The organism is Acinetobacter sp. CIP 53.82 (genome assembly GCF_000369465.1).
GTDB classification, from domain to species: Bacteria; Pseudomonadota; Gammaproteobacteria; order Pseudomonadales; family Moraxellaceae; genus Acinetobacter; species Acinetobacter indicus.
The window spans coordinates 1,223,249-1,321,374 of the sequence record NZ_KB850046.1 but is presented as its reverse complement, the minus strand read 5'-3'; the positions used below and the strand labels follow the sequence as shown (position 1 = coordinate 1,321,374).

Sequence of the window (98,126 nt, the reverse complement as noted above, 5' to 3'; positions counted from 1 at the left end):
GCAAAGTAACTAAGACCCGAACAAGTCCATAACAGTTGTGCTGGCGACAATAGCAAGAGTGAACCACCTGATCCCTTCCCGAACTCAGAAGTGAAACCTCTTAGCGCTGATGGTAGTGTGGGGTTACCCATGTGAGAGTAAGTCATCGCCAGCTCATTATTCAAAATCCCCCTAGCTAAAAGCTAGGGGGATTTTTTTATGCAGAAAATTTGTGTGCTTAATAAAGCAAAATAAAACTTATGTCTAATGAGAATAATATATAAAACTTTAATTATTAATAGGATTGTAGACTAATGTTCAATTCTTATTTTCTGTAAATTGTGTGAAAGTTGCACCATCTACTCCACTAGCAAAGTGTGGATGAAGAAGGCTCGAAATGAGGGTCTTCATTATGGGTTGCTATGGAAGTTCACTGAAACACAGACTCACAGGAGGTGAGGAATGACACATCAAACTATTAACGTAAATGATGTCATTGATCACGCAAAATTTAAACCATTTCATTTTAATGTAGTGGCATGGTGTCTACTGATCATTTTATTTGATGGTTATGATTTAGCCATTAATGGTGTGGTATTGCCTTTATTAATGGACGAGTGGGGCTTAAGTGCGGTGCAAGCCGGTATGCTGGCCAGTACTGCATTGGCAGGGATGATGTTCGGTGCCATGATTTTCGGCTCATTGGCCGACAAAATTGGCCGTAAAAAAGTCATCATGATCTGTATTGTGTTATTCAGTGGTCTGACCTTCGCTGGCGGTTTTGCTTCTAACCCAACAGAATTCGGTATTTTGCGCTTCCTGGCCGGTTTAGGGATTGGTGGGGTGATGCCTAACCTGGTGGCTTTAACCTCTGAATATGCGCCAAAGAACATGCGTAGTACGCTGGTAACCACCATGTTTAGTGGTTATGCAGTGGGTGGGGTGATAGCAGCATTATTGGGTGCCTGGTTAACCCCAAGCTTTGGCTGGGAAATCATGTTCTTCATTGCCGGTATTCCCCTGTTGCTATTACCGATTATCTGGAAATTCCTGCCTGAATCGCTGATGTTTATTGTGAAAGAGAACAAGCAGGAACAGGCGCGTCCAATCATGGCCCGCTTGGCCCCAGAAGTGCAGATCAGCAATGAAACCAAATTTGAACTGCATCAGGTTGATGTGCCGGAAGCAGCCAACGTGGTGAGCCTATTCAAACGTGGCCGTGCGTTAAACACCTTATTGTTCTGGTTAGCGTTCTTTACCTGCTTGCTGACCATGTACGCCTTAAGCAGCTGGTTGCCGAAACTGATGATGGCGGCAGGCTATTCAATGGACAACAGTCTGATGTTCATGATGGTGATGAACGTGGGTGCCGTGGTTGGTATTGTCGGCGGTGGTATTCTGGCTGACCGTTTCCACCTGAAACCGGTACTGATGTTCCTGGGGATTATGGGCGCGATTGTGATGAGTCTGATGGGCTTCCAGTCAAACCAGTTCTTGCTGTACATTCTGGTATTCCTGGCGGGTGCAGCGTCAATCGGTTCACAAATGTTGCTGTATAGTTATGTGGCGCAATACTATCCACTGGCAGTACGTTCAACCGGAATTGGCTGGTCATCTGCAATTGGCCGTATGGGTGCGATTGTTGGACCAATCCTGATTGGTGGCTTACTCGGTATGAACCTGCCAGCACACTTCAACTTTATTGCTGTCGGTTTACCGGTATTGATTACCGCAATTGCCGTGGCGCTGATCATGAGTGAAGATGAAGCAGAACAGATTAAAGCAGGCAAAGCGGCGATTGCCAAAGCCTAATTGGTATTAAATGAAAAAAGCCTCCATAGATTGGGGGCTTTTTTTATGGCATTAAGAAAACAAAAACCACAGATAAAAAGAAACCCCATCATCCTGACGGGGTTTCTTCGTATTTCGTGCTTTAGGTATAACTCCTGTCGTACCTCACGATCCTGGTGCGCAAACTAATTATTGTTGTTTTCCGTTTGGGAAACGTCCTGTTTCCTGATGAATTTAGAATACGAAAATTCTGGGTTTGCTCCTAGCCTCAATTGTCTTCATTCGGTGTAAGCCAAAACGGACAAAGTCCGGCAGGTTACGCAAGTGTTCTTGGTCAAAACTGGCTTTGGGCTACAATCAAAGTATTGTCTGTTCTGTTTTAGGAAATGTCATGGCAAAACTACAACAATATTTGACCTGGCCTGCGGCATTGCTCATCGCAGGATTAACCACCGGATGTAATGCCCAGACCGAGCCTGCCAATTCAGCGAAAGCCGCCCAAAGCAGTGAAACTAGCAAGACCAGCCAGTCTTATCAGCTGGAACGGGTGGCGCGCTTACAGGAACCGTGGGCGATGGCTGAGCTGCCCGATGGCCGCTTGTTAATTACTGAAAAGCGTGGACGACTCAAATTGTTTAACCCGAGCAATAAACTGCTGCTTGAGGTTAAAGGTGTCCCCAAAGTTGCCTATGGCGGGCAGGGCGGTTTGGGTGATGTCGCGCTGCATCCACAGTTTGCCCAGAATCGCTGGGTCTATTTAAGTTATGTGGAAGCCGGCACAGGCGGTTATGGCGCGGTGGTGGCGCGTGCCGAGCTGGATTTAAAAGATGCGGCTCAGCCACAATTGAAAAATGTACAGCAGATCTGGGTCCAAGTGCCGAAAGTTCCAGGGCAGGGGCATTATGCCCACCGGCTGTTATTTGATCAGGCCGGCTATTTGTGGGTCAGTTCGGGAGAGCGACAAAAGTTTGACCCGGCACAGGACCTGAATTCCAATTTAGGGAAAATCTTACGTTTAAATGCAGATGGTAGCGCTGCGCCAGATAATCCGTTCCGTGCTCAGGGCCAGATTGCGGCACAGGTATGGAGCCTGGGGCATCGGAATCCCTTAGGTATGGCATTTGACCCGGCGGGGCAGCTGTGGGTAATTGAGATGGGACCCAAAGGCGGAGATGAGCTGAACCGGATTGAAAAAGGCGCCAATTATGGCTATCCGATCGTGTCCAATGGCGATCATTATAGTGGTCAGCCAATTCCGGATCATGCGACCCGGCCAGAATTTAAAGCGCCAGAACTGGACTGGACCCCGGTTATTTCACCTTCGAGTTTAATCTTTTACCGTGGCGATCAGTTTCCACAGTGGAAAAATAAGGCCATTGCCGGAGGATTGTCGTCGCAGGCGATTATTGTGATTGATACCCAGGCTCAACCGGTACGTGAAGTACAACGGCTGGACATGAAACAGCGTATTCGCGGGGTGATTGAAGCGCGTGACGGTCATTTATGGGTCATTGAAGATGGCAAAGGCGCCAGCTTGCTGAAAATGACAGCCAAATAATGAATTCGTAGATAATAAAAAGCCCCGACGTCCTGTCGGGGCTTTTTAGATTCAGTTCTCAGATATCACTCCTGTTATATCTGTGCGTGCATCCTGCATGCGGCTTATGATTATTGTTTTATGCAACGAGACCTCCTGTCCCGGTATGGTTTTAATATACGTCAGGCGATCAGAACCAACCAGCCGCAAAACCCGACAAGTACTGTACGCTCAGGCGTACAACAGCGATTGATTTAAAATAGCGCATCATCTACAAGAACCAGAACATAAAGGACTGAAATAAAAGAAGCCCGAACATCCTGTCCGGGCTTCTCTGGATTCATTATTCCGGTATAACTCCTGTCGTACCGATCAGCATCCTGCTGTTGTTGCTTTTATTGTTATTGTTTTGATTTAAGAGACCTCCTGTCTCTGTATGTGGGTACTATAAAATGAAAGCGCTCTGCGCCCTAGTCGCAGTTCACCACAGCTGCTGTAAGAAAATGCTTACAGGGCTGCTGGCATTATGAGCTGACATATTGAATCAGCTTGTCGACTACCTGTTTCAGGGTCTTGTCATCAAATTCATTCGGTTCAAAGCTTTCGCTACGGTTACGGCTAAAAATATCGCGGATTTCCACCACTGCATTGCTGTCAATCAGTCCCAGCTGGGTGCCGACCTGACGGATCTGGTCAATCGAGCGTGATCCATTGGTGGCACCATAGCCGATATAAGCCGCCGGTTTGCCTTGCCACTCTTTGCCCAGATAATCCAGCGCATTTTTCAAGGCCGGGCTATAGCCATGGTTATATTCGGGGCTGATAAAAATAAAGGCATCGCCCTGGGCAATTTTGTCGGCCCATTCCTGTTGACGCGGCTGGTCATAAATACCGCTTAGCGGCGGATTTGGACCGGCAAACAGGGGTAAATTCCATTCTTTTAAATCGACCAGCTCGGTCTGCACGGTACTAAAGTTATAGCTTTTAATGGCCTGCTGTACCCAGTGTGCGACTTTAATAGCGGTACGTCCCTCGCGTACACTGCCGACAATAATCTGAATATTCATGTTTTATCCTGTGTTGTTTTTGCTGTAGGGATCAAATTAACGTGAATTGCGTTAGCCTGAATAGAGTTAGTTTGTATCTGCCTCATGAAAATGGCATAAAAAAAAAGCTCCCGAAGGAGCTTTTCAAAAATGTGGAACTTTTATTTCAGTTGAATGCCTTGCTGGCCCGCTGGGGTGACTTTAAAGATTTCCACTTCAAAGGTAATGTCTTTACCGGCCAGTGGATGGTTAAAGTCGACTTCAGTGATGTCATCATTGACCGATTTGACCACGCCATACAGGCTTTGTTTGGCCTTGTCTTCAAACTCGATCATGTGGCCTTCAACCGGACGCTGTTCAAACTTGACGGTGTCAAAGGTTTGGACATTTTCCGGGTTCCATGGACCAAAAGCTTCTTCGGGCGGCAGGCTGACGGTACGACGGTCGCCAGCACGCAAGCCAAACAGGGCTTTTTCAAAACCCGGTAACAGGCTGCCATCGCCCATCACCAGACTGACCGGTTCGGCACGGCTACGGGTATTGTCAATTTCCGGACCGCTTTCAATGGCCACAGAAAAGTGAAGTTCAACTTTAGAACCCGCTTCAATACGAGTGTCTTCGTTCGGATTGATAAATTCAGTCATGTTGCGCCTGCGCACGTTGAATACGGTGTTTTTCCAGGAAAAACGTATCAATAAGAAGCAAGATGGTGCCTAAGGTAATGGCACTATCTGCAATATTAAAGGCAGGGAAGTGGCTGTTGTTGTAGTAAACATGAATAAAGTCGACCACATAGCCCAAAGCGACCCGATCAATCAGGTTACCAATGGCCCCGCCCAGAATCAGGGCAATGGCCAGCGGTAATACCAGCATGTTCTTTGGCATACGCATCAGCCAGAACACAAAGATCACGGAGACCAAACCTGCCAGTGAGGTGAAGAAATAGCGTTGCCAGCCACCCGCATCGGACAAGAAACTAAAGGCTGCGCCATAGTTATGCAGTAATGTCCAATTTAAAAAGGGCAGCACAGGCACCGGATCTGCATAATTCAGATGGGTGACTGCAATCCATTTGGTCCATTGATCCAGAATAATCGCCACAATAGACAGTCCGATCCACCACAAATTGTGCGGATAGAACTGGAATAAGCCCTTTTTCGGTTGTGGATTAGGCATATTTTCTCTCTTCGCCTTGGCCTGTCGGGAGGTTAATAATACAACGACCACATAAACCTGGATGTGCAGGATGTGTATTCACATCTGGCAGGACGTGCCAGCAGCGTACACATTTCTCGCCATCTGCGGCAGAGACTTTCACGTTCAGACCGTCAAGATCAGAAGCTTCGCCTTGTGCGGCATCAAACTCATTCACAATCACCTGAGAAGTAATCAGGACAAAACGCAGTTCATCGCCCAGTTTATCCAGCACCGCTTTCAGCTCGGCATTGGCCCACAGCTCCACTTTGGCAGACAGGTTAGAACCGACAGTTTTTGCAGTACGCGCCGCTTCAATAAACTTGTTCACGGCAGATTTTACGGCAATTAAAGTCTGCCATTCGCTTTCAGCCAGCACGTTGGCTTCAGAGGCCACCGGCAGCTCATACCATTCAGCGGTGAATACATATTTCTCTGACTGCTCAGGAATCAGTGGCCACGCTTCTTGGGCAGTGAAGCTCAGGATTGGCGCCATCCAGCGTACAAAGGCCTGTACCAGGTGATACAGCGCAGTTTGTGCAGAATGACGCGCTTGCGAGTCCGCTTTGGTGGTGTACTGACGGTCTTTGATGATGTCGAGGTAGAAACCACCCAAGTCATTAATACAGAAGTTGGTCAAGGCGCTGGTGACGATATGGAAGTTCATATCTTCATAGGCTTTCTTGATGGTTTCTTGTACTTCAGACGCACGTTGCAGGATGTATTGATCCAGCGCAATCAGCTGATCCACCGGCAGGGCATCAGTCGATGGTTTAAAGCCGTTTAAATTGGCCAGCAAGAAACGCAGCGTGTTACGAATACGGCGGTAACCGTCTGAGGCACGGCTAAAGATTTCTTTACCGGCGGTCATTTCATAACGGTAATCCGCAGAGGCAATCCAGAAACGTAAGCCGTCTGCACCCATGTCTTTAATGATGTCTTGCGGGGTAATGATATTCCCGAGTGACTTCGACATTTTGCGGCCTTTTTCATCGACCACGAAACCATGCGTTAACAAGCCTTTGTATGGCGCACGTTCATTGATCGCAATCGAGGTCAGCAGTGAAGACTGGAACCAGCCACGGTGCTGATCCGAACCTTCAAGGTACAGATCGGCCGGATCTTGCAGCTCTTCACGTTCACGCAGCGCGGCATAGTGGGTTGTACCCGAGTCAAACCAGACGTCTAAGGTGTCACGTACGGCGTTGTAGTGTTCAGCATCATCACCAATGAAGTCTTTGGCTTCACGGTTATACCAGCCATCAATACCTTCCTGTTCGATCAGTTTAGCCACTTCTTCGATCAGTTCAGGGGTACGTGGATGCAGTTCGTTGGTGTCTTTATGCACGAAGAACGGGATTGGCACGCCCCAGGTACGCTGACGCGAAATACACCAGTCCGGACGGCCTTCGATCATTGCCTGAATCCGGTTTTTACCCCAATCTGGCACGAAGCTGATCTCGTTTTCAATTGCATTCAGGGCGCCTTGGCGTAAACCTTTGGCATCCATGCTGATAAACCATTGTGGTGTGGCACGGAAGATAATCGGGGTTTTATGACGCCAGCAGTGCGGATAGCTATGCTTGATTGGATGATGTGCCCACAATTTGTTGGCTTCGCCCAGCGCAGCAATAATTTGCGGATTGGCTTTATAAATATGTTCACCGGCAAAAATTGGCGCAGTCGGTAAATACACGCCATTGCCGCCCACCGGGTTGTCGACTTTCAGGTTGTATTGCAGGCCGACTTTATAGTCGTCTACACCGTGGCCCGGTGCAGTATGCACGGCACCTGTACCGCTGGCATCGGTGACGTGTTCACCCAGAATCACCGGCACTTGACGCTCAGTAATTAACGGATGTTGCAGCACCAGATTTTCCAGTTTGCTACCGGCAAACTCGGCCAGCACTTCAAATGAATTGAAGCCATAACGCTGGGTCGCAGATTCTACCAGTGTTTTTGCCAGAATAAAGTTTTGCTCGGCCTGTTCTTCACCGCGCGCCTTGACCAGTTGATATTCAAGTTCGGCATGTAATGCTACCGCCTGGTTGGCTGGCAGGGTCCATGGGGTGGTGGTCCAGATCACGATATCGGTTGAGTCTTTAACATCAACACCTAGACGTGCAGACAAATCAGCTAAGTCAACCACTGTAAAACCGACGTCAATTGCATCGGATTTTTTATCTTCATATTCAACTTCAGCTTCTGCCAGCGCTGAACCACAGTCCAGACACCAGTTCACTGGCTTCAGGCCTGGCTCGATATGACCGGCTTTGGCAATGGCACCCAGAGAACGGACAATATCTGCTTCCTGCTTGAAGTTCATGGTCAGGTATGGGTTGTTCCAGTCGCCGAACACGCCCATACGGATAAAGTCTTTCTTTTGTAGTTCGACCTGGGTGTAGGCATATTCACGGCAGGCTTTACGGAAGGTCGAAGCATCAACTTTGACGCCGACTTTGCCAACTTTTTCTTCAACTTTCAGTTCAATTGGAAGACCGTGACAGTCCCAGCCTGGCACATATGGCGCGTCAAAACCGTCCATGACACGACTTTTAATGATGATGTCTTTCAGGACCTTGTTGACCGCGTGACCAAGGTGGATTTGACCGTTTGCGTACGGAGGGCCGTCATGAAGCACATATTTTTTCTTGCCGATACGCGATGCACGAATCTGCTGATAAATGTCATCGGCATACCACTCTTCTAACCATTTCGCTTCACGTACTGCGAGGTTTGCTTTCATTGCAAAGTCAGTACCTGGGAGGTTCAGTGTGGCTTTATAGTCCACTGCATTTTCAGGAGTTTGCTTATCGCTCATGCAAGTTGTCTTCCAATTTAATCAGCCATTTGACTGACACGTTTTACAGTAAAAATGTGAGTTATTCAAAAGGGAATTTTGGGGTGCTGCGGCGAAACTCAAGCAGTTTCTCCACATCATCATCAATTCCAGCTTTTAAGGCTTCAAGCGAAGGATAGTCCTTTTCGCCATGTAAATAGTTTAAGAACGTCACCCGCATTAACAGGCCATACAGATTAGCAGAAACCTCGGGGAAATGTACTTCTAATCGCCATTCCGGATGGTCCTGTTTGATGGCTGGTCGGGTGCCGACATGACCGGCGCCAAACAGCGCGGTCGGGTCATAGCCGGCAATTCCCGGCTGGTTCGGATTCTCTGCCTGAACTTTGGCTTTTAAAGATTCAGTTTCACAGAGCACTTCCACGCCATAAATCCCGTTCAGGCAGGGTTTATGCCGGTTCAGACGGACATTAATGGTTGGAAAATCAATGGTCCGGCCAATCTGGTCGCCGTATTGTACCCGGCCAGTAATGCTATACGGGCGCCCCAGCAATTTGGCTGCCAGCGCTAAATTGCCGGCCTGCAAGGTCTGACGGATCCGGGTCGAGCTGACCCGTTCACCATCGGCCAGAATAGTGTTTAAGTTGGTGACCTGAAAGCCGTATTGCTGCAAAAACTCGCTATTGCCCTGACGGTTTTTGCCAAAATGGAAGTCATCACCCAGCACCAGACTGTGGGCATTGAGTTTATATTTGAGTATGTCGGCAAAGGCTTCGGCGCTTAAGCTGCGGAAATAATTATCAAATTTGGCGACTGCAATATAGTCTACACCCAGCTCGGTTAAGTATTCGACTTTTTCTCTTAAGGAGCTGATGCGTGGCGGCGCTTCATAGCCTTTAAAAAATTCCAGCGGCTGTGGCTCGAAAATCATCACCAGGGTTTTCAGCTGCTGGGCTGCTGCCAGCTGTTTTAGCTGGGCAATCATGGCCTGATGTCCCAAATGCACGCCGTCAAAATTACCGATGGTAACGGCAGTTTTTTCCAGTTGAAAATCAGGCGCTAAAGCATTCAGACGGAGGAGCTGCATGGGCAAAGAATGACGTTATACATTAAGAAAGGCTATATATTGCCATATTCTCACACATTCGTCTTGTTGTTCTGTTTTTATGCAAAATTTTTCTTGCTCATTTTTGACCGGTGCCACAGCACTGGCGGGTTTTTATCAGGAGCGAATGAAAATGGAAACGCGTAGCCAGTACTGAAAAGCTGCATAGATATGAAAAAAAGTGGAGTCGTTGGAAGACCTGTCATTTCAGGGATAGCTTTTATTTTTCTGCCTTTTGCTTTCTAATGTGGCTCCCAGCAACTGCGGTAGAGAAGCAATAATGTCGGATCTGGCCTTAATTATGGCATTGCCGAGTGAATCCAAAGGTCTGTTTGAACAGGCTGGCATCGAGGTGCATTATAGTGGTATTGGCAAGATTAATGCTGCCTTTAAAGCCTTTGAGGTAATTCAGAAAACTGGCTGTAAAACCCTGTTAAATTTAGGTACGGCCGGCAGCTCCTATTTTAATGCGCATGAGCTGGTGGAAGTGACCCAGTTTGTACAGCGTGATATGGATGTATCGCCGTTGGGTTTTCAGGTCGGAGTGACGCCCATGGATGACGATCATCCGGCGGAAATTCATTTGCCGCAGCATTTTTCCCATTTACCGGCTGGTATTTGTGGCACAGGTGACAGCTTTGAAACTGGTACACCGAAAGTGGCCTGTAATCTGGTGGATATGGAAGGCTATGCGCTGGCCAAAGTCTGTAAAAAACTGGATGTACGGCTGATTTCCGTCAAATATATTACCGATGGCGCCAACGATACGGCACATCTGGACTGGGAAGAAAATCTGTTGCTGGGGGCGAAAAAATTATTGTCGTTATATCAGCAGAGTGGTTTTTAGTTCGGCGACCATAGCAAACTATGGTCGTATGCCAAAATCATGCTCAATCGTCGATTGATTCTGAGGGAGGTGCGGTATTCAGTTCTGGACGCGGCACAATACCATAAAGCATCAGATGCACGGTATGCTGGATAATGCGCTGCTGCATGCTGCGGTTGCGCAGGGTTTTGCCGGTGACCATTTCCATTTGCGTCGCGAAGTCTGCATAGTTCTGGGTCAGGGCCCAAATATTCAGAATCAGCAGTTCAGGGTCAATATCTTTGGAGATTTTGCCTTGTTCCTGCCAGTTGCTGATGACTTTGGCTTTACGCTTGACCAGTTTTTTCAGCGGACCTTTCAGGATTTCCAGAATATGCGGGGCACCCTGAATCACTTCCAGCGCAAACAGGCGTGAAGCTTTTGGCTGGGTGCGAGACACTTCAATCTTTTGCAATAAGTAGTTGGTGATCGCTTCTTCAGGTTCAAGCTCGGCTTCCAGCATTTGCAGTGGCGCCAGCCATTTCTGTAATACAGTGGTCAGCACTTCTACATATAACGCTTCTTTATTTTCATAGTAATAGAAAATATTCGACTTATGCATTTCTGCAATCTGAGCGATTTCATCTAAGCTCGCCCCATTAAAACCGTATAAGGAAAATACGTCGAGTGCTGCGTTCAGCAACTGATGTCGTTTTTGAGTACTCTTTTTTTGTTCCATTAGCAATTAAAAAACAATGAAAAGGGGGAATCACGAATTGTACGTCAAATCATCAGTTTTGTGCATCCTCGTCTATTGCAAATTATGATAAATGCAGCAGAATTTTGTAGATTAACTAATAATTTCCCCAGGATTGTTAAATTTAAGCCCTATAAAGCACACTTTTTGAGTCTGGTAAAAAATATAACTGAAGGCTTGATTTCAAAGATTTTTTATTCTTTTATTTTAAATCAAAATATAAGACATAGTTTATAGAAATAATCCTGCATCTATTCGGGCCTATGTCACAAAAGTTTCATAAACCGAGATGAAGTTTTACCCTTAAATTGAGCCGGAATTTAAGGGTAAAGCTGCGGGGGCAGGCTCAGACCAAAATTAATCCTCATGTGGCCAAGACTGCATCTAGCACCTGCTGCTCCAGTTCGGCAAAGGCAATACTTTTTTGCCGCGGGCGCGGTAAATTGACCTGAAAGGTTTTGGCAATATGACCACGATCGAGCAGAATAATCCGGTCGGCCAGCTGTACCGCTTCACTGACATCATGGGTGACTAAAATGGCAGTAAAGCCCTGTTCGGTCCAGAGCCGTTCAATCAGCTTCTGCATTTCCAGACGGGTCAGGGCATCCAGTGCACCTAAAGGTTCATCCAGCAATAAAATCCGCGGTTGATGCGACAGGGCACGTACCAACGCGGTACGTTGTCGTTGACCGCCAGACAGTTGCGAGGGCCATAGCCCGGCTTTGTCTTTCAGACCGACTTTTTCCAGCAGGGCGCTGGCATGTGCGTACTGGTCTTTGCCCAGACCAAGCTGCACATTCTGCTCGATGCTGCGCCATGGCAGCAGACGCGGGTCCTGAAACATCACTCGGATATCATCCGAGGTAATGCCTTCGCGGATATGCTGTGCCGACTTAAATTTGATTTCGCCGTAGCTTGGCTTTTCCAGATCGGCAATTAAACGCAGCAGGGTGCTTTTGCCACAGCCACTACGTCCGACAATGGCCAGAAATTCGCCCGGCTGAATATGCAGATCCAGATCTTGCAGCACCTTCACCGAACCATAAAACTTGTGTAACTGTTCAATCAGGATTTCCGCACCTGCCACCGCCTGCGGCTGAATATCCGGATTGCTGCGCAGTTTCGAACTGCTGTGCTCGGTATGCAAGCCGGCAATTAAATTACTCATCTTCGCTTACTCCTTATTTCTGGTAGCCGGCATGCCAGCGCAGTAAATAGCGTTCCAAAGCCACGGCCAGTACGTCGGCCAGTTTACCCAGCAGGGCATACAGCAGGATGCCAACCAGCACGATATCGGTCTGTAAAAACTCACGCGCGTTCATAGTCATATAGCCAATCCCGGATTGGGCGGAGATGGTTTCGGCGACAATTAGCAGCACCCAGACCAGACCTAAAGAAAAGCGCAGACCGACCAGAATTGAAGGCATTGCACCCGGCAAGATAATTTCCTTATACAGTTGCCAGCGGCTCAGGCCGTAGCTTTTGCCCATTTCAATCAGCTGTGGATCGACCGAGCGAATGCCATGATAGGTATTAATGTAAATGGGAAAGAACACGCCAATCGCAACCAGAAATAATTTGGCTGTTTCATCAATCCCGAACCAGAGAATCACCAGCGGAATCAGCGCCAAAGCCGGAATATTACGAATCATCTGCAAGGTGGTATCCAGCAGGGTCGAGGCGGTTTTGGAGGAGCCATTTAACAGGCCAAGCAGCAGGCCCAAACCACCGCCAATCAACAAGCCGAGGAGGGCACGTCCGGCACTGACCTGAACGTGCTGCCACAGCTCGCCACTGACCAGTAAGCCCCAGAAGGCACTAACCACTGCCGTTGGTGCCGGTAAAATCCGGCTTTCCAGCAGGCCGGTACTTGAGGCCAGTTGCCAGAAAGCAATCAGTAATAATGGCACCAGCCAGGGCAGCATCCGCTGCCCAAATGATGTTCCACGTGAAACTTTGGCCTCTGCCAGCTGCTCCAGGGAAATGGTTTTACTCATCAGGCCGGCTCCTTCAGCTGTTTGCTCGCCCGGCTGTCTGCGGCGACATAGTTATTCGCAACAATTTCCCCAAAAGGACCGGTCAAATTCGGTTGTGCCAGTTTCTTGCGGGTTTCCAGCGGCAACAGCGGGAACACCAGTTCGGCAAAACGGATGGATTCTTCCAGATGCGGATAGCAGGAGAAAATAAAGGTGCTAATACCCAGGTCGGCATATTCCTGAATACGGGCCGCCACTGTTTCAGGGTCACCGACCAGTGCCGTACCGGCTCCACCACGTACCAGGCCTACGCCTGCCCAAAGATTTGGGGAGACTTCCAGTTTGCTGCGATCGCCATTGTGCAGTTCAGCCATACGGCGCTGACCGACGGAATCCATCGCTTTAAACTTGGCCTGTGCTGCGGCAATGGTGGCATCATCGACATACTGGATCAGCGCGTTGGCTGCTTGCCAGGCTTCTTCATTGGTTTCACGTACAATCACATGCAGACGGATGCCATAGTTTAGACTGCGGCCTTTGGCCGCGGCTTTGGCACGTACCGTTTCAATTTTTTCTTTTACTGCTGCCGGCGGTTCGCCCCAGGTTAAATAGGTGTCGACCTGATCGGTGGCCAGCTCAATGGCTGCATCGGAAGAGCCACCAAACCAGAGCGGTGGATATGGTTGCTGGACTGGTGGATAGAGCAGCTTGGCTTCATCGACCTGTAAGCGTTCGCCGTGGAAGCTGAACGATTCACCTGTATGCGAGCGGGTTAAAATTTCACGCCAGATGGTGGTGTATTCCGCAGCCGTTTGATAACGCGTGGCATGATCTTCATAGACACCATCACCTTTCAGTTCCTGTTCATCACCGCCCGTGACCAGATTCAGTAACACCCGGCCGCCAGATAAACGGTCAAACGTCGCCGCCATACGCGCTGCTAAGGCTGGTGTGGTCACGCCTGGACGCAAGGCCACCAGAAATTTCAGGTTCTGGGTCGCATCAATTAAACTGGCTGCAGTAATCCACGGATCTTCGCAAGAACGGCCGGTTGGAATCAGCACACCTTCATAACCTAAATTGTCCACTGCCACCGCAATCTGTTTCATATAGGCATGATCGACCTGACGGCCACCTTTGCTGGTACCTAAATAGCGGCTGTCACCATGGGTGGGAATAAACCAGAAAATTTTCATATTATCGTCCTTTATTTCAATGGGATTACTCGGTCATCAATCTGCAGTTGGAGCCGTCCAGACAATGGGCTGGACCTCAATCGGTTTTGGAATCAGCTTGAGCTGATAGAACTGGTCAGCAATTTTCTGCTGAGCCTGAATGACCGTCGGATTTAAGCTTTGAATCGGTGATGGTTTCAGGCGGCGGTCAAAGGCGTTTTTGGCGACCGCCGGGTCCAGGCCGGTATTTTTCTGATAAATTTCTAGGGCCTGAGACTGGTGTTTAACAATCCACTGATCCGCGGCATTCAGGGCCGCCAGAAAGCCGGTGGTGGCCTGTGGATGTGCGGCAATAAATTTGGGATTGGCCACATAAAACGAATAGGTCTGGTCAAACTCACCGGTCTTGATCAGCGGGCGGGCCTGTCCATGCAGTTCAGCCGCAGACAGGAACGGGTCCCAGATGGCCCAGGCATCAATCGACTGCTTGTCAAAGGCAGCACGTGCATCGGCCGGTGGCAGCCAGATTGGCTGAATATCTGACCAGTTCAAGTTGGCTTTGGCCAGCACTTTGGCCAGAAATTCATGGGCATTGGAGCCTTTTTGCAGGGCAATACGTTTGCCTTTTAAATCCTGCAGGGTCTGTATGGCACTTTGCTGCGGCACCACTAAGGCCAGTGAATGGTCGGCATAGACTTCATAGCCGACATAGTTCAGCTCCTTGCCAGCCGCCTGGGCAAAAATGGGCGGGGTATTCCCCACTGAACCATAATCGACTGCGCCAACGGCCAGGGCTTCCAGCATTTGGGGTCCGGCCGGAAATTCTTTCCATTCAATTTTGGCTCGTGGGAACTGCTGTTCCAGCAGTTTTTCATCACGTGCCACCAGTAAATTTAAGGAAGATTTCTGGTAGCCAATAGAAATGGTTTTCACCGCCTGTTCAGTTGAGTTGTTGTCTGTTACCGCCTTGTGGGCTTCCGGTTTCTGGCAGCCGCTGAGACCCAGTCCCAGCGTGGAAATGCCCAGCAGCGCCCAGGTTGTTAATTTACGCATCTTTTATTCCTCATTCTTGTTGTGTCGACTGCGTATTCAGCAGGGCCGCCTGAATCTGAATTTGCTGTGGAATCAGCTTTTGCTGATAAAAGGCATCAGCTACATATTGCTGTTCTTTGGCCACGTCACTAGAGATGGCCTGTACGCCAAAGCCCATACGGGAAATTGAAGTTTTTAAGACCTCGACATCCAGGCCGGTCGGTTTTTGCAGCAGTTGAGCCGCTTCATCCTGATGCTGGGCCACCCATTGCGTGGTGCTGTTCAAGCTTTGCACCACGGTGTCTAGAACCTGCGGATGCTGTTCGGCAAACTGACGATCCGCCAGATAGAACTGATGGTTGCTGACCAGATTTTCGCCGGTGGCAATGACCCGTGCGCCAATCTGGTGTTCGGCTGCGGCAAAGAACGGATCCCAGATCACCCAGGCATCCACCGAACCACGTTCAAAGGCTGCGCGGGCATCGGATGGGGGTAAATACACCACTTGAATATCGTGCAGGCTAAGCTGGTTGGCTGCTAACAGCTTCAGCAGCAGATAATGCACATTGGAGCCTTTGTTCAGAGCAATGCGTTTGCCTTTTAGATCCTGCACCGACTGAATGGCCGAATCTTTAGGCACAATTAAGGCCTCAGCTAGCGGCGCTTTAGGCTGGTTGGCCACATAGACCAGTTTGGAATTGGCTGCCTGCGCAAAAATGGGCGGTGCTTCGCCGGCTTCACCAAAGGCCACACTGCCGACATTTAAACCTTCCAATAATTGCGGACCGGCTGGAAATTCTACCCATTTCACCTGTACACCCTGGGCTTTTAGGGCCTGCTCCAGTTCACCGCGCTCTTTGACAATCGGTAAAATGCCGTATTTCTGGAAGCCGATATTCAGGGTAATGTTGTCGGCGTCTTTGGGGCTGCTACAGGCAGTCATGAACATGGCACCCGCCACCACGGCAGATAAAATAGCGCTTTGAGTTGAAAAAATACGGCGTAGGCTGCTCATGAAAATACCTGCTCTCGGAAATTAAAAAAATTCAAAAGTGGAGAATGAGAGCTACCTTAAAGATTTTTCTTTTTCGAAAAAAATAACAAATCAGGAATTTCTAATCAGGAAAAAAGATAAATAAAGATGTGCAAATCTTATACATAAATCTGATTTATAAAATGGATAATCTATTAAAATCTTAAGTGTTAAATTGTTGTATTTAAAATATTTTTATGGAATTGAAGGCGCAGGAATAAGCTTATGCCCATTCTTGCTAATGTAAGATGCAGCAGAATTGGGCCGGCTGCAGATAAGCATATGTCAAATTGAGCTAAAGCCGGCCTTGAACAGACTAGGTGAGTGACTTTTTACAGACCAGTGAATTACGCTGGTAGTTGTATAAGGCTTGGCGGGCATTGGGTAAGTCATCGACACTGGCCGGCTCAAAGCCCTGTTCCAGAAACCAGTGCGCAGTACGGGTGGTCAGAATAAACAGCTGCTGAATACCAAGGCTACGGGCTTTATCTTCCAGATAATGCAGAATCTGGCTGCCACGATTGGATTTACGATAGGCCGGATGTACCGCCACGCAGGCAATTTCCGCCGAGCGCAGTTCATTGTCGCTGACCGGTAGCGGATACAGCGCCGCACAGGCCAGAATGGTGCCATCACGTTCAATCACCGCAAACTGTTCAATTTCATTTTCCAGCCGTTCCCGCGAACGGTAGACCAGCACACCTTCTTCTTCCAGCGGGCGCAGCAGGCTGATGAGACCGCCGACATCCTGAATATTGGCGGTGCGCACTTCTTCATAATGGGCATCGGTAATCATGGTACCGGCACCATCGCGGGTAAACAGCTCTTCCAGTAGTGCGCCATCAGAGGCATAGGAAATCAGATGTACGCGATTGACGCCCTGAGTGGCAGCATCCTGTGCGCCGCGTAAATGCAGGGCCATTTCCGGCTGGCTGGCCTGATACAGACCAATATAATGATTGAGCTGGGATGGGCGGATTTCACGTTGCAGCTGACCCTGTTCATTCAGTAAACCCTGCTGTTTGCCCAAGAAAATCAGCTTGTCGGCTTGCAGGCGAATTGCGGTTTTGGTGGCGACTTCTTCAGCCAGTAAATTAAACACTTCGCCTGTTGTGGAATAGCCGGTCGGGCCGAGCACGACAATATTATGATTGTCCAGATGACGCTGAATGGCATCGGTATCGACACTGCGCACTTCGCCGGTCAGCTGGAAATCGACTCCATCGCGAATACCATAGGGTTTGGCGGTAATAAAATTACCTGAGACCACATCAATGCGGGCGCCGTACATCGGCGAGTTGGCCAGTCCCATCGACAGCAGGGCTTCAATCTGCAGGCGAATTGAACCGACCGCATTCATGACACAGCTTAACGATTCGCGGGTGGTAATGCGGCGCTGCTGATGAAACGGGGTGTCGATCTGGCTGGCCTGTAAATTCTGGTTAATCTGCGGGCGGGCACCATGCACCAGCACCAGCCGGATACCCAGCGAATGCAGCAGGGCAATATCGTGAATAATATGCTGGAAATTGTCATGCAGGACCGCTTCACCATCAAACATCAGCACAAAGGTTTTATTGCGATGGGCATTGATATAAGGCGCAGAATGTCGAAACCAGTGCACATATTGCAAAGTTGTGCTGTGTGATGTTTCGGTAGAATTCAGGTGCATGCCGGTCTCAATCAAGCAAAAGTCTTATAGCGGATTCTAATCAAAAAATACCGGGGCGTAAGCTGAAAAAATAAAAAAACACCTGAACGGGGTGGTTCAGGTGTAAAGAGGGAAGGGAAAATGAGACGAAACCCTTAGCCCATAATGCGAATAATCCGGTTGGTACGTTCGTTGATCATCACGTAATCGCCATTAATTTTGTACCACTGCTGATAACGGCCGGTGTTTGGTAAACGACGCGCTTCGCGGTCACTGACTTTATAACGGGACTGGTCATAGGCACGCGGTAAGGTCTGGCCCACACGCCAGTCACGGCTCGGATTTACACGCACAACCGGACGTTTATGATCACGGTCCCAACGGCTGTCCTGATGTTTGTAGTGGGTTGCCGCACGACGGTCATGATCACGATGATCAGGCGCAGCCATGGCTGTAGTAGCCATAAACGCACTTAAAGACAGGGCAATGGTGGTTAATACTTTTTTCATGACGCTCACCTTTGAGTCAAACTGTATATCTCTGGAATACCTTCAAATTAACCAGAAAGTTGAGATAAAGGATGAGAGCAATTGAGATGAATTGTGAAAATCATGAAGAAAAAGCGGAGAGCCTGAAAGCCGGCTAGCATCTGACCTACAGCGAAAATAGCAGTTTGAGGAAGTGCTGATATAAAAAAGCCCAAACCGATGTTTGGGCAACCGAGGAGTGGGACTGAAACTGTCGGAGTGCAGCTTAGAAAGACAGGATTTTAAGAATACTGTGGGTATCGGCATTGACCAGAATATAGTCATTATTGACCTTATACCATTGCTGCTTACGGTCCGGTTTAGGCAGGTTATGCTCTTTATATTCGACTTTGTAGCCATTGCCACGATAATGCTGCGGCATCACATAACCGGTTTGCCATTTATGCTGCTGTAAACGCTGATAGCCACGTTCTTCACGCTGGCGGCGTTTTTCATAAACCTCTTTCGATTCACGATATTCACGATGTTTTTTGCCCTGACCGTGCTGACGTGACTGTTCATAGCCGCGTCCCGGATTGTCAAACTGAGGTGCAGCCGCAGTGATCCCGCTGGCCAGCAACGCACTGAAAGAGATCGCCATAACTGTCACTATCTTTTTCATGTGAAAAAACCTCGTTTATCGTCTTTTATTTCACTGTGTCTTACTGTACGAAAAAAATGCAGAGAAACTGTGAAGAAAGATCGTTAATTCTTTATCGAAAGCAGAGATATTTTGGATATTATGCTGGAAAAGTAACAGATGATGAAAGACTTATCTGTTGTCACGTGAACTGGTTATACAACATTGGGCGCAAAAAGCCTAGCCCGTATTGCCGGGATTCTGCCCGCAGTCAGTTCCATTGCTGGCTTAAGTCCTGCAAGGAGTCGATGGCATGGGCCAGACATTCGGCCTGCTGGCCATCTTCAAGTACAGCCAATAAGCTGGCGGGCAGTTGTAAGTGTTCAATGGAACGGATAATGTCATTTTTACGTTGCTGGTCGGCCATGTGCTGCTCCTTTCATTGATTCATTGCGGTTGAGTAGCAGTATAGGCCGGATGTTTCAATTTGAAAAACCGAATAATTTTATAAAAATGATTTAAAAATACGATTTATGGTCTGGTAGTGTATAAAATTTAGCAGCGCATAAAAAAGGACCCGCAGGTCCTGGATTCAAGCATGTGCTTAGTAGGCATATTTCAGGTCGGTATAGTCGGTCAGTGACTTCTGGATATGCGCCTGAATAAATTCGCGTACATCTTCGGCGCTCATTGGCTGGCCCTGTTTGGTAATCACATGCTCGACCGGGGCTTGGCCATCGACCAGAATCCGGTAGACAAAGTTTTTATAGACGGCATAGTCCTCGGCCTGTTTATAAATACCGGTGATATAGCTGTAGTGATGTTCAAAGTTCAGATCGGTATGCGAAAAGATAAACTGGTCAAACAGTTTCAGGTTTTGCCCGGTCTCGAGTGCCTGTAGTTCATCGAGAATACTGGCTTCAAATTTCATGCCGTATTTTTCAGAAATGGCTTGACCATTAATCAATAAAGACACCATGCCATCTTCATGGGTCGTTACTGTGATATTGCTAAAGTCAGACATGGGCATCTCGGGATAATCAGAAACAGGGCTTTAGTATCGGCAAATTTTGCTGAAATTCAAGCCGACTTAAGCCCAAACCGGTATATTTACGCAAAGTGGGAGCAATTACAGCTTTATGGATGGGCATAAAAAAGGAAGCACAGGGCTTCCTTCATGGATACAGCAAGGGCATTAGTCCTGTGCATCAATGCTCTGGCCGTTCATGTGCAGGCTGTCATCGCCCATTAAATATAAATAGGCCGGCATGATTGATTCTGGTGTCGGCAAGGTTTTCGGATCTTCATCCGGATAGGCCTTGGCGCGCATGGCGGTGCGGGTCGCGCCCGGATTAATGCAGTTATAACGGATATTCGGATGCACATTTTCCTGGGCAAACAGTTTGCTGACCGCTTCAATGGCAATTTTAGACACCGAATAGGCGCCCCAACGCTCACGCACTTCACGACCGACGCCCGAGCTGGCAAACACCACCGAAGCATGTGCCGATTTTTCCAGTAAAGGCAGCAGTTCCTGGGTCATGACAAAGGGTGCCCGCAGGTTGACGGCCATCACATCATCCCAGACATCAGCCGGATAATGCACCAGTTCGGTCCGTTCACCCAGAATGCCGGCATTGTGCAAAATGCCATCCAGACGGCCAAACTGCTTGTCGAGCGTATCGACCAGCAATTCATAATCACGCGATGACGCACTGGACAGCTGGAGCGGAAGAATGGCTGGCTGCGGCGCGCCTAAACCTTCAATTTCATCATAGATGACTTCCAGTTTATTCAGGGTGCGACCATGCAGGACAACGGTTGCGCCGTGCAGTGCAAAGCTGATCGCGGCTGCACGTCCAATACCGTCGCCCGCACCTGTAATCAGGATCACGCGATCTTTGAGCAGATCAGGGCGAGGTTGATATTCTGAATATTTCATGATCGACCTCCGTTTTTTGCTGTAATTATGAAGTGATTGAATGTTGTTGTTGCTGTGACAGCATCTGGTGCAAGACCTGATGTAATTCTGTGACATTATTCACTATACAGTCTGCCTGCCAGGCTGTTAAGTCATCTTTGTGTTGTAAGGGTAAATAGCCATAAGCCGCCAGAATGGTGTACATGCTGGCATTGCGTCCGGCATCAATATCACGTGGATGATCGCCGACATAAATACACTGCTGCGGTTCCAGTCCCAGCTGTGCTGCGGCCACATACATCGGTTCCGGATCGGGTTTGGTCTTGCTGACATCTTCCGGGCAGACCAGTACCGCACAGCGTTCGGTCAGGTTCAGGGCTTTTAACAGCGCTTCACTGAGCCAGCGTGGCTTGTTGGTGACAATACCCCAGGGAATTTGCTGCTGTTCCAGCTGCTCTAGCAGTGGATACATGCCTTCAAACAGGTCGGTTTCTACCGCAATATCGGCGCCGTAAAGGTCTAAAAAGCGCTGGCGATGGCCTAAAAAGACCGGGTCTTCCACTTCCAGCTCCGGATATACCAGCTTGACCATGGCGCGTGCGCCTTCAGAGACCTGGGTGCGAATCTGCTCGGCGGCGACAATGTCACAGCCTTTATCGCGGCACATGTCTTGAATAATACGGATAAAGTCGGCCGCGGTATCAATTAAGGTGCCGTCGAGGTCAAATAAAACCGCTTTCATTGGCCACCTTCATTCAGGGTATGCACCATATAGTTGACATCAACATTGGGCGCCAGCCAGTAGCGTTTGGTCAGTGGGTTATAGTGCAAACCGGTCATATCTTTCAGTTTCAGGCCGGCATTGCGAATATCGTGTGCCAGTTCGGACGGCTTGATAAATTTATGATAATCATGCGTGCCTTTGGCCAGCATACGCAGCACATATTCCGCGCCAATAATCGCAAATAAATAGGCTTTCGGATTACGGTTAATGGTCGAGAAGAACACATGGCCGCCCGGTTTGACCAGCTTCTGGCAGGCCTGAATAATTGAGGCTGGATCGGGTACATGCTCCAGCATTTCCATACAGGTCACCACATCGTACTGGCCAGCCTGTTCTTCTGCCAGTTGCTCGACCGGAATCTGGCGATATTCAATATTTTCGACGCCTTCCTGCTGGGCATGTAAACGTGCCACATTCAGCGGCGCCTCGCCCATATCAATCCCGAGTACATCGGCACCACGGCGCGCCATGCTTTCCGAAAGAATGCCGCCGCCACAACCGACATCCAGCACTTTTTTGCCAGCCAGTCCGCCTGAATGTTCATCAATCCAGTTTAAACGGAGCGGGTTAATTTGATGCAAAGGGCGGAACTCAGAATGCTGATCCCACCATATAGCTGCGAATGCTTCAAATTTGGCAATTTCTTGCGGATCAACATTCAGTTGCGACATTGGTGTCACCTCAATCAAGTTATTATGATTTCAAAAAGTCTATGCTGTTTAGTGTAGCGTTTATTCTGGAAAAAGCGATAAAAGCCGTAAAAAAGTTCACAGAAGCAAAACGAAAACGGCATAATTGATTTATAGTGTTCGCATAAGCTAATCATAACGATTTATGAGGACAATAAGTTCAATGAAAAAGTTTCTTTTGGGTAGCCTTGCAACCGCAATGTTTGCAATTTCAAGTGGCGCATGGGCGGCCAATTTTATTGAAGGCCAAGACTATCGCGTACTGGCCAATCCGGGCAAAGTCGATGTGCCGGGTAAAATTGAAGTCCGTGAATTCTTCTGGTATGGCTGTGGCCACTGCTTTACCTTGGAGCCGCATATGCAAGCCTGGCTGCGTAAGCTGCCAAAAGATGTGAACTTTGTGCGTACTCCGGCCGCCATGAACCAGGTCTGGGAAATGAATGCGCGCGGCTATTATGTGTCGGAAGCACTGGGTGTCCGTAAACGTACCCACTTGCCGTTATTCCATGCCATTCATGACAAAGGCCAGCAGATTTTTGACCAGAAATCCCAGGCCAAATTCTTTGTCAAATACGGTATTCCTGAAGCCAAGTTCAACAGCATGTTTAACTCTTTTGCGATTACCTCTAAAGTGGCACAGGCCAATAAACTGGCGCGCCAATACCAGCTGACCGGTGTGCCGGCAGTGGTGGTCAATGGTAAATATGTGGTGTCGGGCGATAACGGCAAAGTGATTCAGGTGGTGAATTACCTGGTCGATAAAGAACGTAAAGCCAAATAAAAGCCCAACATGATGTTAAAAACCCGCTGTTTAAAGCGGGTTTTTTAGTGCTGCGTTTTCATGCATTGTGGTGCTTGGGCGTTCCCAATGGCTGATACCACGAAACAGTAATTGCACCTGGATAATGGTCTGCTCGGTAAACTGGTGCTGCTGCTGGCTTAAGGCCTCGCCTTCAAATTGGCGACTGAGGCCAATCCAGCTCATGGCCCAGTTAAAGGACAGGTTAATTAAAATATTGGCCAGTACTTTAAAATCTTCCGGATGTTCAAAATGCTGCACGCTTTCTACCCGTTTCAGATCATTGGCAAAATCATCAATTAAAAACTCGATTTCCCGGGCAATGGCCTGACGCACCGTGGCCGAGCCGCCCCAACGCTCGGCAATTAAAAAAATCCATTGCTGCGGATGCTGATCCACCGCCTGAAAAAACAGTTCGACGCTGGTCCGGGTTTTGGCATTGGGCAGATATAAATAGGCCTGACCCAGCTGATGCAGAATGCTTTTTAAATGCAGCGCCACCTGATCGACCAGTTCTGCGCCGAGTTCATCCATATCCTGAAAATGCCGGTAGAACGCCGTCGGCACCAGCCCGACATGGCGGGAAATTTCCCTTAAGCTAATGCTGCTAAAAGAGCGCTCGGCAGTGCTTAAGGTCAGGGCCGCATCTAAAATGGCCTGACGACTTTGCTGCTTACGTTCTTCCCGAATCGACATGTCACATCCCTGATACTGTTTAAAAATTCATCTCTGTGGCTATTATAGAGCAGAATCGGCCCGGGCAGCAGCCATGCTGTTGCATTGGCTGTGCAGGGCCCGCTTTTCTGTGGCGAGATTGTGTAAAAGCCGACCCGGGGACAAAACCTGTGCGCTTGCATCTGCTATACTGGCCGACAATTTATTTGAGTCAAAATAAGGACAACTTATGCGTATCGACCAACGTACCCTAGATCAATTGCGTGATGTCAAAATTACCCGTAATTACACACGTTATGCGGAAGGTTCTGTCTTGGTTGAATTTGGTCATACCAAAGTGCTGTGTACTGCCAGTATTGATAACTCGGTACCGCGCTTTTTAAAAGGCAAAGGCCAGGGCTGGGTAACTGCAGAATATGGCATGTTGCCACGTTCTACCCATACGCGTAGTGACCGTGAAGCAGCACGGGGTAAACAGAGCGGCCGGACCCAGGAAATCCAGCGCTTAATTGGCCGCAGTCTGCGTGCCATGGTCGACCTGAAAAAACTTGGTGAAAATACCATTACCATTGACTGTGATGTAATTCAGGCCGATGGCGGTACCCGTACTGCCGCGATTACCGGTGCAGCGGTGGCGCTGGTCGATGCCATGAATGTGCTGCTGGAAAGCAAAAAAATTAAACAGGATCCGTTAAAAGGTCTGGTCGCTGCTATTTCTGTCGGTATGTATCAGGACGAAGTATTGCTGGACCTGTGCTATGAAGAAGATTCAAACTGCCAGACTGACCTGAATGTAGTGATGACCCAGGCCGGTGAATTTATTGAAATTCAGGGCACTGCTGAAGATAAACCATTTACCCGTCTGCAATGTAATGCCATGCTGGAAATGGCCGAGCAGGGCATTCAGGAACTGATCAAAAAGCAGCAACAAGCCTTAGGCTGGTAAGCACTGCAAGATCAGAACCATATATTTATAAAACGCATCTCCGGATGCGTTTTTTGTGATTAAAGCAAACGTAACCAGCGCCTGTGCGCAGATTCATCTTCATAACAAAAACCAACATGCTGAAACCGAGCTTCATGGCTTACTAAAACTCGCAGTGATTTTTTAAAACAGCAAAAAAGAGGGATGTACCATGAAATACTTGATGATCTTACTGGCGATGGGCGCCTTTGGTTTAAGCGCGTGTGATACGGCCAATGACCGTGATGGTGATGGCACCATGCTGAATCAGGACCGTGATGGCGACGGCCGTGCAGATGATTAAAGTCTTGCGGCCATCGACTCACCCTAAATGAATAAAAAAGGTGCCTCATGAGGCACCTTTTTTCGTTATCGACAAATATCGAATTGCGATTAAGCATTAAAACGCATGGATAAATCGACCGCTTTGACATCTTTGGTCAGAGCGCCCATAGAAATATAATCGACACCAGTGCTGGCCACTTCACGCAGGTTGGCAATGGTGATATTGCCCGATGCTTCCAGTTTGCAGCGACCGGCCACATGCTTGACTGCATCAATCATCTGTTGCTGGCTAAAGTTATCCAGCATCACGATATCGGCCTGAGCGTCCAGAGCCTGATTCAGCTCATCCCAGGTTTCAACTTCTACTTCCACCGGTTTGCCCGGTGCAATTTGATGGGCTTTGGCAATGGCCTGGGCAATACCGCCAGCAGCCATAATATGGTTTTCTTTAATCAGGAAGGCATCAAACAGCCCCAGACGATGGTTTTGGCCGCCGCCTACAGTGACCGCATATTTTTGTGCAATCCGCAGACCCGGCAAGGTTTTACGGGTATCCAGCAGTTTGGTGTGCAGGCCATCGAGCTGTTTCACATATTCAGCGGTTTTGGTGGCCACGGCCGATAGAGTCTGGACAAAGTTAAGGGCAGGGCGTTCTACGGTCAATAAACTGCGCGCAGAACCGGCCAGCTTTAAAAAGGCTTCATTGGCCGCCACGCGATCACCATCCTGTTTCAGCCATTCAATCTGAACGCTTGGATCGTATTGCTGGATTAAGGCATTCACCCAAGGCTGACCAGCCAGCACCATGTCTTCACGGCTGATAATGATGGCGGTGGCCTGTTCATCTTCCGGGGTAAGTAAAGCGGTAATATCTGCCTCGCCAATATCTTCCTGCAGGGCCTGCTGAATATTGATCTGGATAGATTGCTCCAATAAAGATTGTGGTATGCTCATTGCCTGTCCTTATCTCTTTACCCATGAAAATTGCGCGATATATTAGCACTGTTCGGCTGGCCCGATGCGCTTTTTCGCGGCTTTTTTGTCTGATTTGAGATTTTCAGCTGAAAGTTTTAGGATGGGCTAAATTTTTATACTGAAAAAAATATCAGGATCATTCTATGCAGCAGGCGGCTTCTTTTCAGGTCATCCAGGGACAGTTAAAAGGTGCGCGGCAGGTGCCTTCACCGAATTTTAACCAGCGTCCGCAGCAGACCGAAATTCAGCTGGTGGTGATTCACAATATCAGTTTGCCGCCATCACAGTTTGGCGGCGGTTATATCGAACAGTTTTTTCAAAACCGGCTGGACTGGTCGGCGCATCCTTACTTTCAGACCATTGAAGGGATGCAGGTCTCGGCGCATCTGCTGATTTTGCGTAGCGGCGAAGTGCTGCAATGTGTCAATTTCAATGACCGCGCCTGGCATGCCGGACGTTCCAGTTATCTGGCCAAGCCGGAATGTAATGATTATTCCATTGGCATTGAACTGGAAGGCAGTGATGATCTGCCCTTTGAAGCGATCCAGTATCAGGTACTGGCGGAAGTGGTGTCGGCCTTGCAGCAGGCCTATCCGAAAATCCAGCGTCATCTGGCTGGACATTCCGATATTGCCCCGGGGCGCAAGACCGATCCGGGACCTTATTTTGACTGGAGCCGGTTCCGGTCTTTACTGCGTGACTGCAACAGCAGGATAGAAGCAGCATCTTCATCAATTTATAACGAAACTTGTGCTTAGGTTTCTTTACAATAGCGGCTAAATTTTTATTTGGGTGGTTCCGATGGCGCTTTGGCGATCGACCTTTATTGTCAGTGCGATGACCATGCTGTCCCGGGTGTTGGGACTGGTGCGGGATATTGTGTTATTAAATGTATTTGGTGCGGGAAAGGATTTCGATACCTTTGTGGTGGCCTTTCGTATCCCGAACTTTTTCAGGCGACTGTTTGCTGAAGGGGCATTTTCCCAGGCCTTTATTCCGGTTCTGACCGAATATAAAACCAGCCGCACCCATGCCGAAGTGCAGATTCTGATTAGCCGGGTGTTTGGCTGTCTGGCCTCGGTGATGAGCCTGCTGACACTGGCTGCTATGGTGGCGGCGCCGGCGGTGATGTACGTTTATGCGCCGGGTTTCCATAGTGATCCGGAAAAATTTGCGCTGGCCACGGACATGTTCCGCCTGACCATTCCCTATTTGCTGTTTATGTCGCTGACCGCTTTTGCCAGCAGCATCTTAAACAGTTATGGCTCCTTTACCACGCCGGCCTTTGCACCGGTGTTGCTGAATCTGGCCATGATTGCCGGAGCCCTGTGGCTAACGCCGTATATGGCCGAGCCGATTATGGCCTTGGGCTGGGCGGTGATTATTGCCGGAGCCTTGCAGCTGGCGATCCAGATTCCGGAATTGTGGCGTAAAAAGCTGCTGATTCCGCCAAAAATCGACTTCAAGCATGAAGGCGTCGAACGCATTATGAAGCTGATGCTGCCGGCCCTGTTTGGGGTGTCGGTGACCCAGATTAACCTGTTGCTGAACACCATCTGGGCGTCATTTATGCAGGATGGTTCGGTATCGTGGCTGTACAGTGCCGAACGGATGACCGAGTTGCCGCTGGGCCTGATTGGGGTGGCAATTGGTACGGTGATTTTACCATCCTTGTCGGCGCGCCATGCCGAGCAGAATCAGGAAAAATTCCGTAGCATGATGGACTGGGCGGCGAAAATTATTGTGCTGGCTGGTGTGCCTGCCAGTATTGCACTGTTTATGCTGTCGACCCCAATTATTCAGGCCCTGTTCCAGCGCGGCCAGTTCACCTGGGAAGATACCCAGATGACGGCCTTGGCCCTGCAATGTATGAGTGCCGGGGTCATTGCCTTTATGCTGATTAAAGTTTTTGCTCCGGGCTTTTATGCCCAGCAGGATACCCGCACCCCGGTTCGGGTCGGTTTAATGGCGGTGGCAGCCAATGCCATTTTAAACGTGGTGTTTATTGGGCTGTTTAAACTGATTGACTGGGAAGCCGAGCACATGGCGCTGGCACTGGCATCTTCAGGTTCCGCGCTGGTCAATGCCGGTATGCTGTATTTCTATTTGCATAAACGCGATATTTTCCGTTTTGGTGGGCACTGGAAAAAACTGCTGTTCCAGTTTGGCACGGCCAATGCGGTGATGGTGGCTGCCTTATGGTACGCCTTGAGCTGGTATAACGGTGATGTATCGCAATGGATGCGCGTGCTGGAAGTTTTGCTGCTGTGTGTGGTGGGTGTGGCAGCGTATGCTCTTGGTCTGCTGGCCACTGGTTTTAGACCGCGTCATTTAAAACCTTAATTACTGAGAGCTGAACGCGAAAGATGTTCAGCTCCTATAAAAGAACCCTTTGAGCCGTTGAGTCTCAAAGGGTTTTTTTATGGGCTTTTATTGAAAGATGAGGCTGCATGAGCAGCACAAGCATCTTTATTTATTGATCACTTCCAGCAGTTCGACATCAAAAATCAGGGTGCTGTTCGGTTCAATCGCATCGCCAGAACCAATCTGGCCATAGCCCAGATTCGCTGGAATAAAGAAGCGGTATTTGGCTCCTTCACGCATCAGTTGCAGCCCTTCGGTCCAGCCCTGAATGACTTGTGTGACCTGAAATTCAGCCGGTTGCTGACGCGCCATCGAGCTATCAAACACGGTGCCATCAATCAGGCGGCCTTCATAATGCACGCGTACTTTGGAGCTGGCCTTCGGTTTTTTTCCGGAACCGGATTGCAAGACCAGATATTGCAGCCCCGATGAAGTGACTTTCACCCCATCCTTACGCGAGTTTTCTGCCAGAAAGGCCTTGCCAATCATGTCATTGGCTTCAGCGCGCTGTTTCAGCTCAATCAGCTGTTTGGCTTCGGCCTGCTTTTTGAACTGGGTCAGAATACGGGCCATGTCTTCATCGCTTAGGCTGGCTTGCTGGCCCAGTGAGGCGGCTTTTAAGCCCGCCACAAAGGCATCCAGATCCATACCTTTTAAGGTGTCGACATTGCTGCGCCCCATTAAATAACCAAAGCTGTAGCCCACCTGCTGTTCAGTGGAGCTTTTGGTGGTCACCGGTTGAGCCAGTGTGGCCGCGCTACACAGGGCGAGGCTGAGCAGGGTGATCGTTTTTTTCATATTATGGGTCCCTAAACAACGAAGGAGAGCCAGGCTCTCCTTGTTTTTATTTTACTTCAATCAGCTCAACATCAAAGATCAGGGTGCTGTTTGGTGGAATCATGCCCGGCACGCCCTGTTCGCCATAACCCAGTTGTGACGGGATATACAGCGTGGCTTTCGAGCCTTCTTTCATCAGTTGCAGACCTTCGGTCCAGCCTGGAATCACCTGGTTTAACGGGAACTCGATTGGTTCACCACGCTCAACCGAGCTATCAAATACTTTGCCATCGACCAGTTTACCGGTGTAGTGTACTTTTACCACAGAGCTGGCCGTTGGCTGTTTGCCATTGCCTTGCTGGGTAATTTTATATTGCAGACCTGACGCGGTGGTTTGTACCCCTGCCTGTTTGGCATTTTCAGTCAGGAAGGCATCGCTGGCCGTTTGTGCCTGCTGGGCCTGATCAGCCTGTTTTTGTTGCAGTTCCTGCTGGAACTGTTCATAGGCCTTTTGTAATTCTTCTTCAGTATAGGCTGGCTGCTGACGCGCATGACCTTCACGGACACCAGTCACAAAGCTGTTAATGTCCAGCTCTGGTGGAGTTTGATGGGCAACTTCATAGCCTAATGCATAGCTGATTTTTTCAACCGCAGACGCATTTGCAGATGCTTTTGAGGATACAGTGGCAGGGTGTTGAGTTGCATAATAAACAGGAACAAGTGCAGCACCGCCTAAAATTACAGCAACAGCAATGGGTAAGGCTTTACTCATAGGTTTTCTCAAATCATTTTATCGTGTCAAAGCTGCTTTCATGTTAGCAGACTTTTTGAATCAAACCGCTGACATCAATCATTCGGTTTGGCTAATTAATATATGCGCATCGTTAAGCATATGCCATAACAGACTGAATATCTAACACATTTTTTATACAATCGGGGCCAGCCGCAGAGGCGGCCCAATTTATTCGTGAGTAATTGTATCTATTATAGATTTGGCTTCAAAGCAGATTAAAAATCTGCTTTCAGCACCACCCGGTAACGCGCCCGGCCAGCATGTAAATGTTCAATTGCCTCGTTAATCTGCGACATCGGGAACACTTCAACCTGCGGCGCCAGCTGTTTGCGGGCGGCAAATTTCAGTAACTGGCGCAAGGTCGATGGTGAACCGGTCGATGAACCTGTCACCGCTTTGCCACCACCAATTAACGCACCAGCCGAGACCTGTAACGGCTCTAAGGTCAGGCCCAGCATATGCAGCGTACCATTTGGTGCCAGGGCAGACAGATATACCGGCCAGTCCAGGCTAACATTCACCGTACTTAAAATCAGGTCAAACTTGCCGCGCTGGGCTTTCAGGGCAGCGCTGTCACGGCTATTCACCACATGATCGGCGCCCATGGCTTTTAACTCTGCGGTTTTCTCCAGGTTGGAACTGAAGGCCGTAATTTCACAGCCCCAAGCTTTGAGCAGTTTAATGGCAATATGCCCAAGGCCGCCAATTCCAATCACCCCGACATGATGCACCGCCTGAATCTGGTGCTTAATGATCGGATCAAATACGGTAATACCGCCACAGAGCAGCGGGCCGGCACTTTCCGCATCCAGATCATCCGGTAAGGGAATGACCCATTGCCAGCCGGCGCGGACCTTATCGGCAAAACCGCCGGCATGTCCGACAATGGTGGCGACACTATCGCCGGTACATTGCACCTGCCGGCCGGACAGGCACGGATCACAGTGCTGGCAGCTTTCTGCCGTCCAGCCAATGCCAACGCGCTGGCCCACAGATAATCCTTTGGCTTCACTTCCTAACTGGACAATGGTACCAATAATTTCATGCCCGGCCACCACCGGATAGACCGAAGAACGCCAGTCATTGTTAATCACCGATAAATCGGAATGGCACAGGCCACAATATTCTACCTGAACTTCGACCTGATGCGGCAACAGTTCGCCAGCATCAAACTGATATGGCACCAGCGCTTCGCCGGGTTGCATGGCGGCATAGGCACGAATGGTAGTGTTGCTCATGATGAGTGCTCCTCGGCTAAAGGGGGAAGAGATTTAAAGGCGCAGTGATCTTCATGGTCGTTGACCATGCCGACGGCCTGCATAAAGGCATAACAGATGGTGGGGCCAACAAATTGAAAGCCCTGCTTTTTTAAAGCTTTAGACAGTGCCACACTGGCTGCAGTATAGGTCGGGGCGCTGCGATAATCGGGCACGGTATGCTGCTCGGGCTGATGATCGACAAATTGCCACAGCCAGTCGACCAGATTGATACCTTGCTGCTGCAGCTGGAGCCAGGCCTGAGCATTGGTGCGGATGGCTGCGAGTTTGGCCGGATGCCGGATTAATCCGCGATCCTGTAATTTGTCCTGCAAGGCCTGATCAGACAACACGGCAATATCGGCAATGGAATATTGAAAAAAATGCTGACGGTAACATTCGCGTTTTTTGAGCACGGTAATCCAGGCCAGACCGGCCTGCTGGCCTTCCAGACATAGCATTTCAAACAGCTGCGCTTCATCGTGAAGCGGGCGGCCCCATTCCTGGTCGTGGTAGGCGATATAGAGCGGATCTTCGGAGCACCAGCCGCAGCGTGTTCGATCCATAGATGATGCTCCTGTACGGGTTTAAAGCTGGAAATGAACCCATTGATCCTGACGGTTATCCCAGTAAGACAATTCCGCCTGAGGCAGATCGGCAAAGGCAATCCAGACATCCTTGCCGGATTTATCGGCATAGCCGGTGCTGATCAGAAGTGCATCTTCAGTAATTTCCATGATCCAGCCCTGATGACTCTGGCCGTTCAACATAATTTTCTGTTGATTCCCGGATTCGGCAAATTCGACCAGTCGATTGATCAATGCTTCTGACATGTACACTTCCTAAAGCAAACTAACGTAAATAGGGATAGGGATTGACTGCACCGCGACCTTTGCCATTTAAATACAGGCCATAATGCAGATGCGGCGCGGTATGGCGGGCGTTGCCGCTATTGCCGACATAGCCAATGAGATCGCCTTTCTTGACATAATCTCCGACCTTCAGGCCACGTTTATGCCGGTCCAGATGGGCATAATAATGCCAGCTGCCGCCCGGTCCCAGAATCCATACCACTTTACCACCCAAATTGTTATTGCGTAAGTCGGCAATGAGGCCTTCGGTGGCGCTGTACACCTTGCTGCCGCGTGGCGCTAGAATATCAATGCCTTCATGCAGGCGACCGCGACTGCGTGACGCGCCCCAGGTATCTTGCAAGTGCTGACGTTTGACGCCCTGTACCGGCACTGGCAAGCGGGTTTTAAGTGGCATGTGCTGCAGTTTTTTGACCATGGCCGGCGGTAGGGGCGCCGCAGGTTTTTTCGGTGCCGAGGTACAGGCTGCTAGCAGAATCAGACTGAAGAAAACACAGCAGAGTGAAATCGAGCGAAGCACAGCATCTCCCTGATGATTATTATGTCGATGGTATTCGAATTCCAGTCTTTGACTATGTCATAGATCGGCGGCCGAGATCAATTTTTTCATGGCGGTCGGCAGTCCACGTGCAGTAGCCTGTGCCGGCGTCATCCATTCGGCGTCCAGCTCAATCGCCAGATTTTCCTGCTGGTCCGGTTCGACCGGAATTACACTGGCATCCAGCAGCCAGGTAAAGTGGGTAAAGCTGTGTGAAATCTGCAGCTGCTGTTGTCGCTGTTTCAGGCCCAGACGCTGACAGAGCGCCTGAAACTGCGCTGGATCATCAATAATCGGCAGGCACCATAATCCGCCCCAGAGACCGCTATTCGGTCGCTGCTGCCATAGCCACTGGCCATCACTGTGTAAGAGCAATACCTGGGCCTGTCTCACAGGCACGGCTTTTTTCGGTTTTTTAAATGGTAATTCGGCTTCTAGGCCCTGCTGATGGGCCTTGCAGTGCTGCTGCATCGGGCAGTACAGACATAAGGGTTTTTTCGGGGTACAGATGGTGGCACCGAGGTCCATAATCGCCTGGGTGTAGTCATGATTACGCTCGGTCGGACACAGCTGTTCTGCCAGCTGCCACAAGGCCCGTTCATGTACCGGTTTGGACAGATCATCTTCAATGGCAAAAAAGCGCGCCAGCACCCGTTTGACGTTGCCATCCATAATTACGCCGTATTGTCTGAGACCCAAAGACATCAGTGCGCCTGCGGTCGAGCGGCCAATGCCGGGCAGGGCCATCCACTGTTCCAGATTTTCCGGAAAATGTCCTTGCTGGGCCACTATGCCGGCCGCTTTATGCAGATTGCGTGCCCGGGCATAGTAACCGAGTCCGGCCCAGTATGGCGCCACTTCATCCCAGGAGGCACGGCCTAAGCTTTCCACATCGGGAAAACGCTGAATAAAGCGCTCGAAATATTGCAGCACGGTTTTGACCTGGGTCTGCTGCAGCATGATTTCCGATACCCAGACTTTATACGGGTTATCGGCCACCTGCCAGGGCAGGTCATGGCGACCGTGTACATCAAACCAGGAAAGCAGGGCATGGGAAAAAGAAAAGGCAGACATGAGAACCGGAACTGTTAAGCAGTCGCCTAGTATACCCAAATCTTGCCGATGCAGCAGGCAATAAAAAAGGTGATGCCGCGGCATCACCTTCTGTTTTGGTCGCGGCAAGGCTTAGATGCTGCCGCTCATCCCCCAGCGTTGGTCCAGCTTGAGGATTTGACCTTCATAGCGTGGAATAATGTGGATATGCAAATGCTGCGATGGGCTGCCAAACACATCACCATCGTTAAAGCCGACATGAAAGCCCGCCGGTTGATGGCGCAGCTGTAATTCATTCCGCGCCAGTTCCAGCAGCGACATCAGGCTTTTACGTTCTTTGTCGGTGACATCAAAAAAAGAACTGACATGACGTAGAGGGATAATGACACAGTGGCCTTTAGACAATGCGTTCGGTTCAGGTAGAATCACGCCATAATCATTTTTGGCAATGACATCATATTCATCAAAGTTGCAATATGGGCAGTCTTGTTCGGTCATTCTTCTATCCTCTATTCAAATTCATTAATCTTTTTCAATATATATGGCCTCATGCCAGAATCAGGCCAAACGGCGTTGTAATAATTGGTACATGGCATCCAGGCTTTGCTGTTCTGCTATCGGGCTATAGCCGAGGTCGACGCCATTGGCTTTGGCACGTTCATCGGCCAGCGGGTTACTAAAGCCGTGCTTGGCATCTTCAAACACAATCACGTCATGTTCTACCTGGGCAGCGTGCATTTCTTCACGGAAGCTGGCCACATCATCCAGCGTTACCATGCTGTCCAGTTCACCATGCAGCACCAGAATTTCTGCCTGTACCTTGCCTTCCTGCGCCGGTTCTCTGGCCGCCAGAATGGCATGGAAAGTCGCAACGGCTTGCAGGTTGGCGCCTGAACGGGCCAAATCCAGCACCACTTTGCCGCCATAACAGAAGCCAATGGCTGCCAGTTTAGCCTGATTTACTTCCGGTTGGGCAGCTAAAGTGTCCAAAGCCGCAGACGCACGAGTCACAATGGTATTCGGGTCTTCAAAGGTCTGGCTCATCCACTCATTGGCCTGGGCAGCCGTGGTGGTATTTTTCTTGTCGCCATACATATCAATGGCCAAGGCGGCATAACCGTGTTCTGCCAGTTCGCGGGTACGCTGTTCAATATATTCATTTCGGCCCCACCATTCCGGTGCCACAATCACACCCGCGACTGGTGCATCGGTTTCGGGTGCAGCAAAATAACCGACCAACTGGCTACCATCTGCCGCCGTATACTGAATTTCGCGAGTTTTGATTGCTAAAGTCATGCGTCCAATCCTTGTGTTTTTTGAAATAATTCGATTAAAACATAAAAATGAGACAGCGGTTTGAAAAACATTTCAATGGGCCTAAACAAATGTGAGAAAATATTTTTAAGTTATTTTTCAAAGAATAATAGGTCTGTATCCATTACTGCTCTAAACACAGGCATAAAAAAAGAAGGATTTGCATCCTTCTTTTTTGTGAGGGTCAGGGTATAAGAAACTATACCTTGCCGCGGGACAGGAAGCCGACAATTGCCAGAATAACAGCAATAACCAGCAGAATGACCGCGAAATCTTTAGATAAACCAGCGACACCACCGAAACCGAGTAGACTGGCAATAAGTGCGATTACAGCGAAGATAATGGCCCAACGAAACATAATTTTTCTCCATGTGTTTTTATACTTCTTGATCAAGTATAGGGGCAAGTTGCTGATTTGATTGTTTTGCTTTTGTTTATTAAGTGTTCAACTATTTATTTAAGTCTATGATTTTATTGTATCTATGACATAGCACATGCTTTTGTAGAAGACTGTTATAATAGACCGGTTATTTTGTAGTGTTGTGCATCATGTCTGATCAGCTTCGTCCCCAATTCTGGAAAAACTATCCGTTAACAGCCTTAACCCAGGCAGAATGGGAAGCGCTGTGTGATGGCTGCGGCTTATGTTGCCTGGTTAAACTGGAAGATGAAGACAGTCATGAAGTCGCTTACACCAAAGTGGCCTGCAAGCTGCTGGATTGTACGACTGCCCGCTGTTCGGACTATCCGAGCCGGCAGCAACAGGTGCCGGACTGTATTCAGCTGACGCCGGAAAAGCTGGACAGTATTCACTGGCTACCGCCAAGCTGTGCCTATCGCCGTTTAAAAGAAGGTAAAAACCTGCCGTCCTGGCATTATTTAAATACCGGTTCACGTCAGAGCGTGATTCGCGCCAAAAAATCGGCCGCTGGCCGCTGTATTTCTGAAACGGAAGTCAATGAAGAAGAAATAGAAGACTATATTGTGCGCTGGGTACGTTAAGTTTTTAGGCCGTCTGTATCTTTAAGAGCAAAATTGGCGATTTAAACCTGATAAAACAACTGCCTACATTTAGACTCAGTTTGCCGCAGCAAGCGCTAAAAAATCGGCTATTGAAATACTGCATTTTGCCATAACATAGTACACTCAGCCGCAGCTTTGTACAGAAAACCTTCTATGTCAGACAGCCATATTCCACTTCCTGAACGTTTGCGCCCGCGCGATCTGTCGCAGATTATCGGTCAAGATCATCTTCTGGGGGAGCAGGCCCCGTTACGCCAAATGATTGATCAGGGCCATTTGCCCTCGATTATTTTCTGGGGGCCACCTGGCGTTGGAAAAACCACCATTGCCTTGTTGCTGGCGCAGGCGGTTGATCGTCCTTTTGTCAGTCTGTCTGCGCTCAATACCGGGGTCAAGGAGTTACGTGAAGTGATTGCCGATGGCGGCGATTTACTAACGCCGGTGGTGTTTATTGACGAGATTCACCGCTTTAATAAATCCCAGCAGGATGCCTTATTAAATGCAGTCGAGAAGGGCAAAATTACCCTGATTGGTGCCACCACGGAAAACCCGTCTTTTGAGGTGAACAGTGCCTTGCTGTCGCGCTGCCAGGTCTATACCTTAAATGCACTGAGTGCCGAGGCCATCCAGCAGCTGCTGACCCAGGCTGTCCAGAATGATAGCTTCTTAAAAGAACGTTATATCCAGATTGAAGAGTTTGAAGCACTGGTGCAGTTTGCGGCGGGTGATGCACGTAAGGCGCTGAATTTACTCGAGCTGATTGCCGGCACCTTTGAGCCGGACACAAAAAACAGTATTAACAATGCCCTGGTCGTGAAAGTGGCGCAGCAGAATATTGCCCGTTACGACAAATCTGGCGAGCAGCATTATGATCTGGTCTCGGCCTTTATTAAGTCGATTCGCGGCAGTGACCCGGATGCGACTCTGTACTGGATGGCGCGCATGCTCAAGGGTGGAGAAGACCCGCTGTTTATTGCGCGGCGTATGCTAATTGCTGCCTCGGAAGATATTGGCAATTCCAACCCAAATGCCTTGTTGCTGGCCGGTGAATGTTTCCGCGCAGTGCAGGTGATTGGTATGCCGGAAGCGCGGATTATTCTGGGCCAATGTGCAGTCTATCTGGCCACCAGTGCCAAAAGTAACAGTACCTATCTGGCCATTAACAAGGCGCTGGACTTGGCGGAAAAAACCGCCAATTTGCCGGTACCGTTACATTTGCGTAATGCGCCGACCAAGCTGATGAAAGAGCAGGGCTACGGGGTGGATTATCTGTATCCGCACAATTATCCGGAGCATTTTGTATTGCAGGATTATTTGCCGCCAGAATTAAAAGGCACCAAGCTGTATGAATCGGCGCGCAATAAACGCGAAGTTGAAGCCGAGCGTTTACAGCAGCGGCGCTGGATGCAGCAGCAACAGTAGCAATAAAAAAAAGCCCAATTCAGAGGGATGAATTGGGCCAAACTGGATGTTAGATTGGGAGAGAACATCCGCGAGGATTAACGAAACTGATCGGCAGTCACTGTAAAATTTACCGTGTCTTGCCTATGTGCTTAAGCATAGGTCAAAACTAAAAATATGTAAAAACGATCATTTTTATAAGTTGAATTTGTTTTTTCGATTGAGAGTGAGAAAACTCAGCCAATAAAAAACCGGATCAGCTGATCCGGTTTTTTTATCGTTCATCTTGGAGATGATCAGATATTGTCGAGGTTGATGCCTAAACGTGCCGCAACTTCTTCATAGGCTTCAACCACGCCGCCTAAACCTTGACGGAAACGGTCTTTGTCGAGTTTTTTCTTGGTGTCTTTGTCCCATAGACGGCAGCCGTCTGGAGAGAATTCATCACCCAGCACGATACGGTCGTGGAACACACCAAATTCAAGTTTGAAATCGACCAGAATCATGTTGCCGGCATCAAACAGGGCTTTTAGTACATCGTTAACTTTGTAAGTCAGTTCTTTCATTTGTGCCAACTGCTCAGCAGTCGCCCAACCCAGCGCAATCGCTTGAGATTCATTGACCATTGGATCGCCTAAGGCATCATCTTTAAAGAACAGTTCAAATGTTGGCGGGGTCAGTTCCTTGCCTTCTTCGACACCGAGGCGACGGCACAGAGAACCAGCTGCATAGTTACGGATTACGCATTCAACCGGAATCATGCTCAGCTTTTTCACTAGCACTTCATTTGGGGTTAGCAGTTTTTCAAAATGCGTTTCAATACCGGCTTCAGCCAGTTTTTCCATAATAAAGGCGTTAAAACGGTTGTTCACCTTACCTTTACGATCTAGTTGTTCGATCTTTTCGCCATTGAACGCAGAGGCATCGTCACGAAAGACTAAAATCAGGTGGTCTTCACTATCTGTGGTATAAACAGATTTCGCTTTACCAGTATAGAGCAAGGTTTGTTTTAACATGAGGGAACCTTTTTCAGAAAAAAATGCCTAGTAATGTCTAGGCTGGCCAATTTTGGTAAATCTGGGCCAACAGGTCTGCAGCTTTTTCTTTGTCTGCAAAACTGTTGTCGGCGTTGAACACAGCCAGGTTGTTACTTGTACCGACAGAGGTGAGTCTTAAGACGTAGGTCTGTTGATCGACCGAGATGGTGACTTCGTAACGGTTTTTGCTCTGACCAATAATGCTATGGTTCAGGCTGCTGAGTGTGGCAAGCGTATACTGCCAAATTGTAGCAGAATTTCCATCTATTTTGAGCAGTGGATTTTGATTTCCATCTACAACCGGTTGTGGACGACCTGGCGCAGTGTTGTCCTGTACAGCAGCGGCCTGAGTCGGCTCTACGGCTGGAGGACGAGGAAGTGCGAAACGGTTGCCACGGCTGTTTTCCAGCTTCGGTGCATGTTCAATGGCCAGTGGGTCAACCGTTGGTGCAGGATACAATGGCGTTGCTGGTCGGGCCACAGCACCTTCAGGATATTGTAAGGGCGCAAGGGTGGTGGTGTCTTTATAATCCAGAGAGCCATTGCTGATGGCTAAAGAACTACAACCTGCCAAACTTACCACTGAAAGTGCAGCGATTAAACCAAAACGTAATTGCATAATATTGTGCTCTTATTAAATGACACCCGAAGCCTGTAAAGCTTCACGTAACGGTGCGCGATATTGTTCTGCAAGTGGCGTTAATGGCAGGCGGATGCCGGTACCAATTAAGCCCATTTCATGAAGTGCCCATTTCACCGGAATTGGGTTTGATTCACAAAATAGAATATTGTGTAAATTTGCAACTGTATTGTTACGTGCTTCAGCGCTGTCATTGTCGCCGGCAATGGCTGCGGCACAAACTTCGCTCATGACTTTTGGTGCCACATTGGCCGTAACCGAGATATTGCCTTTGGCACCAGCCAGCATTAACTGATAGGCAGTGGCATCATCACCTGAATAGACAGTCATGTCTTTACCCGCCAGACCGGCCAGTAATTCACGGCCACGTGGTACATCGCCAGTGGCATCTTTAATGCCCACAATTTGTGGAATGTCGGCCAGACGAATCACTGTTTCATTGGACATGTCGACGCCAGTACGGCCCGGAACGTTATACAGGATTTGTGGCAGATCCACTGCTTCGGCAATAGTCTTATAATGCTGATATAACCCTTCCTGGGTTGGCTTGTTATAATATGGCGTGACGAGAAGTGCGGCATCGGCGCCGAGTTCTTTGGCTTCTCTGGTCAGTTCGATCGCTTCATGCGTTGAGTTTGCACCAGTACCAGCAATCACCGGGATACGTTTGTTGGCCACGCGAATGATTTCTTTAATCACACGTGTATGTTCAGCCATGCTTAATGTAGAGGCTTCACCTGTCGTGCCCACGGCCACAATACTGTTTGTGCCTTGTTCTATGTGCCACTCAACCAGCTTCTCGAGACCTTTCCAATCTACGCTGCCATCTTCTAACATTGGGGTGACGATTGCGACAATTGAGCCTTGAATGGTCTGTGCTTGCTGAGTCATTTTGAAAAAATATCCTATTTTTCCATCCACAAAAGTTCGTAGAAACAGAAAACGTGGATGGTTGCAGTATTTTGATTTGAGTCAGAATTCAATAAGTCATGATTGAATAATGCTTATGCAAATTATGACTGATTCAGTGTGTCAGAACAATATGCGTAAGTCAAAGCCAATATCAACTTTATCCGCTGCTCAAAACAGTCCGGTATAAGGCATAAGTTGGTGCTTTTACAGCAGTTCAGGTTCATCTTCGACTTTAGAATGAACTGGCGAGTAAGCATAGGTCTATAGAAGCTGTCCGGACAGCAATTTTGCCTGGAAAATGCAGTAAAAAGCTGTGAAAACCAGGTAAAAGGGTCAGAATTAAGATAAAAAAACACTTAAACTAGACCCGAAAATTATTTGAATAGCCTTTTTTTTAATGCCATTTCCTGCTTAAACCAGCTCGGAATGATTTTTTTCAGATCTAAATAAAAATAATAGTTTTGACTGTCTGTTTATTTATATCCTTTGATATTTATATGAATTTTATTGTTTTTTTAAATTGATATGCCTCAATTAAGTCTTTCTAAAACTATATGTTTGCGTGTCTTAAAATAAGAAATGTCTATTAATTTTTTGCCAGACCAGCGCTTTATTCCACTTATTGGTAGTTAATTCAAAGGACATCCTCATAGATGATGGCGGCCTTAACCTTTTATAAACACTGATTGAAACAAGGATTCTCCAATGGAAAGATCAGATAATCGACATGCGATTGTGACAGTAGCCATCTGTTTCTTGATTGCGGTCATTGAAGGCTTGGATATCCAGGCAGCAGGTATTGCCGCAGCTGGTATCCGTGAGCATTTTGGCCTCGATAGCTCGCAATTGGGGGTGTTTTTTAGTGCAGGGATTCTGGGCTTATTGCCTGGTGCACTGGTTGGTGGACGCGTGGCAGACCGTATTGGCCGTAAACAGGTGCTAATCTGGTCGACTGCCGTGTTTGCGGTCTTTACTTTATGTACCGTATGGGTCAACAGCTTTAACTCATTGCTGGCGGTACGTTTCCTGGCCGGTGCCGGTCTGGGTGCTGCCATGCCAATTCTGATTACGCTGGCCTCTGAAGCGGTATCACCACAAAACCGTGGCCGTGCCGTAGGTCTGATGTACTGTGGTATGCCAGTCGGTGCTGCGATTTTATCGTTAATTGCCAGTACCGATTTCGGTTCTAACTGGAAAAACATTTTCTACCTGGGCGGTTTATTACCTATTATCGTCATTCCTGTGATGATGTGGTTATTGCCAGAATCGAAGGAATATTTAAAAGCCAAAGATCAGGCTGCGAATACGACAGCAGAAGCTACGCCACAAGGTTCGTTTAAGGATCTGTTTAACTCGAACAACCTGCTACGTACCATGTTCATCTGGGTCAGCTATTTCTTCACCCTGATGGTGGTGTACATCATGCTGAGCTGGTTACCGTCGCTGTTCCAGGAACTGGGCTTCTCGCGTAAAGAAGGCGCAACTGCACAGTTCTACTTCATGGTCAGCGCGACGATTGGTACGGTGATTTTGGGTATGCTGACCGATCGCTGGAAAAAAGCCTATGTCATTCTGTTGATGTACGGCGGTATTCTGGCCGGTCTGCTGGCACTGAACGCTGCAGGTTCATTAACTCAAATGTATCTGGCCTCTGCGCTGGTGGGTGCATTCGTCATTGGCTGTCAGGGTGTACTGTATGCCTTCGGTGGTATTGTGTATCCAACTGAAGTGCGTGGTACCGGTATTGGTGTGGCGTCTGCCGTGGGCCGTGTCGGTGCGATGCTCGGGCCTGCGATTGCCGGTTCACTGTTAACGGCTGGCTTTGGTGCAGCAGGGGTGATCTCTGCCGCGATTCCATGTATCGTGATCTCTGCCATCTTTATGTTACTGCTGGTGCGTCGTATTCAAAACTAAACACGCATTGTAACGACCCCTTCAGACAGCCCGCATATGCGGGCTGTTTTGTTTTCACCGTACAGTCCAATGATTCCGCTGCAACAAAACCATCCATTTGGTATATGCTAGGACGCTGACAATAAGCGAAACATGGATAGGTGTTATGCAAGCGCAGACGGCATTGATCGTAGTAGATGTACAAAATGGATTTACACCGGGCGGTAATTTGGCCGTCGCTGATGCCGATCAGATTATTCCGATCATTAACCAGCTGGGACAGGTCTTCGACAATATTGTCCTGACCCAGGACTGGCATCCGCAGAATCATATTTCTTTTGCCGACAATCATCCGGGCAAACAGCCGTATGAAGTGGTGATGCTGGAATATGGCGAGCAGGTGCTGTGGCCGGCACATTGTGTTCAGGGCACCACCGATGCCGAACTGCATCCGGCGCTGGACTTGCCGCAGGCGCAGCTGATTATCCGCAAAGGGTTTCATGCGCAAATTGACAGCTATTCGGCCTTTATGGAAGCAGATCAGAAAACCACCACCGGCCTGGCCGGCTATTTAAAAGCGCGTGGCATCGACACGGTGTTTATTACCGGTATTGCCACCGATTTTTGCGTGGCTTGGACCGCCATAGATGCCTGCAAGCTGGGCTTTAATACCTTTGTCATTGCCGATGCCAGCAAAGGCATAGACCTGAAAGGTTCATTGCAGCATGCCTGGCAGGAGATGCTGGCGCATGGGGTGAAACGGGTCTATAGCAAAGATGTGCTGAGCCTGTTACAGCCTGCTGCACAGCCAAGCCTGGCCTGATTGGCCCGAATCATTCATTCAGAACGTACCGAGGTCTATGGTGTTAGGTTTTAGCCAGTTTGTACAGAAAACTTTTGCCCTGTGGGTGCTGCTGTTTGCCGTGATTGCCATGTATCAGCCAGAGGCTTTTGTCTGGTTAAAAGCCTATATCACCTGGATGCTTGGTATCATCATGTTTGGTATGGGCATGACCATGTCGCTGCAGGATTTTAAAGGCGTGCTGCAAAGCCCGAAAGCGGTCGCGATTGGCGTGGCCGCGCAGTTTATGGTGATGCCGCTGTTGGCCTATCTGTTATGTGCCTTATTCCGGTTACCGGCGGAAATTGCCATTGGGGTGATTCTGGTTGGCTGCTGTCCGGGTGGTACGGCTTCCAATGTAATTACCTATATGGCCAAAGGCAATACCGCCTTGTCGGTGGCCTGTACTTCGGTGTCGACCTTGCTGGCGCCGCTGCTGACCCCGGCAATTTTCTTTGTGCTGGCCAGCCAGTGGATTGAAATTGATGCCTGGTCCATGCTGAGCTCGATTTTACAGGTGGTACTGTTCCCGATTGTACTGGGCCTGCTGCTGCGCGCGCTGTTTAAAACTCAGGTGGAGCGTTCCATTACCCTGATGCCGCTGGTTTCGGTGGTGGCGATTGTTGCCATTGTCGCGGCAATTATCGCCGGCAGCCGGGCACAGATTCTGGAAAGCGGCTTGCTGATTTTAGCGGTGGTGATGCTGCACAATGGCCTGGGCTATTTACTCGGTTTCTGGGCAGCGCGTTTATTTAAATTGCCCTATGCCGACAGTAAAGCGGTGTCGATTGAAGTCGGAATGCAGAATTCTGGCTTGGGCGTGGCCTTGGCGGCGGTGCATTTTGCCGCGTCTCCGGTGACCGCCGTGCCGAGCGCCATCTTCAGTTTATGGCACAATATTTCCGGACCGGCACTGGCCACCTATTGGGCCAGCCGGCAGCGCCAATAAAGGACGGCTGTCATCCGGCTGTCATCAAGGCAAGGATGCCTTAGTATATTGAATATGCTGTCTTTTTACTTAGATAAAAAAACAAAAAAATGATAAAAAACAGATTTTTATTTTGAACAAATTTGGGCTAATTTTCATCATTTGGTCATTTTTGTAACACAACTGTCATATTCAATTTCTAAGATGCCCTCACAGAGGCGGCACAAACAGACTGTTGTAAGACAGCATAGAGTGAGATATGAGCGATTTTCAGCATTCATCCATGACCTATTTCAATCGGGAACTGGCATTATTCGAGTTCCATCAACGGGTATTGGCCCAAGCGCTGGATGAGCGTCTGCCGCTGCTGGAACGCTTAAACTTTCTGATTATTTTTTCCCGAAATCTGGATGAGTTTTTTGAAATCCGCGTGGCGGGTTTAATGAAACAGCTGGATTTAAATGCCCTGACCCGCACTCCGGATGCAATTCCGACCGAACTGGTGCTGGCACAGTTATCTGAAGAAATTCATGCGGCGGTCGAGCTGCAATATCGCACCTTAAATCAGGACATTCTGCCGCAGTTGCAGCAGGCCGGGATTCGTTTTATTCAATATCCGCAAATTCAGGACAAGCATAAACCCTGGATTGCCCAGTATTTTGCCAAACAGGTCCAGCCGGTACTGACCCCAATCAGTCTGGACCCATCACATCCGTTTCCGCGACTGGTCAATAAAAGCCTGAACTTTATTGTCAGTCTGGAAGGTAAGGATGCCTTTGGCCGTGAAATTGAAATGGCGATTGTGCCAGCCCCACGTTCCTTGCCGCGCTTAATTGCCTTGCCGCCTGAAGTGGCCGGGGAAGGGGAGGAACAGATTTTCCTGACGGCAATTATCCAGCAGCATATCAATGACCTGTTCCCGGGCATGAAAGCCACCGGCTGCTATGCTTTTCGTGTGACCCGAAATGCCGACCTGATTCTGTCGGAAGATGTCGATGATCTGGCGGTGGCCTTAAAAGATGAGCTGTCATCACGCCGTTTCGGCCGTGCGGTGCGTCTGGAAATTGAAGATGACTGCCCGCAGAGTATTATTGACTACTTGCTAGATGAGTTTGATCTGGATCAGCAGCAGCTGTATCAGACCAGTGGCCCGATTAACCTGTCGCGTCTCACCACCAGTTTTGACCGTCCGGAACTGAAATATCCAATTTTTAGCCCGGTGATTCCGCCGGTATTTCGCAAGCAGAAACCAATTTTTGAGGTGCTGAAAAAGCAGGATGTATTGCTGCATCATCCGTTTGATTCTTTTCAGCCGGTGATCAGCCTACTCAAAGAAGCGGCCAAAGATCCGCATGTGCTGGCAATTAAACAGACCCTGTATCGCAGTGGTCCGGACTCGGAAATTGTGCAGGTACTGGCTGAAGCGGCGCGTAATGGCAAGGAAGTCACTGCGGTCATTGAACTGCGTGCCCGCTTCGACGAAGAATCCAATATCATGGTTGCCAACGTGCTGCAGGAAGCCGGTGCGGTAGTGGTGTATGGCATTGTCGGCTATAAAACCCATGCCAAAATGATTCTGGTGGTACGCCGCGAGCAGGACCAGCTGGTGCGTTATGTGCACTTGGGCACCGGTAACTACCATGCCGGCAATGCGCGCATGTACACCGATTACGGCCTGATGACCACCCAGCCGGATATCTGTGAAGATGTGCACCGCATGTTCCAGGAACTGACCGGCATGGGCAAAATGGCCAAACTGAAAAACCTGCTGCATGCGCCGTTCACCCTGCACACTGAACTGCTGAAACTGATTGAACAGGAAATTGAATTTGCCCAGGCCGGCAAAGCCGCGCAGATCATGATTAAAGTCAATGCCCTGACCGAGCCACAACTGATTGCGGCGCTATACCGTGCCTCGCAGGCCGGGGTGCAGGTTGATCTGATTATCCGTTCGATTTGCTGCCTGATTCCCCAAGTGCCGGGCATGTCAGACAATATCGGGGTGCGTTCGATTGTCGGTCGTTTCCTGGAACATACCCGCGTCTATTATTTTGAACATGGCGGCGAGAAAAAACTGTTCTGTGCCAGCGCTGACTGGATGGGACGTAACCTGTTCTCACGGGTTGAAACCTGTTTCCCGATTCTGGACAGCAAGATCAAGAAATGTATTGTCGAAGATGGTTTACGCAGCTATTTAAATGACAACCAGAATGCCTGGGAATTGCAGTCCGATGGCCACTGGCAGAAAGTGCAGCCGGAACCGGAACAGCCCCTGCACAGTGCACAGGCCTATTTACTGCAAAAAAAGCTCCTCAAACTCTAAGCCTCTATCAAAAAATCCTGACACGGGTCAGGATTTTGATCAGACGACAGCGGCTGCTGCGTCTTAAGACGCTTTAGAGTGCTTGCCACGTAAAATTTCAGTTCTTAACTGCTGGGCCAGTTCGGCCGCTTCACTGTCCATGCCATTGACCATATAGGCATGCCGGGTCAGCACATTGGTCGGGTTTGGCATACTGACCAGTTCATAATGATCGGACAGGGTTTTCAGTAATTCATGCGGTAAATGCACCGCATTTTCCTTAGCTGACAGCTGGCTGACCAAGCGTTCTGCCGCCTGCACCGAAGACAGCTGCATGGCATCGACCGGGCTGGACAGTGCACTGCGGGTTTGCAGCACAAAGCGTTTTTCTTCACGGTAGCGTTTATACAGCACTTCAGACAGCAGCTGGAACACGGTGCCAATCATCGCCAGACACGGTGCCGCATTCGGTTTATCGGCCGACATGCTTAAGGTGGCGCCATCTTCATGGAATGGTTGTACCGTGGTGATATCCTGCTGGCTAAGTTTATAGTGCTGCACACACAGCTCGATGCTCTTGTTCAGGAAAATCTGGCATAGATTAAAATACGGCACCGAAACGGTTTTGTTGACCGTATCCATCAACTGTTTCGGATCATAGAACTGGATGTTTAACGAAATTGTATGCTGATCAACCGGGGCCGGTTTGTTTTCTTTCAGTTTTGGTGCGGCTTTGGCCTGTTGCTGCGCCTGTGCAATCGCCAATGCGGTATTGTGTTTTTCCTGCTCCAGTGCCTGGGTCAGATTCTGGATTTCGTGTTTCAGACGCGATTCATTGTTGATACGCGCCAGATATTCTGAACGGCTTGGACGGGCAATCGCACGATAGGCCAGCCACAGCAGGGCATGAATAAACAGCGAACTGAGAATCGCCATCCACTGGGTACGCAGAATTTCGCCAATACTTGGTTTGACCAGGGTCACTTCAATGGTGCCGACTTTCTTTTCGTTTTGCAGCGCATCGCGTACAAAGACTTCACCCTGACGGGTTTTGGCCAGGCCACCGGTGGCCAGCACCTGATTGTTGGTATTCAGAATGCGAATTGAGGCAATACTCGGGTTGGTGGCATAACGATCGGCCAGAAGCGCCAGTGAAACGGTATTGGCCGGTTCCAGCTCGGACAGGCTGTCTGTGACCAGCTGGCTGGTGATCAGCTGGCCTTGACTGGCCCGATTTTCATTGAGCTGGTGAGTCGTTGCCAGTACCAGTAAAAAGGTATGCAAGGCAAAACTTATGGTCAGTAGGCTAGCAAATAGCCCTTGTCTAGGCGCATTCAACGTAAACTTCCAAAGTAATTCTACTTAAATTCGATTATGATTCTAACAATAGTTGTAGCTCAGACCCGAGTCAATTCATGCGAGAAATCATTCTTATATCATTTTTAGGACCTGACCAACCGAATCAGTTTACTCGATTAATGCAGGTTCTGTCCGCTCATTCCTTACAAATCTTAGATGTCGGTCAGGCGGTCATTCATAACCAGTTGACTTTAGGTATTGTCGTCTCATCAGATGACCAGACGGCTACCGCATTAGCCATGAAAGAGATCCTGATTTTAGCACATGATATTGGCTTAACTGTGCGCTTTAAACCGATCTCTGCAACAGAGTATGAACAATGGGTCAATGAAGGTGGCCGTACTCGTTACATCGTGACGGCTTTGGCGCCAGAACTCAATGCCTCTCATCTGCAGGCAGTAACACAAATTGTATCCAGCCAGGGTTTCAATATTGAGACCGTGACCCGTCTGTCTGGCCGTCCGGCAGCAGATGGTTCCAGCCAGGGGCCAAAACGTGCCTGTGTGCAGTTTGGTTTAAGCGGTCAGATGCTCGATGCCGCAGCCATGCGTGCCGCCTGTTTAAGCCTGTCCAACGCGCTAAGCGTCGATGTCGCGGTACAGGAAGACAATGCTTATCGCCGTAACCGTCGTTTGGTCTGCTTTGACATGGACTCAACCTTAATTGAGCAGGAAGTGATTGACGAACTGGCGATTGAAGCCGGTGTCGGTGCACAAGTGGCTGAAATTACCGAGCGTGCCATGCAGGGCGAGCTGGATTTCCAGCAAAGTTTCCGTGCCCGTGTGGCCTTGCTAAAAGGTCTGGATGCGTCGGTTCTGCCAAAAATCGCCGAGCGTTTAACCGTGACTGAAGGCGCCGAGCGTCTGATTTCGACCTTAAAAGCCCTGGGCTATCGCACTGCGATTCTATCGGGCGGATTCCAGTACTTTGCCGAATATCTGCAGGACAAGCTGGGGATTGATGAAGTACATGCCAATATTCTGGATGTCGAGCATGGCGTGGTAACCGGGGAAGTGAAAGGCCATATTGTGGATGGTGCGCGTAAAGCCCTGTTGCTGCGTGAACTGGCCGAGAAAATGGGTATTTCTCTGGAGCAGGCCATTGCGGTAGGTGATGGTGCCAATGACCTGCCAATGCTATCCATTGCCGGTCTGGGGGTTGCTTTCCGTGCCAAACCGCTGGTACGTGAAAATGCCAATCAGGCGATTTCCAGCGTTGGCTTGGATGGTGTTTTGTATCTATTAGGTGTCCATGATAAAGACCTGAACCGGGCTTAAGCACATCACAGGTTGAATCAAGCGCAGCATAAGGGCTGCGCTTTTTTTATGCAAAATCAGTGAACAAGGGCAAATGTTCATTTTTTGACTGAATCGAAATCTGCTTTAAAAACATCGAAAAAAATATTTTTCAGGGCAGTTTTGCAGGTTGTTTTTTTGTAATGACACGCGAAAGAAGGAGTAGCCTTATCTTCAGAAATCTTTAAAATTAAAAAAGTGTAATGACAATATAATATTGCGACAATGTGTGTCGCGTGGTCAAAATTTAAGTCTTTTTTTATCCAGAAAACTACTCATAATGCTTCCATAGATTTGAAATTGGCCTTGCCATTCATTTACAAGTATTGAAGATGGCATGGGGACTCGACAAGATCCACATCCATTTTTGGACGGAGGTTTTTATGTTAACAGCGAATTTAGCAACTATAGTCGGCTTGAGCTTGGTAGCGGCTGCTTTGATTGCTGTTTTCTTTTCGCCTTATCGTCGTTGGTTAAGCTTCATGTTGGCCGGTATGGCATTTTGGGGCATTTTAGAAACGGTCCGTTTTAGCGTACAAACTGTTTTTGAACTGCCTGTGACCTACAGCTATCTGTCTGCATTAACCCTGGCGATGATTGTTGTGACATTGCTTCTGCTACGCGAAGACCGTCGTGCAGAGCGTGCATTGGCCAAAAGACGTTATATCGAACATACCCCAGTGTATGAAGATGACCAGCAGCAGTATTCCAGCCGTTAAGTCTATACAGATAAAACGTCCAAAAAATGTACAGTCATGTACATTTTTTTTTACTTTCGATAATGATTGTTATACAAAGCCTTGCTGAAAAATCAGCTGTTTATGGTAGGATGAAAAGCAATCTAACCCAACAATTACAATAGGCCCGGACGTCATGAAACTTTCCTCAATTCCTGTCGTGAAACTCCCTCTGGTTGATGTCAGCACGGATCCGCTTGATTTACTCGTGACAGGTTTGGCTTTGCGTATGAAGCAGCTTTCCCGTACCAGCCCTAAATTTATTGAGTTGGTTCATGAGCGTCAGTTCCGCATCCAAATTGGTACCGATACCGGTTTTGCCCGTCAGATTATTGTCAATAATGGCGACATTGATACCGTGTCGGGTGATGCTGAAAAAGCCGATTTTATTTTGCAGTTTGCCGATAGCGAGCAGGGCGTGAAAACCCTAATGAAAGGCGATCCGACTGCCTTTATGACCGGCATGCAAAATGGCACCATTAAAATGGAAGGTGATTTTGGTCTGCTGGTCTGGTTTAACCAGGTGGCGAAACTGGTGCCACCAAAGCTGCCGAAACCGGTCAAAGAAAAAATTAAAATGGCGCGTCAGTTTATTAAGCAGAAAACCGGCAAATCAATCTGATTGCTGCGTCGAAACGCCCAAGAAAAAGGTCTTCCAGTGGAAGCCCTTTTTTTATGCACCCGGTAGAGACTTATTCAATTTCCAGCTGAAAGGTCACCGGCCCGTCATTGATCAGATGCACTTTCATGTCGGCGGCAAAAATACCAGTTTGTACATGATCAAACTGGCTTTGTGCATATTCAACCAGCTGTTCATACAAGGCTTTTGCTTCAGCCGGTGGCATGGCCGGACCGAAGTCAGGACGTAAACCTTTTTGGGTTTGGGCCATCAGGGTAAACTGTGAAACCAGCAATAAACCACCGCCCGCCTGGGCAACGTTCCAGCCCATTTTTCCCTGTTCATCATCAAAGAAACGGTATTTCAGGATTTTATCAATCAGCTTCTGGCCTTTTTCTAGGGTATCTTCCTTACCAATCCCTAAAAAGACCAAGATACCGTGCTGAATTTCTCCGGTTGTTTCACCCTCAACAACGACTTTGGCTTCTAGCACTCGCTGTAATAATGCGCGCATATTTGACTCAAAAACTGAAAATTATGTGCATTGTACAAGAACCGCAGCAAGTCTGCAGATTAGCTCTGCTTAAAATGTATTCTAATCTATTGACTATATTTGATAATATTTTAAATAATCTAAAAACACGATTGAATTTATAAAAATTATCTGTTTTATCTATTTTTTACTCTCGACTATCTTAGCCCATGCAGGAAAGGTAATAAATTGAGAGATTTAGAAATGTTTAAGCGTTCATTACTGGTTGCAATGCTTGCAACTGTCACAGCCGCACAAGCTGCCCCATTAACTAAAGATAACGGCGCGCCAGTGGGGGATAACCAGAACTCGATCACTGCTGGTCCAAATGGTTCCGTTTTACTTCAAGATGTACAATTAGTTCAAAAATTACAACGTTTTGGTCGTGAGCGTATTCCTGAGCGTGTGGTACATGCGCGTGGTACGGGTGCCTATGGTGAATTCGTTGCAACCAAAGACCTATCTGATCTGACCCTTGCTTCATTGTTCAAAGCCGGTACTAAAACTCCAGTTTTCCTACGTTTCTCTACCGTAATTCATGGTAAAGGCTCACCAGAGACCCTACGTGACCCACATGGTTTCGCAGTGAAGTTCTACACACAAGAAGGTAACTGGGACTTGGTCGGTAACCAGACACCGGTCTTCTTTATCCGTGATGCGATCAAATTCCCAGACTTCATTCATGCCATGAAGCCAAGCCCGGTGACTAACGTACAAGATGCCAACCGTGTGTTTGATTTCTTGTCGAGCCAGCCATGGGCAACCAACATGCTGACCTATGTATACGGCAAGCAAGGTGTTCCAACCAGCTACCGCGAACAGGACGGTTTTGGGGTTCACGCTTACAAACTGTATAACGACAAAGGCGAATACAAGTACGTGAAATTCAACTTCCGTTCTAAACAAGGCGTGAAGGGCTTGAACGTGAAAGAAGCGGCTGAGCAGCAAGGTAAAGATTTCAACCATTTGACCAATGATCTTTATAACAACATCTATGCAGGTAACTTCCCGAAATGGGATCTGTATATTCAGGTGCTTGATCCTAAAGACCTGGGCAAGTTTGATTTCGATCCGCTAGATCCAACTAAAATCTGGCCAACTGAGCTGGTTCCAGAAACTAAAGTCGGTACCTTGACCCTGAACCGTATGCCGAAGAACTTCTTCAATGAAACTGAACAGTCAGCATTTGCGCCAGGTAACCTGGTTCCAGGTATCGAGCCATCAGAAGACCGTCTGTTACAAGGCCGTATCTTCTCTTATTCAGATACACAAATGTACCGTCTGGGTGCAAATCATCAGCAGATTCCAGTCAACCGTCCAGTGGTAAATGTGAACAACAATAACCAGGATGGCTACATGAATGTATCTGAGCGTGACTCAGATGTGAACTATGAGCCAAGCCGTAAAGAGCCAAAAGCTGCCACTGAAAAAGCACGTGCGGTACAAACACCATTATCTGGTCATGTACAGCAAATTGGCGTGAAAGAGCAGAACTTCAAGCAGGCAGGTGAGCTGTACCGTTCATACACAGCTAAAGAGAAAGATGACCTGATCATGAACCTGGCTGCTGACTTAGGTGCAGTGAAAGATTCAGAAACCAAGCACATCATGTTGTCTTATTTCTACAAGGCAGATGCAGACTACGGTACCCGTATGACCAAAGCGGTGAACGGTAACCTGGCGACGGTTAAAGCTAAAGCTGCAAAATTAAAAGACTAATCTCGATTGGTCTTGAGGAACTGGTGACTAGGGTATAGCGCATCACCTCCGAAAAGTCCTGTAAAACTCCAAACCTTTCCTGCACCCTAGGGGGAGTTTTACAGGCACTCTGTTTCTATCTCATCTCAGGTGAATTGAATCCTGAGTGACTGAAATTTTCTTTTCGATTTCTGTTGGAGTTCATCATGAAAGTTATGCCAGAAGCATTTTTAGCCAGTATTCTTGCCTTCAGTTGCGCATTCGCAACTGCTGCTGAAGTGAAGAATGTCTCCCCTGCGAAAACTGTGGCAAGCGTTCAGATGACTTCACAACAGGAATTGGTCGACCTGTTCTTCGCTGCGGCCAAAATTGGTAATAGCGAAGTTATCAACGAATTTTTAAAGCATGGCTTTCCGGTCGATGTGCGCAATAAAGACGGTTATACCCCGCTGATGATGGCGACCTATTATGGTCACCAGAGTATTGTTACGACCTTGTTGAAACATGGTGCAGACCGCTGTGCCCGAGACAACCGCGGCAATACCGCTTTAATGGGGGCCTTGTTCAAAATGGAATTTGCCATTGCCAAGCAGCTGCGTCAGGTGGATTGTGATGCCCAAGCCAAAAAGGCCGGACAAAAAACCACGGCTGAATTTGCTAAAGTGATTGGCCAGGAAAAACAGCTACAGAAAATCATCCAAGAAACAGAAAAACCTAAAACAAAAGCAGATAAATAGGCTGTTATTTACAGCAGTACTTTGGTCTATATTTCTCTTGGCTGTATGTAATTGCTGCAATATTGCAGGGCTTTTTATGCTTTAATGCAAAGATAAGCACAGCGATATTTCCTAAGTTATGGCACCAATCATCCACTCTTTGCTTGATACCGACTTGTACAAATTTACCATGCTACAGGTGGTCTTACATAAATTCCCGCAAACCCACAGTGTCTATCATTTCCGCTGCCGTAATCTGGAAGATACGGTCTATCCACTGGCGGATATTCTGGATGATTTAAATGCACAGCTGGATCATTTGTGCCGCCTGAAATTTAGCGAAGATGAACTGCAGTATTTGCGCAGTTTACGCTTTATCAAAAGCGACTTTGTCGATTATCTGGAACTGTTCCAGCTCAAGCGCCGTTTTATTCGTGCCGGCATCGACAGTGAAGGGCGTCTGGATATTGTGGTAGAAGGCCCGATGGTTCAGGCCATGATGTTCGAGATTTTTGTGCTGGCCATTGTCAATGAGCTGTATTTCAGCCGTATTCGCAGTGACGAGGTGCTGGCCGAAGGTGAACGCCGTCTACAGGTCAAAGTGGCCTTGGTGCAGCAATATGCCGCCGAGCAGAATCCGGAAGATCCGCCATTTCTGGTTTCGGATTTTGGTACACGCCGCCGTTACAGCTTTGCCTGGCAAAAGCATGTGGTGCAGCAGATTAATGCCGCCGCGCCGGGTGTATTCCGCGGCACCAGCAATGTGCTGCTGGCCAAACAGCTTGGCATTACTCCAATTGGCACCATGGCGCATGAATTTTTACAGGCCTTTCAGGCGCTGGATGTGCGTTTACGCGACTTCCAGAAAGCGGCACTGGAAACCTGGGTACAGGAATATCGGGGTGACTTGGGGATTGCCCTGACCGATGTGGTCGGGATGGATGCCTTTCTGCGTGATTTTGACCTGTATTTTGCCAAACTGTTTGATGGCCTGCGCCATGACAGTGGCGATCCGTATAGCTGGGGCGACAAAGCCTATGCCCATTATAAAAAGCTGAAAATTGACAGCAAAACCAAGATGCTGACCTTTAGTGATGGCCTGACCCTGGAAAAAGCCTGGGCGCTACACAACTACTTTAAAGACCGCTTTCAGGTCAGTTTCGGGATTGGCACCAACCTAACCAATGATATGGGACAAACTCCGCTGAATATTGTGTTAAAGCTGGTGGAATGTAACCGTCAGTCGGTGGCCAAAATTTCCGACAGTCCGGGCAAAACCATGACTGACAACGATACCTTCCTCGCTTATTTGCGTCAGGTGTTTGATATTCAGGAATAAGCAAAAATACAGGCCAGGTTCAGCCGATGCTGGACCTCGCCATCTCCCTGCTGGCGCGTTGACCTCTATCCATTTTTCTGCGCAAGGAATGCAGAAATTCAGGATAATCCTAAAAATGACTTGTGCTAACATCAGGGACAAGGATAGTGATAAAACATACAACCACGATGAATGATGCCACGATCAATTTCGGTCTGTTGATTGAAGCCGAAGACCTGGTGCCCTATTTAGGCAGTGAAAAATTACGTATTGTCGATTTAAGCCGCAACTCGGTCTATGAACAGCTGCATATTCCACATGCGCTACATGTAAAGCCAAAACTATTGCTGCGTCAGGAAGAGTATGCTTCGGGTTTATTGCCGGAGCAGGACGGCCTGGAAGAACTGATCCGCTATTTAAACATTTCCCCTGAGCATCATGTGGTGGCCTATGACGATGAAGGCGGAGCCTGGGCCGGGCGTTTGCTGTGGAATTTACATTGTTTAGGTTTTGAAAACACTAGCCTGCTCAATGGCGGGATTCATGCCTGGCTGGCGGCCGGTCTGCCGACCTCGTCGGAGCTGCCGAGCTTTGCGCCGGTTGAGCATTTGGTGCCGGTACAGCTGAATGATCAGTATCAAATTCAATATGATGCGTTATTAGAGCAGGTACAAAGTGCTGAACTGCAACTCTGGGATTGCCGCACTGCAGAAGAATATAGCGGACAGCGACTGGCGGCGCGACGCGGCGGTCACATGCCGGGCGCCCGACATTTCGAGTGGAGTACTGCCCTTGACCGCGAAAATCATTTAAAATTGCATCCGCTAGAACGCACGCAGCAGCGTCTGGAACAACTTGGCTTTGATTTAAGCCAACCGGTGGTGGTGTACTGCCAGTCTCATCATCGTTCCGGTCTGGCCTATATTCTGGGCCGTTTACTGGGTTGGCCAATCCGGGCGTATGCAGGTGCGTGGAGTGAATGGGGCAATCGCCTCGACAGTCCTATCATTACCGGAGAGTTGCCGTCTTGAGCCTCACATCTCGTTTAAAAAAACAATTATTTATTCAGGCCCAGCGCGTGGTACCCCAGCACCAGTTGTCTCGTGTGGTGGGTAAAATTGCTGCCAGTGAACACCCGATGGTGAAAAACGCAGTAATTCAGGCATTTAAAATGCAGTACGGAATTGATATGTCGATTGCCGAGCAAGGCAATGCCCTGAAATTCAAATCCTTTAATGAATTCTTTACCCGTGCCTTAAAAGATGGGGTGCGTGTGGTCGATGCCGATCCGAATAGCATTGTTTCTCCGGCTGATGGCGCGATTTCCCAGCTGGGTAAAATTGAAGATGGTGCAATTTTTCAGGCCAAAGGCCAGAACTTTACGGTTGAAAACCTGATTGCCGATCCACAGCTGGCCGAGCCGTTTAAAAATGGCCAGTTTGCCACTGTGTATTTATCACCGCGGGATTATCACCGGGTGCATATGCCATTTGCCGGTACCTTAACTGAAACTCTGTATGTACCGGGCGAGCTGTTTTCAGTGAACCAGACCACAGCAGAACATATTCCGGGACTGTTTGCCCGTAATGAACGCATGGTCTGCCTGTTTGATACCGAGATGGGCCGGATGGCGGTGGTGCTGGTGGGTGCCATGATTGTGGCCGGTATTGAAACGGTTGCCACCGGCAAGGTCAAACCATCGGGCCGTTTGGAGCTGAACCAGCATGACCTGTTCCTGGAAAAAGGCGCCGAATTAGGCCGTTTCTATCTCGGTTCTACCGCAGTGATTTTATTTGAACAGGATAAAATGCAGTGGGATGCGCAGTATCAGGCCAATTCTCTGGTGGAAATGGGCAAAGCCATGGGTCATCGCCTCTAAGCTGTTTGTATTGAAATGAAAAATGCCCGGATTAATCCGGGCATTTTTATGGGTATTCGGTTTAAAGGCTATACAGCCGTTCTTTGGGAAAGACGGCCTTAAAGGTTGAGCCGCTATTTTCTTTGGACTCGACTTCTAAATGGGCATTGTGCTGCATCAAGACATGCTTGACGATGGCCAGCCCTAAACCGGTACCGCCGGTCTGACGGCTACGCGCGCTATCTACCCGATAAAAACGTTCGGTTAGACGCGGCAGGTGTTTCGGATCAATGCCGATGCCGGTGTCCTGCACGCTAAAATAGCCATGCTCGCCATCATCATGCCAGCCAATGGTAATGGTGCCGCCTTTCGGGGTGTATTTGATGGCGTTGGTAATTAAATTGCTAAAGGCACTGGCCAGTTCCATATCGGAGCCAATCAGGTCGCAATGACTGTCGATATCCAGATTCAGGGTATGGCCATAATCAATATTGTAGGCATGCGCATCATCAAACAGCTGGTTCATCAGACTTGGCATGTCAATAATCTGGTTTTTGGCAATGGTCTTTTCATTTTCCAGACGCGACAGCAGCAGCAGGTCATTGACCAGCGCATTCATACGCCGGGTTTGCGACTGCATCTGTTCAAAGGCACGTTTCCAGCGCGGATTCATGTCTTCTTGGTCGGTAAAGGTTTCAATATAGCCACTCAGTACGGTCAGCGGGGTGCGTAATTCGTGCGAGATATTGTCGACAAAGTCTTTGCGCATCTGTTCCAGATTGTGCATCCGGGTCATGTCATGTGCTACCAGCAGGCGGCTTTCGCCACCAAAGCGGGTCATTTTGACCTGTACATAGTGTTCATCTAGCACGGTCGATTTGATTTTCAAGCCATCTGGCGCCTGATCAATATGATGAAAATATTCAATAAATGCCGGTTGGCGCAAAATGGTCAAAATATTGCGACCATGATCCAGTGGCTGAATGCCGAGCAGGCGCTCTGCTGCCGGATTCCACCATTCAATCTGATGGTTGTCATCAATCAGCACCACCGCTTCGGCCAGGGCCACCAAGGATGACTGGGCACGGTCAATTAGCCCGACCATTTCGGCCTGAACAATACGTTCCTGACGCTGCGAGCGGTATACATTAAATAATAAAGCCCCCCAAATGCCATGCAAATTTGGGGGAACATCATAGGGACGGTTGGCAATCCAGTCATTGACCAGATAGAGGGAGCGCATTTGGGTGGCGAAAAACGCCAGAAAGCCAATAAAAATACAGATCCAGAACTGTTCGATTCCGAGACCAATAAAACCTGCAATTACTAAAAAAAAGATCAGTAAACGGAGATCTTGTTTGGCAAAAGTCCACAAACTGCTGTAACGGACATTCTTGTGGTCACGGGCCAGTTCGGGGACAGGGTATGGTTCATACATAAAAAGTAATTAACCTAAGGCGACATCCGCACGGGTTGAGAAACGGTATCCAGTGCCACGAACCGTTTGTACAAAGCGGTCTGCGCCAAATGGCTCCAGCACCTTGCGTAAACGACGAATATGCACATCAATGGTACGATCCTCAATATATACGTTGCCACCCCAGACCTGGTCAAGTAGTTGTGCACGGGTATAGGCACGTTCCGGATGCGTCATAAAGAAGGCCAAAAGACGATATTCGGTTGGACCCATGTCCAGAATATTGTCGCCAAAGCTGACGCGCTGGCTAACCGGATCCAGAATCAGGCCGTTGGCATCAATAGTTTTTTCACCATTCAGGGCATTGGCGCGGCGCAATACGGCTTTGATGCGTGATACCAGCTCACGGGTAGAAAACGGTTTGGTCATGTAGTCGTCGGCACCGGCATCCAGACCCTGAACCTTGTGGTCTTCTTCACCGCGTGCAGTCAGCATGATCACCGGAATTTCTGCCAGGTTTTCATCACGTTTTAAACGACGACACAAATCAACACCACTGACGCCGCCAGGCATCATCCAGTCCAGCAAAATCAGTGCCGGGCGTTGATCGACGATCATCTGATGCGCCTGTTTGGCATCTTCAGCCTGTAAGCAATGAAAGCCGGCCATATCCAATGAGGTATGGATCATCTCTCGGATTGGAAGTTCATCATCGACAATTAAAATGTAGTCATCTTTCACAACGCAATACCCTATAAGTGAACGGTGAACCGTTTATATTTATGACAGGCTTATTACAAAGATTAATTATGACAGTATCATTGCAGAAAGGGCAGACAGCGCTATTTTCGCAATGTTTTGTGACAATTTTTTGTACAGAATGAGCTGAATCCGGAATTCATTTAAAAAAATTTAAATAAAAGATTCAAATATTTAATTTTTCTTGCAGTTTGATGACAGGGATTCAGGCTTTTTTGCTACTTTCTGGCTCCGCTTCGGAAAAATGTTCGAGCAGAGAAATGAACACCACGCTACAGGCGCTGAGCACTTCATCCATTGACTGCTTAAAGCCGCTCATGACCCAGCGGATGGCAATTTGGGTGACATAACCGTTCAGGCCGCTGGCAATTAATGACAGTTCGCGTTCTGAATGCTGCAGGTTTGGCATCATTAGCATGACAAAGGCCTGAATCATGCGGTCAAAGCGCGCCATGCTTTCCTGAATGGTGGCCTGGTTGTGCAGTTCCTGTACCAGCATGGCATCAATATAAATAATCCGAGCCATCTGCGGGTTGTCTTTGAGCGTAGTCAGCAGGGCAGTTAAACCGGCTTCAATCATTTTTTGCGGATTGGTCGAGGCCTGCATGATGGCCTGCATCACATTGTGTTGCAGTGCATCAATCAGCTGTAAAAAAATGGTCTGGAACAGGTCTTCACTTTTTTTGAAGGATTCGTAGAAATAGCGCTCGGTGAGTTTGGCCTCGGTACAAATATCTTTCACCGTGACCGCAAAAAAACCATGCGTGCCATAGGCGTGCAGGCCGGCTTCAATCAGTTTTTCCCGGCGTAGCTGTTTGCGCTCGCTCAGCGATAATCCTTTAAATTGGCGCTCTTTATTTTGGGTATTCTGCGCATTTGGGGGAGCGGGGTGTTGTGCTTCGGTCATAGTAAAAAGGCCAGTTCACATCCTATATTGCTATAGATTAACAAGATTTTGCTCTAAGTGCGAAGTTTGGCACTCAGATTTGAACGCAGCAGACAGAAATCTGCGGGCTTTTGTGTTGACAATGATTATTGTCAAAATTATATTTGAGTGGTGAAATTGAAGTGCGTTGCCGTGCCTAAGGGACGCAGCAAGACCATCCATAAAAAGGAAGCGGAATGAAAAATTTTAAAAATAAAGTCGCGGCGATTACCGGAGCAGGTTCAGGCATTGGCCAGCAGCTGGCCGTCTTATTGGCCCAGCAGGGCTGTCATTTGTCTTTAAGTGATGTCAATGAAGAAGGCCTGGCTAAAACCAAAGCCTTGCTAAGTGATTATAACGTGCGAGTGACTACGGAACAGGTGGATGTGGCAGATCGGGCGGCCATGAAGCACTGGGCTGAACAGACCGTGCAGGATCATGGCTCGGTCAATATGATTTTTAACAATGCCGGGGTGGCCTTAGGATCGACCGTTGAAGGTGCCTCTTATGAAGACCTGGAGTGGATTGTCGGGATTAATTTCTGGGGTGTGGTGCATGGCACCAAAGAATTTTTACCGTATATCAAACAGACTGGCGATGGCCATATTGTCAATATTTCCAGCCTGTTCGGGATTACTGCACAGCCGACTCAATCGGCCTATAATGCGACCAAATTTGCAGTACGTGGTTATACCGAGTCGTTACGTCAGGAACTGGATATCCAGAACTGTGGCGTGAGTGCGCTGTGTGTGCATCCGGGTGGGATTCGGACCAATATTGCCAACGCCGCGAAAATGAATGACAGTCTGAGCAGTCTGGGTATGAACTCAGAAAAGTCGATACGCTCTTTTAATAAATTATTGCGTTATCCGGCAGAGCATGCGGCACGCGATATTCTGGATGCGGTTTTAAAAGATAAACGCCGTTTATTGATTGGCAATGATGCCAAAGCTATTGATTTAATTCAGCGGATTGTCCCAAGTGGCTATCAGCGGGTGATGGCGGTGGCGACCCAGCTGGGCAAAGGCCGTAAATAAACTGTATTTGAAAGAAGCCTGCGTTAAGCGGGCTTTTTTGTGGCTGTTCAGCATATTTCATTTTTTATTTATCTGAAATTCAGAATAAAACTGTCAAGTTTTTGACAGATTTGAATAAGCCGTTTTGACATCATCAGCTCATCCCGAGTGGAAACCTTTAAAAACATCAAAAGAGAAATGAAGGAAATTTAATATGAGCTATGACTATCAACATATTCAGGTCAAACCGATTAATGGCCGTATTGGCGCTGAGATTCAGGGTATTCAATTATCTTCGCAATTAGCGCAAGCGGTGATTCAGGAAATTAATCAGGCGCTATCTCCTGCCGTCAAATTAACACCTCAATGGTCTTTTTCTTCCAGACAAACTGATAATACAGGCCTTGTAAAATACACAGACTGACAAAGGCCAGCGCATAGGCATACCAGATGCCTTGTAATCCCCACCACTGACTGAACAGATAAGCACACGGCACTTCAATCAGCAAAATTGCCAGCACATTAATAATCATTGGCACCGTGACAGTCCCGCTGGCGCGCATAATCGAAGCGAAAATGGCACTGGCCCCAAAGAACAAAATTGACCACAATACAATAAACAGCAGCTGCTGGCCCAGCTCGACCACCTGCGGGTCGGTAATAAACAGCGCCATTAAATATTTCGAGAATAAATAGGCCAGCACCACTAGCATCCCGGTAATCATCAGGTTCATGCCCAAAGCAGTACGGGTGACTTTGGCCAGTAAATCGGACTTGCCAGCCCCAATCGCCTGCGCACCAAAAATAGAGGCGGCAATGGCAATCGACAGCGCCGGGAACTGAATATAGTTCAGCACCTGATTCACCGCACCATAGGCCGCTGTGGCTTCAGCGCCATAACGGTTGACCAGCCCGACAATCACCAGCCCCGCCACCGACGTGGTCACCATCTGAATGCCGGTCGGAATACCCAAACGTAAAATAATCTTGCTCAAGATCGGTTGATGGCGAATATTTTTCAGCAATTGCCAATCCGGTCGTAGCGGATGGTTTTTCTTGTTCAGATACACCGCCAGAAAAATCAGCACCGCCAGATAACCAATAATGGTGGCGATAGCCGGGGCAATAATCCCCAGACGCGGAAAACCAAAATAGCCGGCAATCAGCACCGGGGTAATAAACAGCCCGATCAGGCTGGTCATGCCTAAGGCAATTAAGGGGGTAATACTGTCGCCCACGCCGCGTAAAATGGAGGTGTAAATAATATAGACAAACAGCAGCGGGCTACCGGCCAGCATCCATTGCACATAGGGCAACGACAGATGCATCACCTGCGGATCGGTACCGAGCGCCAGCAGAATGGATTTGGCGAAAATCACGCCTAAAATGGCAATGATGGTGCCGCCAATCAGGGTCATAAACAGGGTCGAGCCGACCACACAGCGTACTTTTTCAATATTCTGCGCACCCCAGGCCTGCCCGACCAGCACGGTTGAACCGGCGGAAAGCCCGATCACAAAGGCCATCAAACAGAACAGAATCGGGAAGAATACCGCCACCGCTGCAATGGCATCGACACCCATCATCTGGCCAACAAAGACGGTGTTGATGGTGCCAGACAGGTTTTGCAGAATATTGGTGGCAATCAGCGGCAGCAGGAAAATCAGGAAGGTTTTCCAGAGCTTGTGTTGATTCACCAAAGGTTGATGCTGCGGCATGAGCAATCCTGTAACCAGTTTATGATCGTGTGTATGAATGGCTTTACCCTAGCATGAGCCTGTAGCAAAAAGCCTTAGCAATTGCGTAACTTAGCTGATCTTACGTACTCGTGTTAACAGGCCGAGAAAATTTCTGCGGCCCGATCCAGCGTTTCATCTTTTTTGGCAAAACAGACCCGAATCAGGCGTAAATCATCCGGCGGGGTCTGATAAAAAGCAGAAATCGGAATCGCCACAATCTTGTGCTGCTCGGCCAGATACTGGCACATCTGCAGATCATTTAAATCCGGGCGGATGGCGCGATAGTCCAGATTCTGGAAATAGGTGCCTTGCGCGGGAATCCACTGAAAACGGGAGTGCTGGATACCGGCCTGAAAGCGGTCGCGTTTGGCCTGATAGAACGCGGCCAGTTCAGCAATATGTTCCGGATGCTGTTGCATAAATTGTGCCAGCGCGACTTGCACCGGGGTCACACCACAGAAATTGGCAAACTGATAAACCTGCCGGAACAACTGCATCAAAGCCGGTGAAGCCATGCAATAACCGGTTTTCCAGCCGGTGACATGAAAAGTTTTACCAAAAGAACCAATCACAAAACTGCGCTCGTGCAGGGCCGGAAAATCAAGCGCTGAATAATGCTGCTGGCCGTCATAGACCAGATGTTCATAGACCTCATCGGACAGTACGACAATATTGCGATCCTGAATCAGCTCAATCAGGGTCTGCCAGTCCGCGGCTGACCACAGCGTACCGCTCGGGTTATGCGGAGTATTGACGATGATCATGCGGGTACGATCATGAATGGCATCTTTGACCTGATTCCAGTCGACCTGAAAATGGGGCGGCTGCAAGGCCAGATGGATAGCTTTCCCGCCGGCCAGTTGCACGGTGGGTGCATAACTGTCATAGCTGGGATCAAAAATAATCACTTCATCCCCGGCCTGCACTACTGCCTGAATGGCACAGAAAATGGCAATGGTCGCGCCGGCGGTAATGCTGATTTCGGTGTGAGGATCAAACGAACGGCCGGTCTGTTGCTGCTTTTGCCTGGCCAGCTGTTCTCTGAGCAATAACAGCCCATCGCCGGGTGGATACTGGTTCTGGCCCTCTCGTGTCGCCTGACACAGGGCCTCCAACAGGGCCGGTGGGGCCGGAAAATCGGGGAAACCCTGTGACACATTCAGGGCATTCAGGCGCTGGGCCAGGGTGGTCATGACACTAAAAATGGTCACACCAAGCGCAGGAAGTTTAGATTGAAGTTCAAGCATGACCATTGACTACCGTTATTGTATTATGTACATCGCATGATAAGCCGCCATCCGCCAGCAATTGAAGCAGTGGGCGAAAAAACTGAATTAAATCAATTCGACCAGCGCCCGGATAATCCCCAGTGCCAGACCAATAAAGGCCCCCACCACCACGCCATTGACCCGGATCATATGCAGGTCGCCGCCGACTTCGTTTTCAATTTTGCCAATCATCTCGCGTGAATCCCATTCATGAATCCGCTCACTAATAAAACGGATCACTTTTTCACTGTACTGGTCAGAGAGATTGACGGCGATGCCGCTCATTTTGTCATTTAGCAACTGGCGCACGGCGCCGTTACTGATAATGTTCTCACCGACCTGCTGAATGGCCACGCGCAGGTTTTCCGCAATACCGGAATCGGGTTTTTCCAGATCTGCCCGGATTGCATCACACAGAATCACCACTGCACCGCTAATAAAATTCAGCACTTGCGGACTGTCCAGCAAGGCATTTTTGGTCTGGTTCAGGCGTTGGCTGGCGGCACTGTCCTGATCGGCCAGCTGTTGCATCAGCTGATGTGCCATATCTTCCACTTTTTGTCGCCACGGATGATCGGGATCGGCCAGCATTGAATCGACCCGTTCCAGTAAAGAGTCGATGGTGCGCTGCTGTACATCAATACCAATCCAGCTGGCACCTCTGGCCAGACGCCACACGCCCAGTTCTTTAAACAGGGTGCGGGTCAGCTCGCGGGTTTCTTCCGGATGTTGCAGCATCCAGTCATGTGCCAGATCCAGCCCGCGTTGCAGTACATCCTGATGGAAATCATTTTCCAGCACCGCGCGCAGCATTTCACTGGCCAGATAATTGATGTCAGTATTTTTGACCCATTGCACGCTGTTGTTCTGGATAAAGCGGCCAATCTGTTTCTGCCCGACAAATTCAAAAATCTTCGGTACGGTCTGTTGAATCAGCTGGCTGACCTGCTGGTTGTTCTGTGGATTGGCCAGCCATTTACCCACGGCCAGCGATACATCGGTATTGTGCAGGCTGCGCTGTACAATTTGCGGTGACAGGAAATTTTCCTGAACAAAACGTCCCATCGATTCGGCAATACGGTCTTTGTTGCGCGGAATAATTTCAGTATGGTCCCGCAGAAACTTGGGAATGGGCAGCCGGCCAAAGGGATTACGAAACAGCACAGTAATCGCATACCAGTCAGCCAGCCCGCCGACCACGCCAGCTTCAGCCGACAGCATCAGAATATGAATCAGCCAGATATAGTCGGGCAGCAGTTTGGCCAGCACCATTAAACAGATCCAGGCCAGCACGGCCGTGATCAGGGCCATGGTGGCAAAACGCTTGCTGCGTTGCAGGTTTGGAGAAGTCGGTGCTGGCGCTGTCTGCATGCATGTTTCCCTAGTTTGAAGTGGCTACCGGTGGCTGTAACACCTGACCGCCTGGACTGAGCCCGTATTTTCCACCCAGTGACTGCAAGATCAGGCGAGCATCAAAGGCATCACTTGGGGCGCTTTTTTGATCTTTATAACATTGAATCGTATAGGAAACCTGAATCGGGTCAACATTAATGACCTGCGGGTAGTCATAAAATGGGTCAGGCCAGAAAGCCGGATGGCGACGATAATAGCCATAAGGATAAAAGCTCGGTGCCGGATAGACCACAGCCTGACGCGGTGGCTGCTGGCTGCGGTTACTTGGATCATCCAGCACTTTAAAGAAGGTATGGCCCTGTTGCAGCGTGGTTTGCGCAGCTTTGACCAGGGTAATTTCTTCGGCGGTGCCAAAGCTCATGTTGGGACGGGCCTGAAAACTGATGCGATAGGTCTGGCTGTTCAGCGGCGTCACCGAATATTGACCCAGCTGGTCAAAGGTCAGCGGCTTGGATGGTGTGGTGGCACAGCCGCCCAGCAGCAGACTGAGCCCGAGGCCTAAACCAAGAATTAGATGTTTCATGCTGTTCTCCTGTGAAGATACTGCAAGGGGAGAATGAACCGCGTTTTAATTAAAAACTGCTGTTCGGTTGGGTCAGGAACTCCAATTCTTCTGCGCTTGATTGGCGTCCCAATATTTGATTGCGATGTGGATAACGGCCAAAGCGCTCAATAATCACTTTATGTTTCAGTTCATAGCCCAACACGGTGGGGTCATTCAAACTTTCAAACAACGTTAATGCGACTTCGTGAATACGTTTGGATTCACTGTGCATAAACGGCATATATAGAAAACGACGTTCGGTTGGGTTTAAGTCCTGATCCAATTTTAAGTGAATCATTTCTTGTGCCAACACCAAGGCCATTCCATCTTGGGCAAAGGCACGCGGGTCATTACGGTATAAATTACGTGATAATTGATCTAAAACAATGATTTCAGCCAAACGACCTGCGGGTGTTTCGCGCCATGTCCATAGTTCTCCTTGTGCCGCTTGTTGCAGTACATCGGTAAATTTTTCTGCAAGCACGGCATCAAACTCTGCGCTTTTGACAAACCAGTTCGGTTCCGCAGCAGGAGAAAACCAAAAATCTAAAAAATCCTGATAATTCATACGCTTTATTATTTACCTCTGTTCTTTTGATTATAAAATCACAAATTTCACATGTCTTATAGAGCAACTTTGTGATAAAAAATTGCCAAAAATAAAGTTGTGGGTTTGTTTGAAAACTATACAGGATGTAATGTGCCGGCACTAAATCGCGTTATACTGATATAAACCGATGATTTTCTTTAGTAGTTTTTTGCGATAAGCGAGATTGTAATGAGTCAACCCGAATCGACCTCTCAAGATACTTTAACGACTTGGGTGGATTCTTCGCTACTGCGCGGCATGTTGCGCGGTATTGAGCGTGAAAGCCTGCGTATGCAAAGCAATGGATTTCTCTCTCAGGCAGCCCATCCGAAGGGCTTGGGTTCGGCACTGACTCATCCGCATATCACCACCGATTATTCCGAAGCATTAATGGAGTTTATTACTCCGCCGCAGGACAGTATTCCGGGTGCACTGAATTATTTAAGCGATATTCATGCCGTTGTGTATCGTCAGCTGGAACATGAAGAAAAACTCTGGCCACTGTCAATGCCGTGTATGCTGGATGATGCCGAAGAACGCATTCCGCTGGCGCAATATGGCAGCTCCAATATTGGCCGTTTCAAGACCTTATACCGTCATGGTTTGGGGGTACGCTATGGACGCCGGATGCAGACCATTTCCGGGGTGCATTATAATCTGTCTTTCCCGGATGCCTTATTTGAAGCGCTGCAACAACAAGAAAGCGATGAGGCACTCAAAAATCTGAGCCTGCAGGATTATCGCAGCCATCGCTATTTCGGTTTAATCCGTAATTTTATTCGCCTGACCCCACTGGTGATGCTGGTGGTCGGTGCCAGTCCATCGGTGTGTCAGTGTTTTATGACCGGCCGTGAACATCATTTGCTGCCACTGGTTCGCGGCACGCTGTTCCTGCCGTATGCCACCGCCTTGCGCATGGGCCGTTTTGGTTATCAGAATTCGGCGCAAAAACAGCTCGGGATTCACTATAACAACCTGAGTGGTTATTTAGAGGGTCTGCAAAAAGCCGTCAAAACCCCGTATCAGCCATTTAGCCGTTTGGGCCTGAATGATGCACAGGGTGAGCCGATTCAGATCAATGATCACGTGCTGCAAATTGAAAACGAATACTACAGTCTGGTGCGTCCGAAACAGGTGCCTCAGGCGGGTGAAACCCCATCGCAGGCGCTGGCCAATCGGGGTGTTGGCTATGTGGAGTTACGCGCAGTCGATGTCAATCCGTATAGCCCTATCGGGATTGATGAACACACCGCCGGCTTCCTGGAAGTGCTGGCATTGTACTGTCTGCTCAAAGACAGTCCGGCGTTATTGGATGATGAACAGGACATTATTGAGCGCAATCAGGCCGAAGTCGTGAATCGTGGCCGTGCGCCAAATGCCACCATTTTAGCAGATGGCCAGTCCTATCCGATTGAAGACTGGAGCCGTAGTCATGCTCAGGCCATGCAGCCTTTGGCTGAACTGCTGGATCAGGCCTATGCCACCACGCTATATAGTCAGGGTCTGGCGACCATGCTCGGCCGGATTGATGAAGTCGATGCGACGCTATCCGCGCAGGTGATTGAAGATACCTTACATCAGGGCGGCACCTGGAATTTTGGCAGCCATATGGCGCAGCAACATGCTGACGTCTATCAGGCGCATGTATTAAGCCCGGAAACGCTGGCCTATTTTGAAGAAATGGCCCAGCAATCATTGCAACAACAACAGCAACTTGAGCAGGAACAGACCTTGAGTTTTGAGCAGTTTCTGACTCAGTACCGATAAAAATAGAAAGAGGATTGACCATGCAATGGAGTTATCGCTTCGTGAGTGGTGTTTTGTTTTGTGCCAGTGTGGTGGGGATGGTCTTCGCCCTGTATCTTGAGCATGTGCAAGGTCTGGCGCCGTGTCCATTATGTGTTTTCCAGCGTGTCGGCCTGATTGGCCTGGGAATCATTTCCCTGATCGCGCTGCTCCACAACCCGCTTTCGGGGGCGTTTAAACGACTGTATGCCTTTTTGGGCAGCTTAAGCATTTTATGGTCGGCCGGTGTTGCCGCACGGCATGTCTGGCTGCAAAACCTGCCGCCAGATCAGGTGCCAAGCTGTGGTCCGGGGCTGGATTATCTGGTCGATGCCTTGCCAATGAAAGCCGTGCTGCAACAGGTGCTGTCCGGTTCTGGTGAATGTGCAGTGATTGACTGGACTTTTCTGGGTCAATCCTTGCCGGTCTGGTCGTTAGTGTTCTTTATTGTGCTAACGATTATTAGTATCTGGCAGTTAATCCGTACCTATCCCTATACTGCGGCCAAAACCAAGCCGGTAAAAAAGAAATAATATTGTCTCCAGATCAATAACAAACAGGAGGGCGATGACCCTCCTGTTTTAATTGTAGCGCATCAATTTTTAAGTCAGGGCAATGCCTTCAATACTTTCTAAATTGACAATATATTCACGTACCTGTTCATTGACCCGGTCATCATTTTCCGGATAAAACCATTTCACAATCTGCTCGGCCACGCTGGAATGGTACTGAATTTCCATATGATTTAGACCATAAAATACCGCCTTATGCGATTCTGGCAGTTTGAGCTGAAAACGCGGGTTCGGATGTTCACCCAGCGCACTTTTGACACTGACCAGATAATCGCCAATCACTTTGCGGGTGCGGTTGCGCTTGTTTTCATATTCAATGGTGCCGGCCACCAAAAAGGCATTGATATGCGAGGGAAACGGCGCCGGTTTGCGGTTATCATCAATTTCACCAATTCGCGCTTCATTGTGTTCCCAGTCATCATCGCGCACGCTGCCATAACGTAAATCCAGAATGCCGTTACTGCGGATATTCACCACATGCCCGACAATTTTCATAAACGGGAAACGCCCCAGTTTGTCCTGCAAGTGAAAGCCGAAACGCTCCAGCGCTGCACCATGATGCGGCGAACCCAGACAGACCAGGTTATCGACCATATGAATCCACTCATGTAAATCCTGCTTGCCATAAAACAGGGCACTGCGTGACACCAGCCCGCCCATGCTATGTCCAATCAGGCTGATGCTGGTGATATTCGGATGGCGCTGAATCAGATCTTCCAGGGTATTGGCCAGACTGTGACCATTGGCGGAAATACGCCGTCCGGTATTGTAATTTAAATACAGCATGGTGTTGCGCTGGCGCTGTGCCAGCAGTTTTTCGCCAATACCACCATATTGCTGATGTGACCAGTCCAGATGGTTCATACACAGGCCATGCACAAACAGAATCACCTGTCCGGTCAGCTCGCCTTTTTGCACACTGCCGTAGTGGTCATAAATGGTCATTGGCAGTGCCAGCGGATTTTGCTGATTCAGCAAATAATCACCCAGCACCCCATTTAAAATACCGACCAGCACATGCATATACGGTGTCAGCGGCTTGTCATGCAGGCGCGGAAAACGATCAATTACCTGACGCAGACTGGGCGCCAGCAGGTAGTTGCTATAGTTTTGCAAGGTATCAAAGGACAGGCTGTACAGCTTGCGAATGGGCGACATATTCTGAAATTTTCGGGAGTGCTGTTCACTCATGCCAAACAGGCTCGGCAAGACCTCACGCTGAATGGTCTGCACCAGCTCTTTGACCACCTGATGCACCGGCATACTCAACAGCTGCGCCAGACCTTCCAGTAAATCGGCCTGGCTGGGCGGTGTGGTGTCCCATTTACAATAAGTTTCATGCAATGGTGTTAAACTTGGCATGTGCTACTGCCCCCTAACAATAGTGTCGCGGCTACTTTCTTTTTCGTTGGCTTCACGGTATAAATTTCTAAGCTTAATTTTATATCATTCATCCCGAACAACTTTTACAATAGCGAGGATGACGCTCCAGTTTTAATTTTTTTGTCTAACAATTATTTGTGACATACAAATTAAAACATGAATGTGATCAAAGTCTCAAAAAAGTAAATACAACAATGAACATGGATAACATCCGATTAGCACAATGAATTTAATTTATTTGCATGGTTTCAGGAGCAATCCCTTTTCTGCCAAAGGCCAGCTGTTGCGGCAAGCGCTGGCACAGCGGAGTGACATTCAGGTGCATCTGCCCGATCTGAATGCGCCGCCACGCGAGGTAATGCAGCACTTATCTGCACTGATTGAGCAGCTGGATCAGGTAGCGCTGGTCGGCAGCAGTCTGGGTGGCTTCTATGCGACACAACTGGTCGCACGCTATGCGGTTCCGGCTGTGCTGATTAATCCGGCTATGCGACCATGGCAGTTGTTTCAGGAACTGTTCGGCGATGCACAGATTCCGCTAAAAGTGCATGAACACTGGACGCTGGAGCGGCTACATTTACAGCAACTGGAACAGATGGCAGTGCCTTTTGTTGAAAAGGCAGACAAAATTTTAGTGTTATTGCAGCAAGGCGATGAAGTTTTGGATTATCGTGACGCACAGCGTTATTATAGCCAGGCCCAGCATAGCTCTCTGATCATGACCGAAACCCGCGGCAATCATGGGATGGACAACTTTGCGCTAAAAATACCTATGCTGCTGCAGTTTTTATCGGATTCCCTAAAATAAGGAAACAGTACAACGTGTCTCAATATACGGCTCAATCTCTTGAAGTTTTATCTGGTCTCGATCCGGTCCGTCGCCGTCCGGGTATGTATACCGACACCTCGCGTCCGAACCATTTGGCGCAGGAAGTGATTGATAATGCTGTCGATGAGGCACTGGCCGGACACGCCACCAAAGTTAGCGTGACCGTGTATAAAGATGGCTCGCTGGCAGTAGAAGACAATGGCCGCGGGATGCCGGTGGATATTCACCCGGAATATGGCCAGAGCGGAATTGAAATTATTCTGACCAAGCTGCATGCCGGCGGCAAGTTCAGTACCGATAACTACCAGTTTTCCGGTGGTCTGCACGGGGTCGGGATTTCTGTGGTAAATGCCTTGTCGACCCGGGTAGAAGTCGATGTACAGCGTCAGGGCAATCTCTACAAAATGGCTTTTGAGCAGGGCGAAGCCACTGGACCACTAGAAGTGCTGGAAGGTAAAGCGCCAAAACGTGCGTCAGGCACCTTGGTGCGTTTCTGGCCGGAAGCCAAATATTTCGATTCGCCAAAATTTGCCTTAAAAGCCTTAAAACATAATTTAAAAGCCAAAGCGGTTTTGGCGGCTGGCCTGCAAATCAATTATATCGACCAGATTAATGATGAAAAAATCACCTGGCAGTTTGAAAATGGCCTGGTCGATTATTTAATGGATGAACTGGAAGACCGCGAGATTATTCCGGCGCCGGCCTTTGTCTCTTCAGGCAATGCAGAACGCGCCAGCGCAGAGTTTGCGATTTGCTGGAATGTTGAAGGCGGTGAAAGCATTCAGGAATCTTACGTCAACCTGATTCCGACCGCGCAGGGCGGTACCCATGTCAATGGTTTGCGTTCCGGTATCACCGATGCCATGCGCGAGTTCTGTGAGCTGCGTAACCTGTTGCCGCGTAACTTGAAACTCTCGGCCGAAGATGTCTGGGATGGAGTGAACTATATCCTGTCGCTAAAATTCCAGGAGCCACAATTCTCCGGTCAGACCAAAGAGCGTCTGTCGAGCCGTGAAGCGTCCGGAATTGTGCAGAATATTGCCAAAGATGCCTTTGCCTTATGGCTGCATCAGAATTCAGATATAGCGCTGCAACTGGCAGAAATGGCCATCTCCAAGGCCGGTCGCCGTTTAAAAGCAGCCAAAAAAGTCGAGCGTAAAAAGATTGTGTCGGGTCCGGCTCTGCCAGGCAAGCTGGCCGACTGTGTCGGTCTGACCCGTGAAGAATCGGAACTGTTTATTGTCGAAGGGGATTCTGCGGGCGGTTCGGCCAAGCAGGCACGTGACAAGAATTTCCAGGCCATCATGCCGATTCGCGGTAAAATTTTAAATACCTGGGAAGTGTCTTCTGATGAGGTGCTGGGCTCTCAGGAAGTGCATGATATTGCCATTGCGATTGGGGTTGATCCGGGTTCAGATGACTTGTCTGAACTGCGTTATGGCAAAATCTGTATTCTGGCCGATGCCGACTCCGATGGTCTGCATATTGCCACCTTGCTCTGTGCGCTTTTTGTCAAACATTTCCCGGCTTTGGTAGAAGAAGGGCATTTATTTGTGGCCATGCCGCCATTATTCCGGATTGATGACAATAAAGATGTACATTACGCACTGGATGAAGATGAGCTCAACGGCATTTTAAATAAATGCAAAAGCAAAAATCCGCAAATCACCCGCTTTAAAGGCTTGGGTGAAATGAACGCCAGCCAGCTGCGTGAAACCACCATGGACCCGGATACACGCCGTCTGGTGCAACTGGATCTGGATGATATTCATGTCACTGCCGGTTTGCTGGATAAACTGCTGGCCAAAAAACGCTCCGCAGACCGGAAGCAGTGGCTAGAGCAAAAAGGCAATCTGGCCGATCTGGTGGTTTAAAACCCTAAAATTTCATCATTTTAGAAAACCTGCCCGTCTTGGTGCAGGTTTTTTTATGTCGCTGATTTTTTCTCCAAAATGAGGCAATCCGGCTGGATAGGGTTGCACTTTTTTTGTTCACTTTTGCGCCTCCTTAGCCTTCAATATCTCTAAAAACTCTAGAGCGCACTCTGCTTGGGTGTATGTGGTGCTGATCAGTGCAGCGTAGCTGAAGGGCTATGCTTCATTTTTTATATTAATATAAGTAACTAATTTTTATGATTTAAATCTTACTTGTCCCGTCTAGATCTGCCTGTCAGTTTTGCGTTTGGCATAGAAATTGAATTATCCGCTGCAGTCATAGAACAACAGGCACCGTGTTCAGGTGCTGCATAAGTGTGGAGAAATTCATGAAGTTCCAGCGCAATCTGTTTTCAAAAAGTATGTTAGTGGCCAGCATGGCCGGGGTTGTGGTGCTCAGCGGCTGCTCAAAATCGACCGAAAGTAGCGACAGTGCCAGCACAGCCCAGCCAGCGGCCAGCACCGGTGAAACCATTAAAGTCGGCATCCTGCATTCCTTGTCCGGCACCATGGCCATTTCAGAAACCTCGCTGAAAGATACCGCGCTAATGGCAATCAATGAAATTAATGCCAATGGCGGGGTGCTGGGCAAAAAGCTGGAACCGGTGGTGGTTGATCCGGCCTCTGACTGGCCACTGTTTGCAGAGCAGGCGCGCCAGCTGATTACTCAGGATAAGGTCGCGGTCATTTTTGGTGCGTGGACTTCAGTATCACGTAAATCGGTACTGCCGGTGGTGGAAGAGCTGAATGGTCTGCTGTTCTATCCGGTGCAATATGAGGGTCAGGAACAGTCGAAAAATATTTTCTATACCGGCGCAGCACCTAACCAGCAGGCGATTCCGGCAGTGGAATATCTGATGAGTGAAGAGGGCGGTCAGGCCGAACGTTTTGTGCTGCTGGGAACGGATTATGTCTATCCACGGACCACCAACCAGATTCTGCGTGCTTTCCTGAAATCAAAAGGCATTGCTGATGCGGACATTATGGAAGAGTACACCCCGTTTGGGCACAGTAACTATCAGACCATTGTCAGCAATATTAAAAAATTCTCGGCTGGGAAAAAGACTGCGGTCATTTCCACCATCAATGGCGATTCCAATGTGCCGTTCTACCGTGAACTGGGCAATCAGGGCATCAAAGCTTCTGATATTCCGGTGATGGCGTTCTCGGTGGGTGAAGAAGAATTACGCGGTATTGATACCAAGCCACTGGTCGGGCACTTGGCATCGTGGAACTACTTTATGTCGGTAAAAAATCCGGTCAATACCGAATTCACCAACAAAATGAAGCAGTACGCAGTCGATTATAAACTGCCAAATGCCAACAAGCTGGTGACCAATGACCCGATGGAAGCGACCTATGTCGGCATCAATATGTGGAAGCAGGCGGTAGAAAAAGCCGGCACTACCGAGGTGGATCAAGTCCGTGCAGCCATGGCTGGTCAGGAATTTAAAGCACCCTCTGGTTATACCTTAAAAATGGATGCGTCAAACCATCACTTGCATAAGCCGGTCATGATCGGGCAAATCCGTGCCGATGGCCAGTTTGATATTGTTTATAAAACCCCGCAAACCCTACAGGCAGAACCTTGGAGTCCTTACCTTCCGAAGTAAGTTTGACATCACGCCTGCTGCTTCGGCAGCAGGTTTTTTTTTCGATTTCTCTGCCTTCTTATAAAAAAGAGGACACACAATAGGGGGATATAAAATGAATATTCGCGTGAATATCGCCGCTATTTTTCTGATTTTTGCCCAAGTTTTATCGATACAGCTGGCTCAGGCCGAACAGCCGCAAACACAGACAGCCGTTGCTGTGACACAGGCCGATGCCATCCAGCAATTTGTGCAAGGTGATTTCGCCAGCCGCCGTGCCTTACTGAACCAGTGGCCCGGCAGCCTCGAACAGCTGGATCAGCTTGCACAATATGTTGAACAGCAGCAGCTCTATAGCGGCGCCAATGGTCAAACCTATATTCTGGAATCGGATGAGCGTTTACTGCATTATCCGGCGCTGGAGCTGGTTAGCGACTGGCCAAGTGATCTGGCGCAGGTCACGCTGGTGAATACCTTGCAGAAAGCGCTGACCTTTGCACTGGCGCAGTCGAAAATGCAATCGGAAGATGCGGCTGAGCGCCTTGAAGCTGTCGATATTTATGAGAGCAATCTGTCTGAATTACAGCTGGCGCAGATCAATCGCCTGTATTTACAGGAACGGAATAATAAGGTGAAGGCGCGTCTGGCCCAGCTCAAAGCACGGCTGGATTATCAGCAGCCAGATGTGCTGGTGAAAATTCAGGCCGCCCAGGTACTGGCCGATTCCAACCGTCCCGATGTACTGGCCATGGTGGAGCAGGAGCTGCAACAGCCGAATCTGAATCCGGAACTGAAAGCCGTGTTGCTGGAGGCCAAAAGCGCCATTCAGACCCGCTTACAGGCCAGTGAATGGGCCGGGCATCTATTTTCCGGGCTCAGTACCGCCAGTATTTTGCTGCTGGCGGCGTTAGGTCTGGCCATCACCTATGGTCTGCTTGGCATTATTAATATGGCGCATGGCGAGCTGATCATGATTGGCGCTTATACCACCTATGTGGTGCAAAGCCTGTTTAAAAGCCATTTTGGCAGTTATCTGGACTGGTACCTGATCGTGGCGATTCCGGCAGCCTTTCTGGTCAGCGCTTTAATTGGCATGCTGATTGAACGCACGGTAATTCGTCCGCTCTATGGCCGTCAGCTGGAAACCCTGCTGGCCACCTTTGGAGTCAGCCTGATTTTAATGCAATTGGTGCGGATGATCTTTGGCGCGCAAAACGTGGAGGTGTCCAATATTGCCTGGCTGTCTGGTGGCATTTCCATTAGCCCGAGCCTGATGCTGCCGTATAACCGCATCGCAATTATTGTCTTTACCATCGCTGTGCTGTTATTGCTGGTGTACTTACTCAATAAAACCCGTTTTGGCCTGTTTGTGCGGGCTGTAACGCAAAACCGTCAGATGGCGCGTGCCGTCGGAATTCGTTCCAGCCGTATCGACATGATGGCCTTTGGTCTGGGTTCAGGTCTGGCTGGACTGGCCGGTTGTGCCTTGGCGCAGGTCGGGAACGTTGGCCCGGATTTGGGTCAGAACTACATTATTGATGCCTTTTTGGTGGTGGTAGTCGGTGGGGTTGGTCAGGTCTGGGGTGCGGTACTGGCAGCACTGGGTCTGGGCATTAGCGGGACTGCGCTGGAAATTGGCATGGGTGCAGTACTGGCCAAAATTATTCTTCTGGTTCTTGTGATTTTGTTTATTCAAAAACGCCCACAAGGTCTGTTTGCCATCAAAGGCCGTTTTGTGGAGTAAGCGCATGAAGATCACACATTTACTTTCCGATAAACCCTATAGCGGGGCAGCCATTGCCGCCTGTTTTGCGATTTTACTGCTGTTGCCGTGGCTGCATCTGTTGCCGAGTGATTCGGCACTGCATCTGTCGGCTTATTGGGTCACCCTGATTGGCAAAATCATGTGTCTGGCGCTGGTGGCTTTGGCTCTGGATCTGGTCTGGGGCTATGCCGGTATTTTAAGTCTGGGCCATGGCCTGTACTTTGCTCTAGGCGGCTATGCGTTTGGCATGTACCTGATGCGCCAATCCGCGGGCGATGGCTTGCCAGACTTTATGCGTTTCTTAAGCTGGACCGAATTACCGTGGTTCTGGGTCGGCACGGAACATTTCCTCTGGGCGCTTGCACTTGTTGTTTTAGTGCCGGGCATCATTGCCTTTGTGTTTGGCTTCTTTGCTTTTCGCTCCAAAATCAAGGGCGTGTATTTCTCGATTATCACCCAGGCCATGACCTTTGCTGCCGCACTACTGTTTTTCCGTAATGAAACCGGTTTCGGCGGCAACAATGGTTTTACCGGCTTTAAAACTATTTTGGGCATGGATATTACCTCGGCACCGATGCGGGCCAGCCTGTGTTTTATCACCGCGCTGGTGCTTCTGCTGTGCTTTATCGGGTTGCGTCATCTGATGAATCAGCCTTATCGCCGTGTGCTGGGTGCGATTCGTGACAGTGAAAACCGTCTGCAATATCTGGGCTATCGCACGCTGTGGTACAAGCTGTCGGCCTGGGTGCTGTCTGCGGTGATCGCGGGTATTGCCGGGGCGCTGTATGTGCCACAAGCCGGTATCATCAACCCGAGTGAAATGAACCCGGTCAACTCAATTGAAATGGCGGTCTGGGTCGCAGCGGGTGGTCGTGGCACCTTAATTGGGCCTTTGCTCGGCGCGGGTGTGATTAACGCGGCCAAAACCTATTTCACCGCTGCTTCCCCAGAGGCGTGGTTACTGATTTTAGGGGCGCTGTTTATTGTGGTGACCATCTTCCTGCCGAAAGGGATTATTGGTCTGTTTGACCGTTTTAAAAAGGAGCGGAGCGAATGAGTGAACTGTTGCAAGCTCATGGTGGCCATGCTGCTGAAGGTTATGGCCGCCCCAAGGAACAGGGCGCAGATTTTAGCCACGGTATTGCACTGTATTTGGAAAAAGTCAGTGTCTGGTTTGATGCCTTTCGCGCCTTAAACGACTTGTCTTTGTATATCGAAGAAGGGGAATTACGTTGCATCATTGGACCCAATGGTGCCGGTAAAACCACGTTAATGGATGTGATTACCGGTAAAACTCGTCCAACGGAAGGCAGTGCCTTTTTTGGCCAGACCTATGATCTAGCCAAGATGAGCACCGAACAGATTGCCGAGGCCGGAATTGGACGCAAGTTCCAGAAACCCACGGTATTTGAAAATTTTACCGTGATGGAAAACCTGCTGCTGGCCGCGCCGAAAGATAAACGGGTGAAAAAGAGTTTCTTTAGCAAGCTCGATCCGGATGCCCAACAGGCGCTGGAGGAATCGCTGGCGCAAATCCGCTTACAGGAATTGGTGCATAAACCGGCCGGATTGCTGTCGCATGGCCAAAAGCAGTGGCTGGAAATTGGCATGTTGCTGATGCAGCGCCCGAAGCTGATTTTGCTGGATGAACCAGTGGCAGGTATGACCGATGCCGAAACTGAACGCACCGCAGAGCTATGTCTGGAGCTGAAGAAAAATCATACCTTGATTGTGGTCGAGCATGACATGAGCTTTATTGACACCATCAGTGAAAAAGTCACGGTGCTGGCACAGGGTGCCATTCTGGCAGAGGGTACATTGGCCGAAGTTCAGGCCAATGAAGATGTGATTGAAAAATATTTGGGACGTTAAGGAGACCGCGATGCTAGAAGTCAAAGACGTCAATCAGTTTTATGGGGGCAGTCATATCCTGCGCGATGTATCGTTTCAGGCTCCGGTCGGCGCATGTTCAGTGGTGCTGGGGCGTAATGGCGTGGGCAAAACCACCTTGCTGAAATGCTTGATGGGCATTTTGCCGATTAAGTCCGGGCAGATTCTGCTGGATGGCAAAGATATTTCTAAGCTCAGTCCGGAGCAGCGCGTGCGTGAAGGTTTGGCCTATGTGCCGCAAGGCCGCGATATTTTTTCAACCTTAACGGTCGAGGAAAATATCCTGATTGGGATGGCGAAATTTAAAGGCGCGAAAACCCGGAAAGTGCCGGAACATCTGTACGAGATTTTTCCGGTTCTGGATGAAATGAAGCAGCGCCGCGGCGGAGATTTATCCGGTGGTCAGCAGCAGCAATTGGCAATTGCCCGCGCGCTGGCTTCTGAACCGAAGGTATTAATTCTGGATGAGCCAACCGAGGGTATTCAGCCGTCGATTATTAAAGATATTGGCCGGGTGATTCGTAAACTGGCTGATAGTGGCGAAATAGCAATTGTGCTGGTCGAGCAGTTCTATGATTTTGCCGAAGAGCTGGCCGATGGCTATACCGTGATGGCGCGTGGCCAGGTGATTGCACAAGGTGCCGGCAGGGAAATGCCGGAGAAAGGGATTCGGGAGTTAGTAGCGATTTAATTTCCCTCTCTCAAAGGGAGGTTGGAGGGATTTAACAAGTCAAAGCCTCCCTGAGCAAGAGATCAGCACGGCTTGATCTTGCAGCGCAAGAAGGGAGGTTTGGAGGCTTTAATTTCACCTCTCCCTGTCTCCGAAAAGGAGAGGGAAATTGTCATTCAATTTCCGTATTTTCATTCCATAAAAAATACCCACCATACTGACTGGATCTGAACTCACCCCCACTACTTTTACCCTGTTCAGTTAAAAAGTGTTTGCCATTTTCGTTTAAGGTCAGGAAGCCTTTTGTGGTTAATTTCTCCAGTATATCTGCGGTTTTCAGCTTATGTTTTGCAGCCAGTTTGGAAGTGGTGAGTTTGGTCAGTGTTGAGCTTTCTTCGCCACGCTCTGCTTCGGCCACCACAGCATCTGCTTTCACTTCATCGAGGCTAATGCGGACTTCATCACTAATCCGAATAATGCGCTGCGCTTCTTCATAGGCATCTTTAAATACTTCATCATCTTCGTATTTGCGAACCAGAATTCCCATTTCATTGTTATTAATCTGGCTGAATTCATATAAATTCAGGCTGGAAATAATACATTCCGATTCATTCAGATAGCATTTTGCATGCAGGTTCTTGCAGAAGCTTAAGCGGACATAATCCAGTTTTTGCAACCATTTGATTTCCTCTGGATGCAGATCGCTTTTGCCATACACAATACGGATGTCAATTTTGAGCCGATCTTTATCTTCGAGTAATTCTTTAATCCGGTCATTGAGGCGTAAATAGGGGCTAATCAGAATTAAACGCTCTTTGGCATTCTTAATCAGTTCTTCTAGAAAAAAGTTGGTTGCACTGGTGTTTAAAAACTTGGCCATAAAAATCCCCGTGTCATTCTTATTGATGGCTTAGATCATAGTCTAAGTATAGGTAAAAATTAAACAAAAAAAAGAGCACTGAAATCAGTGCTCTTTTAGATGGATGCTGAGCGTTTAGCTAAAGAACCAGTATACGAACAGCGCAATAATGAAGGTACACAGGATGTTTAATACTATCCCGACACTCATCATTTCACGCTGTCTGATATGACCGGACCCAAACACAATTGCATTTGGCGGTGTTGCTACAGGCAACATAAAGGCACACGATGCACCAATACCAATAATAATCACCAGAATTTCTTTTGGCATACCCATCTGGTCGGCAATGGCGGCAAAGACCGGTACCAACAGTGCAGCAGAAGCGGTGTTACTGGTAAATTCAGTCAGGAAAATAATGAAAATGGTCACCACAAAAATAATCACCAGCGGTGATGCCGTACCAAATACATCCGCAACGGTTTGACCCAGCACCAGCGATGCACCTGAATCTTTTAACATCGCACTTAAGGTTAAACCACCACCAAACAGCAGTAATACACCCCAGTCGGTATTTTCAGAAACCTGTTTCCAAGTGGCTGTACCTAAAATCACCACCAGACAGGCGGCGACCAGCGCGGTCCAGGTATCCGGAGATGAAATACCAAAGTTCTCGCTGAGTTTTTTGCCAAAAATCCAGGCAATTGCGGTACAGATAAACAGAATCATGGTCGCGATACGGGTTCGGTTCCATGGAATTACTTCTGTTTCAAAATGAATTTTCTGGTTCAGTTTCGGACGCAACACCAGATATAAACTGACCAACATGGCTGGCAGTAAAATCAGCATCATCGGCAAACCGATTTTCATCCAGTCGGCGAAGTCATAGTCCAGTGCTTTGGCAGCAATCGCATTCGGTGGTGAACCCACCAGCGTTCCTAAGCCGCCAATACTGGCCGAATAGGCAATCCCGAGCAGAATAAAGACGAAGGTAGAGCGCTCTTTGGTTGAATCCAGGTGCGACAGCAGACCCAAAGCCAGCGGGAGCATCATCGCTGCGGTGGCGGTATTGGAAATCCACATCGACAGTGCAGCTGTGACGGCGAAAATGGCCAGCACCGAAATCCCCAAATGCCCGCCAGACATGGAAATAATCCACATCGCAATTTTACGGTCCAGTTTCTGGATATGCAGGGCAGTGGCCAAGGCAAAACCACCAAAGAACAGGAAAATGACCGGGTCAGCAAAAGTCCGCAGCGCCTGCGTGGTGGTCATCGGTACCAGTTCTTTGCTGGCATTTTCAATCGGCATGCCAAGCGCTACGGCCAGCACCGGCACCAGCAGCGCGGTAATGGTGATATGCACCGCTTCAGTCAGCCATAAAATCCCGATAAACAGCAGCAGGCTCAGGCCTTTATTGGCATAATCATCATAGGGCAAAATATGGTAAAAGCCCCAAGAAAGCAGGGCGGCAATGACAATAATAATCCAGCCTTTGACAATGCCTTTCGGCGCGGCCTCGACCGGTGGTTTTAACGTATCTGTATTCATATACGATCCTTTTATAGATTTATAGGAATTAGAGTAATCGGCCTATTATTTAATATTTTTCAAGCAGGGGGGCAAAGTATAAATTGATTATTTTGCAGCTAAGAGAAGATTAAACCACAAAAAAATGCGGGTTCTGACTGAGGAGTTGCACAGCTTGCCACAGGGCTGAGCCGCCGAGCACGGCCAGTAAGCTGAGAATCAGCCAGCGAAATTTCTGCTGGGAAATATGGGCACGTAACTGGCCGCCAGCCCAGACCCCGAGCAGCGACATCACGGTTAATAAGCCCAGTAAGGACCATTGTTCAGATTTAAATTGCAGCATCACCGGGTAAAGCAGCAGCAGCTGAATCAGTTTACTGACCGCAAAATTCAAGTTGCTGATCAGCACAATTTCGGTTTTGCTGTGTTCGGTACTCAGCAGGTACATCATCAGAAAGGGTGCCATGGCATTGGTGGCTCCGCCGATCACACCGGCCAGCAGACCAAACAGCAGCATGTTTTTCAGACTGGCCTGAATGCGCAGGGGCTGGCTGCGAAACTGATCCAGCACATACCATAAAATAAACAGCCCCATCAGCAGTTTGAGATAGCCATCATTTAGATGTAGCAGTAACTGCACACCGAATACACTTCCGATCAGACTGCTGATAATCAGGCCCCAATATTGACCGGAATAATAGCGCAGCGCCTGAAGAAAGCTGCGTTCGGGGTCGCTATTGAGTAAAAACAGATTCAGGATCAGGCAGGGTAATAGTACAAAGGCTACCGTGGTCGACAGCGGGTACAAGGTGGAGATGGCCGCGGTACTGACCATAGGAAAGCCGAAGCCGCTGATCCCGTGTAACAGGGCAGCAATGACACAAAAGATCATAACCATCAGGTCGGCTTTAGACATGCGTATTTCAACGGACTGGCAGAGTACTGACTAAAACATGCACATACTGGGCTTGTAAAGGGCAAGCTGGCTTATTTTTTATACCAAATGGAGAATTAAATCTGGGTAGAAACAATCTGGATGGGTGAGTTGAATTCATACACATCGCAGTTGGGACCAGAGCCAATCCGGTCAATCACGGCAAAATCGCTAGGTGCCTCCAGCGTTAGCAGGGGATGATGCCAGGTTCCGGCACGGTAATTTACGCCTTGGGAACCATCGCTAATAAACGCTTGAAGCTGACTGATGTCTGGCTCATCTGCATTTAAACCCGGTGCCACCACCACCAAAAACGCTTGTCCCTGCATTGGAATAAAAGCCTGCGAGCCTTGAGGATGGCGCTCCAGCATTGCTACCTGAAACGGCATCTGGGTACTCTGGATATTGCGGAAAATACTAATGCCTGCTTGTGCTTCACCGAGAATTTTCGTCATGGCCAGCGCATGATAACGCTCGGTTTGGGCATGGTTAATATGAAAATAGTCATGTCCCTGACAGCTGATCACTTCACCAAAAGGGGCAAAATTGTCCAGGGTCAATGCTTGAATCTGAATGGTATTTTTCATGTTGTTTGAGAGTTCCAAGGCGGGTATTTTTATAGTCATCATCAACTGGTAGAGATGGAGGTCGCTGTTGGCCTGTGGAGTAAGCAAACAGCGAAGTTGGTGTGTTAGTTCGCCAGTGTGCCCCAGAGGCGAATCCGGCTGATACCGCCGTCGGGAATCATATTGACCCGGATATGCGAGATTTTATCGTGCTTTAAAATCTGCTCGATAAAGGAATGCACATGGTCCATCTGCATGGGCTGCGCCTCCAGTAAAAATGGCCAGAACATGCTTTGTGGAATCAGTTGCGGATCGGTGGCATCTTCAATATAGACGGCCTGAATCGACACTTCTGCCGGGTAGTTGCCCTTGAAATGGGCGGTGTCGATATCAATTTTTTCAATCTGTCCGGCCTGTCCCAAAGCCAGAATACACCAGTCAAAGCCGGGCGCGCGGCGGCGTTTGGTTTCCCAGCCATCGCCCATATTGATGCCACGACCCGGATTAATCAGATTCCGTGGATGGCCAAAGTGAGCATCGCTATAGGCAATTACCCGGCCGCCGTTTTCAAGCGCCAGTAAATCCAGCGTATCCTGATGATCTGTGGTCTGAATTTTCACCTCGCCATATACGCGAAAACGCGCCACACCGCCATCGGGGAAAATATTCAGACGCACATGGGTATAGACCGCATCAGAACTGACCTCAAACAGATGGTGCTGGCTGGGTCCCAAAATACTGTTGGCTAAAAGCTGCTGCCATTCGGCCTGGTCCAGATTGCCTTGCGGCGCATAGCAGGCTTCGACACTGGCTGAAGCGGGATAGTTACCGCTAAAAAAGGTGGTATCAATATCCAGCGCCTGAATTGTTCCAGCCACACCTAACTGGACAATGGCCCAGTCATAACCGGCATGGCGCTTGCGGCGGGTTTCCCAGCCGTCCATCCATTTACCATGATCATCAAATTTATCTTCCACAAATACTGGTGCTGTAAATTGGAGCATGCGCTGCGCATCGGCAAAAAAATCATCTGAACATTCAAGAACTTTTGCACCAATACGTTTATCTGCCAGGTTGGTCAGTGTTTGAAGCTGGGGCGGTAGGTCAAATGTTGGTGCAATTAAAGTAGCCATAATTCTCTTCCATTTATTATTCATTCACAGCAGGCACGGCCGTGTATCGAAATCAGGCAGTGGCGCTAGATTGCCAGATTTGGCTTGCACAGCAGGCCTATTAGTGCGGATAGAAGCACAGCCTGTGCCAACTTTTGGCCATGCGACCCAGGCTAAGCATGAAATGGCACGTTTTTCGCTTCAGCTGTTCAGTTTTGACAGGCAAGCCTTGGGAGGAAAAATGAAAATTACAATTATTGGTGCAGGTATTGGCGGATTAACCACAGGGATTGCACTAAAAAAGTTTGGCCATGAGGTGCGTATTTATGAACAGGCCGAGCAGATTCTTCCGGTGGGTGCGGCTATTTCCCTGTGGTCCAATGGGGTGAAATGCCTGAACTACCTCGGGCTGACCGAGCAGGTGGCCCAGCTGGGCGGGCAGATGGACCATCTGGCCTATGTCGATGGCCTGAGCGGTGATGTGATGACCCAGTTCAGCCTGACGCCGTTAATTGAAGAAGTCGGGCAGCGTCCGTATCCGGTGTCGCGTGCGGAACTGCAAAATATGCTGATGGATGCATTTGGCCGCGAGCACATCTATTTAGGCAAGAAAATGGCGGCACTCCAGGAAGATGGTTCGCAGGTGACGGTCAGCTTTGCTGATGGCACACAGCTACAAACCGAACTGCTGGTCGGCGCTGATGGTACCCACTCTTTAACCCGCGCCTATGTACTGGATGAAACTGTCGCGCGCCGTTATGCCGGTTATGTCAACTGGAATGGTCTGGTGGAAGTATCTGAACAGCTGGCCCCGGCCGACCAGTGGACCACCTTTGTGGGAGAAGGCAAGCGCGCTTCCCTGATGCCGGTGGCCGATCAGCGTTTTTATTTCTTCTTTGATGTGCCGCTAGCGGCCGGACTGGAGAATGACCGCAGCCAGTATAAAACACTGTTAAAACAGTATTTTCAGGGCTGGTGTCCGCAGGTACAACAGCTGATAGACTCGATTGATGAACAGCGCACCAATCGCGTGGAAATTCATGATATTGAACCGTTTGCCAATTTTTATAAAGGCCGGGTGGTGCTGGTGGGGGATGCTGCACATAGCACCACGCCAGATATTGGACAGGGTGGCTGTCAGGCCATGGAAGATGCTATTTATCTGGCACGTGCCTTACAAATTAATACCTTGGGTGTGCAGGATGCTTTAAGCCGCTACCAGAATAAACGCAATGAGCGTGCCAATGAACTGGTGCTGCGCGCGCGTAAACGCTGTGATGTCACGCATATGAAAGATCAGCAGGTGACAGAAGCCTGGTATGCCGAACTGCGCCAAGAGCAGGGGCCACATATCATGAAAGGTATTATCAGCAATATAGTCGGTAATCCGCTGGATTAAATGTTCTGTGCTAGAAGTCTTTAATCAACACAGGTCAATCGGCTGGTGTTGATGCTGTCTGCTCTGGTGCTGGATCCAGAATGAGTTGCATCAGCACCAGATCACGCCATTGTCCAAATTTTCTTCCAACTTGGGGCATATAGCCGCAATGCTGAAAACCTAATTGCTGATGCAAGGCAATTGAACCGCTATTGTCATGGTCAATGGCGGCCACCATCACATGAACCTGATGCGCCTGCGCATGTTGAATTAAGGCTTGTATCAACTGTTTGCCCAAACCCTGCCGGCTGAATTGACGGTCAATAAACACCGAATGTTCGACTGTATGTTTAAAACCGCTGATGCTGCGGAAGGTGGAATAATCGGCATAGCCGGCAATTTGTCCGGTGTCCAGATGTTCGGCCACCAGCAGCGGAAAATTCTGTTTTTGTAATTGCTGGAACCAGTGCTGGAAATGTGCCAGATCAAAGGGCTGTTCATTCCAGGTGTTTACATGCTGTAGCACTTCCGGGTTATAAATCGCCTGAATGGCAGCAAGATCGTGTTCGGTGGCAGCACGAAGATGAAAGCGCATAAGCAGCACATCAGGATAGGAATGAGCGCATTATCATGCCGCTGCGGGCATAAAAAAAGCAAGACCGGAGTCCTGCTTTTTTAGGTTATGTATACGACTTAGAAATGGTATTTCACCAGTGCGCTGACATCATTCTGGTCTGCGCCTTTTACGCCAAATTTGTTGTTCCATACTGAGTGTTCAATACCCACGTATAAACGTGTTTCTGGAGAAATGTGTTTACCCACATTCCATTTGTACTGAGAAGTCCAGTTTAATTCGCTGGCATGAGTATCTTCAGCTGTTGACCAGTCCAGGAAGGCATCAACCAGGAAGTCTTCATTGCCCAGTTTAAATGGTACAGCATAGGTGATGGTCATTTGATAATCATCATCTGTCGTATCATTATCAGCACGATAGAAGTTGATGTTTGCATATTGGGTATATGGAATATCTAAAGCAAAGCCAACGCCATATAAGAAGTTGTTGAACTCAGGGTTGCCACCGTGCCCTGCGTTGTGCTCCCAAGTTGTTGCGACTAACACGTCTTTCACTGGACCAAATGCCAGATTTTGACCAGTCACTTCGCCTAGGCTTAAACGTGGTGCCAATTCAAAGTAAGTTGAATCGTCATTGTTGCCATCCCATTGCTGGTCAACAAAGAAGAATACATCTGCATATTTCAGTTTAGCTGCGTATTCAGCAGTTAAGGTGGTACGGTCTTCAGTGCCTAACTCGTAGTTTTCACCATAAAGACCAGTCAAGCTAAAGTCTTGCCATACAATAGGACTCGCCTGAGTGAAGGCAGCAGCGGTTGAGAATGCACAAAGTGCAGCAAGTTGCGTAAGTTTCATAACGGTGTCTTCGTCTTCCCCAAAAAGCGTGTCAAGGATACAGGTTATTAAGCAAAAATAAAGCCAAATTTAACTTTTTATTGGCAATTTTCCGACCAAATTTAGCTGCCGCGATAGGTCGAATAGGCAAAAGGACTGATCAATAACGGGATGTGATAATGCTGTGTCGCCTCCTTAATCTGGAAGTAAATCACCACTTTAGGAAAGAAGCTGTCCAGGCCTTTTCGTTCAAAATAGGCCGCAGTATAAAACTCCAGACTATATGAGCCTTCCGGACAGTCGGCCAAAGCAAAATCGGCGGCCGTGACCCGGCCATCGGTATTGGTTTCGGCTTCGGCCAGTAACTGTTGTTGCTGGTTAAACAGCCGGATTTTCACGCCGGCAGCCGGTTGACCCAAATGGGTATCTAAAATATGGGTGCTGATCATGACTGAAGCTCCTGGCTTAAACGCAGTAAGGCAATGTCTGAAAGTTGCTGCTGTACAATGCGCTGTTCAGTGTCGGCATCATTCAGCAGGCGATACTGCAGGGCTTGCAGAATATCTTCACTGCTCAAGCCAAAGGCTTTAATCAGGAAAATAAATCCGAATTTTTTTTCATAGGCCAGATTACGCTGTAAAAGTGCCTGCTGGGTGTCGCTATTGAGCTGGACCGCGGCCTGTTCCCGGGCAGAAAATGCCTGCTCCTGTGCGGTGAGTTGCTGCTGCGCCTGTTTCTCACCAATTCGAGGATGATTTGCGAGTGCGGCCTGAATCTCAGGCCAGCTCCAGTGGCTGGCCAGCTGCCGTGAAAACTCTAAAAGTTGCTCGATACTCTCAAAAGGACGCTGTTGGACAATGGCAGTTGCCCATGCCGGAATGTGTACACATTGCTGCAAGAATTGGTGAATCTCAGCTTCAGGGGCCTGATTAAATTGATACAGTTGCACAGTAAGGGTCTCATCATTACATTTAATTTTGTTGCTAAAAGTGCAATATCAGTGCCAAATTTCGGTGAAAAGACAATTTTTCACTGAGACGGCTAAAGCTGCACAAGTCCAGTGCGAGTTTTTCTTTATTTGACGGGTTCTGGTGCGTGATGGCGATACCAATGCGCAGCAATATCACCGCGGCGGCAAATCCAGACCTGTGGATGCGACTGAATATAGTCCAAAAAGCGTTGCAGGGCTTTAAAGCGTCCCGGGCGCCCCAAAAGACGGCAGTGAATACCAATCGAGAGCATTTTAGGTGCAGTTTCTCCTTCGGCATAAAGCACATCAAAAGCATCTTTCAGGTATTGATAAAACTGCTCGCCGCTATTAAAGCCGGCTGCAGCGGCAAACTTCATGTCATTGCTGTCGAGGGTGTAGGGAATAATTAAATGCGGTCGTGACTGGCCTTGGGCATTGGTCAGCGTCTGCCAGAACGGTAAATCATCGCCATAATAATCACAGTCATACTGAATTTGCGGGAATTCGGCCAGTAACTGGCGGGTATTGGGGCTGTCGCGGCCGGTATACCAGCCAATGGGTGCATGACCAAACAGGGTTTCTAAGACACTGATCGCCTGATCCATATGCTGGCGTTCAGTGGCCATGTCCATGCTCTGATAATGTAGCCAGCGTTGCCCATGCGACACCACATCATAGTCGGCCTGCTGAATGGCCTCGACCACATATGGATTCCGCGCCAGCGCCATACCGACCCCAAAAATGGTCATCGGTAACTGACGTCGCTGAAATTCCTGATGAATACGCCAGAAACCGGCCCGCGAGCCATATTCATACATCGAATCCATCGACATATGTCTGGCCGGAAAGCTGGCCGCACCGACAATTTCAGATAAAAACTGCTCAGAACCGGCATCACCATGTTCAATATGATTTTCGCCGCCTTCCTCATAATTCAGCACAAATTGCACTGCAATACGTGCCTGATTCGGCCACTGCGGATGCGGCGGTTGGCCATGATAGCCAACTAAATCACGTGAATAAGGGGCAGAGCGGATTGAGTCAATCAGTGCCTGACCACGCAAGTAAGCAGTTGTCACAACAGGTTATCCTTTTGCTAATTTTTATCAAATATTGCTTGCATATTTTTGAGTTAGGCCCGATATTCAAAGTATAAGGACACGGTTCTGCAGACTCAAAAGTGTTCATCGTTCAATGTGGAGGGTAGCGTCCAAATTAGGTTGAAGATGTTCAATATGCTGGAAAACAGCAAGCGACAAACGTGCCAAGATAAAATAGTTTTGCACAAAAAAGATTCAGAAAACGAAAGAAAGAGAGGATGAGATTATGAATATTGAAATCCGTACAGATAAGAACATCCAAGGTAGCGAACGATTAATTAGTTACGTACGTGCAGAGCTAAGTGATGAATTTAAACGCCATAGTGAGCGTATTACCCATTTTTCCGTACATTTAAGTGATGAAAACGGGGACAAAGGCGGAGATGATGACATCAAATGTATGATTGAAGCACGCCCGGCCGGCTTGAAGCCTGTGGTGGTCAATCATCGTGGTCATAATGTCGATACCGCAATTCATGGCGCCATTGACCGTTTAAAACGTAGTCTGGAGCATGTCTTTGAGAAAAAAGAACATCCGCGTGGTGGACAGCCGGGTCGAGTTGACCTAGATACCGATGTCGACGAATAAGACAGGTATTGGCTGAAAAGCAGAAAAGCCCCAGTATCGGGGCTTTTTTTATAGCAAATTCATGCGACAAGATTACATTTCGCTTAAACAATTTTCACTGAATTGGGCATAATAGAACGAAATTGATTTGATTGAAGAGAGCTCTCTGCATGTTAACGGCACAACAACAACGCTTGGTGCAAGCTATAGAAGAACTAGATCAGGCCCAAGTGCAACAGCTTCTGGCCGCGGGGCTTGATCCGAATTTTATTGATCCTGAAAAAGGCCCGGTAATTTCAGTCTGGTCTGATGGCCTGTTTCAGTGGTGGGAAGCCATTTGCGAGGCCTATGAGGCGGGCCAGCCGCACAATGAAGCACAAAAACAGCAGGATTTGGCCGTCCATATGGAAATTCTGGACGCGTTAATTCAGGCCAAGGTCAATTTGCATTTGTGGGATGCGGAAGAAGTCTATGGCCCGTTATGGGACGCCGCCAGTGCCGCCTGTGCACCTGCGGTAAAGCGCCTGCTTGAAGAAAACGTCGATCCAAACCGTAAAGATGAAGATGGCCTGACCATTTTGTCATCCATCAGTGATTTATTCTTTGATTGCGACTTTGATGAAATTAACTGGGCTGAAGCCTTGCCTGAAGAACAGCAAACCTTAGAACTGCTCCGTGCCCATGGCGCGAAAATGACCAAAGAATTGGCTTAAAATTGAGATAAACACTATGTCAGCATTGAAATTATTGGGTGTGATGGTGGCGACTGCAGTCAGCAGTCAGGTCTTTGCCGCCGAGTTTGCATTTGACCGTCGGGGTGTGGGCATGAGCACCGGAATTACGCCGGTCGGCCAGTTGGCCTGGGAGCAGGCGCTGGCCAATGCGCACTATCAGAAAACCAAAGATGACAATGGTCTGACGCAGGAAATCACTCAGGTGCACGCCGATACCTTGTTGCGTACCGGTCTGGCAGACAATCTAGAATTACAGCTGGGCTGGCAGGGTCCGGGCTGGAGCCGGGTAAAAAGTGCTGGCCAGTCGGTTGAAGAAGATGGGCTGGGGGATGTCAGCATTGGTCTGAAACATGCCATTGATTTAGATGATGAAAAACTGTCGATGGCGGTGCTGGCCGAAGCGCAGATTGCCACCGGGAATGATGGTTTTAGTGCCGAAGATGATATTTACAGCCTTAGCTCGGCAGTGGCCTATGCCTATAATGATTTACTGACCACCTCAATTAGCATGCGTTATGAGTGGCAGGACAGCAATTGGGCTTTGCAGGCAGTGCCGGGGATTCAATATCAGCTCAGTGATAAATGGGCCGGGTTCTCCGAGTTTATTTACCACAAAGCAGAAAGCCAGAAGGTGGAATATGCCTTGGGTTCAGGCCTGATTTATGCCTTAAATGCGCGTACCCAGCTGGATGCCAGTGTCGGTGTTGATTTAAATGGCGCTGATAAAAGTTATCATGCCGGTTTAGGTGTGGCCTTCCTGTTCTAAGTGCGCTCTGGTTATGGCGCTGTAGAAAGCGGGGGAGTAGAGTCTCTCGCTGACTGCTAGAGAGCTGCAACTTATTCTGCTTACGGTCTGTTCACAGGCCGTTTTTATATCTGGTTTAGCAGCAGAATTGCTACAGATCTCGACACAGGCGCTGGCAGATCACGCTATCATGATGGTGATGATCACAGCGGATAAGCGCGAGGCCTGTCCGCCCATTAAACTTTAGCTTTTAAGTCGCTTTGTATAGGCTTTGGCGCCATATCCCTTGATATCATCAGGTGGCACTGCCCAGCGATCGTGAATATTAAAAACAACAACAGGAGGATGAGTCATGATGGAACTGTACATTGCCAACAAGAATTACTCCAGCTGGTCCATGCGGCCGTGGCTGGTCCTTACTGCTTTTGAACTGCCGTTTCGTGAAGTGCTGTTACCTTTTCCTAAAGAACGCGGCACGGGCCATTTTAAACAGGATGTACTGGCAATTAACCCGAATGGCAAGGTACCGGTCTTGGTACATGACGGGCTAATGGTCTGGGATTCACTGGCGATTTGTGAATATTTGGCCGAACAGTTTCCGGAGCGCCAGCTATGGCCGGCTGGTCGGGCACAGCGGGCTCGGGCACGCGCTTTGGCTGCTGAAATGCATAGCGGTTTTCAGGCACTGCGTAACCATTGCGGCATGAATATTCGCGCTGATCTGGCAGAAGTCGGACAGACGTTATGGGCTGAGCAACCTGATTTACGTGACGATGTAGCCCGTGTCTGTCAGATCTGGTCTGAGCGTCCGGACCCAGGCGGTTTTCTCTGTGGTGATTTCTCGATTGCTGATGCCTTTTATGCACCGGTGGTCTGGCGTTTGAAAAGCTATGCGCTGCCCGTGAATGAAGACAGCCAGTATTATATGCAGACCATGCTGCAACATCCGGCAATGCAGGCCTGGGAACAGGCCGCGAAACAGGAACAAGACTGGGTCAATTATCTGGAGCCTTATCAGTCTGAACCATCCTCTAGCTAAGTCTTAAGAGGCTGCTGGTTCCAGCGGCTGATACAGCACCACCTGATTACGGCCATAGGCTTTGGCCTGATACAGGGCCTGATCGGCCTGACTGAGCAGCTTTTCATAAGGGGTATTGTGGTGCGATAAGGCAATCCCGAAGCTGGCGGTAAAATGGATGGGCTGGTTATGTTCATCATACAGTTCAATCTGGGTGATGGCCTGCCGGCAGCGCTCGGCCACCTGTTTGGCCTGGTGCGCAGTGGCCTGTTTCAGGACCAGAATAAATTCTTCGCCACCAAAACGGCCCAGCACATCCTGCTCGCGGATATGGCCGGCCAGCACATGACAGACTTGGACCAAGGCTTCATCGCCTTTATGATGGCCATGCTCATCATTAATCTGTTTAAAATGATCCAGATCGACCAGAATCACTGCATAACTGGGCGCCTGTTTGTGGTTCAGTTGTTCCAGACACTGGTTGATACTGCGCCGGTTAAAGGTATTGGTGAGCGGATCGACCTGACTTAAATGTGCAATCAGCGCCTCCCGATAGCGCCACTGACTCAGCAGAATTTCAAACAGCACCAGGCAGGTCAGCAGAATCGGCACAATAAAAAACAGCATCGACAGCACCCAGAAGCCATTTTTATAAGGAAAGTCGGTTAATAAAAATAAAGGTGCATAGGTTAACTGGCCGAAAAAGCTTAAATAACCGCAGCTGACCAGATACAGTGTGGCCGGAATTAAGGCCGAATAGACAATTCTGCGTTCAAACAGCACCAGACCGACCGTGGGTAGACTGATATAGGTCACCATAGTGGCCGGACTCAGCACCCCGACCAGATAGCCATCGCGGCACAGACTGACCACAAAGGTGGCCACCGCAATATAGGGCATATAGCGCCGGGTCCAGTCCTGTTTGCGAAAGTAGTGGCAGATGCCAATCATGCCAATAAACACGAACAGGCCGAATAAATTAATGACCAGCTGCTGTTTTAACAAGGCCAGATTGACCCAGCGCCACAGTTCCGGGGTGAGTAATACCACACTTTTCCAGATGGCCCAGATCACGTGCATCAGGCTGCCCAGAAACAGCATCAGAATACATTTGTTTAACGTGCTCCAGTTCATCACCACTTCTTTTTCGAGTAAATAACGGGTGACTTTGTATTTAAATGTGGGCACAGCACTGTGCGCAATGCGACTTTTCATGCGTGAATCACGACCCCAAAAATGAGCGTCTAAAGTCTCATTTTTATACAATTATTTTAATAAAACCTAACATATCATGATTTTAGATAATTGGTAATGGCTATTTTTTGTACTTTTCGGGAAAATATCGTTGCATGGGTGCAACAGTGTGTGTTGTTTAAATCACTTATTTCTATTTTAAACTGCAGTAAAATGGCGCTATTGAAAAAATCACAGTTTAGGATTCTCTCCCATGAAAATTTTGCATATCGACTCGAGTATTTTAGGCGACGCTTCTGTATCACGTCAGTTGTCTAAAGCTATTGTGAACCAGCTACAGGCGAAAAATACAGCGGCCCAAGTTGACTATCTGGATCTGGCTGAACAGACCATTCCGCATTTAACCGCTGAAATTTTAATGGGACAAAATGCCGAGCAAAGCGCTTTAGGCGAACAGATTCTGCAACAATATCTAGATGCTGATGTCGTGGTGGTGGGCGCAGCCATGTATAACTTCGGTCTGCCATCGACTTTAAAAGCCTGGATTGACCGGATTAGCGTGGCAGGTCGTACCTTTAAATACACCGAAAATGGCCCGGTCGGTCTGGCAGGTGACAAGAAAGTGTATATCGCCAGCAGCCGCGGTGGTGTCTATGGCGAACAAAGCCCGGTTGATTTCCAGGAAGCATTCCTGAAAACCGTGTTTAACTTTACCGGTGTCAGTGATATTGAAGTAGTACGTGCTGAAGGGGTTAGCATGAGCGATATTAAAGATCAGGCGATTACTACGGCATTAGACCAGATTGCCAAAATCTAAGCTTTACGGCGCTGCATTAATCACAAAAAAGGTCAGTTTCTACTGACCTTTTTTTATGGCGTTTTAATCTTGGTCCTGCTGATGGGCAAATTCGGCTAAATCGGCCAGCGCCATTTTGGCTTCATCAAACCACGGTGAGAACATAATAAAGTTATGCCACATACCGGTATACAGTTTAAAACTGACCTTCACGCCCGCCTGTTCGGCCTTGTCACGAAAACGCTGCGCATCATCCAGCAGCAGTTCTTTAGAACCCACCTGCACCAAGGTTGGTGGTAAATCGGTTAAATCATCAAATAGCGGCGAAACACGCGGATCACCACGATCGACCGACGGTGGCACATAGTATTGAATCCCGGTTTCCAGAGTTTCAATCGACAATAAGGCATCGTGTTTGCGGTTATAACGAATTGATTCACTGGTCAGGGTTAAATCCAAAAATGGTGAAAGCAGCATGAGGCCGCTGACTTGCGGTAACTGTTCATCACGGATTTTTAAGGCCAGTGCCAGCGCCAGATTGGCGCCGCAGGAATCTCCTGCCAGCAAAATATCTTTGGCCTGTATGCCCTGATCCAGCAGGGTCTGATAGACATCAAAAATTGCTTCTAAGGCTTCCGGGAATGGATTTTCAGGCGCCAGCGGATAATCGATATGAATCACCTGCATCTGGGTGCGGGCGGCCAGTTCAGTCAGAAATGGGCGATGGGTATTTAAAGACCCTAAATAAAAGGCGCCACCGTGAATATAGAAAATCAGCTGGGTGGCTTCATCTTGTGGCTTGATTTCTTCGGCTTTCAGGCCAGCCAGACGTAAAGCGCGGACTTCGACAGTTTTATTGGTCGGAAACAGCCGGCACATCTGTTCGAGGGCGAAACGCAGCGGATTATGCGGTAAATTATATTGGCTTGGCAGGCGGATGGTGGTTTTTAAAAAGCCTTCTGTGAAAATTTGTTTCAATAACGGGTTGATCTTCATTGTTCTTCCATCTTGTTCTTGATTTTGGCCTGTGCTTGCGTATTTACCAACACAATTTACAAGGTTACACTAAATGGTCACATTCAAAAATTGCAAATTTGTAGTGACTTTTTAATACTAAGGCTGTCTAACACTAGACTAGGGAATCAAAAAAAATGAAAAAAATTGCACTGGCATTAGGATTAATGGGTTTAACAGCTTTGGCGAATGCTGCTGATCCGCTAAATGGTACTGTCTGGAAAACAATTGATGACAAAACCAAGCAAGCAAAAGCAACCGTCAAATTTACCGAGCAGAAAAATGGCACGTTAACTGCAACAATTCAGTCCATTTTAACGCCGGGTGAGGAAAATGCCTGTACAAAATGTGAAGGACCTTACAAAAACAAATCCTTGAAAGGTTTAACCATTGTACGTGGTTTAAAGAATTCGGGTGGTACTAACTATGACAGCGGTTCAATTCTGGATCCGCAATCAGGTAAAACCTACAAGTTAAAAGGTCAACTGGCTGATGGCGGGCAGAAATTACAATTGCGTGGCTATATTGGCGTAGCAGCGCTGGGTCGTAACCAGACCTGGGTTCGTGTGAAATAAGCCAGCCAATAGAAACGGATTAAACCAGAAAGCCTGATGCAGATGCATCAGGCTTTTTGATTTTTAACGGATAAGTAAAAGGTAGATAAAAAGAATTTATCCGTTTAAGGCGCGATAGGCGGTTTCATCAAAACCAACAATAAAGCCGTCTGCGGTGGCCAGCACAGGACGTTTGATCAGGCTGTTGTGAGTGCGTAAGGCTTCAATTAAATCTGCTTCGCTGGACAGGGCTTGTGCCTGTTCCGCTTCCGACAGTTTGCGCCAGGTGGTGCCTTTTTTATTCAGAATTTTGTCCTGACCTTTGGCATCCAGCCAGTGTTTTAGCGTTTCTGCATCAATCCCCTGTTTTTTATAATCATGAAATTCATAAGCCAGGCCCAGTTCATTGAGCAGATCAAAGGCTTTTTTCATGGAGTTGCAGTTTTTAATACCATAAATTTTAAGCATAAAGCGGATTCCAGCAAGAAACACAATGCTCAAGAGATTAACCAAAAAATTGGTTTTGCACTATAGCGGGTATAAATATTGAGTTCATGGTTCTGAAATTAAACCGTCATTAAAATGCAACGCTACCGCGCCATAATAGTGGCAGAAAAACAAGACAACACTTGAGAAGAATTATTCGTACTAAGAAAAAAACGAAAAGCAAAGAGCCAATATAAAAAATAAAAGCCCAGATGTAGAAAACCCGCATTTAATCATCCTGATTATGCGGGTCTCACTACAACGTCCGATGTCACATCCTTGAAACAAAGACCATCATGGCTTTGTTTATTTGCATCCTACGGCTTCCTGTCCCTTTGCTGTCATCCTGACACTGTCCCTTTGCCGTGCTGCAATAATGCGCCGATTTAAAAAGCAGATAAAGGTCTGAATGACGACAAAATATGTCGGAAATAAACCTCTATTGAGTGAACAATTGTTCACTCAATAGGAAGGTTTTTAGTTGAGTTTATAATCAATAATCACCGGGGCGTGGTCGCTATACCATTCCTCTTTGTAGACCCAGGCATTGACGGTACGTGCTTTCCAGTCCGGTGAGCAGGCATGATAGTCAATCCGCCAGCCAACGTTCTTGGCACGCGCTTGGCCACGGTTCGACCACCAGGAATACAGTTCGGCTTCTTTGCGCACTTCACGGAAGGTGTCGACATAGCCCAGATCATTATAGATATGATCGAGCCAGGCACGTTCATGCGGTAAACAGCCGGAAGATTTCTGGTTGCCTGACCAGTTTTTAATATCAATACGTTTATGCACGATATTGTAGTCGCCGCAGACAATGATCGATTTATTTTCATCGCGCCATTGTTTCAGGATTTTTGTATATTCTTCGAGGAAGTGGTCTTTACGGGCTTGTGCTTCTTCACCCGATGAACCCGATGGCAGATACAGTGAGCAGATATGCACCGGATAACCCAGCCCTAAATCAAATTCTGCCGTGACAAAACGGCCTTGGGAGTCGGCCAGTTCAAAGCCTAAACCATCCTGAATAGACACAAATGGCAGGCGGCTGTAAATGGCGGTGCCGGCATAGCCCGGACGTTCAGCTGCGAACAGATGGGTATACCAGCCTTCCGGTTTGAATTTATCGGTCCACTGCGCATGGGTCAGACGGCTTTCCTGAATGCAGATGACATCAGCCTCTGATTTTTCCATCCACTCCAGCAGGCCTTTACTGACCGAAGAACGCAGGCCATTGACGTTAATTGAAACCACACGAAGAATTTTTTGATCACTCGGATAGCTACTCTTTGGTATCATGCGCAGGTCTTACCTCAATTTATGAATTTTGGAGCACCTCATGTCAACGCAAGCGACATTTAACCCTCAAGCTTTTATCGAACTCGCATTATCACGTGGTGTGCTTAAATTTGGTGAGTTTACTTTAAAATCGGGTCGCGTGAGTCCTTATTTTTTTAATGCCGGTTTATTAAATGATGGCGAAGCCTTGTCATTACTGGCGTCAGGCTATGCAGCCAAGTTAACAGAATGTGAAAATGTTGATGTGATTTTTGGCCCAGCCTATAAAGGCATTCCATTTGTGGCGGCAACGGCGGTGGCTTTATCGCAAAATCATAGCGTGAGTGTGCCTTGGGGCTTTAACCGTAAAGAAGCCAAAGATCATGGTGAAGGTGGCGTATTGGTCGGTGCATCGGTTGAAGGTAAAAAAGTCTGGATTATTGATGATGTGATTACCGCAGGTACAGCAATTCGTGAAGTGGTGACCATTTTAAAAAATGCGGGTGCCACAATTGCCGGTGTACTGGTCGCGCTAGATCGTCAGGAAAAAGGGCAGGGTGATTTGTCTGCGATTCAGGAAGTTCAAAAAGAGCTAGAAATTCCGGTACATGCCTTAATTACCATGAAAGATTTAATGAATTATCTGGATGCCAAAGGTGAAAAAGAGGCTTTGGCGAAGATGGAAGCCTATCGTGTGAAGTATGGGATCTAAGTGCTTGTCAGTTTTATTGAATGATCGTTGGAATGTTGATCTAACTCAGCGTGGAATGTGATCAATCTATAAAAAGCTCAACTCAGCTGAGTTGAGCTTTTTCTATATAATAACTATATGATTTATATAAAATAAAAATATGATTTCGTATAAGGCGTATTATGCTAATTTGAGATAGACTTAAACTTCTTAATACGACGGAACCGTTTAAAACCTATTTGCTTTTGGATTTAGATAGAGCTTATGAATCAGAATGATATGAATAGCCACCAAAATTCTAGACACACATAATCATCTTTTGATGGGCCTTTTCATAATCTAATGGAGAACGCTGACCATTGGAACCATGTCTGCGTTTTGAATTGTAGAACATCTCAATATATTCAAAGATATCCGACCTTGCTTCAGTCCTGGTCGCATAGATTTTCTTTTTAATTCGTTCCCGCTTTAATAGCTGGAAGAAGCTTTCTGCAACAGCATTGTCATGGCATGAGCAGTGTACTGCGCAAGTCGACGACTCATACTACTTTCAAGATTATGATGTTTGAGAAATGTCTGCCATTCATGACTGGTGTATTGGCTGCCTTGGTCAGAATGGATTAGGACTTTGTTCTTTGGGTTTCTTCGCCACAAAGCCATCAATAACGCATCTAAAACCAGATCTGCCGTGATTCTGGATTTCATAGACCAGCCAACAACAAGACGTGAAAACAGGTCAATCACAACTGCGAGATATAGCCACCCTTCATGAGTGCGGATATAAGGGTGAGTAGACCAAGGGAATCTCACCCTTAGCCCCTCGCAGAACCGGACGTGAACCTCTCAGCTCATCCGGCTCCCATTATCCAACCGATGGTAAACATCCCATTTTCCAGTGCACAAAGGCATTTGGAAAATCACGTGCAAGTCGCCCTATCAACGGCAA

The 98,126-nt window shown here is 48.5% G+C and carries 99 protein-coding genes, 1 rRNA gene and 3 pseudogenes (1 of these 103 cut by a window edge); 42 read left to right on the top strand and 61 right to left on the bottom strand.

All coding sequences use genetic code 11. The features are described 5' to 3' along the window. Positions 1-39: 39 nt before the first annotated feature. The 3 genes from rrf (at position 40) to F905_RS11835 (ending at position 3,328) form a co-directional block, all read left to right on the top strand. A 5S ribosomal RNA gene (rrf, locus tag F905_RS11845) occupies positions 40-154 on the top strand. A gap of 287 nt (positions 155-441) precedes the next feature. Beyond that, positions 442-1,791, top strand: coding sequence for an aromatic acid/H+ symport family MFS transporter (locus tag F905_RS11840; protein WP_005181042.1), 1,350 nt, complete (start codon positions 442-444; stop codon positions 1,789-1,791). Positions 1,792-2,161: 370 nt separating this feature from the next. After that, complete coding sequence (locus F905_RS11835; protein WP_005181040.1) at positions 2,162-3,328, top strand: PQQ-dependent sugar dehydrogenase; 1,167 nt, start codon at positions 2,162-2,164, stop codon at positions 3,326-3,328. A gap of 503 nt (positions 3,329-3,831) precedes the next feature. Here the strand turns inward: F905_RS11835 and F905_RS11830 are convergent. The 5 genes from F905_RS11830 to ribF all read right to left on the bottom strand — a co-directional run bounded on the left by F905_RS11830 (position 3,832) and on the right by ribF (position 9,434). Further along, entirely contained in the window at positions 3,832-4,374 is a 543-nt protein-coding gene (locus tag F905_RS11830) for an NADPH-dependent FMN reductase (RefSeq protein WP_005181039.1), read from the bottom strand. Between the two features lie 140 nt (positions 4,375-4,514). Next, entirely contained in the window at positions 4,515-4,997 is a 483-nt protein-coding gene (locus F905_RS11825; RefSeq protein WP_005181033.1) for an FKBP-type peptidyl-prolyl cis-trans isomerase, read from the bottom strand. Beyond that, complete coding sequence (lspA, locus tag F905_RS11820) at positions 4,990-5,529, bottom strand: signal peptidase II (RefSeq protein WP_005181030.1); 540 nt, start codon at positions 5,527-5,529, stop codon at positions 4,990-4,992. The genes F905_RS11825 and lspA overlap by 8 nt, the downstream gene beginning before the upstream one ends. Further along, positions 5,522-8,368 (bottom strand): isoleucine--tRNA ligase, encoded by a 2,847-nt coding sequence (gene ileS / locus F905_RS11815; RefSeq protein ID WP_005181028.1) that lies wholly within the window; start codon positions 8,366-8,368, stop codon positions 5,522-5,524. The genes lspA and ileS overlap by 8 nt, the downstream gene beginning before the upstream one ends. Before the next feature lie 61 nt (positions 8,369-8,429). Further along, positions 8,430-9,434, bottom strand: coding sequence for a riboflavin biosynthesis protein RibF (gene ribF / locus F905_RS11810; RefSeq protein WP_005181026.1), 1,005 nt, complete (start codon positions 9,432-9,434; stop codon positions 8,430-8,432). A gap of 298 nt (positions 9,435-9,732) precedes the next feature. Here ribF and F905_RS11805 point away from each other — a divergent pair, with 298 nt between their 5' ends. After that, positions 9,733-10,299 (top strand): 5'-methylthioadenosine/S-adenosylhomocysteine nucleosidase family protein, encoded by a 567-nt coding sequence (locus tag F905_RS11805; RefSeq protein WP_005181021.1) that lies wholly within the window; start codon positions 9,733-9,735, stop codon positions 10,297-10,299. A gap of 43 nt (positions 10,300-10,342) precedes the next feature. Here the strand turns inward: F905_RS11805 and F905_RS11800 are convergent, their stop codons facing one another. The 14 genes from F905_RS11800 to ubiG form a co-directional block, all read right to left on the bottom strand. Continuing rightward, positions 10,343-10,996, bottom strand: a complete 654-nt coding sequence (locus F905_RS11800) for a TetR family transcriptional regulator C-terminal domain-containing protein (RefSeq protein WP_005181018.1) — start codon at positions 10,994-10,996, stop codon at positions 10,343-10,345. A gap of 382 nt (positions 10,997-11,378) precedes the next feature. Further along, the gene (locus F905_RS11795; protein ID WP_005181014.1) at positions 11,379-12,182 is read right to left on the bottom strand and encodes an ABC transporter ATP-binding protein; all 804 of its coding nucleotides are present in this window, start codon (positions 12,180-12,182) and stop codon (positions 11,379-11,381) included. Between the two features lie 13 nt (positions 12,183-12,195). Continuing rightward, a complete protein-coding gene (gene ssuC / locus F905_RS11790; RefSeq protein WP_005181008.1) occupies positions 12,196-13,011 on the bottom strand; it encodes an aliphatic sulfonate ABC transporter permease SsuC in 816 nt (271 codons plus the stop codon). Next, positions 13,011-14,186, bottom strand: coding sequence for an FMNH2-dependent alkanesulfonate monooxygenase (gene ssuD / locus F905_RS11785; RefSeq protein WP_005180997.1), 1,176 nt, complete (start codon positions 14,184-14,186; stop codon positions 13,011-13,013). Before ssuD ends, ssuC begins: the two co-directional genes overlap by 1 nt. A gap of 36 nt (positions 14,187-14,222) precedes the next feature. Further along, complete coding sequence (locus F905_RS11780) at positions 14,223-15,218, bottom strand: aliphatic sulfonate ABC transporter substrate-binding protein (protein WP_005180994.1); 996 nt, start codon at positions 15,216-15,218, stop codon at positions 14,223-14,225. Positions 15,219-15,228: 10 nt separating this feature from the next. Then, a complete protein-coding gene (locus tag F905_RS11775; RefSeq protein ID WP_005180991.1) occupies positions 15,229-16,212 on the bottom strand; it encodes a sulfonate ABC transporter substrate-binding protein in 984 nt (327 codons plus the stop codon). Positions 16,213-16,546: 334 nt separating this feature from the next. Beyond that, the gene (gene argA, locus F905_RS11770) at positions 16,547-17,902 is read right to left on the bottom strand and encodes an amino-acid N-acetyltransferase (RefSeq protein WP_005180988.1); all 1,356 of its coding nucleotides are present in this window, start codon (positions 17,900-17,902) and stop codon (positions 16,547-16,549) included. Positions 17,903-18,036: 134 nt separating this feature from the next. After that, positions 18,037-18,390, bottom strand: a complete 354-nt coding sequence (locus tag F905_RS11765) for an RcnB family protein (protein ID WP_005180985.1) — start codon at positions 18,388-18,390, stop codon at positions 18,037-18,039. A 244-nt stretch (positions 18,391-18,634) separates the two neighbouring features. Beyond that, positions 18,635-19,030: an RcnB family protein gene (locus tag F905_RS11760; protein ID WP_005180983.1), complete on the bottom strand. Its 396-nt coding sequence runs from the start codon at positions 19,028-19,030 to the stop codon at positions 18,635-18,637. Positions 19,031-19,259: 229 nt separating this feature from the next. After that, positions 19,260-19,415, bottom strand: coding sequence for a hypothetical protein (locus F905_RS15530; RefSeq protein WP_005180980.1), 156 nt, complete (start codon positions 19,413-19,415; stop codon positions 19,260-19,262). A 177-nt stretch (positions 19,416-19,592) separates the two neighbouring features. Continuing rightward, positions 19,593-20,012: a hypothetical protein gene (locus tag F905_RS11755; protein WP_005180979.1), complete on the bottom strand. Its 420-nt coding sequence runs from the start codon at positions 20,010-20,012 to the stop codon at positions 19,593-19,595. A 171-nt stretch (positions 20,013-20,183) separates the two neighbouring features. Further along, on the bottom strand, positions 20,184-20,930 hold the full coding sequence (locus F905_RS11750) for a YciK family oxidoreductase (RefSeq protein ID WP_005180975.1): 747 nt from the start codon (positions 20,928-20,930) through the stop codon (positions 20,184-20,186). 25 nt (positions 20,931-20,955) lie between these two features. Further along, positions 20,956-21,651, bottom strand: coding sequence for an HAD family hydrolase (locus tag F905_RS11745; protein WP_005180972.1), 696 nt, complete (start codon positions 21,649-21,651; stop codon positions 20,956-20,958). Beyond that, positions 21,648-22,364 (bottom strand): bifunctional 2-polyprenyl-6-hydroxyphenol methylase/3-demethylubiquinol 3-O-methyltransferase UbiG, encoded by a 717-nt coding sequence (gene ubiG, locus F905_RS11740; RefSeq protein ID WP_005180969.1) that lies wholly within the window; start codon positions 22,362-22,364, stop codon positions 21,648-21,650. Before ubiG ends, F905_RS11745 begins: the two co-directional genes overlap by 4 nt. Positions 22,365-22,545: 181 nt before the next feature. Here ubiG and F905_RS11735 point away from each other — a divergent pair, with 181 nt between their 5' ends. Next, on the top strand, positions 22,546-23,163 hold the full coding sequence (locus F905_RS11735) for a thiol:disulfide interchange protein DsbA/DsbL (protein WP_005180966.1): 618 nt from the start codon (positions 22,546-22,548) through the stop codon (positions 23,161-23,163). A 30-nt stretch (positions 23,164-23,193) separates the two neighbouring features. Here F905_RS11735 and F905_RS11730 read toward each other — a convergent pair whose 3' ends face one another. Further along, a complete protein-coding gene (locus F905_RS11730; RefSeq protein WP_005180963.1) occupies positions 23,194-23,877 on the bottom strand; it encodes a TetR family transcriptional regulator in 684 nt (227 codons plus the stop codon). A 208-nt stretch (positions 23,878-24,085) separates the two neighbouring features. Here F905_RS11730 and rph point away from each other — a divergent pair, with 208 nt between their 5' ends. Both rph and F905_RS15715 read left to right on the top strand, forming a co-directional pair. Continuing rightward, entirely contained in the window at positions 24,086-24,802 is a 717-nt protein-coding gene (gene rph, locus F905_RS11725; protein ID WP_005180961.1) for a ribonuclease PH, read from the top strand. 190 nt (positions 24,803-24,992) lie between these two features. Further along, positions 24,993-25,124 carry a hypothetical protein gene (locus tag F905_RS15715; RefSeq protein WP_005180959.1) on the top strand — a complete coding sequence of 44 codons (132 nt, stop codon included), beginning with the start codon at positions 24,993-24,995 and terminating at the stop codon, positions 25,122-25,124. An 89-nt stretch (positions 25,125-25,213) separates the two neighbouring features. On the opposite strand, the gene nadC is transcribed toward F905_RS15715, so the two are convergent. Then, a complete protein-coding gene (gene nadC, locus F905_RS11720) occupies positions 25,214-26,059 on the bottom strand; it encodes a carboxylating nicotinate-nucleotide diphosphorylase (protein ID WP_005180958.1) in 846 nt (281 codons plus the stop codon). 164 nt (positions 26,060-26,223) lie between these two features. Between nadC and ampD the strand changes: the two genes are divergently transcribed. Beyond that, on the top strand, positions 26,224-26,838 hold the full coding sequence (gene ampD, locus F905_RS11715; protein ID WP_005180956.1) for a 1,6-anhydro-N-acetylmuramyl-L-alanine amidase AmpD: 615 nt from the start codon (positions 26,224-26,226) through the stop codon (positions 26,836-26,838). Positions 26,839-26,881: 43 nt separating this feature from the next. Further along, on the top strand, positions 26,882-28,423 hold the full coding sequence (gene murJ, locus F905_RS11710; protein WP_005180954.1) for a murein biosynthesis integral membrane protein MurJ: 1,542 nt from the start codon (positions 26,882-26,884) through the stop codon (positions 28,421-28,423). Between the two features lie 126 nt (positions 28,424-28,549). Here murJ and F905_RS11705 read toward each other — a convergent pair whose 3' ends face one another. From F905_RS11705 to F905_RS15235, 10 genes are all read right to left on the bottom strand, one after another. Continuing rightward, positions 28,550-29,242 (bottom strand): BamJ family beta-barrel-assembly machinery protein, encoded by a 693-nt coding sequence (locus tag F905_RS11705; protein ID WP_005180951.1) that lies wholly within the window; start codon positions 29,240-29,242, stop codon positions 28,550-28,552. 46 nt (positions 29,243-29,288) lie between these two features. Beyond that, the gene (locus tag F905_RS11700; protein ID WP_005180950.1) at positions 29,289-29,993 is read right to left on the bottom strand and encodes a BamJ family beta-barrel-assembly machinery protein; all 705 of its coding nucleotides are present in this window, start codon (positions 29,991-29,993) and stop codon (positions 29,289-29,291) included. Positions 29,994-30,229: 236 nt separating this feature from the next. Next, on the bottom strand, positions 30,230-31,252 hold the full coding sequence (gene ahr / locus F905_RS11695) for an NADPH-dependent aldehyde reductase Ahr (protein ID WP_005180948.1): 1,023 nt from the start codon (positions 31,250-31,252) through the stop codon (positions 30,230-30,232). After that, a complete protein-coding gene (locus F905_RS11690; RefSeq protein WP_005180947.1) occupies positions 31,249-31,836 on the bottom strand; it encodes a DNA-3-methyladenine glycosylase I in 588 nt (195 codons plus the stop codon). The genes ahr and F905_RS11690 overlap by 4 nt, the downstream gene beginning before the upstream one ends. Before the next feature lie 21 nt (positions 31,837-31,857). Then, the gene (locus tag F905_RS11685) at positions 31,858-32,103 is read right to left on the bottom strand and encodes a hypothetical protein (protein ID WP_005180946.1); all 246 of its coding nucleotides are present in this window, start codon (positions 32,101-32,103) and stop codon (positions 31,858-31,860) included. Positions 32,104-32,122: 19 nt separating this feature from the next. Further along, positions 32,123-32,662 (bottom strand): M23 family metallopeptidase, encoded by a 540-nt coding sequence (locus F905_RS11680; protein WP_005180945.1) that lies wholly within the window; start codon positions 32,660-32,662, stop codon positions 32,123-32,125. A 57-nt stretch (positions 32,663-32,719) separates the two neighbouring features. Continuing rightward, positions 32,720-33,754, bottom strand: coding sequence for an A/G-specific adenine glycosylase (gene mutY, locus F905_RS11675; RefSeq protein WP_005180944.1), 1,035 nt, complete (start codon positions 33,752-33,754; stop codon positions 32,720-32,722). 111 nt (positions 33,755-33,865) lie between these two features. Beyond that, entirely contained in the window at positions 33,866-34,231 is a 366-nt protein-coding gene (locus F905_RS11670; protein ID WP_005180943.1) for an HIT family protein, read from the bottom strand. 60 nt (positions 34,232-34,291) lie between these two features. Next, positions 34,292-35,029 carry a dienelactone hydrolase family protein gene (locus F905_RS11665; protein ID WP_005180941.1) on the bottom strand — a complete coding sequence of 246 codons (738 nt, stop codon included), beginning with the start codon at positions 35,027-35,029 and terminating at the stop codon, positions 34,292-34,294. 217 nt (positions 35,030-35,246) lie between these two features. Continuing rightward, positions 35,247-35,405, bottom strand: a complete 159-nt coding sequence (locus F905_RS15235; RefSeq protein WP_005006601.1) for a DUF1328 domain-containing protein — start codon at positions 35,403-35,405, stop codon at positions 35,247-35,249. A gap of 191 nt (positions 35,406-35,596) precedes the next feature. Here F905_RS15235 and F905_RS11655 point away from each other — a divergent pair, with 191 nt between their 5' ends. Together F905_RS11655 and F905_RS11650 are read left to right on the top strand one after the other, a co-directional pair. Next, the gene (locus tag F905_RS11655) at positions 35,597-36,049 is read left to right on the top strand and encodes a YcgN family cysteine cluster protein (RefSeq protein ID WP_005180940.1); all 453 of its coding nucleotides are present in this window, start codon (positions 35,597-35,599) and stop codon (positions 36,047-36,049) included. A 174-nt stretch (positions 36,050-36,223) separates the two neighbouring features. Beyond that, entirely contained in the window at positions 36,224-37,492 is a 1,269-nt protein-coding gene (locus F905_RS11650; protein ID WP_005180938.1) for a replication-associated recombination protein A, read from the top strand. A gap of 275 nt (positions 37,493-37,767) precedes the next feature. On the opposite strand, the gene purC is transcribed toward F905_RS11650, so the two are convergent. Genes purC through dapA form a run of 3 tightly spaced genes read right to left on the bottom strand, consistent with a single transcriptional unit; the run spans position 37,768 to position 40,039 of the window. Then, a complete protein-coding gene (gene purC, locus F905_RS11645; RefSeq protein ID WP_005180935.1) occupies positions 37,768-38,487 on the bottom strand; it encodes a phosphoribosylaminoimidazolesuccinocarboxamide synthase in 720 nt (239 codons plus the stop codon). A gap of 37 nt (positions 38,488-38,524) precedes the next feature. Then, entirely contained in the window at positions 38,525-39,127 is a 603-nt protein-coding gene (locus tag F905_RS11640) for a hypothetical protein (RefSeq protein ID WP_005180933.1), read from the bottom strand. Between the two features lie 15 nt (positions 39,128-39,142). Continuing rightward, the gene (gene dapA, locus F905_RS11635; RefSeq protein WP_005180931.1) at positions 39,143-40,039 is read right to left on the bottom strand and encodes a 4-hydroxy-tetrahydrodipicolinate synthase; all 897 of its coding nucleotides are present in this window, start codon (positions 40,037-40,039) and stop codon (positions 39,143-39,145) included. Positions 40,040-40,765: 726 nt separating this feature from the next. On the opposite strand from dapA, the gene mhpT reads away from it, so the two are divergent. From mhpT to ppk1, 4 genes are all read left to right on the top strand, one after another. Continuing rightward, positions 40,766-41,974 (top strand): 3-(3-hydroxy-phenyl)propionate transporter MhpT, encoded by a 1,209-nt coding sequence (gene mhpT, locus F905_RS11630; protein ID WP_005180930.1) that lies wholly within the window; start codon positions 40,766-40,768, stop codon positions 41,972-41,974. 145 nt (positions 41,975-42,119) lie between these two features. Next, entirely contained in the window at positions 42,120-42,776 is a 657-nt protein-coding gene (gene pncA / locus F905_RS11625; RefSeq protein ID WP_005180927.1) for a bifunctional nicotinamidase/pyrazinamidase, read from the top strand. Between the two features lie 37 nt (positions 42,777-42,813). After that, positions 42,814-43,743, top strand: a complete 930-nt coding sequence (locus F905_RS11620) for a bile acid:sodium symporter family protein (RefSeq protein WP_034598041.1) — start codon at positions 42,814-42,816, stop codon at positions 43,741-43,743. Positions 43,744-43,981: 238 nt separating this feature from the next. Next, positions 43,982-46,045, top strand: a complete 2,064-nt coding sequence (ppk1, locus tag F905_RS11615; RefSeq protein ID WP_005180922.1) for a polyphosphate kinase 1 — start codon at positions 43,982-43,984, stop codon at positions 46,043-46,045. A gap of 63 nt (positions 46,046-46,108) precedes the next feature. Here the strand turns inward: ppk1 and F905_RS11610 are convergent, their stop codons facing one another. After that, on the bottom strand, positions 46,109-47,362 hold the full coding sequence (locus F905_RS11610) for a hypothetical protein (RefSeq protein WP_005180919.1): 1,254 nt from the start codon (positions 47,360-47,362) through the stop codon (positions 46,109-46,111). Between the two features lie 77 nt (positions 47,363-47,439). On the opposite strand from F905_RS11610, the gene serB reads away from it, so the two are divergent. The 3 genes from serB to F905_RS11595 all read left to right on the top strand — a co-directional run bounded on the left by serB (position 47,440) and on the right by F905_RS11595 (position 50,037). Further along, positions 47,440-48,660, top strand: a complete 1,221-nt coding sequence (serB, locus tag F905_RS11605) for a phosphoserine phosphatase SerB (RefSeq protein WP_005180917.1) — start codon at positions 47,440-47,442, stop codon at positions 48,658-48,660. Between the two features lie 401 nt (positions 48,661-49,061). Then, entirely contained in the window at positions 49,062-49,397 is a 336-nt protein-coding gene (gene aciT / locus F905_RS11600; RefSeq protein WP_005180916.1) for a ciprofloxacin tolerance protein AciT, read from the top strand. A gap of 154 nt (positions 49,398-49,551) precedes the next feature. Beyond that, complete coding sequence (locus F905_RS11595) at positions 49,552-50,037, top strand: hypothetical protein (protein WP_005180913.1); 486 nt, start codon at positions 49,552-49,554, stop codon at positions 50,035-50,037. Between the two features lie 70 nt (positions 50,038-50,107). Here F905_RS11595 and dtd read toward each other — a convergent pair whose 3' ends face one another. Beyond that, positions 50,108-50,548: a D-aminoacyl-tRNA deacylase gene (gene dtd, locus F905_RS11590; protein WP_005180909.1), complete on the bottom strand. Its 441-nt coding sequence runs from the start codon at positions 50,546-50,548 to the stop codon at positions 50,108-50,110. 222 nt (positions 50,549-50,770) lie between these two features. Between dtd and F905_RS11585 the strand changes: the two genes are divergently transcribed. The 5 genes from F905_RS11585 (at position 50,771) to asd (ending at position 56,177) form a co-directional block, all read left to right on the top strand. After that, a complete protein-coding gene (locus F905_RS11585; protein ID WP_005180906.1) occupies positions 50,771-52,285 on the top strand; it encodes a catalase in 1,515 nt (504 codons plus the stop codon). A gap of 185 nt (positions 52,286-52,470) precedes the next feature. Further along, the gene (locus F905_RS11580; protein WP_005180904.1) at positions 52,471-53,001 is read left to right on the top strand and encodes an ankyrin repeat domain-containing protein; all 531 of its coding nucleotides are present in this window, start codon (positions 52,471-52,473) and stop codon (positions 52,999-53,001) included. A gap of 118 nt (positions 53,002-53,119) precedes the next feature. Then, positions 53,120-54,319: a nicotinate phosphoribosyltransferase gene (gene pncB, locus F905_RS11575; protein ID WP_005180901.1), complete on the top strand. Its 1,200-nt coding sequence runs from the start codon at positions 53,120-53,122 to the stop codon at positions 54,317-54,319. A gap of 167 nt (positions 54,320-54,486) precedes the next feature. Beyond that, complete coding sequence (locus F905_RS11570) at positions 54,487-55,329, top strand: sulfurtransferase (protein WP_005180899.1); 843 nt, start codon at positions 54,487-54,489, stop codon at positions 55,327-55,329. Continuing rightward, complete coding sequence (gene asd, locus F905_RS11565) at positions 55,326-56,177, top strand: archaetidylserine decarboxylase (RefSeq protein ID WP_005180897.1); 852 nt, start codon at positions 55,326-55,328, stop codon at positions 56,175-56,177. The genes F905_RS11570 and asd overlap by 4 nt, the downstream gene beginning before the upstream one ends. A 61-nt stretch (positions 56,178-56,238) precedes the next feature. On the opposite strand, the gene phoR is transcribed toward asd, so the two are convergent. From phoR to F905_RS11550, 3 genes are all read right to left on the bottom strand, one after another. Further along, a complete protein-coding gene (phoR, locus tag F905_RS11560) occupies positions 56,239-57,594 on the bottom strand; it encodes a phosphate regulon sensor histidine kinase PhoR (RefSeq protein WP_005180896.1) in 1,356 nt (451 codons plus the stop codon). A gap of 9 nt (positions 57,595-57,603) precedes the next feature. After that, positions 57,604-58,314, bottom strand: coding sequence for a phosphate regulon transcriptional regulator PhoB (gene phoB / locus F905_RS11555; protein ID WP_005180894.1), 711 nt, complete (start codon positions 58,312-58,314; stop codon positions 57,604-57,606). A 223-nt stretch (positions 58,315-58,537) separates the two neighbouring features. After that, complete coding sequence (locus F905_RS11550) at positions 58,538-59,239, bottom strand: TetR/AcrR family transcriptional regulator (RefSeq protein ID WP_005180893.1); 702 nt, start codon at positions 59,237-59,239, stop codon at positions 58,538-58,540. A 215-nt stretch (positions 59,240-59,454) separates the two neighbouring features. Between F905_RS11550 and F905_RS11545 the strand changes: the two genes are divergently transcribed. Continuing rightward, complete coding sequence (locus F905_RS11545) at positions 59,455-60,294, top strand: SDR family NAD(P)-dependent oxidoreductase (protein WP_005180891.1); 840 nt, start codon at positions 59,455-59,457, stop codon at positions 60,292-60,294. A 329-nt stretch (positions 60,295-60,623) separates the two neighbouring features. On the opposite strand, the gene F905_RS11540 is transcribed toward F905_RS11545, so the two are convergent. The 5 genes from F905_RS11540 to F905_RS11520 all read right to left on the bottom strand — a co-directional run bounded on the left by F905_RS11540 (position 60,624) and on the right by F905_RS11520 (position 65,805). Continuing rightward, a complete protein-coding gene (locus F905_RS11540; protein WP_005180888.1) occupies positions 60,624-61,991 on the bottom strand; it encodes an MATE family efflux transporter in 1,368 nt (455 codons plus the stop codon). Positions 61,992-62,104: 113 nt separating this feature from the next. Further along, positions 62,105-63,259, bottom strand: a complete 1,155-nt coding sequence (locus tag F905_RS11535; protein ID WP_005180884.1) for a methionine aminotransferase — start codon at positions 63,257-63,259, stop codon at positions 62,105-62,107. A gap of 87 nt (positions 63,260-63,346) precedes the next feature. Next, entirely contained in the window at positions 63,347-64,651 is a 1,305-nt protein-coding gene (locus F905_RS11530; protein ID WP_005180883.1) for a DUF445 domain-containing protein, read from the bottom strand. A gap of 10 nt (positions 64,652-64,661) precedes the next feature. Beyond that, positions 64,662-65,216 carry a CC0125/CC1285 family lipoprotein gene (locus F905_RS11525; RefSeq protein WP_005180882.1) on the bottom strand — a complete coding sequence of 185 codons (555 nt, stop codon included), beginning with the start codon at positions 65,214-65,216 and terminating at the stop codon, positions 64,662-64,664. 49 nt (positions 65,217-65,265) lie between these two features. Then, on the bottom strand, positions 65,266-65,805 hold the full coding sequence (locus tag F905_RS11520; protein ID WP_005180881.1) for a DUF924 family protein: 540 nt from the start codon (positions 65,803-65,805) through the stop codon (positions 65,266-65,268). Positions 65,806-66,015: 210 nt separating this feature from the next. On the opposite strand from F905_RS11520, the gene gshA reads away from it, so the two are divergent. Both gshA and F905_RS11510 read left to right on the top strand, forming a co-directional pair. Further along, positions 66,016-67,593 carry a glutamate--cysteine ligase gene (gshA, locus tag F905_RS11515; RefSeq protein ID WP_005180880.1) on the top strand — a complete coding sequence of 526 codons (1,578 nt, stop codon included), beginning with the start codon at positions 66,016-66,018 and terminating at the stop codon, positions 67,591-67,593. A 20-nt stretch (positions 67,594-67,613) separates the two neighbouring features. Continuing rightward, positions 67,614-68,144 carry a disulfide bond formation protein B gene (locus tag F905_RS11510; protein WP_005180879.1) on the top strand — a complete coding sequence of 177 codons (531 nt, stop codon included), beginning with the start codon at positions 67,614-67,616 and terminating at the stop codon, positions 68,142-68,144. Between the two features lie 69 nt (positions 68,145-68,213). On the opposite strand, the gene F905_RS11505 is transcribed toward F905_RS11510, so the two are convergent. Then, positions 68,214-69,545, bottom strand: coding sequence for a PGAP1-like alpha/beta domain-containing protein (locus F905_RS11505; protein WP_005180878.1), 1,332 nt, complete (start codon positions 69,543-69,545; stop codon positions 68,214-68,216). A gap of 244 nt (positions 69,546-69,789) precedes the next feature. On the opposite strand from F905_RS11505, the gene F905_RS11500 reads away from it, so the two are divergent. From F905_RS11500 to urtE, 7 genes are all read left to right on the top strand, one after another. Then, a complete protein-coding gene (locus F905_RS11500; protein WP_005180877.1) occupies positions 69,790-70,374 on the top strand; it encodes a YqiA/YcfP family alpha/beta fold hydrolase in 585 nt (194 codons plus the stop codon). 14 nt (positions 70,375-70,388) lie between these two features. Next, positions 70,389-72,269, top strand: a complete 1,881-nt coding sequence (gene parE / locus F905_RS11495) for a DNA topoisomerase IV subunit B (RefSeq protein ID WP_005180875.1) — start codon at positions 70,389-70,391, stop codon at positions 72,267-72,269. Positions 72,270-72,658: 389 nt separating this feature from the next. Next, positions 72,659-73,942: an urea ABC transporter substrate-binding protein gene (gene urtA, locus F905_RS11490; RefSeq protein ID WP_005180872.1), complete on the top strand. Its 1,284-nt coding sequence runs from the start codon at positions 72,659-72,661 to the stop codon at positions 73,940-73,942. Positions 73,943-74,036: 94 nt separating this feature from the next. Continuing rightward, entirely contained in the window at positions 74,037-75,665 is a 1,629-nt protein-coding gene (urtB, locus tag F905_RS11485; protein WP_005180871.1) for an urea ABC transporter permease subunit UrtB, read from the top strand. 4 nt (positions 75,666-75,669) lie between these two features. Then, entirely contained in the window at positions 75,670-76,743 is a 1,074-nt protein-coding gene (urtC, locus tag F905_RS11480; protein WP_005180870.1) for an urea ABC transporter permease subunit UrtC, read from the top strand. After that, the gene (gene urtD / locus F905_RS11475; protein ID WP_005180868.1) at positions 76,740-77,558 is read left to right on the top strand and encodes an urea ABC transporter ATP-binding protein UrtD; all 819 of its coding nucleotides are present in this window, start codon (positions 76,740-76,742) and stop codon (positions 77,556-77,558) included. Before urtC ends, urtD begins: the two co-directional genes overlap by 4 nt. Before the next feature lie 10 nt (positions 77,559-77,568). Then, positions 77,569-78,267: an urea ABC transporter ATP-binding subunit UrtE gene (gene urtE / locus F905_RS11470; protein WP_005180865.1), complete on the top strand. Its 699-nt coding sequence runs from the start codon at positions 77,569-77,571 to the stop codon at positions 78,265-78,267. Positions 78,268-78,418: 151 nt separating this feature from the next. Here urtE and F905_RS11465 read toward each other — a convergent pair whose 3' ends face one another. The 5 genes from F905_RS11465 to alc all read right to left on the bottom strand — a co-directional run bounded on the left by F905_RS11465 (position 78,419) and on the right by alc (position 83,268). Then, positions 78,419-79,126 carry a phospholipase D family protein gene (locus F905_RS11465; RefSeq protein WP_005180864.1) on the bottom strand — a complete coding sequence of 236 codons (708 nt, stop codon included), beginning with the start codon at positions 79,124-79,126 and terminating at the stop codon, positions 78,419-78,421. A 114-nt stretch (positions 79,127-79,240) separates the two neighbouring features. Further along, complete coding sequence (locus tag F905_RS11460) at positions 79,241-80,656, bottom strand: SLC13 family permease (protein ID WP_005180862.1); 1,416 nt, start codon at positions 80,654-80,656, stop codon at positions 79,241-79,243. A 109-nt stretch (positions 80,657-80,765) separates the two neighbouring features. Beyond that, complete coding sequence (locus tag F905_RS11455) at positions 80,766-81,551, bottom strand: sulfite exporter TauE/SafE family protein (protein WP_005180860.1); 786 nt, start codon at positions 81,549-81,551, stop codon at positions 80,766-80,768. A 95-nt stretch (positions 81,552-81,646) separates the two neighbouring features. Then, positions 81,647-82,156 (bottom strand): ureidoglycolate lyase, encoded by a 510-nt coding sequence (locus tag F905_RS11450; protein WP_005180859.1) that lies wholly within the window; start codon positions 82,154-82,156, stop codon positions 81,647-81,649. Positions 82,157-82,260: 104 nt separating this feature from the next. Next, complete coding sequence (alc, locus tag F905_RS11445) at positions 82,261-83,268, bottom strand: allantoicase (protein WP_005180857.1); 1,008 nt, start codon at positions 83,266-83,268, stop codon at positions 82,261-82,263. Positions 83,269-83,488: 220 nt separating this feature from the next. Between alc and hpxO the strand changes: the two genes are divergently transcribed. Further along, complete coding sequence (gene hpxO, locus F905_RS11440) at positions 83,489-84,646, top strand: FAD-dependent urate hydroxylase HpxO (protein WP_005180856.1); 1,158 nt, start codon at positions 83,489-83,491, stop codon at positions 84,644-84,646. Positions 84,647-84,680: 34 nt separating this feature from the next. Here the strand turns inward: hpxO and F905_RS11435 are convergent, their stop codons facing one another. From F905_RS11435 to puuE, 5 genes are all read right to left on the bottom strand, one after another. After that, positions 84,681-85,220 carry a GNAT family N-acetyltransferase gene (locus tag F905_RS11435; RefSeq protein ID WP_005180854.1) on the bottom strand — a complete coding sequence of 180 codons (540 nt, stop codon included), beginning with the start codon at positions 85,218-85,220 and terminating at the stop codon, positions 84,681-84,683. A gap of 98 nt (positions 85,221-85,318) precedes the next feature. Next, positions 85,319-86,053: an outer membrane protein OmpK gene (locus F905_RS11430; RefSeq protein WP_005180853.1), complete on the bottom strand. Its 735-nt coding sequence runs from the start codon at positions 86,051-86,053 to the stop codon at positions 85,319-85,321. A 101-nt stretch (positions 86,054-86,154) separates the two neighbouring features. Beyond that, entirely contained in the window at positions 86,155-86,481 is a 327-nt protein-coding gene (uraH, locus tag F905_RS11425; RefSeq protein ID WP_005180851.1) for a hydroxyisourate hydrolase, read from the bottom strand. Beyond that, positions 86,478-86,981 carry a 2-oxo-4-hydroxy-4-carboxy-5-ureidoimidazoline decarboxylase gene (gene uraD / locus F905_RS11420; RefSeq protein WP_005180848.1) on the bottom strand — a complete coding sequence of 168 codons (504 nt, stop codon included), beginning with the start codon at positions 86,979-86,981 and terminating at the stop codon, positions 86,478-86,480. The genes uraH and uraD overlap by 4 nt, the downstream gene beginning before the upstream one ends. 125 nt (positions 86,982-87,106) lie before the next feature. Continuing rightward, complete coding sequence (puuE, locus tag F905_RS11415) at positions 87,107-88,081, bottom strand: allantoinase PuuE (RefSeq protein ID WP_005180847.1); 975 nt, start codon at positions 88,079-88,081, stop codon at positions 87,107-87,109. A gap of 247 nt (positions 88,082-88,328) precedes the next feature. Between puuE and F905_RS11410 the strand changes: the two genes are divergently transcribed. From F905_RS11410 to F905_RS11395, 4 genes are all read left to right on the top strand, one after another. Beyond that, positions 88,329-88,691 carry an HPF/RaiA family ribosome-associated protein gene (locus tag F905_RS11410; RefSeq protein WP_005180845.1) on the top strand — a complete coding sequence of 121 codons (363 nt, stop codon included), beginning with the start codon at positions 88,329-88,331 and terminating at the stop codon, positions 88,689-88,691. 149 nt (positions 88,692-88,840) lie between these two features. Continuing rightward, the gene (locus tag F905_RS11405) at positions 88,841-89,383 is read left to right on the top strand and encodes a hypothetical protein (protein ID WP_005180844.1); all 543 of its coding nucleotides are present in this window, start codon (positions 88,841-88,843) and stop codon (positions 89,381-89,383) included. Positions 89,384-89,399: 16 nt separating this feature from the next. After that, the gene (locus tag F905_RS11400; RefSeq protein ID WP_005180843.1) at positions 89,400-90,170 is read left to right on the top strand and encodes a transporter; all 771 of its coding nucleotides are present in this window, start codon (positions 89,400-89,402) and stop codon (positions 90,168-90,170) included. Between the two features lie 331 nt (positions 90,171-90,501). Beyond that, complete coding sequence (locus F905_RS11395; protein WP_005180842.1) at positions 90,502-91,188, top strand: glutathione S-transferase family protein; 687 nt, start codon at positions 90,502-90,504, stop codon at positions 91,186-91,188. Positions 91,189-91,191: 3 nt separating this feature from the next. Here the strand turns inward: F905_RS11395 and F905_RS11390 are convergent, their stop codons facing one another. Then, positions 91,192-92,382, bottom strand: a complete 1,191-nt coding sequence (locus F905_RS11390) for a GGDEF domain-containing protein (protein WP_016658730.1) — start codon at positions 92,380-92,382, stop codon at positions 91,192-91,194. 232 nt (positions 92,383-92,614) lie between these two features. Here F905_RS11390 and F905_RS11385 point away from each other — a divergent pair, with 232 nt between their 5' ends. Then, positions 92,615-93,178 (top strand): FMN-dependent NADH-azoreductase, encoded by a 564-nt coding sequence (locus tag F905_RS11385; RefSeq protein ID WP_005180838.1) that lies wholly within the window; start codon positions 92,615-92,617, stop codon positions 93,176-93,178. A 63-nt stretch (positions 93,179-93,241) separates the two neighbouring features. Here F905_RS11385 and F905_RS11380 read toward each other — a convergent pair whose 3' ends face one another. After that, on the bottom strand, positions 93,242-94,153 hold the full coding sequence (locus F905_RS11380) for an alpha/beta hydrolase (RefSeq protein ID WP_005180836.1): 912 nt from the start codon (positions 94,151-94,153) through the stop codon (positions 93,242-93,244). Between the two features lie 155 nt (positions 94,154-94,308). On the opposite strand from F905_RS11380, the gene F905_RS11375 reads away from it, so the two are divergent. Beyond that, complete coding sequence (locus tag F905_RS11375) at positions 94,309-94,746, top strand: DUF2147 domain-containing protein (RefSeq protein ID WP_005180835.1); 438 nt, start codon at positions 94,309-94,311, stop codon at positions 94,744-94,746. A 96-nt stretch (positions 94,747-94,842) separates the two neighbouring features. Here the strand turns inward: F905_RS11375 and F905_RS11370 are convergent, their stop codons facing one another. Both F905_RS11370 and F905_RS11365 read right to left on the bottom strand, forming a co-directional pair. Next, positions 94,843-95,193 carry a Spx/MgsR family RNA polymerase-binding regulatory protein gene (locus F905_RS11370; RefSeq protein ID WP_005180833.1) on the bottom strand — a complete coding sequence of 117 codons (351 nt, stop codon included), beginning with the start codon at positions 95,191-95,193 and terminating at the stop codon, positions 94,843-94,845. 495 nt (positions 95,194-95,688) lie between these two features. Then, positions 95,689-96,510 carry an exodeoxyribonuclease III gene (locus tag F905_RS11365; protein ID WP_005180832.1) on the bottom strand — a complete coding sequence of 274 codons (822 nt, stop codon included), beginning with the start codon at positions 96,508-96,510 and terminating at the stop codon, positions 95,689-95,691. 40 nt (positions 96,511-96,550) lie between these two features. Here F905_RS11365 and pyrE point away from each other — a divergent pair, with 40 nt between their 5' ends. Next, the gene (pyrE, locus tag F905_RS11360; protein WP_005180830.1) at positions 96,551-97,201 is read left to right on the top strand and encodes an orotate phosphoribosyltransferase; all 651 of its coding nucleotides are present in this window, start codon (positions 96,551-96,553) and stop codon (positions 97,199-97,201) included. A gap of 277 nt (positions 97,202-97,478) precedes the next feature. On the opposite strand, the pseudogene F905_RS11355 reads toward pyrE, so the two are convergent. Both F905_RS11355 and F905_RS15785 read right to left on the bottom strand, forming a co-directional pair. Further along, a pseudogene (locus F905_RS11355) lies at positions 97,479-97,963 on the bottom strand (IS3 family transposase); the annotation flags it as partial. 79 nt (positions 97,964-98,042) lie between these two features. Next, positions 98,043-98,117: pseudogene (locus F905_RS15785) on the bottom strand (reverse transcriptase); the annotation flags it as partial. Here F905_RS15785 and F905_RS15440 point away from each other — a divergent pair. Next, positions 98,116-98,126, top strand: a pseudogene (locus tag F905_RS15440) (IS5/IS1182 family transposase) (its annotated part continues 109 nt past the right edge of the window); the annotation flags it as partial. The pseudogenes F905_RS15785 and F905_RS15440 overlap by 2 nt on opposite strands.

Bases quoted from the DNA above. Each gene is read 5' to 3' on its own strand.
- F905_RS11840 (WP_005181042.1), top strand. From the start codon at position 442: ATGACACATCAAACTATTAACGTAAATGATGTCATTGATCACGCAAAA.
- F905_RS11835 (WP_005181040.1), top strand. From the start codon at position 2,162: ATGGCAAAACTACAACAATATTTGACCTGGCCTGCGGCATTGCTCATC.
- F905_RS11830 (WP_005181039.1), bottom strand. From the start codon at position 4,374: ATGAATATTCAGATTATTGTCGGCAGTGTACGCGAGGGACGTACCGCT.
- F905_RS11825 (WP_005181033.1), bottom strand. From the start codon at position 4,997: ATGACTGAATTTATCAATCCGAACGAAGACACTCGTATTGAAGCGGGT.
- lspA (WP_005181030.1), bottom strand. From the start codon at position 5,529: ATGCCTAATCCACAACCGAAAAAGGGCTTATTCCAGTTCTATCCGCAC.
- ileS (WP_005181028.1), bottom strand. From the start codon at position 8,368: ATGAGCGATAAGCAAACTCCTGAAAATGCAGTGGACTATAAAGCCACA.
- ribF (WP_005181026.1), bottom strand. From the start codon at position 9,434: ATGCAGCTCCTCCGTCTGAATGCTTTAGCGCCTGATTTTCAACTGGAA.
- F905_RS11805 (WP_005181021.1), top strand. From the start codon at position 9,733: ATGTCGGATCTGGCCTTAATTATGGCATTGCCGAGTGAATCCAAAGGT.
- F905_RS11800 (WP_005181018.1), bottom strand. From the start codon at position 10,996: ATGGAACAAAAAAAGAGTACTCAAAAACGACATCAGTTGCTGAACGCA.
- F905_RS11795 (WP_005181014.1), bottom strand. From the start codon at position 12,182: ATGAGTAATTTAATTGCCGGCTTGCATACCGAGCACAGCAGTTCGAAA.
- ssuC (WP_005181008.1), bottom strand. From the start codon at position 13,011: ATGAGTAAAACCATTTCCCTGGAGCAGCTGGCAGAGGCCAAAGTTTCA.
- ssuD (WP_005180997.1), bottom strand. From the start codon at position 14,186: ATGAAAATTTTCTGGTTTATTCCCACCCATGGTGACAGCCGCTATTTA.
- F905_RS11780 (WP_005180994.1), bottom strand. From the start codon at position 15,218: ATGCGTAAATTAACAACCTGGGCGCTGCTGGGCATTTCCACGCTGGGA.
- F905_RS11775 (WP_005180991.1), bottom strand. From the start codon at position 16,212: ATGAGCAGCCTACGCCGTATTTTTTCAACTCAAAGCGCTATTTTATCT.
- argA (WP_005180988.1), bottom strand. From the start codon at position 17,902: ATGCACCTGAATTCTACCGAAACATCACACAGCACAACTTTGCAATAT.
- F905_RS11765 (WP_005180985.1), bottom strand. From the start codon at position 18,390: ATGAAAAAAGTATTAACCACCATTGCCCTGTCTTTAAGTGCGTTTATG.
- F905_RS11760 (WP_005180983.1), bottom strand. From the start codon at position 19,030: ATGAAAAAGATAGTGACAGTTATGGCGATCTCTTTCAGTGCGTTGCTG.
- F905_RS15530 (WP_005180980.1), bottom strand. From the start codon at position 19,415: ATGGCCGACCAGCAACGTAAAAATGACATTATCCGTTCCATTGAACAC.
- F905_RS11755 (WP_005180979.1), bottom strand. From the start codon at position 20,012: ATGTCTGACTTTAGCAATATCACAGTAACGACCCATGAAGATGGCATG.
- F905_RS11750 (WP_005180975.1), bottom strand. From the start codon at position 20,930: ATGAAATATTCAGAATATCAACCTCGCCCTGATCTGCTCAAAGATCGC.
- F905_RS11745 (WP_005180972.1), bottom strand. From the start codon at position 21,651: ATGAAAGCGGTTTTATTTGACCTCGACGGCACCTTAATTGATACCGCG.
- ubiG (WP_005180969.1), bottom strand. From the start codon at position 22,364: ATGTCGCAACTGAATGTTGATCCGCAAGAAATTGCCAAATTTGAAGCA.
- F905_RS11735 (WP_005180966.1), top strand. From the start codon at position 22,546: ATGAAAAAGTTTCTTTTGGGTAGCCTTGCAACCGCAATGTTTGCAATT.
- F905_RS11730 (WP_005180963.1), bottom strand. From the start codon at position 23,877: ATGTCGATTCGGGAAGAACGTAAGCAGCAAAGTCGTCAGGCCATTTTA.
- rph (WP_005180961.1), top strand. From the start codon at position 24,086: ATGCGTATCGACCAACGTACCCTAGATCAATTGCGTGATGTCAAAATT.
- F905_RS15715 (WP_005180959.1), top strand. From the start codon at position 24,993: ATGAAATACTTGATGATCTTACTGGCGATGGGCGCCTTTGGTTTAAGC.
- nadC (WP_005180958.1), bottom strand. From the start codon at position 26,059: ATGAGCATACCACAATCTTTATTGGAGCAATCTATCCAGATCAATATT.
- ampD (WP_005180956.1), top strand. From the start codon at position 26,224: ATGCAGCAGGCGGCTTCTTTTCAGGTCATCCAGGGACAGTTAAAAGGT.
- murJ (WP_005180954.1), top strand. From the start codon at position 26,882: ATGGCGCTTTGGCGATCGACCTTTATTGTCAGTGCGATGACCATGCTG.
- F905_RS11705 (WP_005180951.1), bottom strand. From the start codon at position 29,242: ATGAAAAAAACGATCACCCTGCTCAGCCTCGCCCTGTGTAGCGCGGCC.
- F905_RS11700 (WP_005180950.1), bottom strand. From the start codon at position 29,993: ATGAGTAAAGCCTTACCCATTGCTGTTGCTGTAATTTTAGGCGGTGCT.
- ahr (WP_005180948.1), bottom strand. From the start codon at position 31,252: ATGAGCAACACTACCATTCGTGCCTATGCCGCCATGCAACCCGGCGAA.
- F905_RS11690 (WP_005180947.1), bottom strand. From the start codon at position 31,836: ATGGATCGAACACGCTGCGGCTGGTGCTCCGAAGATCCGCTCTATATC.
- F905_RS11685 (WP_005180946.1), bottom strand. From the start codon at position 32,103: ATGTCAGAAGCATTGATCAATCGACTGGTCGAATTTGCCGAATCCGGG.
- mutY (WP_005180944.1), bottom strand. From the start codon at position 33,754: ATGTCTGCCTTTTCTTTTTCCCATGCCCTGCTTTCCTGGTTTGATGTA.
- F905_RS11670 (WP_005180943.1), bottom strand. From the start codon at position 34,231: ATGACCGAACAAGACTGCCCATATTGCAACTTTGATGAATATGATGTC.
- F905_RS11665 (WP_005180941.1), bottom strand. From the start codon at position 35,029: ATGACTTTAGCAATCAAAACTCGCGAAATTCAGTATACGGCGGCAGAT.
- F905_RS15235 (WP_005006601.1), bottom strand. From the start codon at position 35,405: ATGTTTCGTTGGGCCATTATCTTCGCTGTAATCGCACTTATTGCCAGT.
- F905_RS11655 (WP_005180940.1), top strand. From the start codon at position 35,597: ATGTCTGATCAGCTTCGTCCCCAATTCTGGAAAAACTATCCGTTAACA.
- F905_RS11650 (WP_005180938.1), top strand. From the start codon at position 36,224: ATGTCAGACAGCCATATTCCACTTCCTGAACGTTTGCGCCCGCGCGAT.
- purC (WP_005180935.1), bottom strand. From the start codon at position 38,487: ATGTTAAAACAAACCTTGCTCTATACTGGTAAAGCGAAATCTGTTTAT.
- F905_RS11640 (WP_005180933.1), bottom strand. From the start codon at position 39,127: ATGCAATTACGTTTTGGTTTAATCGCTGCACTTTCAGTGGTAAGTTTG.
- dapA (WP_005180931.1), bottom strand. From the start codon at position 40,039: ATGACTCAGCAAGCACAGACCATTCAAGGCTCAATTGTCGCAATCGTC.
- mhpT (WP_005180930.1), top strand. From the start codon at position 40,766: ATGGAAAGATCAGATAATCGACATGCGATTGTGACAGTAGCCATCTGT.
- pncA (WP_005180927.1), top strand. From the start codon at position 42,120: ATGCAAGCGCAGACGGCATTGATCGTAGTAGATGTACAAAATGGATTT.
- F905_RS11620 (WP_034598041.1), top strand. From the start codon at position 42,814: ATGGTGTTAGGTTTTAGCCAGTTTGTACAGAAAACTTTTGCCCTGTGG.
- ppk1 (WP_005180922.1), top strand. From the start codon at position 43,982: ATGAGCGATTTTCAGCATTCATCCATGACCTATTTCAATCGGGAACTG.
- serB (WP_005180917.1), top strand. From the start codon at position 47,440: ATGCGAGAAATCATTCTTATATCATTTTTAGGACCTGACCAACCGAAT.
- aciT (WP_005180916.1), top strand. From the start codon at position 49,062: ATGTTAACAGCGAATTTAGCAACTATAGTCGGCTTGAGCTTGGTAGCG.
- F905_RS11595 (WP_005180913.1), top strand. From the start codon at position 49,552: ATGAAACTTTCCTCAATTCCTGTCGTGAAACTCCCTCTGGTTGATGTC.
- dtd (WP_005180909.1), bottom strand. From the start codon at position 50,548: ATGCGCGCATTATTACAGCGAGTGCTAGAAGCCAAAGTCGTTGTTGAG.
- F905_RS11585 (WP_005180906.1), top strand. From the start codon at position 50,771: ATGTTTAAGCGTTCATTACTGGTTGCAATGCTTGCAACTGTCACAGCC.
- F905_RS11580 (WP_005180904.1), top strand. From the start codon at position 52,471: ATGAAAGTTATGCCAGAAGCATTTTTAGCCAGTATTCTTGCCTTCAGT.
- pncB (WP_005180901.1), top strand. From the start codon at position 53,120: ATGGCACCAATCATCCACTCTTTGCTTGATACCGACTTGTACAAATTT.
- F905_RS11570 (WP_005180899.1), top strand. From the start codon at position 54,487: ATGAATGATGCCACGATCAATTTCGGTCTGTTGATTGAAGCCGAAGAC.
- phoR (WP_005180896.1), bottom strand. From the start codon at position 57,594: ATGTATGAACCATACCCTGTCCCCGAACTGGCCCGTGACCACAAGAAT.
- F905_RS11550 (WP_005180893.1), bottom strand. From the start codon at position 59,239: ATGACCGAAGCACAACACCCCGCTCCCCCAAATGCGCAGAATACCCAA.
- F905_RS11545 (WP_005180891.1), top strand. From the start codon at position 59,455: ATGAAAAATTTTAAAAATAAAGTCGCGGCGATTACCGGAGCAGGTTCA.
- F905_RS11540 (WP_005180888.1), bottom strand. From the start codon at position 61,991: ATGCCGCAGCATCAACCTTTGGTGAATCAACACAAGCTCTGGAAAACC.
- F905_RS11535 (WP_005180884.1), bottom strand. From the start codon at position 63,259: ATGCTTGAACTTCAATCTAAACTTCCTGCGCTTGGTGTGACCATTTTT.
- F905_RS11530 (WP_005180883.1), bottom strand. From the start codon at position 64,651: ATGCAGACAGCGCCAGCACCGACTTCTCCAAACCTGCAACGCAGCAAG.
- F905_RS11525 (WP_005180882.1), bottom strand. From the start codon at position 65,216: ATGAAACATCTAATTCTTGGTTTAGGCCTCGGGCTCAGTCTGCTGCTG.
- F905_RS11520 (WP_005180881.1), bottom strand. From the start codon at position 65,805: ATGAATTATCAGGATTTTTTAGATTTTTGGTTTTCTCCTGCTGCGGAA.
- gshA (WP_005180880.1), top strand. From the start codon at position 66,016: ATGAGTCAACCCGAATCGACCTCTCAAGATACTTTAACGACTTGGGTG.
- F905_RS11510 (WP_005180879.1), top strand. From the start codon at position 67,614: ATGCAATGGAGTTATCGCTTCGTGAGTGGTGTTTTGTTTTGTGCCAGT.
- F905_RS11505 (WP_005180878.1), bottom strand. From the start codon at position 69,545: ATGCCAAGTTTAACACCATTGCATGAAACTTATTGTAAATGGGACACC.
- F905_RS11500 (WP_005180877.1), top strand. From the start codon at position 69,790: ATGAATTTAATTTATTTGCATGGTTTCAGGAGCAATCCCTTTTCTGCC.
- urtA (WP_005180872.1), top strand. From the start codon at position 72,659: ATGAAGTTCCAGCGCAATCTGTTTTCAAAAAGTATGTTAGTGGCCAGC.
- urtB (WP_005180871.1), top strand. From the start codon at position 74,037: ATGAATATTCGCGTGAATATCGCCGCTATTTTTCTGATTTTTGCCCAA.
- urtC (WP_005180870.1), top strand. From the start codon at position 75,670: ATGAAGATCACACATTTACTTTCCGATAAACCCTATAGCGGGGCAGCC.
- urtD (WP_005180868.1), top strand. From the start codon at position 76,740: ATGAGTGAACTGTTGCAAGCTCATGGTGGCCATGCTGCTGAAGGTTAT.
- urtE (WP_005180865.1), top strand. From the start codon at position 77,569: ATGCTAGAAGTCAAAGACGTCAATCAGTTTTATGGGGGCAGTCATATC.
- F905_RS11465 (WP_005180864.1), bottom strand. From the start codon at position 79,126: ATGGCCAAGTTTTTAAACACCAGTGCAACCAACTTTTTTCTAGAAGAA.
- F905_RS11460 (WP_005180862.1), bottom strand. From the start codon at position 80,656: ATGAATACAGATACGTTAAAACCACCGGTCGAGGCCGCGCCGAAAGGC.
- F905_RS11455 (WP_005180860.1), bottom strand. From the start codon at position 81,551: ATGTCTAAAGCCGACCTGATGGTTATGATCTTTTGTGTCATTGCTGCC.
- F905_RS11450 (WP_005180859.1), bottom strand. From the start codon at position 82,156: ATGAAAAATACCATTCAGATTCAAGCATTGACCCTGGACAATTTTGCC.
- alc (WP_005180857.1), bottom strand. From the start codon at position 83,268: ATGGCTACTTTAATTGCACCAACATTTGACCTACCGCCCCAGCTTCAA.
- hpxO (WP_005180856.1), top strand. From the start codon at position 83,489: ATGAAAATTACAATTATTGGTGCAGGTATTGGCGGATTAACCACAGGG.
- F905_RS11435 (WP_005180854.1), bottom strand. From the start codon at position 85,220: ATGCGCTTTCATCTTCGTGCTGCCACCGAACACGATCTTGCTGCCATT.
- F905_RS11430 (WP_005180853.1), bottom strand. From the start codon at position 86,053: ATGAAACTTACGCAACTTGCTGCACTTTGTGCATTCTCAACCGCTGCT.
- uraH (WP_005180851.1), bottom strand. From the start codon at position 86,481: ATGATCAGCACCCATATTTTAGATACCCATTTGGGTCAACCGGCTGCC.
- F905_RS11410 (WP_005180845.1), top strand. From the start codon at position 88,329: ATGAATATTGAAATCCGTACAGATAAGAACATCCAAGGTAGCGAACGA.
- F905_RS11405 (WP_005180844.1), top strand. From the start codon at position 88,841: ATGTTAACGGCACAACAACAACGCTTGGTGCAAGCTATAGAAGAACTA.
- F905_RS11400 (WP_005180843.1), top strand. From the start codon at position 89,400: ATGTCAGCATTGAAATTATTGGGTGTGATGGTGGCGACTGCAGTCAGC.
- F905_RS11395 (WP_005180842.1), top strand. From the start codon at position 90,502: ATGATGGAACTGTACATTGCCAACAAGAATTACTCCAGCTGGTCCATG.
- F905_RS11390 (WP_016658730.1), bottom strand. From the start codon at position 92,382: ATGAAAAGTCGCATTGCGCACAGTGCTGTGCCCACATTTAAATACAAA.
- F905_RS11385 (WP_005180838.1), top strand. From the start codon at position 92,615: ATGAAAATTTTGCATATCGACTCGAGTATTTTAGGCGACGCTTCTGTA.
- F905_RS11380 (WP_005180836.1), bottom strand. From the start codon at position 94,153: ATGAAGATCAACCCGTTATTGAAACAAATTTTCACAGAAGGCTTTTTA.
- F905_RS11375 (WP_005180835.1), top strand. From the start codon at position 94,309: ATGAAAAAAATTGCACTGGCATTAGGATTAATGGGTTTAACAGCTTTG.
- F905_RS11370 (WP_005180833.1), bottom strand. From the start codon at position 95,193: ATGCTTAAAATTTATGGTATTAAAAACTGCAACTCCATGAAAAAAGCC.
- F905_RS11365 (WP_005180832.1), bottom strand. From the start codon at position 96,510: ATGATACCAAAGAGTAGCTATCCGAGTGATCAAAAAATTCTTCGTGTG.
- pyrE (WP_005180830.1), top strand. From the start codon at position 96,551: ATGTCAACGCAAGCGACATTTAACCCTCAAGCTTTTATCGAACTCGCA.